The 115,343-nt window shown below is 50.0% G+C and carries 90 protein-coding genes, 1 other RNA gene and 1 pseudogene (2 of these 92 cut by a window edge); 52 read left to right on the top strand and 40 right to left on the bottom strand.

Annotated features, from left to right (window positions below):
* The 5 genes from tpiA to rlmE form a co-directional block, all read right to left on the bottom strand.
* Positions 1-721, bottom strand: partial view of a triose-phosphate isomerase gene (gene tpiA / locus ACJJIN_RS21750; RefSeq protein WP_444896166.1) — the 5' portion only. Its footprint begins 14 nt before the window's first position; 721 of the gene's 735 nt are visible here — the first part of the coding sequence; it begins with the start codon at positions 719-721; its stop codon lies off the left edge, out of view.
* Positions 722-840: 119 nt separating this feature from the next.
* Positions 841-2,193 (bottom strand): phosphoglucosamine mutase, encoded by a 1,353-nt coding sequence (gene glmM, locus ACJJIN_RS21745; protein ID WP_444896165.1) that lies wholly within the window; start codon positions 2,191-2,193, stop codon positions 841-843.
* A gap of 94 nt (positions 2,194-2,287) precedes the next feature.
* Positions 2,288-3,133: a dihydropteroate synthase gene (gene folP, locus ACJJIN_RS21740; protein ID WP_444896164.1), complete on the bottom strand. Its 846-nt coding sequence runs from the start codon at positions 3,131-3,133 to the stop codon at positions 2,288-2,290.
* Positions 3,134-3,223: 90 nt separating this feature from the next.
* Positions 3,224-5,143 carry an ATP-dependent zinc metalloprotease FtsH gene (ftsH, locus tag ACJJIN_RS21735; protein ID WP_444896163.1) on the bottom strand — a complete coding sequence of 640 codons (1,920 nt, stop codon included), beginning with the start codon at positions 5,141-5,143 and terminating at the stop codon, positions 3,224-3,226.
* A gap of 187 nt (positions 5,144-5,330) precedes the next feature.
* Positions 5,331-5,951: a 23S rRNA (uridine(2552)-2'-O)-methyltransferase RlmE gene (gene rlmE / locus ACJJIN_RS21730; protein ID WP_108734402.1), complete on the bottom strand. Its 621-nt coding sequence runs from the start codon at positions 5,949-5,951 to the stop codon at positions 5,331-5,333.
* 143 nt (positions 5,952-6,094) lie between these two features.
* On the opposite strand from rlmE, the gene yhbY reads away from it, so the two are divergent.
* Entirely contained in the window at positions 6,095-6,397 is a 303-nt protein-coding gene (gene yhbY, locus ACJJIN_RS21725; protein WP_108734403.1) for a ribosome assembly RNA-binding protein YhbY, read from the top strand.
* Positions 6,398-6,431: 34 nt separating this feature from the next.
* Here the strand turns inward: yhbY and ACJJIN_RS21720 are convergent, their stop codons facing one another.
* The 4 genes from ACJJIN_RS21720 to ACJJIN_RS21705 form a co-directional block, all read right to left on the bottom strand.
* A complete protein-coding gene (locus ACJJIN_RS21720; protein ID WP_444896162.1) occupies positions 6,432-6,806 on the bottom strand; it encodes a hypothetical protein in 375 nt (124 codons plus the stop codon).
* Between the two features lies 1 nt (position 6,807).
* Entirely contained in the window at positions 6,808-8,415 is a 1,608-nt protein-coding gene (locus tag ACJJIN_RS21715) for a S41 family peptidase (RefSeq protein ID WP_444896161.1), read from the bottom strand.
* A 213-nt stretch (positions 8,416-8,628) separates the two neighbouring features.
* Positions 8,629-10,020 carry a Re/Si-specific NAD(P)(+) transhydrogenase subunit beta gene (gene pntB, locus ACJJIN_RS21710; protein ID WP_413663233.1) on the bottom strand — a complete coding sequence of 464 codons (1,392 nt, stop codon included), beginning with the start codon at positions 10,018-10,020 and terminating at the stop codon, positions 8,629-8,631.
* A gap of 15 nt (positions 10,021-10,035) precedes the next feature.
* Positions 10,036-11,583, bottom strand: a complete 1,548-nt coding sequence (locus tag ACJJIN_RS21705) for a Re/Si-specific NAD(P)(+) transhydrogenase subunit alpha (protein ID WP_444896160.1) — start codon at positions 11,581-11,583, stop codon at positions 10,036-10,038.
* Between the two features lie 773 nt (positions 11,584-12,356).
* Here ACJJIN_RS21705 and ACJJIN_RS21700 point away from each other — a divergent pair.
* The 7 genes from ACJJIN_RS21700 (at position 12,357) to ACJJIN_RS21670 (ending at position 23,535) form a co-directional block, all read left to right on the top strand.
* Positions 12,357-12,944, top strand: coding sequence for an ANTAR domain-containing response regulator (locus tag ACJJIN_RS21700; protein ID WP_413663235.1), 588 nt, complete (start codon positions 12,357-12,359; stop codon positions 12,942-12,944).
* A gap of 7 nt (positions 12,945-12,951) precedes the next feature.
* Positions 12,952-14,016, top strand: coding sequence for a CmpA/NrtA family ABC transporter substrate-binding protein (locus ACJJIN_RS21695; protein WP_444896159.1), 1,065 nt, complete (start codon positions 12,952-12,954; stop codon positions 14,014-14,016).
* Positions 14,017-14,196: 180 nt separating this feature from the next.
* Entirely contained in the window at positions 14,197-15,660 is a 1,464-nt protein-coding gene (locus ACJJIN_RS21690) for a NarK family nitrate/nitrite MFS transporter (protein WP_444896158.1), read from the top strand.
* Positions 15,650-17,431 (top strand): bifunctional protein-serine/threonine kinase/phosphatase, encoded by a 1,782-nt coding sequence (locus ACJJIN_RS21685; protein WP_444896157.1) that lies wholly within the window; start codon positions 15,650-15,652, stop codon positions 17,429-17,431. Before ACJJIN_RS21690 ends, ACJJIN_RS21685 begins: the two co-directional genes overlap by 11 nt.
* 270 nt (positions 17,432-17,701) lie before the next feature.
* Complete coding sequence (gene nirB / locus ACJJIN_RS21680; RefSeq protein WP_444896156.1) at positions 17,702-20,239, top strand: nitrite reductase large subunit NirB; 2,538 nt, start codon at positions 17,702-17,704, stop codon at positions 20,237-20,239.
* A gap of 87 nt (positions 20,240-20,326) precedes the next feature.
* Positions 20,327-20,773 carry a nitrite reductase small subunit NirD gene (nirD, locus tag ACJJIN_RS21675; protein ID WP_282931350.1) on the top strand — a complete coding sequence of 149 codons (447 nt, stop codon included), beginning with the start codon at positions 20,327-20,329 and terminating at the stop codon, positions 20,771-20,773.
* Entirely contained in the window at positions 20,773-23,535 is a 2,763-nt protein-coding gene (locus ACJJIN_RS21670; RefSeq protein ID WP_444896155.1) for a nitrate reductase, read from the top strand. The genes nirD and ACJJIN_RS21670 overlap by 1 nt, the downstream gene beginning before the upstream one ends.
* Before the next feature lie 68 nt (positions 23,536-23,603).
* Here the strand turns inward: ACJJIN_RS21670 and ACJJIN_RS21665 are convergent, their stop codons facing one another.
* On the bottom strand, positions 23,604-24,563 hold the full coding sequence (locus tag ACJJIN_RS21665; RefSeq protein ID WP_444896154.1) for a LysR family transcriptional regulator: 960 nt from the start codon (positions 24,561-24,563) through the stop codon (positions 23,604-23,606).
* Positions 24,564-24,938: 375 nt separating this feature from the next.
* Between ACJJIN_RS21665 and ACJJIN_RS21660 the strand changes: the two genes are divergently transcribed.
* The 3 genes from ACJJIN_RS21660 (at position 24,939) to ACJJIN_RS21650 (ending at position 26,844) form a co-directional block, all read left to right on the top strand.
* A complete protein-coding gene (locus tag ACJJIN_RS21660; protein WP_444896153.1) occupies positions 24,939-25,541 on the top strand; it encodes a LysE family translocator in 603 nt (200 codons plus the stop codon).
* A gap of 83 nt (positions 25,542-25,624) precedes the next feature.
* Positions 25,625-26,038, top strand: coding sequence for a VOC family protein (locus tag ACJJIN_RS21655; protein ID WP_282931346.1), 414 nt, complete (start codon positions 25,625-25,627; stop codon positions 26,036-26,038).
* A gap of 80 nt (positions 26,039-26,118) precedes the next feature.
* On the top strand, positions 26,119-26,844 hold the full coding sequence (locus ACJJIN_RS21650; protein ID WP_413663244.1) for a dienelactone hydrolase family protein: 726 nt from the start codon (positions 26,119-26,121) through the stop codon (positions 26,842-26,844).
* Between the two features lie 93 nt (positions 26,845-26,937).
* Here the strand turns inward: ACJJIN_RS21650 and soxR are convergent, their stop codons facing one another.
* Positions 26,938-27,426: a redox-sensitive transcriptional activator SoxR gene (gene soxR / locus ACJJIN_RS21645; protein WP_444896152.1), complete on the bottom strand. Its 489-nt coding sequence runs from the start codon at positions 27,424-27,426 to the stop codon at positions 26,938-26,940.
* Between the two features lie 84 nt (positions 27,427-27,510).
* Between soxR and ACJJIN_RS21640 the strand changes: the two genes are divergently transcribed.
* The 5 genes from ACJJIN_RS21640 to ACJJIN_RS21620 all read left to right on the top strand — a co-directional run bounded on the left by ACJJIN_RS21640 (position 27,511) and on the right by ACJJIN_RS21620 (position 31,247).
* Positions 27,511-27,666, top strand: coding sequence for a hypothetical protein (locus ACJJIN_RS21640; RefSeq protein WP_444896151.1), 156 nt, complete (start codon positions 27,511-27,513; stop codon positions 27,664-27,666).
* A gap of 18 nt (positions 27,667-27,684) precedes the next feature.
* The gene (locus ACJJIN_RS21635; RefSeq protein WP_444896150.1) at positions 27,685-28,908 is read left to right on the top strand and encodes an MFS transporter; all 1,224 of its coding nucleotides are present in this window, start codon (positions 27,685-27,687) and stop codon (positions 28,906-28,908) included.
* Between the two features lie 92 nt (positions 28,909-29,000).
* Complete coding sequence (locus ACJJIN_RS21630) at positions 29,001-29,966, top strand: ABC transporter ATP-binding protein (protein WP_444896149.1); 966 nt, start codon at positions 29,001-29,003, stop codon at positions 29,964-29,966.
* Positions 29,963-30,724, top strand: coding sequence for an ABC transporter permease (locus ACJJIN_RS21625; RefSeq protein ID WP_413663248.1), 762 nt, complete (start codon positions 29,963-29,965; stop codon positions 30,722-30,724). Before ACJJIN_RS21630 ends, ACJJIN_RS21625 begins: the two co-directional genes overlap by 4 nt.
* A gap of 58 nt (positions 30,725-30,782) precedes the next feature.
* A complete protein-coding gene (locus tag ACJJIN_RS21620; protein WP_444896148.1) occupies positions 30,783-31,247 on the top strand; it encodes a GFA family protein in 465 nt (154 codons plus the stop codon).
* Here the strand turns inward: ACJJIN_RS21620 and ACJJIN_RS21615 are convergent.
* Positions 31,228-31,860: a TetR/AcrR family transcriptional regulator gene (locus ACJJIN_RS21615; RefSeq protein WP_413663250.1), complete on the bottom strand. Its 633-nt coding sequence runs from the start codon at positions 31,858-31,860 to the stop codon at positions 31,228-31,230. The genes ACJJIN_RS21620 and ACJJIN_RS21615 overlap by 20 nt on opposite strands.
* 134 nt (positions 31,861-31,994) lie before the next feature.
* Here ACJJIN_RS21615 and ACJJIN_RS21610 point away from each other — a divergent pair, with 134 nt between their 5' ends.
* Positions 31,995-33,113 (top strand): efflux RND transporter periplasmic adaptor subunit, encoded by a 1,119-nt coding sequence (locus ACJJIN_RS21610; protein ID WP_444896147.1) that lies wholly within the window; start codon positions 31,995-31,997, stop codon positions 33,111-33,113.
* A 119-nt stretch (positions 33,114-33,232) separates the two neighbouring features.
* Positions 33,233-36,352: an efflux RND transporter permease subunit gene (locus ACJJIN_RS21605; RefSeq protein WP_444896146.1), complete on the top strand. Its 3,120-nt coding sequence runs from the start codon at positions 33,233-33,235 to the stop codon at positions 36,350-36,352.
* Positions 36,353-36,416: 64 nt separating this feature from the next.
* Here ACJJIN_RS21605 and ACJJIN_RS21600 read toward each other — a convergent pair whose 3' ends face one another.
* The 3 genes from ACJJIN_RS21600 to ACJJIN_RS21590 all read right to left on the bottom strand — a co-directional run bounded on the left by ACJJIN_RS21600 (position 36,417) and on the right by ACJJIN_RS21590 (position 39,768).
* A complete protein-coding gene (locus tag ACJJIN_RS21600) occupies positions 36,417-37,319 on the bottom strand; it encodes an MBL fold metallo-hydrolase (RefSeq protein WP_444896145.1) in 903 nt (300 codons plus the stop codon).
* A gap of 57 nt (positions 37,320-37,376) precedes the next feature.
* Positions 37,377-38,168, bottom strand: coding sequence for a glycerophosphodiester phosphodiesterase family protein (locus tag ACJJIN_RS21595; protein ID WP_444896144.1), 792 nt, complete (start codon positions 38,166-38,168; stop codon positions 37,377-37,379).
* 163 nt (positions 38,169-38,331) lie between these two features.
* Entirely contained in the window at positions 38,332-39,768 is a 1,437-nt protein-coding gene (locus ACJJIN_RS21590) for a hypothetical protein (protein WP_444896143.1), read from the bottom strand.
* An 868-nt stretch (positions 39,769-40,636) separates the two neighbouring features.
* Here ACJJIN_RS21590 and ACJJIN_RS21585 point away from each other — a divergent pair.
* From ACJJIN_RS21585 to ACJJIN_RS21535, 11 genes are all read left to right on the top strand, one after another.
* The gene (locus ACJJIN_RS21585; protein ID WP_282931332.1) at positions 40,637-41,068 is read left to right on the top strand and encodes a response regulator transcription factor; all 432 of its coding nucleotides are present in this window, start codon (positions 40,637-40,639) and stop codon (positions 41,066-41,068) included.
* Positions 41,065-41,493, top strand: coding sequence for a CsgE family curli-type amyloid fiber assembly protein (locus ACJJIN_RS21580; protein WP_413663257.1), 429 nt, complete (start codon positions 41,065-41,067; stop codon positions 41,491-41,493). Before ACJJIN_RS21585 ends, ACJJIN_RS21580 begins: the two co-directional genes overlap by 4 nt.
* Positions 41,493-41,912, top strand: coding sequence for a curli assembly protein CsgF (locus ACJJIN_RS21575; RefSeq protein ID WP_413663258.1), 420 nt, complete (start codon positions 41,493-41,495; stop codon positions 41,910-41,912). The genes ACJJIN_RS21580 and ACJJIN_RS21575 overlap by 1 nt, the downstream gene beginning before the upstream one ends.
* A gap of 32 nt (positions 41,913-41,944) precedes the next feature.
* Complete coding sequence (locus ACJJIN_RS21570) at positions 41,945-42,817, top strand: CsgG/HfaB family protein (protein ID WP_413663259.1); 873 nt, start codon at positions 41,945-41,947, stop codon at positions 42,815-42,817.
* 59 nt (positions 42,818-42,876) lie between these two features.
* Entirely contained in the window at positions 42,877-43,419 is a 543-nt protein-coding gene (locus ACJJIN_RS21565) for a hypothetical protein (protein ID WP_444896142.1), read from the top strand.
* A 467-nt stretch (positions 43,420-43,886) separates the two neighbouring features.
* Complete coding sequence (locus tag ACJJIN_RS21560; protein ID WP_444896141.1) at positions 43,887-44,909, top strand: hypothetical protein; 1,023 nt, start codon at positions 43,887-43,889, stop codon at positions 44,907-44,909.
* Positions 44,910-45,357: 448 nt separating this feature from the next.
* Complete coding sequence (locus ACJJIN_RS21555; RefSeq protein WP_444896140.1) at positions 45,358-46,377, top strand: hypothetical protein; 1,020 nt, start codon at positions 45,358-45,360, stop codon at positions 46,375-46,377.
* A gap of 652 nt (positions 46,378-47,029) precedes the next feature.
* Positions 47,030-47,914, top strand: coding sequence for a hypothetical protein (locus ACJJIN_RS21550; protein ID WP_444896139.1), 885 nt, complete (start codon positions 47,030-47,032; stop codon positions 47,912-47,914).
* A 306-nt stretch (positions 47,915-48,220) separates the two neighbouring features.
* On the top strand, positions 48,221-49,111 hold the full coding sequence (locus tag ACJJIN_RS21545) for a hypothetical protein (protein WP_444896138.1): 891 nt from the start codon (positions 48,221-48,223) through the stop codon (positions 49,109-49,111).
* Between the two features lie 295 nt (positions 49,112-49,406).
* Positions 49,407-50,288: a hypothetical protein gene (locus tag ACJJIN_RS21540; protein WP_444896137.1), complete on the top strand. Its 882-nt coding sequence runs from the start codon at positions 49,407-49,409 to the stop codon at positions 50,286-50,288.
* Between the two features lie 448 nt (positions 50,289-50,736).
* Complete coding sequence (locus tag ACJJIN_RS21535; RefSeq protein WP_444896136.1) at positions 50,737-51,612, top strand: hypothetical protein; 876 nt, start codon at positions 50,737-50,739, stop codon at positions 51,610-51,612.
* A 47-nt stretch (positions 51,613-51,659) separates the two neighbouring features.
* On the opposite strand, the gene greA is transcribed toward ACJJIN_RS21535, so the two are convergent.
* The 7 genes and pseudogenes from greA to dapB form a co-directional block, all read right to left on the bottom strand.
* A complete protein-coding gene (gene greA / locus ACJJIN_RS21530) occupies positions 51,660-52,136 on the bottom strand; it encodes a transcription elongation factor GreA (protein WP_413663270.1) in 477 nt (158 codons plus the stop codon).
* Positions 52,137-52,223: 87 nt separating this feature from the next.
* Positions 52,224-55,451 carry a carbamoyl-phosphate synthase large subunit gene (gene carB / locus ACJJIN_RS21525; protein WP_444891977.1) on the bottom strand — a complete coding sequence of 1,076 codons (3,228 nt, stop codon included), beginning with the start codon at positions 55,449-55,451 and terminating at the stop codon, positions 52,224-52,226.
* A 112-nt stretch (positions 55,452-55,563) separates the two neighbouring features.
* Complete coding sequence (gene carA, locus ACJJIN_RS21520; RefSeq protein WP_444896135.1) at positions 55,564-56,712, bottom strand: glutamine-hydrolyzing carbamoyl-phosphate synthase small subunit; 1,149 nt, start codon at positions 56,710-56,712, stop codon at positions 55,564-55,566.
* Between the two features lie 330 nt (positions 56,713-57,042).
* Positions 57,043-57,618 carry a YfiR family protein gene (locus tag ACJJIN_RS21515; RefSeq protein WP_444896134.1) on the bottom strand — a complete coding sequence of 192 codons (576 nt, stop codon included), beginning with the start codon at positions 57,616-57,618 and terminating at the stop codon, positions 57,043-57,045.
* Positions 57,619-57,786: 168 nt separating this feature from the next.
* On the bottom strand, positions 57,787-58,695 hold the full coding sequence (rimK, locus tag ACJJIN_RS21510) for a 30S ribosomal protein S6--L-glutamate ligase (RefSeq protein WP_413665891.1): 909 nt from the start codon (positions 58,693-58,695) through the stop codon (positions 57,787-57,789).
* Positions 58,696-58,824: 129 nt separating this feature from the next.
* Positions 58,825-59,109: pseudogene (locus ACJJIN_RS21505) on the bottom strand (ATP-dependent zinc protease family protein); the annotation flags it as partial.
* A 224-nt stretch (positions 59,110-59,333) separates the two neighbouring features.
* Positions 59,334-60,149, bottom strand: a complete 816-nt coding sequence (dapB, locus tag ACJJIN_RS21500) for a 4-hydroxy-tetrahydrodipicolinate reductase (protein WP_444896133.1) — start codon at positions 60,147-60,149, stop codon at positions 59,334-59,336.
* A 232-nt stretch (positions 60,150-60,381) separates the two neighbouring features.
* On the opposite strand from dapB, the gene ACJJIN_RS21495 reads away from it, so the two are divergent.
* Positions 60,382-60,831 carry a hypothetical protein gene (locus tag ACJJIN_RS21495; protein ID WP_282931315.1) on the top strand — a complete coding sequence of 150 codons (450 nt, stop codon included), beginning with the start codon at positions 60,382-60,384 and terminating at the stop codon, positions 60,829-60,831.
* A gap of 125 nt (positions 60,832-60,956) precedes the next feature.
* Here the strand turns inward: ACJJIN_RS21495 and dnaJ are convergent, their stop codons facing one another.
* The 3 genes from dnaJ to grpE all read right to left on the bottom strand — a co-directional run bounded on the left by dnaJ (position 60,957) and on the right by grpE (position 65,000).
* The gene (dnaJ, locus tag ACJJIN_RS21490) at positions 60,957-62,081 is read right to left on the bottom strand and encodes a molecular chaperone DnaJ (protein ID WP_282931314.1); all 1,125 of its coding nucleotides are present in this window, start codon (positions 62,079-62,081) and stop codon (positions 60,957-60,959) included.
* Positions 62,082-62,309: 228 nt separating this feature from the next.
* Positions 62,310-64,256, bottom strand: coding sequence for a molecular chaperone DnaK (dnaK, locus tag ACJJIN_RS21485; protein WP_282931313.1), 1,947 nt, complete (start codon positions 64,254-64,256; stop codon positions 62,310-62,312).
* Positions 64,257-64,379: 123 nt separating this feature from the next.
* Positions 64,380-65,000: a nucleotide exchange factor GrpE gene (gene grpE / locus ACJJIN_RS21480; RefSeq protein WP_282931312.1), complete on the bottom strand. Its 621-nt coding sequence runs from the start codon at positions 64,998-65,000 to the stop codon at positions 64,380-64,382.
* 228 nt (positions 65,001-65,228) lie between these two features.
* On the opposite strand from grpE, the gene recN reads away from it, so the two are divergent.
* Both recN and ACJJIN_RS21470 read left to right on the top strand, forming a co-directional pair.
* Entirely contained in the window at positions 65,229-66,896 is a 1,668-nt protein-coding gene (gene recN, locus ACJJIN_RS21475) for a DNA repair protein RecN (RefSeq protein WP_444896132.1), read from the top strand.
* A gap of 281 nt (positions 66,897-67,177) precedes the next feature.
* Positions 67,178-67,777 (top strand): 1-acyl-sn-glycerol-3-phosphate acyltransferase, encoded by a 600-nt coding sequence (locus ACJJIN_RS21470; protein WP_413663277.1) that lies wholly within the window; start codon positions 67,178-67,180, stop codon positions 67,775-67,777.
* Positions 67,778-67,827: 50 nt separating this feature from the next.
* Here the strand turns inward: ACJJIN_RS21470 and fur are convergent, their stop codons facing one another.
* A complete protein-coding gene (gene fur / locus ACJJIN_RS21465) occupies positions 67,828-68,238 on the bottom strand; it encodes a ferric iron uptake transcriptional regulator (RefSeq protein WP_282931309.1) in 411 nt (136 codons plus the stop codon).
* A gap of 278 nt (positions 68,239-68,516) precedes the next feature.
* Here fur and ACJJIN_RS21460 point away from each other — a divergent pair, with 278 nt between their 5' ends.
* A complete protein-coding gene (locus ACJJIN_RS21460; RefSeq protein WP_413663278.1) occupies positions 68,517-68,861 on the top strand; it encodes an outer membrane protein assembly factor BamE in 345 nt (114 codons plus the stop codon).
* On the opposite strand, the gene ACJJIN_RS21455 is transcribed toward ACJJIN_RS21460, so the two are convergent.
* The gene (locus ACJJIN_RS21455; protein ID WP_413663279.1) at positions 68,858-69,211 is read right to left on the bottom strand and encodes an RnfH family protein; all 354 of its coding nucleotides are present in this window, start codon (positions 69,209-69,211) and stop codon (positions 68,858-68,860) included. The genes ACJJIN_RS21460 and ACJJIN_RS21455 overlap by 4 nt on opposite strands.
* The gene (locus ACJJIN_RS21450) at positions 69,208-69,648 is read right to left on the bottom strand and encodes a type II toxin-antitoxin system RatA family toxin (protein ID WP_413663280.1); all 441 of its coding nucleotides are present in this window, start codon (positions 69,646-69,648) and stop codon (positions 69,208-69,210) included. The genes ACJJIN_RS21455 and ACJJIN_RS21450 overlap by 4 nt, the downstream gene beginning before the upstream one ends.
* A gap of 190 nt (positions 69,649-69,838) precedes the next feature.
* On the opposite strand from ACJJIN_RS21450, the gene ACJJIN_RS21445 reads away from it, so the two are divergent.
* From ACJJIN_RS21445 to ACJJIN_RS21405, 9 genes are all read left to right on the top strand, one after another.
* Complete coding sequence (locus ACJJIN_RS21445; RefSeq protein ID WP_413663281.1) at positions 69,839-71,257, top strand: sodium-dependent transporter; 1,419 nt, start codon at positions 69,839-69,841, stop codon at positions 71,255-71,257.
* A 15-nt stretch (positions 71,258-71,272) separates the two neighbouring features.
* Positions 71,273-71,752, top strand: coding sequence for an SsrA-binding protein SmpB (gene smpB, locus ACJJIN_RS21440; RefSeq protein WP_282931304.1), 480 nt, complete (start codon positions 71,273-71,275; stop codon positions 71,750-71,752).
* 40 nt (positions 71,753-71,792) lie between these two features.
* A complete protein-coding gene (locus ACJJIN_RS21435; protein WP_413663282.1) occupies positions 71,793-73,139 on the top strand; it encodes a sodium-dependent transporter in 1,347 nt (448 codons plus the stop codon).
* 172 nt (positions 73,140-73,311) lie between these two features.
* Positions 73,312-73,701: a transfer-messenger RNA gene (ssrA, locus tag ACJJIN_RS21430) on the top strand.
* A gap of 595 nt (positions 73,702-74,296) precedes the next feature.
* Positions 74,297-74,890, top strand: a complete 594-nt coding sequence (locus ACJJIN_RS21425) for a hypothetical protein (protein ID WP_108734457.1) — start codon at positions 74,297-74,299, stop codon at positions 74,888-74,890.
* A gap of 459 nt (positions 74,891-75,349) precedes the next feature.
* A complete protein-coding gene (locus tag ACJJIN_RS21420) occupies positions 75,350-75,802 on the top strand; it encodes a nucleoside deaminase (protein ID WP_444896131.1) in 453 nt (150 codons plus the stop codon).
* A 752-nt stretch (positions 75,803-76,554) separates the two neighbouring features.
* Complete coding sequence (locus ACJJIN_RS21415; protein WP_444896130.1) at positions 76,555-79,116, top strand: hypothetical protein; 2,562 nt, start codon at positions 76,555-76,557, stop codon at positions 79,114-79,116.
* Between the two features lie 1,528 nt (positions 79,117-80,644).
* On the top strand, positions 80,645-83,713 hold the full coding sequence (gene drmD, locus ACJJIN_RS21410) for a DISARM system SNF2-like helicase DrmD (protein ID WP_444896129.1): 3,069 nt from the start codon (positions 80,645-80,647) through the stop codon (positions 83,711-83,713).
* On the top strand, positions 83,713-87,669 hold the full coding sequence (locus tag ACJJIN_RS21405) for an Eco57I restriction-modification methylase domain-containing protein (RefSeq protein WP_444896128.1): 3,957 nt from the start codon (positions 83,713-83,715) through the stop codon (positions 87,667-87,669). The genes drmD and ACJJIN_RS21405 overlap by 1 nt, the downstream gene beginning before the upstream one ends.
* Here the strand turns inward: ACJJIN_RS21405 and drmC are convergent.
* Genes drmC through ACJJIN_RS21380 form a run of 5 tightly spaced genes read right to left on the bottom strand, consistent with a single transcriptional unit; the run spans position 87,666 to position 95,290 of the window.
* On the bottom strand, positions 87,666-88,484 hold the full coding sequence (gene drmC / locus ACJJIN_RS21400; protein ID WP_444896127.1) for a DISARM system phospholipase D-like protein DrmC: 819 nt from the start codon (positions 88,482-88,484) through the stop codon (positions 87,666-87,668). The genes ACJJIN_RS21405 and drmC overlap by 4 nt on opposite strands.
* 12 nt (positions 88,485-88,496) lie before the next feature.
* The gene (drmB, locus tag ACJJIN_RS21395; RefSeq protein WP_444896126.1) at positions 88,497-90,374 is read right to left on the bottom strand and encodes a DrmB family protein; all 1,878 of its coding nucleotides are present in this window, start codon (positions 90,372-90,374) and stop codon (positions 88,497-88,499) included.
* Between the two features lie 5 nt (positions 90,375-90,379).
* Entirely contained in the window at positions 90,380-93,838 is a 3,459-nt protein-coding gene (gene drmA, locus ACJJIN_RS21390; RefSeq protein ID WP_444896125.1) for a DISARM system helicase DrmA, read from the bottom strand.
* Positions 93,831-95,078, bottom strand: a complete 1,248-nt coding sequence (locus ACJJIN_RS21385; RefSeq protein ID WP_444896124.1) for a DNA cytosine methyltransferase — start codon at positions 95,076-95,078, stop codon at positions 93,831-93,833. The genes drmA and ACJJIN_RS21385 overlap by 8 nt, the downstream gene beginning before the upstream one ends.
* The gene (locus ACJJIN_RS21380; RefSeq protein WP_444896123.1) at positions 95,075-95,290 is read right to left on the bottom strand and encodes a helix-turn-helix domain-containing protein; all 216 of its coding nucleotides are present in this window, start codon (positions 95,288-95,290) and stop codon (positions 95,075-95,077) included. Before ACJJIN_RS21380 ends, ACJJIN_RS21385 begins: the two co-directional genes overlap by 4 nt.
* Before the next feature lie 292 nt (positions 95,291-95,582).
* Between ACJJIN_RS21380 and ACJJIN_RS21375 the strand changes: the two genes are divergently transcribed.
* From ACJJIN_RS21375 to csrA, 4 genes are all read left to right on the top strand, one after another.
* Complete coding sequence (locus ACJJIN_RS21375; protein ID WP_444896122.1) at positions 95,583-96,416, top strand: restriction endonuclease; 834 nt, start codon at positions 95,583-95,585, stop codon at positions 96,414-96,416.
* Positions 96,417-96,635: 219 nt separating this feature from the next.
* On the top strand, positions 96,636-97,208 hold the full coding sequence (locus ACJJIN_RS21370) for a hypothetical protein (RefSeq protein WP_444896121.1): 573 nt from the start codon (positions 96,636-96,638) through the stop codon (positions 97,206-97,208).
* Entirely contained in the window at positions 97,205-97,528 is a 324-nt protein-coding gene (locus tag ACJJIN_RS21365) for a hypothetical protein (RefSeq protein ID WP_444896120.1), read from the top strand. Before ACJJIN_RS21370 ends, ACJJIN_RS21365 begins: the two co-directional genes overlap by 4 nt.
* A gap of 575 nt (positions 97,529-98,103) precedes the next feature.
* Positions 98,104-98,313, top strand: a complete 210-nt coding sequence (gene csrA / locus ACJJIN_RS21360) for a carbon storage regulator CsrA (protein WP_282931298.1) — start codon at positions 98,104-98,106, stop codon at positions 98,311-98,313.
* A 167-nt stretch (positions 98,314-98,480) separates the two neighbouring features.
* Here csrA and ACJJIN_RS21355 read toward each other — a convergent pair whose 3' ends face one another.
* Both ACJJIN_RS21355 and ACJJIN_RS21350 read right to left on the bottom strand, forming a co-directional pair.
* On the bottom strand, positions 98,481-99,683 hold the full coding sequence (locus ACJJIN_RS21355) for a serine hydrolase domain-containing protein (RefSeq protein ID WP_444896119.1): 1,203 nt from the start codon (positions 99,681-99,683) through the stop codon (positions 98,481-98,483).
* Between the two features lie 49 nt (positions 99,684-99,732).
* Positions 99,733-100,584, bottom strand: a complete 852-nt coding sequence (locus tag ACJJIN_RS21350; protein ID WP_444896118.1) for an alpha/beta hydrolase — start codon at positions 100,582-100,584, stop codon at positions 99,733-99,735.
* Positions 100,585-100,804: 220 nt separating this feature from the next.
* Here ACJJIN_RS21350 and ACJJIN_RS21345 point away from each other — a divergent pair, with 220 nt between their 5' ends.
* Complete coding sequence (locus ACJJIN_RS21345; RefSeq protein WP_444896117.1) at positions 100,805-102,970, top strand: winged helix-turn-helix domain-containing protein; 2,166 nt, start codon at positions 100,805-100,807, stop codon at positions 102,968-102,970.
* 116 nt (positions 102,971-103,086) lie between these two features.
* Here the strand turns inward: ACJJIN_RS21345 and ACJJIN_RS21340 are convergent, their stop codons facing one another.
* A complete protein-coding gene (locus ACJJIN_RS21340; protein WP_444896116.1) occupies positions 103,087-104,010 on the bottom strand; it encodes a LysR family transcriptional regulator in 924 nt (307 codons plus the stop codon).
* A gap of 146 nt (positions 104,011-104,156) precedes the next feature.
* On the opposite strand from ACJJIN_RS21340, the gene ACJJIN_RS21335 reads away from it, so the two are divergent.
* Positions 104,157-105,281: an alkene reductase gene (locus ACJJIN_RS21335; protein ID WP_444896115.1), complete on the top strand. Its 1,125-nt coding sequence runs from the start codon at positions 104,157-104,159 to the stop codon at positions 105,279-105,281.
* A 323-nt stretch (positions 105,282-105,604) separates the two neighbouring features.
* Here ACJJIN_RS21335 and ACJJIN_RS21330 read toward each other — a convergent pair whose 3' ends face one another.
* Positions 105,605-107,332, bottom strand: coding sequence for a hypothetical protein (locus tag ACJJIN_RS21330; RefSeq protein WP_444896114.1), 1,728 nt, complete (start codon positions 107,330-107,332; stop codon positions 105,605-105,607).
* Positions 107,250-108,449: an Ig-like domain-containing protein gene (locus tag ACJJIN_RS21325; RefSeq protein ID WP_444896113.1), complete on the bottom strand. Its 1,200-nt coding sequence runs from the start codon at positions 108,447-108,449 to the stop codon at positions 107,250-107,252. The genes ACJJIN_RS21330 and ACJJIN_RS21325 overlap by 83 nt, the downstream gene beginning before the upstream one ends.
* 638 nt (positions 108,450-109,087) lie before the next feature.
* Here ACJJIN_RS21325 and ACJJIN_RS21320 point away from each other — a divergent pair.
* Entirely contained in the window at positions 109,088-109,447 is a 360-nt protein-coding gene (locus ACJJIN_RS21320) for a hypothetical protein (protein WP_444896112.1), read from the top strand.
* A 115-nt stretch (positions 109,448-109,562) separates the two neighbouring features.
* On the top strand, positions 109,563-109,943 hold the full coding sequence (locus ACJJIN_RS21315) for a DUF5329 family protein (protein ID WP_444896111.1): 381 nt from the start codon (positions 109,563-109,565) through the stop codon (positions 109,941-109,943).
* Positions 109,944-110,074: 131 nt separating this feature from the next.
* Here ACJJIN_RS21315 and ACJJIN_RS21310 read toward each other — a convergent pair whose 3' ends face one another.
* Positions 110,075-110,389: a branched-chain amino acid transport AzlD family protein gene (locus ACJJIN_RS21310; protein ID WP_444896110.1), complete on the bottom strand. Its 315-nt coding sequence runs from the start codon at positions 110,387-110,389 to the stop codon at positions 110,075-110,077.
* A complete protein-coding gene (locus tag ACJJIN_RS21305) occupies positions 110,386-111,108 on the bottom strand; it encodes an AzlC family ABC transporter permease (protein WP_444896109.1) in 723 nt (240 codons plus the stop codon). Before ACJJIN_RS21305 ends, ACJJIN_RS21310 begins: the two co-directional genes overlap by 4 nt.
* 598 nt (positions 111,109-111,706) lie before the next feature.
* On the opposite strand from ACJJIN_RS21305, the gene ACJJIN_RS21300 reads away from it, so the two are divergent.
* Both ACJJIN_RS21300 and ACJJIN_RS21295 read left to right on the top strand, forming a co-directional pair.
* Positions 111,707-114,724: a DUF2339 domain-containing protein gene (locus ACJJIN_RS21300; RefSeq protein ID WP_444896108.1), complete on the top strand. Its 3,018-nt coding sequence runs from the start codon at positions 111,707-111,709 to the stop codon at positions 114,722-114,724.
* 145 nt (positions 114,725-114,869) lie between these two features.
* Positions 114,870-115,343, top strand: the 5' portion of a protein-coding gene (locus tag ACJJIN_RS21295) for a DEAD/DEAH box helicase (protein WP_444896107.1). 2,727 nt of this gene lie beyond the right edge of the window; the window shows 474 of its 3,201 coding nt (coding positions 1-474); the start codon lies at positions 114,870-114,872; its stop codon lies off the right edge, out of view.

Raw genomic sequence — 115,343 nt, 5'->3', positions numbered from 1 at the left:
GACAAATCTCAGCAAACTCGCCGGCATCCAGCGAGGCTCCACCCACCAGGGCGCCATCAATATCTGCCTGGGCAAAAAGCTCCCTGGCATTTGCGGATTTTACACTACCGCCATATAAAATCTGTACTTCAGCACCCAAATCTCCCAACTGCGAGCGAATAAACGCATGTACAGCTTGGGCTTCATCAGGGGTAGCAGTTTTTCCGGTGCCAATGGCCCATACCGGCTCATAGGCAATCACGGACTGCTTCCATCCAGCCGAATCAATGATATCGGCAACCGCTTGAAGTTGTTCTGCAACCACTTCGAGAGTGCGCTCCTGCTCGCGTTCTTCAAGGGTTTCCCCGACGCAAAGTATTGGAGTCAATCCCGCCTCTTGGGCCGCAACAAATTTTTTCGCCACTAACTCACTGGTTTCTCCGTAGAGACTACGGCGCTCAGAATGCCCGACAATAACGTAACGGGTATTCCAATCCAGTAACATGCTAGCGGAAACCTCACCAGTAAACGCCCCTTTGGGCTCCTGGCTAAGGTCCTGGGCACCCAAGCTGAAACCTCCGCTCTTTTCCGCCGCATCAGCCACCAAGCCGAGGTATGGAAAAGATGGGCAAACAACAACACCGGACTTCACACCTTCGAGGTTGAGTTCGGTGAAAAAACGTTCGGCAAACTCGCGGCTGCCGTTCATTTTCCAGTTTGCTGCTACTAGCGGTGTTCGCATGTGTGCTCCTTCAAGGGGCGCAAATCTTAGCGACATTGACGCCAACATACAACCAAAATTATACGAGTTTCTTCTGCGCCCCAAGAGGACCGATTTACTACGGGTTAAATCGCAGCAGATCAGTTATTTCCAATTCGCTCCACCACGGAGGAAATATCTTTGGCCAGCTGTTCCACCAGGGCGCTGTCGCGGCCTTCAACCATTACCCGGATCAGAGGCTCTGTGCCAGATGGCCGCAGCAGCACACGTCCGCTGTCTGCGAGCTGACGTTCTGCATCGACAACAATGGCCTTAACGTCTGTGTGATCGAGAACACCATCGCGATGAGCCAGTTGCACATTAATCATGTGCTGGGGGAACATTGTCATACGGGATTTAAGCTGATGCAAGGGCTCATCAAATTCACACAGGCTACGCAGTACCTGCAGTGCGGCAATGATACCGTCGCCGGTGGTAGAAGCATCGGCACAGATAATGTGGCCTGACGACTCGCCTCCCAGCTTCCACTGATTAGCTGACATTTTCTCAAGCACATGGCGGTCGCCCACTTTGGCTCTCTCAAACGGAATTTTATTTTCGCGCAGTGCGAGCTCAAAACCGTAATTGCTCATCAAAGTGCCGACAACACCACTGCAACCGCCCAGGAATTTATGCTGGTGCATAGCGATGATATACAGCAGCTGATCGCCATCGACCAATTCCCCATTGGCATCGACGAACAACACCCGATCCCCGTCACCATCAAAGGCTATTCCCAGGTCCGCACCGCGCTTAACCACGGCTCGTTGTAATTGCTGCGGTTTAGTGGAGCCGCAATCAAGATTGATATTGAGTCCATCGGGCCCAGCCCCTATTACGCTGACTTCTGCTCCCAGTTCACGAAATACCATTGGCGCTACGTGATAAGTGGCACCATTTGCGCAGTCGAGAACAATTTTCAGCCCCTCCAAGGAGAAACCCCAGGGCGTGGAAGCCTTGCAGAACTCAATGTAACGCGCGGCTGCATCATCAACACGATAGGCGCGACCGAGATCGTCAGAAGTTTCCATTGGCAGCTCGAGAGCGGCTTCGATCTCCAGCTCAACCTCATCCGGCAACTTGGTACCTTCAGCACTGAAAAACTTGATGCCATTGTCATGGTAAGGGTTATGGGAAGCGCTGATAACAATGCCTGCACCGGCATGGAAAGTCCGGGTCAGGTAGGCAATCGCCGGAGTCGGCATTGGCCCCAACAGGGCGACATCAACACCGGCATTAATCAGACCTGCTTCGAGAGCCGCCTCGAACATATAGCCGGAAACCCTGGTGTCTTTACCAATAAGAATGCGAGGTCGACGGTGATGTTTCTCTTTGAAAGTTCTCCCTAATACCTTGCCCGCAGCGTATCCGAGGCGCAGCATAAAATCGGGAGTAATTGCTCCCGTACCAACGCGACCACGAATACCATCAGTACCAAAATACTTTCTTTCCATAACGCTTCTCAATTGTGTACTTCGCCGCTTTTCTGTTCTGTCGGAAAACCACAACAGGACCCTGCGGCTTAAGGTCTCTGTAAGACATCACTCATCAAATTTCGCTGCAAACCAATTGCTGCATGCGCAACACATCCACGGTTTCCGCAACATCGTGGACACGTAAAATTCTTGCACCCTTTTGCGCAGCTAACATGGCCAAGGCCAGGCTACCGGGGAGGCGGCCATCTACATCTCGATCGAGCAGGCGGCCGATCATCGACTTGCGCGACAAGCCTGCCAGTATGGGCATATCCGACGGCGCCAGCTGCGACAAATTACGCAACAACGCCAAATTGTGCTCATCGGTTTTGCCAAAGCCAAAACCCGGGTCGAGAATGAGCCGGTTCCGTGTCACGCCCAGATCGATACAGAGATCGACCCGTTTCTGCAAATACCTGGCGACATCCTCTACAACATCAGTGTAAGACGGATCATCCTGCATAGTGCCGGGCTGACCCTGCATATGCATCAAGCAGATTGCCAAGCCACTCTCTGCGGCTGCTTCCAGTGCTCCTGGGCGCTCAAGGGCACGAACATCATTGATCAGTCCCGCCCCCACCGCAGCTGACTCGCGCATCACAGCCGGGGTACTGGTATCGACAGAGATAATCGCGTCAAAGTTCGCTTTGATCGCCTCCACCACCGGCGCTACCCGATCCAGTTCCTGCTGCTCGGTGACCGGCGATGCGCCAGGGCGTGTCGATTCTCCGCCAATATCCAGGATTGTCGCTCCCTCAGAGAGCATCTGTTCTGCTCTCTGCAGAGCCAGGGTCAAGTCCAGGCTACCGGAGGCATAGCAATTGCCACCGTCGGAAAAGGAGTCCGGCGTTGTATTCAGAACCCCCATAACCACCGGTTGGGAGAGGTCTAGGGTGTGGTTACCACAGATAATTTTCATTGGCTGAAATAAAAAATGCCGGATTGGAACAGGCTATTGCCCTATCCCCAACCCGGCATTTGGTTTTGTCCAGTTAGTCGCTTCGGAGAATCAGTGGCCGTTTAATGGGCCGCCGACGGTATTGCTCTTATCCGCCTCAGTTGAGGCCTCTGTGGTTTCAGTATCCTGGGTCGGGCTGTTTCCACCAGAGCCGAAGTTATTGTCTTCCCAATCCCTCGGTGCGCGAACTTTGCGGCGAGCCATAAGATCGTCCACCTGCTCCGCATCCAGGGTTTCGTATTCCATCAGCGCATCTTTCATCGCTTCAAGAATATCTCGGTTATCTTCCAACAGCTTTTGTGCTCGCTCGTAGCAGACATCGATAATACGGCGCACTTCTACATCAATTTCATTGGAAGTCTTGCCGGAAACCGGATTGCCCTGACCGGGCTGGCCACTTTCATCTTCGCCGTAATGCAATGGGCCGAGCTTTTCGGACAAGCCCCACTTGGTCACCATACTACGCGCCAAGTCAGTGGCCCGTTCGATGTCGTTGGAGGCGCCAGTCGTAACACCGTCGATCCCCAGGGTCATTTCCTCGGCAATACGGCCGCCAAACAGGGAGCACAGTTGCGATTCAATCGCGCGCTTAGACAGGCTGTACTTGTCTTCCTCAGGCAGGAACTGGGTGACACCCAGGGCGCGGCCACGGGGAATAATAGTTACTTTGTGTACCGGGTCATGCTCGGGTACCAGTCGACCAATAATGGCGTGACCGGCCTCGTGGTAAGCGGTATTCACCTTTTCCTTTTCATTCATCACCATGGACTTGCGCTCGGCACCCATCATGATCTTGTCACGGGCGCGCTCAAACTCTTCCATGGTTACCGTGCGTCTATTGGCCCGCGCAGCAAACAGCGCAGCTTCATTGACCAAATTGGCCAGATCGGCACCGGAGAAACCAGGGGTTCCACGGGCAATCGTCTGTGGGTTCACCTTGTCATCCATAGGCACCTTGCGCATATGAACTTTGAGAATCTGTTCGCGGCCGCGAATATCTGGCAGCCCGACAAACACCTGGCGGTCAAAGCGACCTGGGCGCAGCAGGGCGTGGTCCAGTACATCCGGGCGGTTGGTCGCTGCAATAACGATCACACCCTCATTACCTTCGAAACCATCCATCTCAACCAGCAACTGGTTCAGGGTCTGCTCGCGCTCATCGTGACCGCCGCCAACGCCGGCTCCACGGTGACGGCCAACAGCGTCAATCTCGTCGATAAAGATGATGCAGGGAGCCTGCTTCTTGGCTTGGTCAAACATATCCCGCACCCGGGAAGCGCCCACACCAACAAACATCTCAACAAAGTCAGAACCGGAGATGGAGAAGAAAGGTACTTTTGCTTCTCCGGCAATTGCTTTGGCAAGCAGGGTCTTACCGGTACCGGGAGGGCCACACATCAGTACGCCACGGGGGATATTGCCACCCAGTCGCTGGAACTTGGTGGGATCGCGCAGGAACTCGACCAGCTCCTGTACCTCTTCCTTAGCTTCATCTACTCCGGCAACATCGGAAAAAGTTGTCTTGATCTGGTCTTCGCCCAGCAGGCGCGCCTTGCTCTTACCAAATGCCATAGGACCTGAGCGACCGCCGGCTCCGCCCTGCATTTGGCGCATAAAGAACATAAATACAGCGATAATAATCAGGATCGGGAAGCTGGCTACCAGAAGCTGCTGCCAGATACTCGGTGACTCAGGCTCGCGACCAACGAATTGCACATTGCTGCGAACCAGCTCATTGGTGAGTTCATCGTCGATAATCTGTGGCTGGATAGTCTTGAAGCGGCTGCCATCGGCTTTTTCGCCGGTGATTACCAGACCGTCTACGATCACGTTCTTAACTTGGCCCGACTGCACATCCTGAACAAAGTCGGAGTAACTGAGAGCCTCATCCCGTGACTGTGGTTTAAAGTTTTGAAAAACCATCAGCAGTACCGCTGCGATGATCAACCACAGTACTAGGTTCTTTGCCATATCATTCAAAGGGATAGCCCTCTCGCTTTCGCAATCAAAATCCGTTCATTCCGGCAACGCCGGCCACATCAATACCGGATAAAACCAGTATAGGTGCGGGGGGTCAACAGCCTTCGCCCCCGATACAGGTATCGCTTATACCATATGGGGAGTCAGACTAGAAATACGCCGATGTTCTCAGTCGCTCTCAACCCTTAAATCCTCGCGCCACCACGTATACTTCACGTGAACGGGGGCGGGAGGCGCCAGGTTTACGAGTTACGACACTGTTGTAGCTCCCACGCAAGTCGCGGATCAACTCGTCGAAACCCTCTCCCTGGAATACCTTTGCAACAAATGCACCACCGGGCTTAAGCACCTGCCGGGCCATATCGACCGCCAGTTCCACCAAATACATGGAGGCGGGCTGATCAACATCGCGTATCCCACTCATATTGGGGGCCATATCGGAAATCACAAGGTCTGCCAGTTCATCGCCCATGCGCTGTAACAGTTCACTGAGCACCGACTCCTCGGTAAAGTCCCCCTGGACAAAGTCCACACCGGCCAGCGGGTCCATCGGCAATATATCTGACGCCAAAACCTTACCTTTGTGCCCTACCAACTCCATCGCTACCTGGGACCAGCCCCCTGGAGCCGCACCTAGGTCGACAACAGTCATTCCCGGCTTGAATAAGCGGTCCTTATTTTGTAGCTCCTGCAGCTTGTAGCTGGCACGGGAGCGATAGCCCTCTTTTTGGGACTGTTTGACGTAATGGTCATTAAAATGTTCACGCAGCCAACGGTGGCTGCTCTTAGATCGGCCCATCGGGTACAATGCCTACAATCACTACAGCTTAATTATAAGAGCGGCCACTGGCCGCGATCGGGTCCGCCGAACAAACGCTGGCGACGATCGCGATCTGTGGCCGCTCCCACATCGAATTCCACAAAGTGGTAATGGAGTATTGTATGCCTTTAACCGCCGACCGCAAAAAAGCTCTTCGCTCTCTAGGTCACAACCTGAAACCTGTCGTAACCGTAGCCGGCAATGGGCTGAGCGAGGGGGTGATGGAAGAACTGAACCGTGCACTCGAAGACCACGAGCTGATCAAGGTCAAACTGATGATCGCCGACCGGGAAGTACGCCACCAAATCGTTGGTGAGCTTTGCGAAAAATCCTCATCCGAGCTGGTACAGGAAATCGGCAAGATTGCCCTGATTTTCCGTGCGGCGCAGAAGCCGGATATTCGCAAGTCCAACCTGCTGCGTTAAACAAAAAGGGGAGCTAATGCTCCCCTTTCTTTTCTCAACCAGTGGAAACAGGCTTACACATCACAGGCAACTCCCAGGATTCTCCATTGGACAGTCGCCTCAACCAGCACTTCTCACCATTGCCGACTAATTGAAACTTGATCGGCCGCCCCATATCCCGGCCAATCAGAGCCATCTTTTTGGGATCATTCTCAATCACCAAAATAGTATCGTCCACAAACACCCTCGGGCCTAGGGTCACATTAACCCCGCCCAGCGCTTGCGAAACTGCCACCTGCAACTTGCCCTGAATCTCCGGGCTCGTTTCCTGTAACAGTGCCGGTTGTGCAGTTTCAATATTTTGCTGGGAGGAGCAGCCAAGACACACCAATGCAAAACCACAAAGTTTAGCCAAAGCTGCCTTTTTCATTTTATTTCACCATTATGCGGTTACTGCGAGAGACTTCCTTGGTCACTCGTGCATTGAAAGCGGGGGCACCCTCGCTTTCACCGGAAATGGAGAATGCGCTAACCGCAATATCTCCACATTCGCCAGTCTCAATGTAATTCAACGCAGTGGCAAACCGCGCTTCATCAGCATCACCCAGGAGATTGTCAAAGTCATCCCCAATCACACACCCGGGCAAATCGGCATCAGTTCCATAATTACCATTGGGTACAAAACCATCGGAGTAATCGCCAAAGCCTTTTGCATTCACACCGGAGAACTGAATTGTGAAGTAAGTAGTGCCACAGTTATCCAGGGGGTAAAAACCGTAAGGCTTACCGCAAGTAGTCTCACCGATCTGAATAACTTCTACATCAATTCCGCGCAAGCCATTGATAATGGCCTCACTGGCTGAGCAGGTATTTTCACTGGTTAAGACAAACAGTCGCGACAGGTTTAAAGTCGGCAATTCTTCCCCGTATAAAGACTCATCAACAAAGCCCAGACCGGTCGAGTAGAATGGAGTCCCATCCAATGGCGCTCCGGTAACAGGGTTTGTTTCCGGGTGTTGATCATTAAATTGGGACGTTTCAAATACCTGTCCCGCAGTATTATCACCTGCGATCATATAAGCTAACTCTGCAGCGATATCGAGGTAACCACCACCGTTATAACGAAGGTCTAGTACTAAATCGTCAACAGACTCAGACTCAAGCTCGCTGACAGCATCAATCAATTCCGCTTCGGCTGTCGCAATATGATCATTGAACAACATATATCCGACTTTGCGGCCCGAATTTGTGTCCACAGTTTTAACATATTGAACAGGATCTGATTGCACTGGTGATGCAACCAAAGTGACAGTCTCAATCGTTGAAGAACCCAAAGGTCTTATTTCAAATACATGGGACTCACCATCGTTTTCCGGCCACATACCGTAATTTAAGGTATCGACATCATCACCATAAGCCAGGTCAACGCCGTCCACACTGATAACTTCTGCACCGCGGGTGATAATATCCGGCAGATTACCACCGTTTTCCTCATCCAGATAAGCGACTACCGCTTTACGTGGCGGCTTATCGGAAAGTAGGGCCCACTGGACACCATAACCAACGTACACACCAGATTCAGTTTGTGAATACCACTCATCTGACGGAACCGTATAATGGAAGCGGTCCTTTTCTCGACCGGAGGGAGTTAGAGCGAAAGTTCTTAGCTCTTCGAAATAAGCTAAAGAATCATCGAAGCTCGCTGGATCCTGGTCTTCAATCTCGTCGTACCATAGGTAGAGCTCATTACTCATTGAGCGCAGCCAGTTATTCTCGTCCTCGCGGGTGCCCGCTACATCAGCATAAGCTGAACCCGTTGCTGGGTCTGTGCCACTACGGGGAGCAACACACCGGCTCGCATAAGTTGAGACAGGCAGAAAGTTATCCTTTTCCCAAGTGCCGCCAACGGCAGTTGGCGTCTCAGAACCATCTCCACTATCAGAGTCAGAGCTACCTCCGCCTCCCCCACAGGCTGCCAAGCCTAAAGCTCCCAGAGTAACAACCCCTGCTAAAGCTAGCTTACGTAGACGGATTTCCATCCCCAAACTCCTATTAACCTTTTTATTAGTAAAGATATGTAAAGCGGTGGAGCCTACCACTATTTGAAAAAGGGTTCGATAACCAAGTTTTTCATCAAAAGAAATTGCTAAACCAAAATACAGAAAGGCCTGAAGAGGCACATCACAATTTGTGCCCCACCAGGCCTTTCAGTACAAAACAGGTTAATTACTATTAATAACCCGAGTCAGCAACTAATTGCCGACTTTACCCAAAACCCCCTGCAAACTATCTTTTGCATCACCGAACAGCATGCGTGAGTTTTCTTTGTAAAACAGCGGGTTAGCAACTCCCGCATACCCGGAAGCCATAGAGCGCTTAAGGATAACAACCTTACCAGCCTTCCAAACTTCCAATACCGGCATGCCTGCGATAGGCGAGCCCGGTTTTTCCACTGCATCCGGGTTTACCGTGTCGTTAGCACCGATCACCAAAACCAAATCTGTAGCGGGAAAATCTGGATTAATCTCATCCATTTCCAGAACGATATCGTAGGGCACATTAGCCTCAGCCAAAAGCACATTCATATGTCCGGGAAGACGTCCAGCTACCGGGTGAATACCAAAGCGCACTGTTTTGCCCGCTTTTCTCAGACGATCGGTCAAGTCACTAACCGCCTGCTGTGCATGGGCTACCGCCATTCCGAATCCGGGAACAATAATGATACTGTCCGCCGCATCCAGTTCATCCGCAAGCTCCTGTTGATCAATGGCAATTACTTCACCATCGACTTCCTCATCGGAAACTTCACCACCATCAGAGCCAAATCCACCGAGAATAACGCTGATAAAAGAGCGATTCATTCCCCGGCACATGATGTAACTCAGGATGGCACCGGAAGAACCCACCAAGGCGCCCACTACAATTAACAGGTCATTGCCCAGCATAAATCCGGTAGCGGCAGCGGCCCAACCGGAGTAGCTGTTTAGCATGGATATAACCACCGGCATATCAGCGCCGCCAATAGCCGCCACAAGGTGAATACCTAACAGCAATGCAATTGAGGTCATTAACAGCAAGTTAATAACCGTACCCGCATGCACATCTGCCGGTACAAACAACACACCTAGAACAATACAGGCCAAAATGGCAATCAAGTTAAGCCAGTGCCGGGCCGGTAGCATTAATGGTTTCCCGGAAACCAATCCCTGCAACTTACAAAAAGCAACCAAAGAACCGGTCAGGGTAATTGCCCCAATAAATACACCCAGGTATATCTCAGTGCTGTGGACAACATGAGCAGCCCCGTGTAACTCCACAACCGGGTCGAGGAAACCGCCCCAACCAATTAATACCGCAGCCAGGCCGACGAAGCTGTGTAGCAAAGCCACCATTTGTGGCATTTGAGTCATAGCCACACGCTTGGCTAGTGCCAAACCAATCACCGCACCGACGATCATGGCGATGGCGACCATCCAGTAAGCCCCGGCGGCCACTCCAGCAATAGTGGCGATAATGGCAACTGCCATTCCCACCATGCCGTAAATATTTCCCCTGCGCGCAGTTTCGTGACTGGATAAACCTCCCAGGCTCAAGATAAACATCACTGCCGAGAAGAGATAAGCCATTGCAATCATACCGTTCATCACTCTCTCCTCCCCTTACCGGCGAAACATTTTCAACATACGGTAGGTCACAAAGAAACCACCGAATATATTAATACTGGCCACCAACACGCCGATGAAAGCAAGCAGGCTCACCAAACCCGAATTGGCAATTCCAAGCTGTACTAATGCACCAACAACCACAATGCCGGAAATTGCATTAGTAACACTCATTAACGGAGTGTGTAGCGCATGGGTAACATTCCAAATCACTTGCCAGCCAACAAATATTGCCAGGACAAATACGGTAAAGTGCGAGACGAAATCAGGAGGTGCCACACGACCCAACCACAACAATAAGATTGCCGCGATCGCCCAAAATGCAAAAATAGATACGGGAGATTTTCGTTTCTCAGCTTTCTCCTCAACAATTTTCACTTCCTCAGTAGCTTTCACCGATGGCTTGGGCTGAGCCGAAATTTTTGGTGCGGGTGGAGGCCAGGTAATCTCACCGGATTTAACCACTGTGGCACCACGAATCACTTCATCTTCAAAATTGAGATTAATCTCACCATCTTTCTCTGGAGTTAGCTCCCCAAGCAGGTGAGCGAGATTGGTTGAATACAGGCGCGAGGATTGTGCCGCTGCTCGACTGGGTAGATTGGTATAACCAAGAATAGTGACGCCGTTCTGCTCCACTTTTTCATGAGCCACCGTATAGTCACAGTTACCGCCCATTTCTGCTGCTAAATCCACGACGACAGAACCTTTAGGCATACTGTCGACCATATCTGCAAGCCATAATTTCGGAGCGGGTTTCCCCGGAATTAAGGCAGTGGTAATCACAATATCCACTTCTTTGGCCTGCTCGCGGAACAGTGCCATTTCAGCATCAATAAATTCCTTCGACATCACCTTGGCGTAACCACCGGAGCCCGAGCCTTCCTCCTCAATTTCTACGGTGAGGAATTCAGCCCCCATGGACTCCACTTGCTCACGTACTTCAGCGCGGGTATCGAAGGCCCGCACTATAGCTCCCATGCTTTTTGCCGTACCTATTGCAGAGAGCCCCGCTACACCAGCACCAATAACAAGTACTTTTGCCGGGGGAATTTTTCCTGCTGCCGTGATCTGCCCTGTAAAGAAGCGACCGAAATTGTGGGCAGCCTCCACAACCGCACGATAGCCGGCAATATTTGCCATGGAGCTGAGCGCATCCATTTTTTGCGCGCGGGAAATTCTTGGAATCGACTCGACCGCTAGCGCATTGATATCGCGCTCGGCAAGCTTCTGTAGGAACTCGGCATTTTGTGCCGGCTTCAGAAAGGCGATCAGCGTAGCCCCTTTGGGAATCAGGGCCAACTCTTGATCAGTTGGTGCTTGTACTTTTAATACTATGCCCGCATCAGCCAGGCACTGTTGCATATCCTCACGGATTTCTGCACCGGCTTCAGCATAAGCTTCATCAGTAAAACTGGCCCTGTTACCAGCCCCCTTCTCCACCGCTACGGAAAAACCCAAATCGCGTAATCGTCTTACGCTATCGGGAGTCGCTGCAACACGTGCTTCTCCCTCTGCGGTCTCTCTAGGTATGGCTATAATCACCGCCGTGCCCCTCTTAGTTGATTTTATGAACTTACAGCTACATCTACCTCAAAAAGTATTGGATTGCCCAATTTATAAACAGATCGAGTGTAAACGTCGTCAAAGGGGATGAAAAGGGGGATAACCTGATAGCCGTAATTGGTGAAATTAATAAGACTATATATCCTGAATTGGCTATATAGACCTGAGAGAAATAAGCAAAAATTAGTCTCGCTCGAAACCTTTTCCCTGAAGTTAAATTGCTATTTGTTTATCCAAAATATAAGGGATTTTCCTTTTTGAATGGCCTCACCGATCAATTCACTATGAATTTTTAATCCAAAAGAATCCCCACGGTAGAGCAAGCACCTGCAAATAAACAGAAACTACAAAAATTTAGGGGTAACTGACTATTTTTAATAACCAAAAATAGATCACCAAATACATCATGTTAGTTAAATATTATCGGCGAATACGGATGCCACATTACGTTTATAACAAAAAATAACGCGCCATGTGACAGTCTATTCACGCAAACCACAAATGTGCAGATGATTTTGCTTCCATAGTACCAAGTCACACTTTTCTGCCTGAAAAATATGTACTAGCCCCCTACTTGTGCAAAAAAAACAATATCCGCAGAATGTCGCACCAGGAAAAAGCAGTAACATCAGATTTATCTCATGGAATTAGAGACATACATCCACTCCCCCACCTCTGCGTATTTGGCACAACTATTGATTAAAAGTTGGTAAAGCCCAATAAAAATTATTAGATGAGTGCCGCAGTAAATTGTGACTAATCCAAGCCCTGGAATCATGCTGGTCGATGACAATCCCGAGCGCGCCCACTTGGTTTGTGAGCGATTACGTGCTGCTGGCTACAGTATTCTCGCCCAGATCAACAGTGCCGAAGGCCTCCTCTTCCAGGTGGAAAAATACCGTCCGGATATTGTGTTGATAGATATCGAATCCCCGGACAGGGATATCCTGGAAAGCCTGGCCATAGTTAATCGTGAGGCGCCGACTCCGGTGGCCATGTTTTCAAGTAGCGGCAACGCAGACTTCATTAGCCGCGCGGTCGACTCCGGGGTAAGCGCCTATATGGCCGAGGGGATGACCCCAGAGCGCGTGGCACCAGCGATAGAAATCGCTATGGCACAATTTAAACATTTCCAGCAATTGCGTCAGTCTCTCGAGCGCACCCAGCAGCAACTCACAGAGCGAAAAGCAATCGAGCGGGCCAAAGGGCTATTAATGGCCAAGAAGAACCTCAGTGAAGAGGATGCCCATAAGACCTTGCGCAATCTCGCGATGAACAGCAACTCAACCATCCATACAGTTGCCGAGCAAGTTATCCAATATTTTCAGAAAGAGCATTAGAGTACCGATGTCAGCCCTTCTGTGCCCGGAAAAAAAGACCATCAAACTGCTTTACCTGCGCCTGACCGACAGCGCACCGCTGATTGTCGCCAAGGAACTAGGCTACTTCCAAGAACATGGATTAAAAGTACAGCTGCAAAAAGAAACAAGCTGGGCCACCCTGCGAGACAAGTTAATTGCGCGCAAGGCAGATGCTGCAGCAATGCTCGCTCCTATGCCCCTGACACTGGAACAAGCTTTACCCAATTGCCACGAACGCTTGTTAAGTGGGTTAATTCTCAGCTGCAACGGTAACGCTATTACCCTTTCCGCAGAATTATTCGAACGCCTGCAAAATTACTGTGAAGGTGACTCTCAAAGTGATATCGCCTTGGCACTTAAGCGCTATCTGCATGGCAATAAACACCCTCCTACTGTCAGACTCGCCACAGTTTATCCATTTTCAAGCCATAGCTTGCAATTAAGGTACTGGTTGCGCTCCGTCGATATCGACCCGGACCGGGATATAAAACTGGTGGTATTACCGCCTGAACAAATGCTGGAAAACCTCCACAGTGGCGTTATCGATGGCTATTGTGTAGGCGAACCCTGGAACTCCCTGGCCGCCCACAAAGGGTCCGGAGTGGTCATTGCAGCCTGTAATACACTGCTGCCAGCTATGCCGGAAAAAGTGCTGACAGTCACTGAAAGCTGGCATCAAGCCAACCCTGCAACCCACCTGGCCCTAAGGGCCGCTCTTCTCAAAGCCTGTACCTGGCTTGCCGCACGCGCAAACAGAGCCGAAGCTGCCAAGCTCTTGTCCCTGGGGCAATACCTCAACCTGCCTGAGGAGCTGATTCAACGCTCTCTCAATGACCAGATTCTCTACCATCGGGACCGGGAAATCCTCGCCAATCCCGGCTGGCACCTCTTTGCCCATATTGATAACGACTGTGGGCGTCCAACTCAGGAAAAAGCACGGCAGCTACTGGAGATGTATTCAGATCTGGGGAGCTCGACACTTCGTGCAGCAGAAGCCTATCGTCCAGACCTCTACCGGCAAACGGTGGATTTCCTGCTCGCAAAAAAATAGTGGCACATTAATTGAATGGAAATAATTCGATGATGCAATTGCCTTCCCTCAGGCGCATCAGCGCGGTGAAGCGGTTGTTCGCCGAATATAACGGGCAACGAAGTCCATCGTCTGCAGTCAAGCGGCTGCAGCTTTGGGCTTTTTTTGTGCCTGCGGAATTAGCAAACAAAGGAAATGCGCATGTCCAGTGACTCACTCAATCTATTCTCGTTCCGCGGGAAGATAAAAGTGCTCCACCTAACCTGGGTGGCCTTCTTTATCACTTTCTTTGCCTGGTTTAACCACGCACCATTGCTAATGGCAATTGCGAAAAGCCTTTCATTGACTCCGGACCAGGTCAAAACCCTACTTATTTTAAACGTGGCCCTGACAATTCCCGCGCGCATTGTAATCGGGATGCTCACTGATAAATATGGCCCCAGACTCACCTATTCGCTATTACTGGCAATCGGCAGTGTGCCTTGCTTTATTTTTGCCCTGGCAGACAATTTTGTGCAGGCAGCCATTGGCCGATTCCTTTTGGGCTTTATTGGTGCAGGTTTTGTTGTAGGTATCCGAATGGTGTCCGAGTGGTTCCCGGCTCGACAGCTGGGTACCGCGGAAGGTATTTACGGGGGATGGGGAAATTTTGGCTCAGCTGCAGCAGCCATGTCCCTGCCCACTATCGCCCTGTTTTTTGGCGGTGACGACGGCTGGCGTTATGCCATTGGCCTCACCGGCGCAATCGCACTGGTTTACAGCGTAATTTATTACTTCTCTGTGACTGATACGCCCAAGGGGTCAACCTATTTCAAGCCAAAAAAAATTGGTGCTATGGAAGTCACCAGTCCCGGGGATTTTATCCTGCTTCTGGTGATGAAAGTGCCCATGTATGCGGCACTGGCTCTGCTAACCTGGAAATTATCTAGCGGCGTTGCATTAATATCCAACCTTACTGCCAACCTGATCTATGCAGGCCTGGTACTACTGTACCTTCTGGACGCGTATAAAACCTACAGTATTAACCGTGAAGTACTCAGCAACCCACCAGCACCGGTACACCGCTATAAGTTTAAGCAAGTAGCAGTTTTGAATCTGCTCTACTTCGCGACTTTCGGTTCCGAATTGGCTGTGGTTTCCATGCTGCCCCTGTTCTTCTCCGAGACCTTTACACTGGACCCGGTAAAAGCTGGCTTGCTGGCCTCCGCCTATGCCTTTATGAACCTCATGTCACGCCCTGCCGGCGGATTGATTAGCGACCGCTGGGGCCGCAAACCTACCCTGCTGATCCTCACCGCTGGCCTGGCTCTGGGTTACTTCACTATGAGCATGATCGATGCCGAATGGCCCCTGTACCTGGCGGTCGCCGCTGCCATGGCCTGTTCCTTCTTTGTGCAAGCTGGTGAAGGCGCTGTATTCGCAGTGGTGCCCTTAATCAAACGCCGCCTAACCGGGCAGATTGCCGGCATGACTGGCGCCTACGGCAATGTCGGAGCCGTTTTCTATCTCACCGTTCTCAGCATGGTGTCTTACCAGGCCTTTTTCCTGGTAATCTGCGCTACCGCATTGCTCGGCTTTGCCGCCCTGCTTCTACTGGAAGAACCGGAGGGACAAATGGCAGAAGTACACCCCGATGGCAGCGTATCCATGATCGATGTTGCCTAATAACGATCTACCCACTGCAGCGAGCACAATAGAATCCGGGCTCGCTGCTAGTGACAGTTCGCAGGACAATAAAGAAGATGCCCTGCAACTGTTCACTGCCTCCTGCGCCGGACTTCGCCAACACAATGACGACGCCTGCGCAGTGCGGCTTCCCGAAGGCGCTGAATTACAGCGCCACGGCAGCCTTGCGGCAGTAGCCGACGGTGTTGCCAATGCAGAAGCCGGCGGTGAAGCAGCCCGCGCTGCCATCAATGGATTCTTTTCCGATTATTACAGCACCCCGCAAACCTGGTCGACAAAGCACGCTGTTGCGCGGGTTTTGCACTCGCTCAATAGCTGGCTATTTCGACAGAGTGGCGGCAGTGCCGAAATTAAACGGGGTTGGCTGACCACTTTTTCTGCCGTTATTTTCAAAGGCACCAGCGCACATCTGGTTCACATCGGCGACTCCCGGATCTACCGACTCCGCGACAGGAAATTAGAGTGCTTGAGTAGCGATCACAGCCACAGCCTCGGACCTGGACGCACCTTTTTGAGCCGCGCCCTGGGAATGGATGCTCATATTGAAGTGGACTACCGCTGTGAGGAATTGCAACCCGGGGATATTTTCCTGCTGAGTAGCGATGGGATTCACGATTTTCTGCCTGAGACAGAGTTAATTGAGCTATTGCTTAATTTTTCCAGTTCAACTCCACAAGGGCTTATTGATGCTGCTCTGACAGCGGGCTCCACCGATAACCTGACTGCTGTCACTTGCCGGATAAATTATGTAGGGCTGCCCCAATGCGATGAATTGGCTATGCGCAATCGCGAACTCCCGTTCGCACCTGACCTGCGCCCAGGCCAAAAGCTCGACAATTTCCTTGTTTTACAGGAATTACATGCCAGCAGCCGCAGCCATCTCTATCTGGCCCGAGACCTCAATACCGAAGTATTGCGGGTGATAAAAACTCCCTCAGTTAATTTCTGTGATGACCCCCACTACATCGAACGATTTATTGCTGAGGAATGGACCGGGCGACGAATCTCCCACCCAGGAATTATTAAAGTTTTTGCTCCGACTTCTGAAAGGCACTGTCTCTATCATATTCTCGAATATATCGAAGGACAGACTTTGCGTCAGTGGATGCAATTACATCCACAACCTCAAATTCCCCAAGTGCGGGAGCTAATGGCACAACTGGTTAGTGCGTTGCGAAGTTTACAGCGGTTGGAGATCGTTCACGGCGATCTCAAGCCAGAGAATATTATGATGCGCAACGACGGGCGCCTGGCAATCATTGATCTCGGTGGTGCCGATGGCCCAGGGCTCAGAGAGCAATTACATCTATCTGGTGAAACAGCACCCGGCAGTAAGAATTATACAGCTCCGGAATTCTTTTTTGGGGATAGCGCCAGCCATCGATCAGACATCTTTTCCCTGGGAATCATTGCTTATGAATTACTCACGGGCAAATATCCCTATCCCGAGCGCTTTGGTAGCTACCACTACCGTTTAAAGAACTATAACCAAATGCGCTTTACTCGCGCATCCGCACACCGCAAAGATATTCCCTACTGGATTGATAGCGCTCTACAAAAGGCTTGTGCTCCTGATCCTAAAAAGCGCTACAACGCATTGTCAGAATTTATCCAGGATCTGCAATCTCCCAGCCCAGATTTTAAAGCCCCCCAAAGCCGTCCCCTGCTAGAAAGAAATCCGGTTCTTGTCTGGCAGCTACTAACTTTAATTCTACTGCTCTCTCATCTGCTCTACTTCTTTTGGCGCTAATACATAAGATTTGAATAAGCACATTTACAGCGCAGAAAATTAATTAAATGCACCACTTTGTCGCAAAAATTGTGGACAATCAGGCCAAACCCCCTTTATTACTAAAAATAAAATTGGCATAGAGATTGAATGTATTTAATTACCAACAAATTATTCCCCCATTACGAGGCAACGGCGCCTGTACTCTTCGGCAGAAGAGGAGACGCCCTTGCCATTTCAGACGGGCTCTCTTCCTGCCGAATAAAACGAATTGAGACGGCAGGATTGTAAATGAAGGCAAATGTTAAACCTCAAAAGCTGATTGTGATTGGCAACGGTATGGTCGGGCACCATTTCCTGGAACAGCTCGCCAACCATCAATACGCCAACCAGTTTGATATCACCATATTCTGTGCAGAGCCCCGTCCCGCTTATGACCGGGTCCACCTTTCCGAATACTTTGCCGGACGCACAGCTGAAGACCTGTCCATGGGAAACTTGGAGCAGTATCAGCAGTGGGGTTTTAATATCCTGCTCAATGACAAGGTGGTGCAAATTGATCGGGACAATAAAACAATTACTGCGGCAAGTGGAGCCAGCCACTCTTACGACCAATTAATACTTGCCACCGGCTCCTACCCTTTTGTTCCGCCAATACCCGGCCATCAACACCAGCGCTGCTTTGTATATCGAACCCTGGAAGATCTCGATTCCATTCGCTCGATTGCCGCCAGTGCAAAAAGTGGGGTAGTTGTCGGCGGTGGCCTACTGGGCCTGGAAGCTGCCAATGCCCTGAAAGCCCTGGGACTTGAAGCCCACGTTGTCGAGTTCGCCCCAGGCCTTATGGCCACTCAGTTGGATGAAGGTGGTTCAGCCCTATTAAGAACAAAAATTGAAGCACTCGGGGTTCAGGTACACACCAGTACCGCCACGGAATTGATTGAAGAAGTAGACGGCCGCCTGCGTATGCAGTTCAAGGGAGATAAAGAACTGCTTACCGATATGATTGTTTTCTCCGCAGGCATTCGCCCCCAGGATGAACTGGCAAAATCCAGCGGGCTGGAAGTTGGCGAACGCGGCGGGATCGTAATTGACAGCAACTGCCGTACTTCAGACCCGAATATTTTCGCTATCGGCGAATGCGCGCTTTACGATCAGAAAATTTTTGGCCTGGTCGCTCCCGGTTACAGCATGGCGCGTACTGCTGTCGCTCAACTGACCGGTGGAGAGGAAAGTTTTAACGGTGCTGACATGAGCACCAAGCTGAAACTCCTGGGCGTACAGGTCGGTTCTATTGGCGATGCCCATGGTCGCACCAACGGCGCTGCCGCTATTACTTTTGTAGACGAGCAGAGCGGTGTTTACAAACGTATGATCACCGATAGCGAGGGAAAAAAGCTCCTGGGCGCGGTAATGGTAGGAGATACGGATGACTACGATACCCTGCTGCAATATCACCTCAACGATATTGATCTGCCCGAACACCCGGAACAATTAATTTTACCGGCAACCGATGGCGCAGCTCCCGGGCTGGGTGCTGCTGCACTCCCCGCTTCGGCTACCGTATGTTCCTGCCACAATGTAAGTAAAGGCCAGATTATCGACGCCGTTGCCGGTGGCTGCCACTCACTGGCTGATGTTAAGGATGTAACAAAAGCATCTACAGGTTGCGGTGGTTGTGCTGGGCTACTGAAAAATATTGTCGATGAAGAGCTAGCGGCGCTCGGCATGGAAGTGAACAATCACTTATGCGTGCACTTCCCCTTCTCCCGCCAGGAGTTATTCCACATTATCCAGGTGGAAGAAATAAAAACCTTTAGTGAATTATTAAGCAAACACGGTTCAGGGCGCGGCTGTGAAATTTGTAAACCTGCAGCCGCATCCATATTTGCCTCCCTGTGGAATGAACATATTCTGGAGCAGACTCACGTCGGCTTACAGGACACCAACGATACTTTCATGGCGAATATGCAGAAAAACGGCAGCTATTCTGTAGTCCCGCGTATTCCCGGCGGCGAGATCACACCGGAAAAATTAATAGTGATCGGCGAAGTGGCCAAACGCTACAACCTCTATACCAAAATTACCGGTGGCCAGCGTATCGACTTGTTTGGCGCGCGCCTGGAGCAGCTACCGGAAATTTGGCGAGAACTGATTGATGCCGGATTTGAAACCGGCCATGCCTACGGCAAATCCCTGCGCACGGTTAAGTCTTGTGTTGGTAGCACCTGGTGTCGCTTTGGGGTTCAGGACAGCGTTTCAATGGCCCTTCAAGTAGAAAATCGTTACAAGGGACTGCGTTCTCCACACAAAATAAAAATGGCTGTTTCCGGCTGTACCCGTGAATGCGCTGAGGCTCAAAGCAAAGATGTCGGGGTTATTGCCACTGAAAAAGGTTGGAATCTATTTGTTTGTGGCAACGGTGGCATGCGCCCCCGCCATGCAGATTTGTTCGCCACCGACCTGGATGACGAAACTCTTATCCGCTATATCGACCGTTTCCTGATGTTCTATGTGCGCACCGCCGATAAATTACAACGCACATCTGTGTGGCTGGAAAATCTTGACGGCGGCCTGGATTACCTGCGCGAAGTCATTATCGATGACAAGCTGGGGATTTGTGCCGAGCTGGAAGTCCAGATGGCCCGAGTAGTAGACACCTACCAGTGCGAATGGAAAACAGCCATTAACGATCCGGAAAAACTCAAGCGCTTCCGTCAATTCGTCAATAGCAACGAAACCGATGAAAAGATTGTTTTCGTTAAGGAGCGTGGACAACCGCGTCCGGCAACCACTGACGAGCTAGTGGAAACAGCCGAATCCGCCTAAAGCTTCTCCCGGCGGCGCAAGCCGCCAGTTATACCTTTATTAATAAATTGCTTTTGAATCCTTTCCATCCATTGTGAGGAAATTATTATGAGCCTGGCTGCCCTGCAAGAAACTCCCTCAAATTCAGTTGCCATAACCCACCCCCAATGGTCTCCAATCTGTCAGCGATCAGATTTGGTCACCAACTCTGGGGTATGTGCGCTTTGGGGCGATACCTCCGTATACCCAACGAAGGCTTTGAATACAGTGACTAAAACTGTCTATCAAAGAAGCATCGCCCTGTTTTTTTTACCCGACCAGGAACAACAGCTTTATGCCGTTGACAACTGGGACCCAATCGCACAAGCTGGTGTGATTGCAAGAGGAATTATTGCGGAATTGGAAGGGGAATTAACCATTGCTTCCCCAATGTATAAAAACCATTTCCGCCTTAGCGATGGAGTCTGCATGGAAGACAGCGATATCAAGCTTGCCACCTACCCGCTGGCATTTAGTGGGAACACGGTTTACATCGGCAACAATAAGCTACAGTAATGGCAGTACAGGAATTTCTGAGCGCGCACCGCTCCTGCACTACCTGCCCCTATTGTGGTGTCGGTTGTGGGGTTTCGGTTAACAGGGAAGAGCGCGCAAATACTACAGCGATTACTGTTAGTGGCGATTCCCAGCACCCTTCAAATTTCGGCAAATTGTGCGTTAAAGGTTCTGCGCTCGGCGAAACGCTGGGCGAACACGGCCGTCTCCTACACCCTCGCCTGCACGGAAAAGATTGTGACTGGGATACTGCGCTCTCTTATATGGCCGATGCCTTTAAGCAGACAATTCGCGACCATGGCCCTGACTCGGTAGCTTTTTATCTGTCCGGTCAGCTTCTCACCGAAGACTACTATGTGGCCAACAAGTTAATGAAGGGATTTATTGGCTCTGCCAATATTGATACCAATTCCCGACTTTGTATGGCCTCTGCGGTGGTGGGATATAAACGCGCATTTGGTGCCGATGCGGTACCCTGTTCCTATGAGGATCTGGAACAGGCTGAACTTATCGTGCTTATCGGTTCCAATGCAGCCTGGACACATCCGATCTTATTCCAGCGAATGCAGGCAGGTGCTGCAAAGCTTGTCGTTATCGACCCCCGTGGCAGCGCTACCAGTGAAATGGCAGATCTGCACCTGGCAATTAAACCCGGCACTGATGCGGCACTATTCAATGGACTACTGCGTTTTCTCAGCCGGCACTATTATCTAGATACCGACTACATAAAAAATCATACACAGGGATTTGCCGATACCTTAGCTGCGGCTCAAGACTGGTCACCAGAATTAACTGCGGCCACCTGTGGCATATCTATCGAGAAACTATTGGAATTTTTTCAGGCATTTGCAGCAACAGAAAAGACCATTAGTTTTTATTCCATGGGAATCAATCAGTCCAGCAGCGGAACTGATAAAAACAACGCAATCATAAACTGCCATTTAGCCACCGGACGCGTGGGCAAAATTGGTGCAGGGCCATTTTCTATTACCGGCCAACCCAACGCGATGGGTGGACGCGAGGTGGGCGGACTTGCCAATACCCTCGCCGCGCATATGGAGTTTAACGAGCAGGATATTGACCGGGTATCACGATTCTGGAATTCCGATCAAATTGCTACCAAGCCGGGAATGAAGGCTGTGGATATGTTCCGCGCGGTAGAAAGCGGAAAAATTAAAGCCATTTGGATTATGGCTACTAACCCCGCCGTCAGTATGCCCGAAGCCGATAGAGTCAAAGCTGCGCTACAGAAATGCCCGCTGGTTATTGTCTCCGACTGCATAGCCAATACCGATACCGCTCGCTGCGCCGATTTGCTACTTCCCGCAACAGGCTGGGGAGAAAAAAACGGCACTGTCACCAATGCAGAACGACGTATCTCTCGGCAACGTGGATTTTTATCCCCAGCGGGAGAAGCTCGCCACGACTGGCAAGCCCTGTGCGGACTGGCTCAACATTTAGGCTATGGAGATCAGTTTAATTATTCACACCCCGCCGATATTTTTCGTGAGCACGCCCAGCTTTCCGGCTTCGAAAACCACGGCTCCAGGGCTTTCGATATCTCCGCACTCGCCAATATCAATCGCAGTGAATACGATGCACTGGCCCCGGTACAGTGGCCGGTCAATCAGGAGCACCCGGCTGGGTGCAAACGCTTATTCACCAGTGGACAGTTTTTTACCCCGGACAAGCGTGCACGCTTTATCCCCATAGCGCCGCAGCCTCCGGAACAGCAGATCAGTGGCGAGTATCCTATATGGCTCAATACCGGCCGTATGCGCGACCAGTGGCATACCATGACCCGAACCGGGCGGGTAAGGAAATTACTCGATCACAGTGAACTGCCGGAAATACAAATAAACCCCAAGGATGCCGCTCGCTTCCAGGTTAACGATGGGGAATTAGTTCGGTTAAACAGCGCCTCATCTAAAATGGTCGGCCGCGCCGCCCTCAACGGAGGGCAAAAAATAGGGGAGATCTTTGCCCCTATTCACTGGAGTGAAACCTTCTCACAGGATTCCAAGCCCAGTGCCCTGGCGGACTCCAGTATTGATCCCTACTCCGGTCAACCTGAATTCAAACAGGTTCCCGTCAATGTCAGTCCCCTAGCAGCTGAATACTTTGCCACAATGATCTGTGCCGAAGAGACTGCCGATAGAGTATGGGATTGGTTACAGCAGGCCAACGACAGCAGTATCCTGCACTGGTATCGAGTCCCCTTGGAAAATGGCTTTCGCTATGAAATTGCCGCGAACCAACTTATCCATGGGCGGGAACTGGCATCCAAGATAATGGACGACCAGCCCCAATTGTTCTGGCAGGAATTGGTTACCCCTAAAAGTCAGCGCTGGATCGCCTACGACGATAACTTAAAACTACTGATTTTCTCTGGCAGAGACTGGCATCAATTACCCAGCCGACAGCACCTGGAAAATTACCTGGCCACTCCCCTGCCGGAATCACCGGGGCAACTGCTTCATCCCATAAAGCCCGGTGTGAAGATGATTTGTACCTGCCTCCAGGTTTCCCGGCCACAGATAGAGGAGGCCATCGCCCAAGGCATTAACACCGTCGAAGCACTGGGAGAAACCCTTGGCTGCGGTACCAGCTGCGGTTCCTGCAAACCAGAAATTTCCAGCATTATTCGCACAGTTAACGCCTCTGAAGACACATCCATGGAGTCAACTCCGGTAAAGCAAGATCCGGTAGAAATAAGCAGTAATGCCCGAATAAATATAGTTCAGGAATTTATTCCGCAGTAAGGTTTTAAATTCCCCCATGAATAAAAGAACCTCTGCCCGCAAGTGACCAACCTTGACGGCAGAGGCCTCTACCGAGCTATTGAGAACCTTCCGGGACAATCAACCGCTTCTGCAGCTAGCTTTTGCGTTAAATCGCGAGGATGGCAGGCAGCAAGCTGGGTATCACTATCGGCCAAATAATCAATCAGTTTCTGTATAGGACCTTCGGAGACTCCGTTTGAAGGTCTAACTGCATAGGCAGGTAAATTCGGAAGCTGCCAGTCTGGCAATAATTCTTGTACATCATCCTGTGCACTTATTAGAAATCTAGGTGGCGCCGATAGTCCCAGGCCGCAGCTCGTTAATCGATAAGCCGCTTCAACACTGTCGACAGTCGCTACCGGAGCGTAGCTAACTTCATATTCGCCCTGCTGCCGATGCAGAAATCGCCGGTGATTGGGCCGCATTTTCAGCCCAATCCAGGGCCAAACTGCAAGGTCGCGAGGATGACTCGGAAAACCATAACGATCCAGCATATCGCCACTGGCAATTAACACCCGCTCTAGTTCAAATATCTTACGCGCTTTCAAATTGCTGTCAGGCATATTACCCAGACGAATTGCCAAGTCAAAACCACCGCCAATTACATCCTCGTGCTGGTCGCTGCATTGAAGTTGTAAATGAATACCCAGATCCCGCCGGACAAAGCCCACTATTTTGCTCAGCAAGCGGCTGTGGATCAAAACGGCAGGGATTGCAATTTTAAGCCGACTGATACTGCGTTCCTCTCGCGCTTTGTATTCTCCGAGACCATCGGCGTACAAATCCAATATCTTCTGTGCCGTTTTATAAATCTTTGCCCCATCTTCGGTCAGGGACAACTTGCGGGTATTGCGATACAAGAGTGCAACGCCAAGACTTTCCTCCAACCTCGCCACATAGGAACTAACGCTGGCGACAGAAATATCCAGTTCCGAAGAAGCGCCTCTAAAAGAGCCGCTTTCCACAACCTTGGCAAACACCAGTAAATAGCGAATATCCTTTAGCACAATAGCAACTCCCTATGAATTCTCTAAAGGTACTTCTGGGTCAACAGGAAAGGATACACCGCTCTTGCGAAGATCTGTGAATATATTGCTGTTAGCACGTAATCGGCACCCAGTCTCATGCAGCACACTCTTCCATACTTACTACTGGGGTGGAAGGAAAGAATACACTGCACTCGAGACACGCAGTGAATACATCCCTGTAAGCTCCTAATCGGCATCCATGCCTCATAGGGTCCCAAGTGCAGTGTATTCTTTCCTTCTCCATTTTTAGTAAGTAAATTTTTATAAACAATATATTTCAGTTTTAAGTATCTAATCATTTTCCTACCAGGCCATTAAAGTCTCCAAACAATTGATAACTGCTAGGAGCAGCGAATGTCACTACTTCTTGCTATGTTTGGGTTTTCCCTGGCTATGTCCATTACACCGGGGCCGGTGAATATGGTTATCATTTCCTCTGGAGTGAATTATGGATTTATCCGCACCTTGCCCTTTGTATCAGGAGCCACAATAGGCTTTACACTGCTACTTGCAGCTATAGGCCTTGGGCTCTATCAGGCAATAGAAATTTATCCCCAGTTACTACGATATGTTGCGATACCAGGATCAATTTATGTGGCCTTTATCGGCTACCAAACAGCGGCTGCACCTACTAATCATGCGGATATTGAGCAGTTACAGAAACCACGCTTTTACCAAGGGTTTTTATTGCAATGGCTCAATCCGAAGGCCTGGATCGCCTGCCTTTCTGGAGTGGCTATTTTCTCCAGCAGCGATAACCACAGCAATTTACTCTCATTCACCCTGATTTACTTTCTGGTTTGCTACATCTCATTAAGTATTTGGGCTATTGCCGGAGATCGGGCTCGCCTATTATTAGAGAGTCAATACCGGCGCAAAATATTTAACAGATCCATGGGGAGCCTTCTGATTATTTGCGCTACCTACCTTCTCTATAGCCAGGCTTTTACAGATTAACTAAAAAATCTCTAACATTTAATTCACTCGACAACTACCTTGGGGTCCACCTAGTCTTAGTAAAAACTAAGCTTGGGCAGCCTATGATTAAGCTCCACCATATTGACCATATTGTATTGCGTGTCCAATCTCTAAAACCCATGCTCGACTTTTACCAAAATATTCTTGGATGCAGCATTGTGCGCCAACGGGACGATATTGGCCTCTACCAACTCCGCGCAGGCACTTGCATGATAGATTTAGTGCCAGTTGATAAACCTATAGGCCAGAGAGGGGGAGCAGCACCAGGAAAGGAAGGGCGGAACCTGGATCATTTTTGCTTCCGGGTTGAACCCTTTAATCCGGAGAGCATTCAGGCCTTTTTAGCGCAGGAACAGGTAAAGTTTTCGCCAGCAGAAGAGCGCTTTGGCGCCGATGGAATTGGCCTGTCAATTTACATCTCAGATCCCGAAGACAATGTGATTGAGCTGAAAGGGCCACCCACTGGCAACAACTGAAGTTTGTGCCACGCTTGCGGAGTAGCCGGGCCCAAACCGGTTTCCCAACGACTCTTTCTCGATCAGCCAGGCGACTCACTATGGAAGCGGAAGTAATTGACTACACCGTAAACGGGGATACTTTTTGCGGATATCTCGCATGGGATGAAAATATCAGTGACAAACGGCCGGGGGTTTTACTGGTACACGAATGGTGGGGGCACAATGCCTTTGTTCGCGAGCAGGCGGAGAAACTGGCCAACTGCGGCTACCTCGCTTTTGCAGTGGATATGTTTGGCGCAGGCAAACAGACCGATGATCCACAAGAGGCACAACAGTTCAGGGATGAAGCCCTGAAGGACCCGGTGGCCCTTGAAGCGCGCTTCCGCACAGCATTATCACTGCTCCAGCAGCGGCCCCAAGCAGACCCGGACCAGGTCGCAGCACAGGGCTATTGTTTTGGCGGCGGAGTCGTACTCGCTATGGCTCGAGTCGGCGTGGATTTGCGCGGCGTAGTCAGTTACCACGGGGCACTGGCAAGAAGTACCCCCGCACAAAACAAACCTATTAATGCTGAAATACAGGTCTACACCGGCGGCGCCGATGTGATGGTTCCACCGGACCAGGTCGGCCAGTTTGTTACTGAGATGCAGGAGTCCAAAGCCAAATTAACTCTGGTCAGTTACCCGGGGGTCCTACACGGATTTACCAACCCCTGTGCAACAGACCGGGGAGAAAAGTTCGGCCTGCCGCTGGCCTATAACCGTGAAGCCGCTGAAGACGCCTGGCGGGGAACACTGGCGTTTTACGAGAAGATTTTCTCCTGAAGTGAGCGCCGGAAAACCGCTATCAGCGTTTTAGCAGTGATAAAAGTACGCCTTGGGGGTTGGTAGCAGTACTCGTGTATTGCTACCACTTTCCTATTCGGTCAAATCCAAATAGCGAGCTCCCCCTCCCTGCTCCGCAGCTTCATCCCCGGGATTCCGTAAAGGGCATTTCTGCATAGACAAACAACCGCAGCCAATACATCCCTCAAGGTCATCGCGCAACTTGGTTAACTGCTGGATACGCTGATCCAACTCTTCACGCCAGTGAGAAGAGAGTGATGACCAATCCCCCGCATTGGGCGTACGTTTATTGGGAAGCTCCCCGAAAGCCTCGCGTATTTCCGACAGTGGAATCCCGGTGTTCTGGGCCACCTTGATAATGGCCACTCGACGCAATACATCCCGCGAGTAACGCCTTTGATTTCCGGAGGTCCGCCGGCTGGCAATCAGGCCTTTGCTTTCATAGAAATGCAGGGCGCTGACTGCCACGCCGCTGCGCTCGGCCACCTCGCCAACAGTCAGCTCCCGCTTGATTTGCTTTGACTTTACCGCTCCTTTTTCGGCCGATTCTTCAGCTGCCATAAAAATGCCCACCAACCATTGACCTAAACATTAGTTGAGGTTTTACACTGCTGCGCAACCTAATGCAAGCGAGGGAGAAAAGTGATGGAAAAGCACCAAGCAAACGTCGTTGCGCAACCAGCCGGTCAAGCCACCCCAAACCTGTTCTTACTACTAGTGGCAGCTGCAAGCCTGAACCCCAAATTTGCTACTGAAATACGCGAGTCTGGAGATACCGCGAAGAGAAACCCAGGGACCTAGAAGCAGCGACTAATAATCATGAAGCACACGACCAGCGGGATACCGTCTCAGAGCCGTATCACATTACTGTGCCTGGCAGCACTCACTATCATGTCGGGGGCCACTGTAGCCCCGTCACTACCTGCACTGCAGCAGTATTTCTCAGGGACACCCAATAGTGATTTGTGGAGCCGACTGGTAGTGACCCTGCCCGCTTTGAGCATCGCCCTCTGCGCTCCATTAGCAGGCTGGATTGCTGATCGCCATGGCCGCCTGCAATTATTGAAAGCAGCCCTGGTACTCTATGGACTATCCGGTCTACTAGCCCTATTTCAGGATAGTCTCGCAGGTATCCTGACTAGCCGCTTACTATTGGGAGTTGCCGTGGCCGGAACAATGACCTCGGTAACAGCCCTGGTGGGGGATTATTTCAGCCGGGAGCAACGCCTAACTTATTTGAGCCAGCAGAGTACTTTTATCAGTATCGGTGGGGTCGTATTTCTAACCCTGGGCGGACTACTGGCCAGCTTACATTGGCGCGCCCCCTTCGCAATTTACTTGTTGGCCTTACTACTAGTTCCAGCAGTTAAAATTTTCCTTTGGGAGCCCATGCGAGTAAGGCCTTTCAAGCACAGAGACCCCAAAAAAGAAAAGCAGGATAACCCGCTTGCATTTTATGCACTACTGGCGGCGGCAACTTTAAATAGCCTGGCTTTTACCCTGATTCCAACTCAGATCCCTTTTTACTTGCGCAAGATAGAAATTTCTTCACCCAGCCTTATTGCTATGGCTATCGCCTCCAGTAATGTTATGGGAGCCATCGCCTCATTATTGATTTACCGGCGAGCCCGGAATCGACTGGGAGTGCTCGGCGTTTTTATCGCAAGCTTTACTATTATGGCCGCCAGCTTTGGGCTGCTCGCCGGCGCTCAAAACCTGACAGAAATAGTTGCTTTTATTGCCCTCTACGGACTTGGAATGGGTACCCTGATACCACATATCTTTTCTACGGCTCTCGAGTCTGCTCCAGAGTCAAAAAGAGGGAAAACTGCGGGATTTCTGACGACTGGAATTTTTCTTGGGCAATTTATTTCGCCTTTCATCAGCCAGCCCTGGATTGATAAAATGGGATATTCCAGTGCATTCTCATCCATGGCTTTAATTTTGATGATCTCCGCCTCCAGCGCGGCTTTGATATACATCATTAAAATTAAAAAAGAATTCTCATTGGCATATACTTCCGGGCTGGGATCGGGAAACTGATCCGAAAGGAAAGGTATTCCTCCTTTCTGCCCGATAAATCCACCTGACAACACACAGCCAAAGCCGTACGGTAATTTTGGCAAGGAGAAAAAGTGGAATCGATTATTTCCATCAAAGGCTTGGGAAAAACCTATGCCGAGGGGTTTACCGCCCTGAAGAATATCGACCTGGAAATTCAGCGGGGAGAACTCTTTGCCTTGCTCGGCCCCAATGGCGCGGGCAAGACAACCATGATCAGCATTATCTGCGGCATCGTAAATCCGAGCCGCGGTGAGGTCACTGTCAATGGTTACAATATTCAGCGGGACTATCGCAATGCCCGCAATGAGATTGGTCTGGTGCCCCAGGAGATATCCACCGATGCCTTTGAAACCGTTTGGGCGGCAGTGAAATTCAGCCGCGGTCTATTCGGCAAGGCTCCCAATCCCGCCTATCTGGAGAAAATTCTACGGCAGCTATCCCTATGGGAGAAAAAAGATAACAAAATTATTACGCTTTCAGGAGGAATGAAGCGCCGCCTGATGATCGCCAAAGCGCTATCCCACGAGCCCAATGTGCTCTTCCTCGACGAACCCACCGCCGGGGTCGATGTGGAGCTACGCCAGGATATGTGGCAAATGGTGCGCGAACTGAAAGAGTCGGGAGTAACCGTTATCCTCACCACCCACTATATCGAAGAGGCCGAGGAAATGGCCGATCGTGTCGGTGTTATCAATCGCGGCCAACTGGTTCTGGTTGAGGAGAAAAATGCACTGATGAAGAAAATGGGGGAGAAAGAACTCAGCCTGCAACTGCCCACACCACTGCAACAAATTCCAGAGAGTCTCGCTGACCTGCCACTCAGTCTCAGCAGCGATGGCAGCCAGCTGGTTTATCGCTTTGATATCAAAAGCGAAGACACTGGTCTTGCGGAATTTCTGCGCCGTTTAAATGCCGCCAATATTGAATTCCGCGATTTACACACCCGGGAAAGCTCCCTGGAGGAAATTTTCGTCAACTTGGTTCACGGTGCCCGCCTTGAACGGGAAGAGCAGCTCAGTAAGGAGGCACAGGCATGAATTGGTATGGAATTGGCGCCATCTATAAGTTTGAGATGGCCCGCACCTGGCGCACCCTGATGCAGAGCATCGCCTCACCGGTGCTCTCCACATCTCTCTATTTTATTGTGTTTGGTGCGGCGATTGGATCGCGTATGGGGGATATCGACGGGGTCAGCTATGGGGCCTTTATTATTCCAGGATTGGTAATGCTGGCGCTGCTCAGCGAGAGTATTTCCAACGCCTCTTTCGGAATATTTTTCCCTAAGTTTTCCGGCACCATTTATGAAGTACTGTCCGCTCCCATATCCTCCTTCGAAATCGTCACCGGATATGTGGGTGCCGCAGCGACAAAGTCCATTTTGTTGGGGCTGTTGATATTACTGACCGCTCGCTTTTTTGTGGATTACGAAATTGTACACCCCTGGTGGATGCTGACATTCCTCGCGCTGACTGCCGTCACTTTTAGCCTGTTTGGATTTATTATCGGAGTTTGGGCCGATGACTTTCAGAAGCTGCAAGTTATTCCGCTGATGATTATAACGCCTCTCACTTTTCTCGGCGGTGCATTTTATTCGATCAGTATGCTGCCGGAAATGTGGCAAAAAATTACCTTGTTCAACCCGGTAGTTTATTTGATCAGCGGCTTCCGCTGGGCTTTTTACGGCGTAGCCGATGTTAACCTGGGGCTGAGTATCGGCATGACCTTGCTCTTTCTGGTGCTGTGTCTCACCACCGTCTGGTGGATTTTCCGCACCGGATACCGCATCAAAACCTGATTCCTCCCCCACGCCGCTGTGCCAACCTTAGTAAAGGCGGTACAGCGGTGGACTTAGCATGGTGGAGGAATATCATGAAGGGGGCTGCGTTTGCGGGCAACTGCGCTTTCGCGCCCTCGGCTCCCCTAGCCGGGTCAGCCTGTGCTCTTGTCAGTGGTGTAGAAAGCGCAGCGGTAGCCCCATCGGCTTATCGGTCTACTTCAAAAAGAAACAAATAGCCTTTCTTCAGGGCCATTTGCAAACCCACACTCTTTACTCCGGTGCCGGTCGCTGGATAAAGAGCCAGTTCTGCCCCGATTGCGGCAGCACGCTCACCTGGACACTGGAATTCCTACCCGAATATCGGGGCTTTGGCGGCGGCGCCTTTGATGCACCGGAATTTATTTATCCCGAGCGCTATGTTTACAGCCGCAACAAACCTGAGTGGCTCCAGGTCGCCAGTGATATTATCCTGTGCCCCGCGATGGCGGAGCAGCCCAAGAATACAGGCAATAATTCCGGCGCTAGTGGTGGGCACACATAAAGGTTCTCACCGCCTTTTGTACGCGCTCACGGCGCTCTTCCTGTGTCGACATTTGTCGGCAACCGATCAAGACCTGCATATGGTGGCAACCCAGCAACAAACCGATAAAGTCTTCCGCCGCTACGGCGGGATTATCCACCTTCAACATCTGTAACTGATTGGCTCTGCGCAGTAGCTGCTCTATCTCCCCCAAAATCCGCTGGGGACCTGCGTCAAAAAATAGCTGGGCCATTTCCGACTCCTGGGATGCCAGGGCACACAAAAGGCGTAACAGACGCACGCTATCCTCGCTCTCCACCATCCCCATAAAAGCGTCGCCAATACGCTCCAGGACCTGCTCTACCGATTCCCCCTCTTCTAAAGCAAAGATGGGCAGGGGCATCATCATTTCGCAGCGAGAGGCAATAGCGGCGCTAAAGAGCGTCTCCTTATCGGAGAAGTGGCTGTAGACCGTAAGTTTGGATACTCCCGCAGCCGAGGCCACCGCATCCACGCTGGTAGCGGCAAAACCGTGGGATAAAAACAGGTCCCGGGCGGCATCCAGAATGGCTTGGCGTTTCACCGGATCCTTGGGGCGACCGCGCTGGGCGGCCGTCTGGGTCTGCTCAGACATAGCTCTCCATATACTAGACTCGTTAGTTCATTAAATATACTATACTCGCCAGTATAACATTGATGGCCGCCCGGCCATGCTTGACCCAGTCACGGATCTGCCTCGACGCGCCAGCGCCGGGGAAGGAAGCCAATATGTACCGAATGCTAATCCTCGCTGCGCTCTCACTCAGCCTTTTGCTGAGCGCTTGTGCCCCCTCTGAATCCCAGGAACAAGAAACCAAACCGCGCCCCGCCGTTATGGTGCGCCCCACCCTGGCCAGCGCCCAAACCGATGTGTATCCCGGTGAGGTAAGAGCCCGCTTCGAGCCGGCACTGGCCTTCCGTATCGGCGGGAAAATCCAGCGGCGCCTGGTAAATGTCGGCGACCGTGTGGAACAGGGCCAGCCCCTGGCGGAACTGGACACTGAAGACCTGCTGCTACAACTGGATTCAGCTCGCGCCAGCCATACTTCCGCCGAGGCAGACCAGCGCCTGGCTAGCAGTGAACTCTCGCGCCACCGCAAGCTATTGGAAAAGCAGCTGGTGAGCCTCTCCCAATTCGATACCGTAGAAACCCAATTCGAAGCCAGCGAAGCGCGACTACAGCAGGCCAAGGCACAGCTGGATGTTGCCCGCAACCAGGCTGCCTACGCCGTACTCAAGGCGCCGGAAAGTGGCGTGATCGCCCGCCGCATGGCCGAGGCCGGCCAGGTCGTTGCCGCAGGACAAGGCATTTTTGAGCTGGCAGCCGATGGTGAACGGGAAGTGCGTATCGACCTGCCGGAACAATCCATCAGCCGCTTTAAAGTGGGCCAACCGCTAACTGTCGAACTCTGGTCCCAACCGGGCCAATCTTTCCCCGCACGCATCCGCGAACTATCGCCGGCAGCCGATCCCATATCCCGCACCTTTGAAGCCAGGGTCGCTTTCGAAAATAAAGTGAGCGGTGTAGAAATCGGCCAGAGTGCACGGGCATTTGTCCCCAGGGCGGAAAAAACTGATGTACTGCAAGTTCCGATGTCAGCAGTCAGTGCCGACGATGGCGCCGCATTTGTATGGGTATTAAATCCAGAGACAAAAACACTGCATAAAACCCCGGTCAGCCTGGGCCCCTACGGTGAGGAGTTTGTCTCGGTATTTTCCGGACTGGAACGCAACGATTGGATCGTCGCCGCAGGTACCCATTTGTTACAGGAAGGTATGGTGGTGCGCCCTGTGGACCGTATGAACCGCCCCATTGAACAGGGGCCGTCTCTCGCCCATCAGGAATAAATTACAGGCGCGGAAACAATAAATCTGCCCGCGCAAATTAATTCCCAATAAAGCCTCGATAACAATTTCCAAAGTGCGGCCGCGAACAGCAGAGCCGCCCTTGAAACAGAGAAACTGCCATGGGTTTTAACCTCTCCGAGTGGGCCTTAAAAAACCGCCCGCTGGTGCTTTACGCAATGATCGTCCTGGGACTGCTGGGAACCTTTTCCTATACCCAATTGGGGCAAAGTGAAGATCCACCCTTTACCTTTAAGGTGATGGTAATCAACACCGTCTGGCCCGGCGCCAGTGCCGAAGATGTATCCCGCCAAATTACCGAACGGGTAGAAAAGAAATTACTGGAGACCGGCGATTACCAGCGTATCTCCTCTTTTTCGCGTCCGGGGCAATCCCAGGTATTGTTTGTTGCCCGGGACGATATGCACTCCCGTGACATTCCCGATCTCTGGTATGAAGTGCGCAAAAAGGTGGGGGATATTCGCCACACCCTGCCGCCGGATATCCAGGGCCCATTTTTTAACGACGAGTTTGGCACCACCTTCGGCAATATTTATGCCCTCACCGGCAGTGGCTTCGATTACGCACTGATGAAGGACTACGCTGAGCGACTGCAACTGGCCCTTCAGCGAGTTAAGGATGTAGGCAAGGTCGAGTTACTGGGATTGCAGGACGAAAAAATTTGGGTGGAGATATCCAATACCAAATTAGCTTCCATGGGCATTCCACTGTCTGCGGTTCAAAACGCCCTGCAAGCGCAAAACCAGGTCACCGATGGCGGCTTTGTGGATACCGTCAGCGACCGGGTGCGCATCCGTGTGAGCGGACAATTCACCTCCGTCAATGAAATACGCCAGTTTCCTATTACCGCAGATGGCCGCACCCAGCGCCTGGGAGATATCGCCCAGGTCCACCGCGGCTTTAGCGATCCGGCCCAGCCCCGCATGCGCTTTATGGGAGAGGATGCCATCGGCCTCGCCGTGTCCATGAAGGAAGGGGGAGATATTTTAAAGTTGGGTAAAGCCCTCGACGAAACCTTTGCCCGACTACAGGAAGATCTGCCCATAGGTATGGAACTGCGCAAGGTCTCCGACCAACCGGCGGCAGTAAAACGCGGCGTCGGCGAATTCCTGCAAGTGCTGGCCGAAGCCCTGGGTATCGTACTGCTGGTGAGTTTTTTCTCCCTCGGCAGCCGCCCGGGATTAATTGTGGCGCTGTCGATCCCATTGGTATTGGCGATGACCTTCGCGCTGATGCACTACTTCAATATCGGACTGCACAAGATCTCGCTGGGGGCACTGGTACTCGCCCTGGGCTTGATGGTGGACGATGCCATTATCGCGGTGGAGATGATGGCGATAAAAATGGAGCAGGGGCTCAGCCGGCTAAAAGCCGCCGGCTTCGCCTGGACCAGCACCGCTTTTCCCATGCTCACCGGTACACTGATTACCGCCGCCGGTTTTTTACCGATTGCCACCGCCCAATCCGGCACCGGTGAATACACCCGATCTATTTTCCAGGTGGTCACCCTGTCGCTAATCGTTTCCTGGATTGCCGCCGTGGTCTTTGTACCCTATCTGGGCCACTACCTGCTGCCAAACCTGGCGCGACACGGCCACGGCGGTGAAGTGGCAGACCCCTACCAGAAACCCTTTTACCAGCGCTTCCGCCGCTTTATTACCTGGTGCCTGCGCAATCGCAAAACAGTGATCGCAGCCACCCTGGCAATTTTTGTCGGCTCGCTCGCTCTGTTCAAACTGGTTCCGCAACAGTTCTTCCCCTCTTCCGGACGCCTCGAATTGATGGTGGACCTGAAGCTGGCCGAAGGTGCCTCGCTGAAATCCACCGAGCACCAGGCCAAAAGGTTGGAAACCCTGCTGGCGCAAAACGATCAGGTAGAAAATTACGTGGCCTATGTGGGCACCGGCTCCCCGCGCTTCTACCTGCCTTTGGACCAGCAGCTGCCCGCTGCCAGTTTCGCCCAGTTTGTTGTGATGACCCGCAGTGTCGAAGAACGCGAGCAAGTGCGCAGCTGGTTGATCAATACGATGAATGAGGAGTTCCCCACCCTGCGCAGCCGTGTGTCCCGCCTCGAGAACGGCCCGCCCGTGGGTTACCCGGTGCAGTTTCGCTTGTCCGGCGAACATATTCGTGAAGTGCGCGGGCTGGCCCGGGAAGTGGCCGAGCGCCTGCGGGACAATCCACAAGTGACCAACGTGCACTTGGACTGGGAAGAACCCAGTAAATCCATCAACCTCAATATCGACCAGGACCGCGCTCGCGCCATGGGTGTCAACAGTGCAACTTTGTCCCAGGCTCTGCAAAGCTCCTTGACCGGTATCACTGTGAGCCAATACCGGGAAGATAACGAGCTGATCGACGTGCGAGTGCGCGGTAATGAAGACGATCGCTATGCCCTGCGCCAGTTGGGCAACCTCGCGGTACAAACCGACAGTGGCCGCAGTGTACCGCTGAACCAGATTGCCACCCTGGAGTACGGTTTCGAGGAAGGTATTATCTGGCACCGGGATCGCCTACCCACCGTTACCGTACGCGCTGATATTTATGGGGAAGAGTTACCGGCGACCGTAGTCAATGCCGTGTGGCCTCAGCTTCAATCCATTCGCGATAAATTACCGCCGGGCTACTTGCTGGAAGTGGGTGGTACCGTGGAAGAATCTGCGCGAGGGCAAAAATCGGTCAATGCCGGTATGCCGCTATTTGTGCTCGTGGTCTTTACCTTGCTGATGCTGCAATTGCGCAGTATGTCCCTATCCACCATGGTATTCCTCACGGCTCCCCTGGGCCTGATCGGCGTTACCCTGTTCCTGCTGTTGTTTGGCAAGCCCTTTGGTTTTGTCGCCATGCTGGGCACCATCGCCCTGGCGGGAATGATTATGCGTAACTCGGTGATTTTGGTGGACCAGATACAGCAGGATATCAGCCAGGGCCTCAGCCCCTGGGATGCAATTGTCGAGTCGACGGTAAGACGCTTCAGGCCGATTGTTTTGACAGCGCTGACTGCGGTATTGGCGATGATTCCACTGTCCCGCAGTGACTTCTTTGGCCCTATGGCGGTCGCCATTATGGGCGGATTGATTGTCGCAACCGGACTCACCCTACTGTTCCTGCCAGCACTCTATGCCGCTTGGTTCCGAGTGCGGGAAGAACACAATGAAGAGGCGGTGGAAAATAGCCCTGAATTTGGCGGGCCCATGACCCCAAATGCCACTACAGATTAAAATCACCGGGTAATCCAACAAAAAAGGCGGCGCAGGCTTTCACTGCGCCGCCTTTTTTTATTTCCTAAGATTGTGTCAGGGAGTCGTAAACAATCCCGGTCCAAATATCCGGTGTCATAAAACCCTGGCCATACTGCGCATCAAATTCCGCAGTCGGTTTTGCAGAAATCACTTCCTGCCGGGTTTTACCCTCATCCACCATCGCTTTCACTTTGTCCCTAAGCCCTGCCAGTATATTGCGCTGCTGTTGCAGTTCTGCCCGATTACTGAGAGGACCGTGACCGGGAATAATTTTGGTATCTTCCCCCGCCATCGCCAAAGCCGTGTCCATAGCTGCGATCATGCCATCCACCGAGCCGCCGGAAGAGAGATCGATAAAGGGATAGTTACCGTTAAAATAAATATCCCCCATATGAATCACATCGGCTTCGGCAAAATGCACGATGGAGTCACCATCCGTGTGGGCGGGCCCCACATGCTGGACCTTTACCCTATCGCCATTCCAGTAAAAGGTAGTGGCGTCGGTAAAGGTAATCACCGGTAATGCTTCTGGAGGAGACGGCTCAACCTTGCGCTTAAACGCCTCAATAAACTGCTCGGTACTTACCCGTTTGCGCACATTCTCGTGGGCCACAATCAGGGCGCCGCTTTTACCCAGGTTTTCGTTACCGCCGGTATGATCTCCATGCCAGTGGGTATTAATGACGAAGCGCAAAGGTTGCTTGGCTAACTCAGCTACTGCCTGTTGAATTTTTGCGGTCAAAGGCGCGTATTGGTCATCCACCATAAAGGTGCCGTCCTCTCCCACCAGTACTGCAATATTGCCCCCAGCCCCTTTGAGCATATAAACATTGCCAGACACAGCTTCACTGCTAATTTCCACATTGGCAAACCGATCCTGCGCAGAAGTAAAAGATGCAGCCAATACAGAAACCGCCAGGGCGACGGAACCTACCAAGTTCTTCATAAAAACTCCCAGCTGTTATTATTTCTTTCCAATATCATCGGCAACTGATTATTTAGCTCAGGCTGCCTGCTTCAATAAAGTTTCTCGCTGCTGCGCCAACATCTCCAACAGCAGATCCGGTCGGTCAGTCACAATGCCGTGTACGCCCAGATCAATATAGCGCCGGTAATTCTCCATACCATTCACGGTCCATACCGCCAAGTGGACTTTCTTCTTATTAGCGGCGCGCACCATACTTTCAGTAACTACGGGAATACCTTTTTGCTCCATCGGTAGCTGCATCGCGCTATAGCTTGGACGCAGCAGTTTCTCTGCTCGGAGTAACTGTGCAATATAAAATACCACCGCCTCTACGGTAGGCGTGCCCGTCGCTACTTGCGGACAGAGACGACGAAACTCATTAATCACCCCTTGGTGAAATGAGGAAACGACGACTTGCTCACCTTTTCCACACTTTGCCAGCACATCCTTCAACACTTTTGCAGCGCGATACTGGCGGCTTTTAATCTCCAGTATCATAGGCATATCCCCTACCATTGCCATCGCCTCTTCCAGAGTCAACACTCGCAGGGGCTTTTCTCTATAGGGGTAATGCTCTCCATCCCGAGTCCAGAGATAGGCAACATTTAACTGACGCAGCTGCTCTAAGGTTTTATCCTCTACAAGCCCCGCACCATCAGAGAACATTTCCAGCTCCCTGTCGTGAATCAACACTAAATGGCCATCGGCAGTGAGCCACAGATCCACTTCAATAGCATCCACGCCCAGTTGCACCATTTTTTCAAGGTAAATCGCCGTGTTTCCTGGGTAGAGACCATTGCCGCAGTCATTACCATGTGCGATCACCATCGGCCCCTCCCCCTGAGGAAACCACAGGGCGCAAGGTTTGCCCGGTGCAGACCGGGCATAAAGAAATAAGACGACTAGGGCAATTAAAAAGAACGACAACCAAAACATGCTTCACCACACTTATTATTTTGTCAGTTTTCAAGCTGGATAGTGTTAGCTTCGATTACGCCTCTTCCGCTAATTTGGCAACAGAATCAGTGTCAGCAAGCACGGTATTCTTTTTGGGCTCTTCTTTCCCCGCCGGTTCTTTAGCCTCACTGCCAGCTCCCTGTTTCTGACGGACATATAAAGCCTGTAACCAGAGGGGAACAAAAATAACGATGTCGTAAAAACGATTAGCCAAAACACCTAAGTGCAGTGAAGCCATCGCCAAAAACCGCAGTATTAAGGTCATTCCTCGCAGGGATAAGCCCACCCCAATACCAATCACCGTTCGCGCTGAACGGATAAACTGCTCCAAAGGAATTGCCAGAAAAGCCAGAATCAAGGGAAGCACAAACCCAAGTCCCATCTGTGCCAGAGGAATTGGCCAAAGCTGCTCAGAACCTAATAACTGCTGTTGCAGAATCAACTCACGTGAGAAAGCCAGGTTTCCACCGACTACAGCCAAAACCAATAAGAGTGCCAAAGCCACTCCCAGCAATAACCTGCGCGTACTCTCACCGAGGGAACCTACCGCAGGAAACATTCGAGTAACCTGCAAGCATTCCATAATCAACAATCCGACAGTGATCTGCAAAAAGATAACCACTGCGGCTGAAATACTGGCGAGACTATAACTGCCAAGTGAAGCTTCAGCGCCCAGTACTGCCGCCATAGGCTGTGCCAGTAACTGAAAATTCACCATAGCGCCAGCTAAAGCAACCACTAATACCAGAGAAGCTGTCAGAAAGCGGCTGAAAGAGGATGAAGACAGCAAGTGAAGGCTTTTATCCGTTTCCTGTAAAATCTCTTCGTAGCGCTCCATATGGCCATCCAGCGCTTTGGCCCGCCGAATAACCGATTCTACATTTTTGTTAATACGTCCCAATGTCGAAAGCATTGCACGCCAACTGGGCAGCATACGTTTTAGTAATTGATGCCTCTCTCGGGTGGACTCACGATAGGACTCCAGAGCTTTGGACTCGGCCTTGCGCATAGACTGATTAATAGTATCGAGAACATCTGCTACCACAGGGTCCTCTTTGCCAGGAATTTCCGAAACAGCTCGAATAGCCCTGGCCCAGTTTGACGGTTCCGGTGCTATTTCAGCACTGCGTACATAGTCTTCATCCAAGCTGCTGAGTTGTTCACAGAGCTTTCTATGTAAGGTTGGATACAGTGCCAAATCCCGATGTACGGTTTGCTCAATACGTTCAAATTCTCTTTCAATCTGGCGCTCTGCCGTGTCCCTGCCTTCGGCAAAAAGTACTTCTCGATTGCGCTCTACCAGTCTTTGTTCTGCGGAATCAATATTGCTCGCCACAAAGCGCAACGCCCGATGGCCCAGACGCGCTATTGCATATACGGCGCGATGCACAGGCTCACGGGCCAGGAACAAAACAATCAATCCCAGGATGCCCCAAAGCCAAAGTGGTAAACTTTGCATTAGTTGACTCATCTCTCCCCCCTTCATTATCAGCCCAATTGGCCTCTATCCTAACAGCTGCGGACAGCACATTCGCCCAAAAGTTCACAATTTGTACAGGAGTATGACGACAGCTTTGCCACTAGGAACAGGCCCTAATATTGGAAACACTGGGAAAGCTGATATAGACGCAGGGCCGTTAAGGCGACCCAACAATACGGAACCATACAGGTGACATCATTAAGTTACCTGAAAACAGTTGTTCTTTTACATCAATTTAAGTTTATCCCGTTAGAAATTAAAAAAATAAACGTCTACATCTAGTAGAGAAAATCAACAATAAAGCACAATAGTTGCCAAAGAAAAAAACAGCACCATATGCGAGACACAAAATGCCAAAAAAATAAATTGCACGCATACCTTTCAAAACTTTGACTGAGAAAAACAATACATTTCCAAACTTAAAAACCACATCCAAACCAAACCAAAAATATTCAACCTCCATAAATAAGGCACATTTTTTCCTAAGCCTTACCCCTCCTACGTCTACACTCCAAACTAAATTCTCATTGAGTGAGTGTTTTTCCCTAACACGGCAGAAACAATTTTACGCTGACTCCCACGTCGTCATGGCAGATAACGTGGGGTAATTTTGGGAACCTAAACGACAGGAGTCGATGGAAGGTCAAACTCTTATTTTAAGAGAGATCTATCTGTATCAAGGAGAGGTACGAGGTATATGCCGGTTCTTTTTTTTAGCAACTCCGGCCTTCAAGGCGATCTATTATTTTCACTGTTTTCGCAAGCTATTCCCATACCCTGGGAAAAATCTAGCATTGGAAAACAAAAAAACTGCCTGCAGCATTATCAGGCTATCGTGATAGATTGTTGGCAAATTGGTGTGAGTTCTGACTCAAAGCAGTTTCTTTCAGACCTAAAGAAGATTAGTCATGCAAAAGCTTTACTGATTAATCTCCCAGCCAACCTACCCATTCATATATCGGAAAAGTTACGCCAGAAAGGTTTTCACCTACTTTGTGATAGCAATACCAGTCAGGAAAACCTTATTCACAAATTGGATACCGCGATTCACAGTGCCGAGGGGCGACAACATATCAGCCCACAAAACTCCCTCCCTCTTACCCGCAGGGAACAGGAAATACTCGGACAACTCACTACCGGTGAACCTAACAGTGTGATCGCAACAAAATTGCACCTTAGCGAACACACTGTGAAAAATCACATGTATAACATTTTCCGAAAAATTGGAGTTAAAAACCGGCTGCAGGCCAGTAATTGGGCCAAGCTCAATCTCCAGGAAGAGAGGATATGAGACTAACCCTGTTGATGTTGACACTGTGTGCATCCTTGGCCTTTGGCCAGGATGACACAGAGGTCCCTCCAGCAGATACCGATTCTGGAAAACTCGAAGACGAAATCAGTGGATTCAATATTGATCGAACAATAACCCGTACCGGGCACGATTTTGCCCGCTATATGAGCGAATACAGAAACCTTAATTATCCAGATGCCACTTACAACTTAACTATTTACGAAAGACCCTCAGCACGTTGGGGAAATCTCATCTGGGTTACCTATAACGACAAAATTGTTTTCAGGCGTTTTATCAGTCCAAGCACCAATAATATTCATCGCTTGGCCGATGAGGCCGCGCAATATATTCACCAGGAAGTACTGCAAGCGCGTGTTCGCAGCTCACTCACAGACACCTTTGATTTGGGTAAGGATGAATTCTAATGAAGATCAAATCATTACTGGGTACCGCTTTTTTTTCTCTGGCGGCGTTCTCATATCATCACGTCTCGGCCACCGAATTAATCTATGAACCGGTAAACCCCAATTTTGGTGGCAACCCACTCAATGGTACTTACCTTCTGCAAAATGCGCAGTCACAAGATACTCACGAAGATCCGGATAAACCAGACAGCCTCTATGAACAACCCAGTGCTCTGGATAGGTTCAGCGACTCGCTGGAAACCCGCCTGCTAAACCAACTTCTAACCGATGTTGGTGATGGTAATAGTGGAGAACTGATTACAGACGACTTTATCGTACAAATCGTTGATAACGATGGTGTCCTGACAGTACTTATCACCGACCGCAGTACCGGAGATAAAAGCGAAATCGTTGTAAGCGGGCTAAACCCGACAAACTAACGAACGTTTAAATTTCAAAGGATTCTTTGGCAATGCGTAATGCAATAAAAAAAGTGATAGCTTTGCCCATCGTAGCGACATTAATGACGCTAAGTAGTTGTTCCGCGGTCAAAGATGTGGGCGATGCACTTTTTGGTCCGGGCATCACAGATGCAATGCTCACCCCGAGGAAAAACACCTATCGGGACCTGATCAACCTTCCGCAACCGAAGGGTAAAATATTGGTGGCGGTATACGGTTTCCGCGATCAGACTGGCCAGTACAAACCCGCACCAAACAGCAGTTTCTCTACCGCAGTCACCCAAGGTGGCGCGGCCATGCTGATGGACGTACTCAATGAGTCCGGCTGGTTTATCCCGTTGGAACGTGAAGGGCTGCAAAATCTGCTGACAGAGCGGAAGATTATCCGTGCAGGATTAACCAAGCCGGATATTCCCGTCAATAACAGTGTGCCACTTCCCACACTTGTGGCTGCAAATGTCTTATTAGAAGGCGGTATCGTTGCCTACGACCAAAATATTCAAACCGGTGGTGCAGGTGCTCGCTACTTTGGTATTGGCGCAGATGAGCAGTATCGCGTGGATCAGGTAACAGTGAATTTGCGGGCCATAGACATTCGTTCCGGACGGGTGCTCCACTCTGTATTGACTTCTAAAACTGTCTACTCCAAGGCAATCAGTGCCGATGTATTTCGCTACGTAAAATATCGGCGCCTGTTGGAATTAGAAGCTGGTACTACTTATAACGAACCCGCACAGCTTGCTATGCTTTCAGCGATGGAATCTGCTGTGATTCATTTGATCAGTGAAGGCATCGTGCACAACTCTTGGGCACTTGCCAATCCGGATGAGATTGAAAATCCGATATTGCAGTACTACCTCAATGACAGCACTGTCATTATGTAGAATCAATGACTGACAAATTAGATTTTTAAGCCCGGCTTAAAATTGGGATACTTGGAAAGATGTACCATAAATTCAGAATTATTTTTTCTGCCACCCTAGCAATGGCTGTTGTTAACCTTCCGGGTTTAGGCCATTGCTCAGACTTGGATTCCAGTAGTGAATTGGCTGTTGCGAGCGAATTAAGCGCAGCCAACCTTTACTCCGTCACAAATTTAACCGTTATCAACCAGGAAGGTGGAAACAACAACATACATACCCGCCAATCAGGTAGTAACAACTACACTTCTGCTCACCAGGACGGCAATAGAAATAGTTTATCGGTCACCCAATCTGGTGAGGATAATATTGTCACATCGAGTCAGGTCGGGAATTACAACTATTCAATGTTGATACAAATAGGTTTTGAGAATTTTATAGATATCGACCAGTATGGAGTTGGCAATACTGCGGGCATATCCCAATTTGGAATACAAAATAGTGCCCATGTGGAAGAGATTGGCAGCTTTCATAACGTCAATATTTACCAAAGTGGGAATGGCCTTCACACCTCGGTCACTGTTACCGGAACCGCTACAACAACGTATATTAGCCAATATGACTAATAACTAATAATACTTCTCTGGTTTCCCTTCATCTGATTGGACTTCTTTACTTCAATTCATGTAAGCTTATTAAGTGACAATAATGATTACAGCAACTTAAAAAATTTATCAGAAATGTGATTATTTGAACCTCGCGCCGTATAAAAGAATTTTCTGACAAGCTTTATCACCCCGCCTTAAAAAAAGAACTTTCTTCCTAAAGTTTCAAGACTTCTGCCCTATAGCCACAACCTCCAAAGACGACAAAACTCTATTCAGCATCAAGCTGCTGTTAAAAATGATATTGCTAGATGTTTCACAAGGAATGTGAAGGTTAGAAGCAGTCGGTTTCACTCCAGATAACTCACATACGCCTGACACAGCCGTATCGTGTCCTGAGACAAAACACTCCCAATATCTAATGGTGCTGAATTCTTTTATTTGTAAAAAGCTGTACAGCTATATTTGACATCCCTATGGAGTTACTGATGACTAAGTACACACCTATTGCCGCCAGTGTTCTTCTGGCGATCGCCAGTACCGGAGCCTTAGCTACCAACAATACCGCCATTCTCAACCAAAATGGCACTGGCAATATGGCCACGGCTGATCAGAGTGATGCCACTGTATCCAACAACCTGATCACACAAAACCAAACTGGTGACAACAACGTAGTTTATGCAGAGCAAACCAGCTTTAATGATTCCGGTGTAATTACCCAAACTCAAGTCGGAGATATGAATGACGCAGAGTCCTTCCAGAATGATTCCAGCACTGCGATTGTTACTATCACCCAAATCAACGACGGTCACTTTGCAACAACTACACAAAGTTTTGTAGATACCAGCGTTGCTACTGTCACCCAAAGTGGTAGTCCGCAAGTAGCAGCAGTAACTCAAGTTTCCAGTACAAATGATAATGCTGTAGTGACTCAGTCTGGCGACGGCAATGTAGGTAATGTTATCCAAACTAACGGTTCATTTAACACCGCACTCTTAACCCAAACAGGAACCACCAATACTGCAACTTCTACTCAAACTTCCAGTACCTCGAGCACTGTTAACGCTACCCAGGCAGGTACCACAAACTCTGTAATACACATTCAAACTTTGGCCACCAACAGTACCTCTGTTTCCTTCCAGGATGGCACTTCCAACACATTCACTACATCACAGACAGCAGGTGATGGGAACTACAGCGAGGGCTTCCAAAATGGTACTACTCAGGGCTTGACTCACATTCAAGTTGGAGATGATCACTGGGCTTATACTGAGCAAGTGGGCACCACCAATATTGGCGTGATCTCCCAGACAGGCTTTGATAACTATTCTGAAGGCTACCAGGATGGAACGTTCAATAGCTTGACCGTTACCCAGCCAGGAGATTTCAATACCACTGTCGCCTCGCAGACCGGTAATAACAACGTTATTGCCGTAACTCAGGCAACCGATACCAACATGGCTACACCTACACAGGTAGGTGATTTCAACATGGCAATTATCATTCAATAGTAAAGGGGGTAGGCCGGCTTAATTGGCCGGCCTATTTTCAACTTGGTGGGCTAAGTGCAAGCTTCAATTATTATTACTAGCCCTAAATTCCCATGAAACAACCATTTCATGCATTTAATGCCACCCCCCAAATCAGCTGGCATTATTTGCCATAGCTAGTTCAAAAAAGAACTTTATTCCTAAGGTTTCGGCACTTCCGTCCTATGGCTGTAACTCCAGAAGACGACAAAACTCTAATCAGCATCAAGCTGCTGTTTAAATGGTATTGCTAGGTTTCACAAGGAATGTGAAGGTTATTAAGCAGTCGGGTTCATCCCAGTTTCCTCACATACTTCTGGCACGGTTGTAATATGCCTGAGGATGAGACTCTTCCAATATCAAATGATGCTGTTTTCTTTTTGTTTGTAAAAGCTGTACAGCGATATTTGACATCTATATGGAGTTACAGATGACCAAGTACACACCTATTGCCGCCAGTGTTCTTCTGGCGATCGCCAGCACCGGAGCCTTCGCATCGAACAATACCGCCATTCTCAATCAGAACGGTACTGGTAACATGGCAACCGCTGATCAGAGTGATCCGACGGTAACTAATAACCTGATCACCCAGACTCAAACTGGTGACAACAATGAGGTTTACGCAGAGCAAACCAGTAGTAATAACTTAGGAGTAATTACTCAAACTCAAGTAGGAGACTTGAACTTTGCGGAGTCTTTTCAAAATGATTCTAATGTTCCTGTCGCTACTATCACGCAAATAGATGATGGACAGATTGCTACAACGGTCCAGAGTTTTGTAGACACCAGTGTTGCAACTATTACCCAAAGTGGTGGATCACAACTTGCAACTACCGCTCAGACCACTAGTGCAAATGATACTCTAGTCATTAATCAGTCCGGTGATGGTAATGTTGCTGCAGGCATACAAACCGCTACATCATTAAACTCAGCGGTTATTAGTCAAACAGGTACTAATGGCACTGCTTCAGCGACACAAAGTGGCACCACATCAAGTAGCATGACGATGATTCAAGCGGGAGACACCAATGTAGTCGCCCATCAGCAAGTCTTGGCCAGTAACAGTACAACACTCTCCTTCCAGGATGGCTCTTTCAACACCATCTTCTTCAGCCAATCTGACGACGGCAATTATAGTGAAGGTTTCCAGAGCGGTACTGGCCAGACTTTGGTACACAATCAAAGTGGTGGTGATCACTGGGCTGTCACCGCACAGGTAGGGACGTCTAACGTAGCTGTTGTTACGCAGGTAGGTTTCGATAACTTTTCATCAGCAGCCCAGGACGGCACGTTCAATAACTTAACTGTGACGCAGCCTGGTGACTTTAACACCACTACGGCATCACAACTTGGCAACTTCAATACAATTACCGTTACTCAGTCTACGGATCTTAATGCAGCAGCGCCTGCTCAAGTAGGTGATTTCAACATGGCAATTATTATTCAGTAGCCAAAATTAAGGCCGACTTTTAAAGCCGGCCTTTTTATCTGAAAAAATTTATCGGTTTATATTGTGCTAAACAAGTATTAACCCCTATATACACGTAGAATCAGCCCCACAAAATCCAAACCTCTCCCGACTCAGCTTACCAAAAATGGCACGCTACAGTAGACCAGGGCGATCTCATTGCTGCGAAAAATCCAGCTGCCAAAATTAAAATTGGAGACCCCTACACATTTAATACTACCCAAAACAGTAATAATATGGGATTTATTTTTAAGCAACCCTGATTAGGGCTTTAAACAAGGGTCGCCCTATCGAGCCCCTAACTGAATTTCATTTAAGTCCACTTATCCAGCAACCTTAGTGCTCTAGCGTAAAAAACAACAACAAAGAAAATATTCCTATTTTTTAGGCACTAACTTCCCATAGCAATATTTGAGGCTTACGATAAAACTCATACCAGCATCAGGGTATTGTCAGGTACTCCAGAGATAATACCTATTAGGGATAGCAATAAAACAAGGTGTGCCAAACTCCTTGCGCAATAAATGCCATACCCTATCTATGGAGTCTTTTGTCCTTCCTAGGTTTGATGCTTCACCGCAACTGAAATCATGGGGATAAGAAAAATCCACCTTACCTTCAATCGGAGATATCGATGCGAATCCATACACCAATTTCCGTGGGCATCAGTCTATGCCTTGTCGGGTCAATTACTTATGCGGATGGAAATACAACTACCGTGGAACAAACGGGTAACAATCACCAGGTGACTGCAAACCAAGTAGACCCAACAACAACTAACAACCTTATTGAGGTTATTCAGGCAGATGAAGCACAGGTTAGCAAAAGCCGGCAAGACACTTCAACCAACTTGAGTATCATCAGGCATGAACAGGTAACGCTGGGGAATGAAGCTGACTCGACTCAAACTAATTTTTCAGATGATGCAGAGGTAAATATCTATCAGGAGGGCGCTGGAAATTTCGCCTCTACTTTACAGGACAGTACATCTTCTAGCTTTGTTGACATTTCTCAGTTCAATTCTGCAAATGACATCATTTTCTCCCAAACAGATAGTAGTTTCGATACAGTCAACCTCTATCAGTCTGGCTTTGATAACCAGATGTTAGTGACTCAAACTACCACCACGTTTAACAGCCTAAATGTGTCTCAAACGGGTGATCAAAATAGCGCAGATGCCGAACAAACAGGGTTTGATAATCTGTTGACCTCCTCGCAAACGGGCAATCTGAATACTTACTTTTCTATACAAACGGGTGACATCCTGGTAGCAACAAGTACCCAGATAGGAGATGGTAACATTAGTACCCAGACCCAGACGGGAGATATTTTGTTGGTTTCTACGCTACAAGATGGTACTGGCAATATGTCCATCGTGGATCAAGCTGGAGCAATGCAAACTGCAAGCAGTACCCAGATAGGAACAACTAACCTTCATACTATTACCCAAAGCGTCGACAATCAAACGGCTATTGGCATTCAGAATGGTATGTTAAACCAAGGATTTATCATGCAGTAGCGGCATATTCGTTCCGGCTGAAAGTTATTATATTTTCAATATACATAGAGGAAAGAATGCATTTTTTAATGCCAGCTTTAATTTATGAGTCACTTACAAAGCTACCCAAAGAATGGCATTCTTTCCTTACCTGATAAAAATACTGCATCAATATTTTCTTACGTAGCAGTGGTTTCAAAATTCTTCGTCTACAGTTTTCCATGTAAACGATTTCTCACATTTTGACGTTACTCACTTCACAGGTAACACAGGCAAAAGTTTTAACGACCGGATTTACCACTAGACGGTAATACACAGGAGTTAGCCGTGCAGAAGATTACCGTAATTCCACTGGTACTGGCGATATCTGCCACCAGCTTGGGTTATGCTGCAGAAAATACTACATTAATCACCCAAAGTGGCTCCAGTAACTCAGCTGTAGCGGATCAAACTGACCCAAGCGCTATCGATAATCACCTGGAGATCAGTCAGGACGGCTCTGCTCATATTGCAGAGGCCGTACAGCAAAACGAAATTGAAAGCTCAATTATCCAAATACAAGAAGGCAGTCTTAACGACGCCTATAGCCTGCAAATGGATGGGATCGCAAATAGCGTAGAAATATTCCAGTCGGGCTCTAATAATCGTGCCAGTAGCTATCAATTGGCCACACAGCATGGGCAATCGACAATACGCCAGGTGGGGTCCGGTAATGAGGCAGAGATCCAACAACACCTCGGTAGCGATAATGTCTCTGTTATTGAGCAAATGGGCGAACTCCACGGCGCATTAATTGGACAATATGCAAGCTTTAATTCCGATGCGATGATTTTCCAGCAAGGCTCAAGTCATGAAGCCATAATCAGCCAGGAAGGCACCGGGCACTACGCCAGTATCCAACAGATCGGCGCCGCCAACAGCGCAGATGTCGCCCAGTCCGATATGTACAACGAACTGGACCTCTATCAGGACGGCGAGGGCAACATGGCCACCATCGTGCAAGTGTCCTGGTATAACAGTGCCTATGTCACTCAGGACGGCTTCTTGAATTCCGCCAATATTATGCAGGCCGGCAATGGTGGATTAGGCGGTGGCCATATGGTGATCGTCAATCAGTCTGGCAGTATGAATGATGCAACTGTGATTCAAAATGGTTTCTCCCAATCTGCCAATATTACCCAAACCGGTACCGGTAATACGGCAGTGGTTTTACAGTAACGAAGTTATTACCAGTCGGAGTAAGGTCAACTTATTCCGACTGGATTCCTGAGGTAAAAGCATTCATTTCTTGATACTTATTTCTCATTAAATTGAGACTAAAGCCCTATAGAAACTTACTATACCGCCATCAACAATGAAAATAGCGGTAGTTGGGTCAATTCGCTTTTAACGTTCTTAATAATTACTGTCCGGAATTTAATTTCCAGTAGTAATTTCCCTATGTTTGCTTGCCAACACCGCACTTTAAAGCCGTAATTTTCATGCTCCTTGTTATGTAGTCGTGGAGGTATTCGTGAAAAAAGTTATTTATTCGCCGGTAGTCACATTTATCGCATTTCTTTCCGTCAATTCCGCCTTTGGGAATGACCAAACCGTAGAGCAGATACAGGTTGGTATTGGCAACAATGCCGTTGCCAACCAGAGGTTTCCGCTTAATGAGGGCAACTTAATCCTGCAAGAGCAAATTGGCTTTTTTAATGACGCCACCGGCATTCAATCCATAGAAATCAACAGCACAATTTCCCAATTTCAAACTGGCCGCAATCATTTTTCCAGAGTCTCCCAATCTTCTGGGAGCGACAATGCGGGACAGAGCGTACAGATTGGCTCTAATAGCAGATCACTCACCCGGCAAGTTAACCAAATAAACGGTTTCTCCCTGCATACTCAGGATGGACAGGGACAGGTTGCCACCACGGTACAAATTTCCGGGGCCAATAACAGCGTCAATATTGAGCAGACAGATAGAGCCAATGTCGCCGTCGTGGCACAAGTATTTAGTTTTACCGGTAATGCCTCAATCTCACAGGCGGGTTTGCTTAATTTAGGTGTCAGTGAGCAAACCGGTATCGCCCATGAATCTTCAATTACCCAGACAGGCGCACTTAACTTTTCCGAAATGGAGCAGCTGGGCACGGGTAATTCATCGTCAGCGTCACAGGAAGGGTTGTTAAATTCAGCAAATTCTTTGCAAGCTGGTGTTGGCAATACCAATCAATCAAACCAAATTGGGCTGGAAAATAACGTTTCATTTTCTCAACAAGGTCTAGATCAAATGGCCAGTAGTACCCAGATTGGCCTATTTAACCAGGTCCAAGCCAGCCAGATAAGGGCGGGAGCATCCAGTAACACCCTACAGATCGGCATTTCCAACAGTAGCCATATTTCACAGTAAATAGGCTCGCAACAAAATTGCTAATCAATAAATCCGACTTAAATCCCCGCGCTATTCATAGCAACAGGTAAAAGCTATAGAGAGAGAAAAGTTAAATTCGGTACTGTGCAATAGCACTTTCTTCTCAAGGATTTACAACTTCTCTCCTATAGCGACTGCCCCAATTCCCAGCAAGAATATTGAGGACGGAACGAAATTTTGGACTCCTAAGCAGTATCAGGGAAGCCATCAAAATGTATCAGTCCTACTCTCCCGCTTACCTGTTTGACTGGCGGCAATGCCTTTGTGGCAACGCTGCTCCCCCTATTTACAGTGATACCTACCCCTCCGGCTAGGTGCACCTGCTGTAAAACCCTTGGCGCAGGATGACGTGCCACCCCTTTTCAGCCACTTAGGCTGGTATTTCACCATGTGATGCTCATTGAAGTTTGTAGTAATGGAGACACTCATGAAGACTTTGACCCCTATCGCTGTAGCCCTAACCCTGGCCATCAGTGGAACCGCTTATGCGGGCGGCAACACCGCCACTCAGGACCAGAATGGCGGCCACAACAATGCCACTATCGATCAGACCGGGCCGCTGACCTGGGATAACAACGCTATGCAGGAACAGCATGGCCATAGCAATGATGCAGAGATCACTCATAGCATTGAACTCGGCAGCTATGGGTACCAGTACCAGGAAGGTGATCACCATTCAGCGCACTTGCTGCAAAGCGGCGGTGCCGGCAACGAGTCGTTCAGCTTCCAGTCCGGCAGCACCAACGTGTCTGAGACCTACCAGATTGGACAGCTGGGCGGCTACTCCGCCCATCAGCAATCTGGCGACAACCACTACGCTCTCACCTATCAATTTGCAGGTGCTGGCAACATGGTGATGATTAGCCAGATGGACAGCCACAACACGGCAACCGCCACCCAGGTTGTTAGCGTTGGTTCTGAGACCGTTATTCGCCAGAGAGGAGAACTGCACAACGCAGATACCTTCCAGAGCGGCTTTGGCCACGATGCCAGCATGCGCCAGTCCGGTGAATCCAATGATGGTGATATTCGTCAGGTAGGTGGTGATCACTACGCCCGTATGCGTCAGCGTGGCCACAACCAGGAAGCGGATATTTCCCAGGCTGGGTATGACCACAGTGCACGCGCCCGCCAGAGAGGCCACCACAATGATGTGTACCTGGGACAGATCGGTTCTGGACACACCGCTTCGGCGCGCCAATCAGGGCACAACAACAATAGCCTGGTGGGACAGTTCGGCCTCTATGAAACTGCCACAGTAATGCAGTCTGGCCATGCTAACCAAAGTTACGTTTGGCAATAACAAAAAAAAAGGGCGGCCCATGGCCGCCCTTTTTTATCACCTGTAATTTACAGGTGCTCAACCGCATCGATTTCGTACTCCACCGCACCGGAAGGTGTTTGGACTACCACCACATCACCCACTTCCTTTCCAATCAGCGCGCGGGCAATCGGAGAGTTCACCGAGATCTTGTGCTTTTTAACATCGGCCTCGTCGTCACCCACAATTTTGTATGTAACTTCCTTATCGTCATCCAGGTGAATAATCGTTACCGTAGTACCGAAAATTACCTTGTCACTGGGCTCGATGCTTTTCACATCAATGACCAGAGAGTGAGAAAGCTTGCTTTCGATTTCCTGGATACGGCCTTCGATAAAGCCCTGCTTTTCCCGCGCCGCGTGGTATTCGGCATTTTCCTTCAAATCACCGTGTTCGCGCGCTTCAGCAATCGCCTGTACAACGGTAGGGCGTTCAACTTTTTTCAGATTGTCCAGCTCTGAGCGCAGCGCTTCTGCGCCTTCAACGGTCATTGGTACCCGGTTCAATGTGGGACCTCCATTATTGTTACGACGAAACCAGGCCCAGTGAGATCACGGGGCCCGGTTGGATTTCACAAGTTGGTTTTAAAGCTATTAAGACAGCTTTACGACACGCTGGTGAAGGTCTTGCAGGCGGCGAACCTGTAGCGGCTGCTCCTGACGCATGGCCATCGCCATGGCCTGGGCCGCAGCCAGGGTGGTGGTGTAACACACCTGGTGGTTCTCGGCACTGCGACGGATATCCGCAGAGTCGCGAATCGCCTGGCGCCCTTCGGTAGTGTTCACTACCAGTGCAATCTCGTCGTTCTTAATCATATCGACGATATGCGGGCGACCTTCACTCATCTTGTTGACGGTTGTAACGGGAATATTGTTTTCTTGCAAGACCTTGGCGGTGCCGCGGCTGGCAATTACTTCGAAGCCAAGCTCCACCAGATCGCGGGCCACGCCCACTGCGTCGGCCTTGTCGAAGTCACGCACAGAGATAAATGCGCGTCCGGACTCCGGCAGGCGGTCGCCAGCGGCAACCAGGCCCTTGTCGAAGGCTTCTGCGAAGGTAGCGCCTACGCCCATTACTTCGCCGGTGGATTTCATCTCGGGGCCGAGAATCGGGTCCACTTTCGGGAACTTGTTGAACGGGAATACAGACTCTTTAACGGAGTAGTAGTCCGGTACGATCTCTTCGGTAAAGCCCTGCTCCTGCAAGCTGATACCCGCCTGACAGCGCGCAGCCACTTTCGCCAGTGAAGTGCCGATGCACTTGGAGACGAAAGGTACAGTACGGGAAGCGCGCGGGTTCACCTCGATCACGTAGATCTCGCCGTCCTGGTAGGCCAGCTGGGTATTCATCAAGCCAACTACGCCCAGCTCGCGAGCCATGGCTTTCACTTCTTCGCGCATACGGTCCTGCACATCCGCCGGCAGGCTGTAAGGTGGCAGGGAGCAGGCGGAGTCACCGGAGTGAACACCACACTGTTCGATATGCTGCATGATGGCGCCGATCACAACGTCCTTGCCATCGGATACCGCATCGATATCCACCTCAATAGCGGCGTTGAGGAAGTGGTCCAGCAGTACCGGCGCTTCGTCGGAAACCTGTACCGCTTCTTTCATATAAGTGAGCAGCTCGTCTTCTTTGTAGACGATCTCCATCGCGCGGCCACCCAGTACGTAAGACGGGCGCACAACCAGCGGGTAGCCCACGTCTTTCGCCGCCTGGATGGCTTCGGAGACAGAGCGCACGATGGCGTTCTTTGGCTGCTTGAGGCCGAGACGCATAATCATCTGCTGGAAGCGCTCGCGGTCTTCGGCGCGGTCGATCTGCTCTGGAGTAGTACCGATAATCGGCACACCTTCGTTGGCCAGGTAGCGCGCCAGGTTCAGCGGAGTCTGGCCGCCGAACTGTACGATCACGCCTTCCGGCTTCTCTTTGGCAACAATTTCCAGCACGTCTTCCAGGGTTACCGGCTCGAAGTAGAGGCGGTCGGAAGTGTCGTAGTCGGTGGAAACAGTCTCCGGGTTACAGTTGACCATGATGGTCTCGTAACCGTCTTCGCGCATCGCCAGAGCGGCGTGTACACAGCAGTAGTCGAACTCGATGCCCTGGCCGATACGGTTGGGGCCACCGCCGAGTACCATGATTTTCTTTTTGTCAGACGGCTGCGCTTCGCACTCTTCATCGTAGGTGGAGTACATGTAAGCAGTAGAGGTGCTGAACTCAGCAGCACAGGTGTCCACGCGCTTGTAAGAGGGGAATACACCCAGCTTGTGGCGGAACTCGCGCACAGTCTTCTGGCTCACCCCCAGCAGGTCCGCCAGGCGGCGATCGGAGAAGCCTTTGCGCTTGAGGAAGCGCATTTGCTCAGTGGTCAGCGCCGAGGTTGGCAGTGACTTGAGCGGCTCTTCAATTTTGATCAGCTCTTCGATCTGTACCAGGAACCAGGGATCGATACCGGACAGGTCGTAAACTTCGCCGACGCTCATGCCCATACGGAAGGCGTCGCCCACGTACCAGATGCGCTCGGCACCCGGAACGGAGAGTTCGCTGCGCAGACGGGTCTCAGCGCCGTCTTTGCTCGGGTCAATCTTGCTTTCCAGGCCGAAGCTGCCCACTTCCAGACCGCGCAGGGCTTTCTGCATGGACTCCTGGAAGGTACGGCCGATCGCCATCACTTCACCCACAGACTTCATCTGGGTCGTCAGGCGTGCATCGGCTTCACCGAATTTCTCAAAGGTGAAGCGCGGGATCTTGGTGACAACGTAATCGATAGACGGCTCGAAGGACGCCGGGGTAGCACCGCCGGTGATATCGTTCTGCAGCTCGTCCAGGGTGTAACCCACTGCCAGCTTGGCCGCGACCTTGGCGATCGGGAAGCCGGTGGCCTTGGAGGCCAGTGCGGAGGAGCGGGATACGCGGGGGTTCATCTCGATCACAACTACGCGGCCAGTCTTCGGGCAAACGCCGAACTGTACGTTGGAGCCGCCAGTCTCAACGCCGATCTCGCGAAGTACCGCGATAGAGGCGTTGCGCATCAGCTGGTATTCCTTGTCGGTCAGCGTCTGCGCCGGGGCAACGGTGATGGAGTCACCGGTGTGTACACCCATCGGATCGAAGTTCTCGATGGAACATACGATGATGCAGTTGTCGTTCTTATCGCGAACCACTTCCATCTCGTACTCTTTCCAGCCGAGCAGGGATTCGTCGATCAGCAATTCGTTGGTGGGGGAGAGATCGAGACCGCGCTTACAGATCTCTTCAAACTCCGGCCAGTTATAGGCCACACCGCCACCGGAACCACCCATGGTGAAGGACGGACGGATAATGACCGGGAAGCCGAACTCTTCCGGTACTTTCTTCGCCTCTTCCATGGAGTGGACGATCTTGGCACGCGGGGTTTCCAGGCCGATAGCCTTCATTGCCTTGTCGAACAGGTCGCGGTCTTCCGCTTTCTCGATAGCGTCTTTGTCCGCACCGATCAGCTCGACATTGAATTCCTTCAGGACACCATGCTTGTCCAGGTCCAGGGCGCAGTTCAGTGCTGTCTGGCCACCCATGGTGGGCAGGATGGCGTCGGGGCGCTCCTGCTCGATAATCTTGGCAACGGTGCGCCACTCAACCGGCTCGATGTAGGTGGCATCGGCCATGGCCGGGTCGGTCATGATGGTAGCCGGGTTGGAGTTCACCAGGATCACCCGGTAACCCTCTTCGCGCAGCGCCTTACAGGCCTGGGCGCCGGAGTAGTCAAATTCGCACGCCTGGCCGATCACGATGGGGCCTGCGCCGATAATCAGAATGCTTTGGATATCTGTGCGTTTTGGCATCTTTCTTCCGTTCTACTACCGGCAAAGGCCGGCTGCGCTAAATTTCATTCGTTTCTTGTTAAAACCGCCGCAAAAGCGGCGGTTAATTGCCCTACCCTGGGCGGCTACGCCCTTAGGCGCGCTCTTTCATCAAATCGATAAAGTGGTCGAACAACGGCGCCACATCGTGTGGGCCCGGGCTCGCTTCCGGGTGTCCCTGAAAGCTGAAGGCCGGCTTGTCCTTCAGGTGAATACCCTGCAAGGTACCGTCGAACAGGGACTTGTGGGTAACTTCCACATTGTCCGGCAGGCTATCGGCGTCCACTTCGAAACCGTGGTTCTGCGCGGTGATCATCACCTTGGTGCTGTTCAGGTCTTGTACCGGGTGGTTACCACCGTGGTGACCGAACTTCATCTTGGCAGTTTTACCGCCCACCGCCAGGCCCAACAACTGGTGGCCCAGGCAGATGCCGTAGGTGGGGATGCCAGCGTCCAGGATTTCGCGAATAGCGGTGATCGCGTATTCACAGGGCTCGGGGTCGCCGGGGCCATTGGACAGGAATACACCGTTGGGATTCATCGCCAGTACTTCGGAAGCCGGAGTCTCCGCCGGTACTACGGTGATGTCACAGCCGCGATCCAACAGCATACGCAGGATATTGCGCTTCACACCGAAGTCGTAAGCCACCACTTTGAAGGGCTGTTCCGGCGCGGCCTTGTGGCCTTCGCCCAGTTCCCAGGTACCTTCGCTAAAGGGGTAGGCTTCCTTGGTGCTCACTACCTTGGCCAGGTCCATCCCTTTCAGACCGGCAAATTCCTTGGCCTTGGCCAGGGCTTCTTCGCGGTCGATATTATCACCGGCAACGATGCAACCGCTCTGCGCACCTTTGTCGCGCAGCAGGCGCGTCAGGCGACGGGTGTCGATATCGGCGATACCAACGATATTGCGCTCGCGCAGGTAGTCCTCCAGGGACTGCTCGTTGCGGAAGCTGCTGGCCAGCAGCGGCAGGTCGCGGATTACCAGGCCGGCGGCCCAGATATCAGCGCACTCTTCGTCTTCCTGGTTGGTGCCAGTATTGCCGATGTGCGGGTAGGTCAGAGTCACAATCTGGCGGGCGTAGGAGGGATCGGTGAGGATCTCCTGGTAGCCGGTCATGGATGTGTTGAACACGACCTCGCCAACAGAACTGCCATGGGCACCGATTGCGCGTCCTTCAAAGACACTACCATCTGCGAGCACCAGCAGCGCGGGAGTTGTACTCTGCATAAAGTTGTGGGGCATGAAAGCCTCCGACGTAGGGACAGCTTTAGTCAAATTGAACTCCAATCTTCAGAACTGCTTCCGGGCGGGGTTTGCGGGCTTCGGAGCACGCGGGCTCCTGACTGGTGCGCGCATAAAAAAGCGAGATGAAACATCGCAGCTTCATCTCGCTTTAAAAATCTGTTCACGCGTGATTCTCACAAAGTGGCCGACGGTTGCCGCCAGCTTTTTAGTAGGCTCACGCTGCGCGATTCAGCTTCGCGGCACCGGCCCAAATCGGGCGCAGATTCTACGCGAATTCACCTCTGGACGCTAGTGCAAAAATACGCCAGGCTACTTTCCCTGAAAATCTCACTCCGGCTTGCGTCCCAACCGGAAAAGACTGCTGCCCATTTTCAGCTCCGCCTTCTCCAGCATGGTCTTATTCATACGCAGGGCCACCTCCCGGCCGCTGTCGGCAAACTCGATCATACCGCCAGTGGCGGCAAAGCGCTCGGCATCGCTAACCGTCAGTACCGGGAAAAACTCCAGTGCCACCAACGCCTTGAGCAGTGTGGGGCGATCCAGGGTACTCAGCACCACAATCTGGCACTTGCGCGCCCGCAGCATCTCCTTGACCTCAATTTTCTCAAGCTCCACATCCCGCCCATCAATACGCTGATTCTTGAATCGGGCCGCCAGTGGCTCACCGAGAGAATCCCCACCCATTAGGCACACCTTGAACGGGGCACTACTGTTGGCAAAGGCATTGACCGGCCACTGTAGGTGGTAGGCGAAGTGCACTATGTAATCCACCATTACCCGCCGCCCCAAAGGCGTATCGGAGAGCTGCACCGCAGCCTGGGCACCCACACCGGTGAAAAGTACTGTCAGGAAAAGTATCAGGGCGGGAATAGTGCGGAGTGAACCTGGGCTGGATATCGTCATAGAAGCTCAAACCCTGTGGTTTGCATCTCCCGAAAGGAAGCTGCGGTGGGCTGTTACCCGCAGCGGCCAAAGCTCGCTGCGGCTCTATTTGCGCGCCAGCGAAAAGCCCGGCCACCTACTCAGGTTAGCCCAACGCAAAGGCCCCCGCCGGGACCAGAGTTACAGCGCCTAAAGATCCTCCCCCGGCAAAATCGGGCGCCACTTCAACGCCTTTTCGATAGATATGATCATGGCCCCAGCAACATCCTTGCGCGTAGCGCTCTCGATGCCCTCAAGTCCCGGTGAGGAATTGACCTCCAATAGCAGCGGCCCCTTGCGGGAGCGAATAATATCCACACCCGCCACCTTCAGCCCCAACACCTTGGCAGCCTTGACCGCCAGGCGCTTCTCCTCTGCGGTGACCTTAACTACCGAAGCCGTACCGCCCTGGTGAATATTGGCACGAAACTCCCCCGGTGCCGCCTCGCGCTGAATCGAGGCCACCACACGACCATCGATAACAAACAAACGAAGATCCTTTCCCTCCGCTTCGCGAATAAACTCCTGCACCAGGAGATTGGCCTTGAGGGACTTAAACGCATTAATCACCGATTCCCCGGCCTTGCGGGTTTCTGCCAGGACCACACCGCGCCCCTGGGTTCCCTCTAGCAACTTCACCACCAGTGGCGCACCGCCCACCATTTCGATCAGCTCGTTGGTATCCACTGGGGAATTGGCAAACCCGGAGGTGGGGATATTTAATCCACTTTGTTGCAGCAACTGCAGGGAAAATAATTTATCCCGGGACTGACTGATAGCGGCAGAGCCATTCAGGGCAAAAATATCCAGGCTCTCAAAGTGCCGCGTCAGCGCACAACCGTAAAAGGTCTGGCTGGGGCGAATGCGGGGAATAACTGCATCCAGGCTATTGAGTATGCGGCCATCCCGGTAGTGCACTTCCGGCTCATCAGGGTCGAGCTTCATGTAGCACTGGCGGATATCGAGAAAACTCATGCGATGTCCGCGCTCGGCTCCCGCTTCCATAATGCGCCGGTTACTGTAGAGATCCGGGTTCGATGCCAGCAGCCCGATGCGCAGGCCGGTACCGGCAATATGGTGCTCATCCCGATAATATTCATCCAGCTGGCTTTTCGGGATATCGCCAATACAGAAGCTCTCAGCCGGATCTACCAGCATTCGCCCAATCATGGCTTCGCGCCCCAACAACATGCGATAGCCCATGCTGTCCCGATTGGTCAGGGTCAGTTCGATATCCCAGACACTGCCACCAATGGAAATAGAGGTACGAATTACCGGGCGCTTTTCACTTTCACCGGAGGAGCTGCGCACCAGCCTTTTATCCAAAAGCCTCGCCTCACAGCGCACTGAAGGGCGGCGCTGGTGCTGCAGTGGATGCGCCTCAAAACTCACCCAGGGTTCGCCATCGCGCTTGAAGGTATGGATGTTATAAGCGTGCAAACAGGAAGTTTTAGCCCCGGAGTCCACACGCACCTTAATCGCCGGGACGCCGAGTGCGGGAAGCCCGCACCACTCTTCGCTGCCGACAATCAGCTTTCTTTCCAATCGAGGTTCCTCAAAGGAAGGTTACAGGGTGACCGGTCGAACGAATGTCGCCGGCCTTTTAGTTTTACCCGCAAAAATGGCGGGCAAATGAAAATCGAAAATTTCTTTCACAGCGCCCCTGCAGGCGCTGAATTTATTTACTCTTTGTAAGATTAGTTAAGGCCGAGCACATCGCGCATATCGTAATGCCCAGGCGCCCGCGCACTCCCTTCCTCTCCCATCATCCACAGTGCCGCGCGCACAGCACCGCGAGCAAAAGAGAGCCTGCTGCTGGCGCGGTGGCTAATTTCGACCCGCTCACCTTCCGCCAGAAACATCACCGAATGCTCACCCACTACGTCACCACCGCGCACTGTGGCAAAACCGATAGTATCCCTATCGCGGGCACCGGTTTGACCTTCGCGACCGTAAACTGCCACTTTATCCAGGTCGCGCCCCAGAGTTTCCGCAATCACTTCTCCCATACTCAGTGCCGTGCCGGAAGGTGCATCCACTTTGTGGCGATGATGGGCTTCGACAATCTCGATATCGGCCTCTTCCGCCATTACCCGCGCAGCAGTTTCCAACAATTTAAAGCACAGGTTTACCCCGGTGGAAAAATTACTGGCGAGGCACAGCGGCACCTGACCCGCATAAGCCAATACTTTATTTTTTTGCTCGCTATCAAAGCCCGTGGTGCCGATTACAATGGGGAGGTTTTTCTCCGCACAATAGGCAGTATTTTCCACAGTTGCTTTAGGGGCAGTGAAATCAATAAGTACGTCAAAGTCCGCCTTATCGAGGCTGTCCACAATAGCGAGACCGCTGCGGCCTAGACCGGCAACTTCACCGGCATCGGCGCCGACCAAGCTGGAGCCAGGCCGCACTATAGCCGCTGACAGTTCGGCCTTATCAGACAGGGACAAAGCCTCCGCCAACGCTCGTCCCATTCGACCACCAAATCCCGTCACCGCCACTTTTACCGCCATCACAGCACTCCAGTCCAAATCTTTAAGGTTCTGGATTCTACAACGCACCCGGTAGAGCGCATAGATACCAGTAAGCCAGTATTAGCGAGTCCAAAAATCGCTAGTCACTCCGCAAAAGTAAAACAAAAAGAAATATCCACATATTTTTAAATTACCAAGAGGATACTTGCGCAAAAAGCGATATCAGCGGCCACTGCTACGCTTTACTGTGAGGGGTAAATGGAGCGCCAACATGCGACTGATGATCCTGTCCAACCATCTACCACACATCATGGTGGTAGTGATCTCTCTGAGCCTGGCTTTTGGCAGCACGCCGGCATCTGCCCAGCAGCAAAATGCCAATCCAGACTTTTGGGAGAAGTATGATGATATTACCGATTGGGTGACGCTGCGTTTGCAGCTCACCCCGGGACAGGAAAAAACCGTATTACCCATTATGCAAAAAAGCTTCGCAGAGAAAAAAGCGGTGCTGGAAAAATACGGATTACTCAGTGGTGAAAAGGTCGCTCTAACCCCCAAGCAACGCGGCGAAATTGGCGCTCAATTCGCAGCTATCAGCCTGGAAACACACAAAGAATTGGAAGGTATTTTAAATAAGGAGCAACTGCGCAAAGCGCAAAAAATCCAACAGGAATTCCTGAGTGAATTCGCAGCCCGCTTGAGAACCAAAACATCCCAATAGAAGGCATTCCATTGGGGGGATAAAACTCACCCGGAAATAAAAAAGGCCCGAAAGCTAATGCTCTCGAGCCTTTTTAAATAGGCAACCCGCAAAACAATTTAAGGTTTTGCCGGTGCTAACAGCGATTAAAGCTTCATATCACCAAAGAAGTTTTTCACTCCTTCAAACCAACCGGTCTGACGCGGTGAATTTTTCTTTTCGCTGAGGGTATTAGAGAACTCTTGCAACAAGTCTTTTTGCTTGCCGGACAGGTTCACCGGTGTTTCTACCACAACGCGACACAGCAGGTCGCCGGTTGCACCACCGCGAACCGGGGAAACACCCTTGCCACGCAGGCGGAACAGCTTGCCGGTCTGGCTTTCCGCAGGAATCTTCAGCTTCACTTTACCGTCGAGAGTCGGCACTTCCAGCTCACCACCGAGGGCAGCGGAAACGAAACTAATCGGCACTTCGCAGTAGAGGTTCTTGCCATCACGCTGGAACAGATCGTGCTCTTTTACCACTACCTGTACATAGAGGTCACCAGCGGGGCCGCCATCGGGCCCGGCTTCACCTTCACCAGACAGGCGAATGCGATCGCCGGTATCCACACCGGGCGGTACCTTAACGGACAGGGTTTTGGTTTCCTCTACGCGACCGCGACCGTGACAGCTGCCACAGGGATCGGAGATAGTGGTACCGCGACCGCGACAGTTGGGGCAGGTTTGCTGAACAGAGAAGAAACCCTGCTGCATACGCACCTGGCCAGCACCACCACAGGTGCCACAGGTTTGCGGAGAGGAACCGGGCTTGGCCCCGGAACCGCTACAGGTACCACAGGCTGCCAGAGTCGGAACGCGAATCTTGACCGTGGTGCCGCGCACCGCGTCTTCCAGGTCCAATTCCAGGTCATAGCGCAGATCGGAACCGCGAGCAGGGCCGCCGCGACGGCCACCGCCGCCACCACCGAAGATATCGCCGAACACATCGCCAAAAATATCGGAGAAGCCACCGAATCCACCAGCGCCGCCACCGCCCATCTGGCCTTCCACACCGGCGTGGCCAAACTGGTCATAAGCTGCGCGCTTCTCGGAATCCGACAAAACCTCGTAGGCCTCATTGGCCTCCTTGAATTTGTTCTCAGATTCCTTGTCATCGGGGTTACGGTCCGGGTGAAACTTCATTGCCACCCGGCGGTAGGCTTTTTTCAGCTCTGCATCCGAAGCGCCGCGCTCGACGCCGAGGACTTCGTAATAATCGCGTTTCGACATAAAACTATGTTCTCTGGTCCGGCATCAAGAACGGCCAAACTCTCTTTCTACTTCTCGGTTTCTAACTAAGCTCCGCGAACGGAGCACCACCAAAACTGCGAAAACTCGGCAAATATTGGCGGATACCTGAAACAACACAGGGCGCGGGCCTCTGAAAGTAAGGCGCCGCGCCCCTGAAGTTCTCCGGCGGCCACTTTAAAAGCTGCCACCGGAATTGCAAGCGAACGCTTACTTACCTTCTTTTTTGTCGTCCTTAACTTCTTCGAACTCTGCGTCTACCGCGTCGTCGCCAGCGGAGGACTGCTGCTCGCCCTGGGCACCAGCGCCAGCGGCACCTTCAGCACCAGCGGCTTGAGCCTGCTCGGCGTACATCTTCTGGGCAACCGGACCGGAAGCTTCAGTCAGCTTGGTAGTTGCAGCTTCCATTGCGGCCTTATCATTGCCTTTAACGGCTTCTTCCGCTTCGGTAACAGCCGCTTCAATAGCTGCTTTCTCTTCAGCGGTAGCTTTGTCGCCAGCTTCTTCCAGAGTTTTCTTGGTCGCAGAAATCAGGCCGTCGAGCGTGTTGCGAGTCTGCACCAGCTCTTCGAACTGCTTGTCCGCTTCGGCATTGGCCTCAGCGTCCTGAACCATCTTATCGATCTCGTCCTCGGACAGACCGGAGGAAGCCTGGATCACGATGGACTGCTCTTTACCAGTGGCCTTGTCCTTCGCGTGTACGTGCAGGATACCGTTGGCATCGATGTCGAAGGTTACTTCGATCTGCGGCATGCCGCGCGGTGCCGGTGGGATATCGGCCAGATCGAAACGACCCAGGGATTTGTTCTGTGCAGCCTGCTTGCGCTCACCCTGAACCACGTGAATGGTTACCGCAGTCTGGTTGTCATCCGCAGTGGAGAAAACCTGGGACTTCTTGGTGGGGATAGTGGTGTTCTTGTCGATCAGCGGAGTCGCAACGCCACCCATGGTTTCGATACCCAGGGTCAGCGGAGTTACGTCCAGCAGCAGTACGTCTTTAACGTCACCGGACAGTACGGCACCCTGGATAGCAGCACCCATGGCAACGGCTTCGTCGGGGTTAACGTCTTTGCGCGGCTCTTTGCCGAAGAACTCGGTGACTTTCTGTTGAACCATTGGCATACGGGTCTGACCGCCTACCAGGATCACTTCGTCTACACCGGAAGCGGACAGGTCAGCGTCTTGCAGAGCGATTTTTACCGGCTCCAGGGAACGGGTAACCAGCTCTTCTACCAGGCTTTCCAGCTTGGCGCGGGTCAGTTTAACCACTAAGTGCTTGGGACCTGTAGCGTCTGCAGTGATGTACGGCAGGTTGACTTCGGTCTGCTGGCTGGAGGACAGCTCGATCTTGGCTTTTTCTGCAGCTTCTTTCAGGCGCTGCATTGCCAGGGGGTCACCTTTCAGGTCGATGCCCTGGTCTTTCTTGAACTCGTCTGCGAGGTATTCGATCAGGCGCAGGTCGAAGTCTTCACCACCGAGGAAAGTGTCACCGTTGGTGGACAGTACTTCGAACTGCTTCTCGCCATCGACGTCGGCAATTTCGATGATGGAGATATCGAAGGTACCACCACCCAGGTCGTATACCGCTACAGTGCGGTCACCGCCCTGCTTGTCCAGGCCGTATGCCAGTGCAGCGGCAGTCGGCTCGTTGATAATACGCTTAACGTCCAGGCCCGCGATGCGGCCGGCGTCTTTAGTGGCCTGACGCTGGGAGTCGTTGAAGTAAGCCGGTACGGTAATTACTGCAGCTTCTACTTTCTCGCCGAGGAAGTCTTCCGCAGTCTTTTTCATTTTCTTCAGGACTTCGGCAGAGATCTGCGGCGGAGCTTTTTTATCGCCTTTCACTTCTACCCAAGCGTCGCCGTTGTCAGCTTCAGTGATGGTGTAAGGAACCATCTTGATATCTTTCTGGACAACGTCGTCTTTGAATTTACGGCCGATCAAACGCTTAACCGCAAACAGAGTATTTTGGGGATTGGTCACCGCCTGACGCTTGGCAGACTGACCTACCAGAATTTCGTTGTCGTCAGTGAAGGCAACAATAGAAGGTGTAGTGCGATCGCCTTCGGCGTTTTCGATTACACGCGCTTTGTCACCATCCAGTACCGCTACACAGCTGTTAGTGGTACCCAGGTCGATGCCGATAATTTTTCCCATCTGTAAAATCCTCTTTTGATGCGCGCTGCCAGCTATGTTCTGTTTACACCGCGCGAATAATTCTTGATGTCAGCTATATTGGTGCCGGCCGCTAAATTTCAAGGCCGCTTTACACTTCTGCCGTTACGGCGCTTTGCTGACCACCACCATGGCCGGGCGAACCAGGCGGCCATTGAGGCGATAACCTTTTTGAAACACATCCAGAACCGTGTTCGGCTCCACCTCGCCGTTGGGCACCTGGGTCATAGCCTGGTGCAGCTCAGGGTCGAAGGGCTCACCGGCCGGATCGACAACTTCCACAGCATTTTTCGTCAGGGTTTCAACGAAAGATTTGTGGGTCAGCTCGATACCTTCTACCAAGGCCTTGTTGGCTTCGTCGGCCGTATCGATCGTCGCCAGTGCACGCTCGAGGTTGTCCACTACAGGTAGCAAATCCTGCAGCAACTTCTCTACCGCAAATTTGCGCGCGCGCTCGATATCCTGTTGCGCGCGGCGGCGGGCATTCTGCTCTTCCGCCTGGGCGCGCAGGGCCATATCCTTGTGCGCTGCCAGCTGCTCCTGCAACTTGATAATTTCCTCGTGCAGGGCATCGGCACCTTCGGCCTCTTCCCGCAGGGCTTCCTCGGCAAGTTCGCTTTCTATAGAGGAAGGGTCTTCAATCTCTGCTGAAACGCCCTCGTCTGTAGCTGGTGCGTGCTCCGCCCCCTCTTTAATCTGATCTTCTTCGCTGCGCTCTCTGGCCACTGCTTTCTCCGTCGCGTCGACTCTGTCAGTAATGTGAGTTGAGCCCGTCTCTCGGGCACTGGAGCCTATATGGGGACATCCCCGCACAGTTCAAGTGGTTTTTCGCGCTAGCGCACATCCTCAGAGTAATGTGGCCCCGCCCCTATAGCTAACCGGGAACGAATACTGTATAAATAACCACTAATTGGGCCGGGCGCCCGCCGATTAGCAAGGACACAAGCGATCTCTATGCTGCTGCATCTGTCTATCAGCCAATTCACCCTGGTGGACCAACTGGAGTTGGAGTTTGGTCCCGGTACCAGCACCCTGACCGGCGAGACCGGCGCGGGTAAGTCAATCACCTTGGATGCCCTCGGCCTGGCACTAGGCGGTCGCGGCAGCGCTGAGCTTGTGCGCACCGGCGCCAATCGCGCCGATATTAGCGCCACATTTGATATCGCCGAGCACCCCAGCGCTGCCAGCTGGCTCGAGTCCCAGGAGCTGGACGCCGGGCAGGAGGTCATTCTGCGCCGCACTATCGGCGCCGACGGCCGCTCCCGCGCCTATATCAACGGCCAACCGGTCACTCTGTTGCAGCTACGCGCCCTGGGCGAGCAGCTAATCGATATCCACAGCCAGCACGAACACCAATCCCTGCTGAAGAAAGAAACACACCTGCGCCTGCTGGATGAATACGCCCAGGCCCAGGAACTCGCCGCAGAGACCCGCAGCCGCTTCAAAACCTGGCGGGATCACTATCGCCGCTATCGCACACTGGCCGACAGCGCCGAGGAAGCCGAAGCCCGCCGCCACTTGCTGGAATACCAGCTTAAGGAACTGGATCAACTTGGCTTGAGCGAAGGGGAAATAGAGTCCCTCGAGAGCGAACAGCAACAGCTGGCCAATGCCGGAGAAATCCTCAGTGGCAGCTACCAGCTGGCCGCTTTCTTGTCCGGCGGTGAAGGCGATATCGCCGAACAGCTGCACCGCGCCCTGCAACTGCTGTCCTCCATGCCCGGGCAGGCCCCAGCCTTAGTGGAAGTGGCGCAGATGCTCGACAGTGCGCGCATCCAGGTGGATGAGGCCGCAGCCACCCTCTCCCGACATATCGACCGCTTCGAGATGGACCCGGAGCGACTCTCCGAAGTTGAAGACAGGCTCAGCGCCATCTACCAGGCGGCGCGTAAACACCGAGTCCAACCGCAGGAGCTGCCGGCACTACAGCAGCAGTTACAGGCAGAACTGGACGATATCGGCAGCCCAGATGCCCTGGAGCGCCTTGCCGCAGATTGTGAACAACTGGAGAAGCAATACAGAAAAGTTGCCGGCAAACTCAGCAAGCTGCGCAGTAAAGCGGCAGCTTCGCTGGCGGAGGCCGTGAACGGCCAGCTGGCCGACCTGGCCATGCCTCACGCTCGAGTAGAGCTATCACTACAAGAGCTGGATACGCCCAATAGCCAGGGACTTGAAGAAGCAGAAATTTTAATTTCCACCAACCCGGGCCAACCGCCTCGCCCCCTGGGCAAGATTGCCTCCGGCGGTGAACTCTCCAGGGTCAGCCTCGCAATCCAGGTGGTAACTGCGCAAACCTCCCGCACCCCCACCCTGGTATTCGACGAGGTGGATGTGGGTATCGGCGGCGCCACCGGTGATGTGGTGGGCCGCCTGCTGCGTCAACTGGGAGAAACCCGCAATGGTCGCAGCGGCCAGGTGATCTGTGTGACCCACTTGGCCCAGGTAGCGGCGCGAGCCCACCGCCAATACCTGGTGGAGAAGCACAGCGATGGCGAAAGTGTTTTTGTGGCACTGCGCGAACTCACCAACGGCGAGCGCCGCGAAGAAGTGGCGCGCATGCTCGGCGGCGCCCCCACCGCCCAATCCCTGGCTCATGCTGAGGAAATGCTGGAGAGAATTTAATCCCCCAAACCCTTCTCTCGGGCTGGCTATGGAGTCAGCCCTACCTCCTTCATACAATTCCGGCGCCAAATGTCACCAAAGGGCAAAAATGGTGCATTTTGGTAAGCAATCTTATACCGTAGATCAATAAATGACCGCCACACAATCCGGTAAACCACCCCTTTCATCGGATATATGTGCCGATTTAGGACAAACGCACAAATATGACTGGGAGCGGCGGGTAAAGTCACCATATACTTGGCGGCTTATTTTTCGATGTATGAGTAGTCCCGGCCGAGGTTATGCAGAGAACGATTTTCAACACCCCTATTGTCACCCCAATCCTCCGCTTGGTTGCACGGGTGCTACTGAAGTTGCACGGCTGGCGTGTCAAAGCTGACGAGCAGTCTCTCAAACTAAAGCAGTACGTATTGATCGGCGCCCCCCATACCACTAACTGGGATGGCTATTACTTTATTCTCGCCGCACTCAAACTGAAGATGACCCCGCAGTGGATGGGCAAAGACAAGCTGTTTACCTTCCCGCTGGGTGGCCCCATGCGCTGGTTCGGCGGTATCGCCGTAGACCGCAGCAAAGCCAACAACCTGGTGGATGCCACCGCCAGGCAGTTCAAACTGCGCAAAGAACTGGTTATCGCTATTCCCCCCGAGGGCACTCGCGGTTTGGCGGAACGCTGGAAGACCGGCTTTTACCATATCGCCCGCAACGCCAGGGTTCCGGTAGTGCTGGGCTATATCAGCTTCCCCAAAAAAGAAGTGGGCATAGGCCCGATAGCGCAATTCAGTGAAAACCTGGAAGCCGAGCTGTTGAAGCTCAAGGAATTTTACGCTGATAAAATTGGCAAGTTCCCAGAGCTTTACACCCCACCCTGCCAGTCGTAACACTCAGCGTAAGCATTTGAAGGGTGCGGTGAATACCGCACCCGGAAGAATCACTTCTCTTTTTCTGTCACATACAGAACCAGGCTGTGGCCAGTCAGCTCATAGCCGTGCTCTTCAGCGATCTGGCGCTGTAGCTCCTCAATCTCTTCATTGTGGAACTCGATAACCTTACCGGTATCGGTACACACCATGTGATCGTGGTGATCGCCACGGTCCAGCTCGAATACGGAGTGGCCGCCATCGAAGTTGTGGCGCACTACCAGGCCCGCGCTCTCAAACTGGGTCAATACCCGGTACACAGTAGCTAGGCCGACATCCTCTCCCGCCTCCAGCAACAGCTTATAGACATCCTCAGCACTCAAATGCTGCTCACTAGTGCTTTCGAGCAATTGCAGAATCTTCACCCGCGGCAGAGTGACCTTGAGGCCAGCCTTGCGCAATTCCTGGTTTTCGTTCGACATGTATCAATATTTCCCGGCAGGATTTTAAAAGTTATCCGAAGTTGCCCAAACCCACAGCGGCCATTTATAAAGGATTCCGACCCTGGAGTCCCGTCTGTCAGCGAGCCAACTCTTCAGGTATTATCCCATGCCCTACGGAGTCAGAGAAACCCCGTACTGCTCACTTAGGGCAGAACTGGTAAGTGGAGGAACTTTTTTTCTCCACTTGAGACTAAACTGACTGTTTGTAAGAAATCAGCGTGAGCGCTGCCGTTTGAAACCGAATAATGGAGCAATGAATGCCGCCTAGTCTGAGATTTCTCACTATCGCCTTCCTCTGCAGCTTGCTGGGAGCTTGCACACTCGTAAAATTCCCCGGTGTACACCGTATTGAGGTGCAGCAGGGCAATATCATTACCCAGGAGATGGTGGATCAGCTAAAGCCAGGGATGACGCGACGCCAGGTACAGTTTGTTCTGGGCACTCCGCTGCTGGAAGATACGTACAACCCCAACCGCTGGGATTACGTCAATCGCCTTCGCGACAAGAAAGGCAACATCACCCAAAAGACCTTTAGCGTTTACTTTGATGAAGACTCCCTGGTAGCCACCAGCGGCGACTGGCAGCCCACAGGCTGGCCCTAAGCGGAAGTCCCCTCGGCGCCTTTCTTCTTCTCAGCCATACGCTTGGCTTTCTCGGCGCGCTGCTTGCGCGCCTCTTTGGGATCGGCGATCAAGGGGCGATACACCTCAACCCGGTCCCCGGGTTGCAGGACATAACTTTCCGCCGGCGGCAGCCCCTTACTCCCCAGCACCTGGGCAAAAATACCCATCTTTGCCGTATCCGGATCGACTTCAGGATACTCCTTGGGAATTCCCGAGCGAATTAGCGCCTCCCGCGCAGTGGTACCCTCTGACACCAACAAACGCATTAATCGCTGTTCGTGGGGCAGTGCGTACACCACCTCCACCGAGATTGTTTTCTCTTCTGTCATTGGGGTTTCCCGTAAACTTCTTCCGCGCGCTCACACATAACCGCGACCATCTGGTTGGCCAGGTCACTGAAAATTTTTCCCGCAGCCGCCGCGATCAATCGATTTTTCATCGAGAACGAAAGGGTAAAACTCACTTTACAGGCATTTTCAGCCAGTGGAGTAAATTCCCACAGTCCCTCGAACTGCTCGAAAGGACCATCCACCAACTTGAGCGTCATCGACTTGGGACGCACCAGCTGGTTTCGGGTTACAAAGCTCTGCTTTATACCCGCGCGCGACAAATCCAGGCGCGCCTCTAAAGTGGTGTCATCGCTGTGGATAATCTCCGCAGCGCGACAGCCGGGTAAAAATTGCGGGTAACTGGCCACATCGTTGACCAGATCAAACATTTGTTCCGCGCTGTACATCACCAGCGCACTGCGTTCTATTTCAGTCATTCCTACTGTCTAATCCAGTCCATCAGGCAAAATTACCTGGGATTACCGTTGAACGGCTAATTTTGCCAGTCGGCGCTACTCAAGCAAGACAATTCCTGTAACAATCGCATTTTTTACCGGTGGGCCACACTTAGCCCCAGCCGCAGTAACAAAAACTACAAGCATTCAAAAAATAATAGCGAGAGTACTTATGACCGCAGTGAGAGAGCATTTTGGGTCAAGGCTGGGCTTTATCCTGGCCGCAGCAGGTTCCGCCGTCGGTATTGGCAACCTGGTCGCATTCCCTGTAGCAGCCACCAAGAGCGGGGGCGGCGCCTTCTTACTGGTCTACGCTCTCTTCGTATTTCTGATCTGTCTGCCTGTGATGATGGCCGAACTCGCTATGGGACGCCGTTCAGATAAAGACCCCGTCGGGGCCTATCGGCAGATATCCAAGGGCTCCACGCTGTGGAGTATTCCCGGCTGGCTGGCCCTGATCACGCCATTTATGATCGCGGTTTTTTATCTGGTAGTTACCGTATGGGTAATGGGATACCTGGTAGAGATCTTCTCCGGCAACCTGGATAAGCTCGCCACCCCGGATTTCTTTATCCACTTTATCAATACACCCACGGTATTTATTTACCTGGTTGTCCTGATGCTGATCATCAATGCCATTCTCGCTATGGGCGTTAAAGACGGTATCGAGCGGGCCGCAAAAACCCTGATGCCCATGCTGTTTGTCATGTTATTGGGACTAGTGTTCTTTGTACTGACTCTGGATAACGCCGCCCTCGGTTTGCAGTACTACCTGGTACCCGACTTCAGCAAAATTGATGGCAACGTAATCAGTAAAGCCATGGCCCAGGCCTTCTTCTCCCTGTCTCTGGGAATGGGCATCATGATTACCTACGGCTCCTATATGAAGAAGAAGGACTCCATTCCCGGTTCTTCCCGTGCCGTTGCGATTACTGACACATTGGTAGCCTTTACTGCTGGCCTGCTAATTTTGCCGAGTATTTTCCACTTTAACCCGCAGATTGATCCGACAGAGCTGAGCGACTCGTCCGCCGGTATGATCTTCCTGTTCCTGCCGAAGATATTCCTCGCTTTGCAAGACGGAATCGGCTACATGGGCGCCAGCGCCGTAGCGGCCATCTTCTTCTTCCTGGTACTGGTTGCCGCCATTACCTCACTGGTTTCCATTATCGAGGTGCCTATCGCCACCCTGCGCGACGAGCGCAACATGGAGCGTAAGAAGGCCATCTACATCGTTGCGGCAGTTCAATTTGTACTGGCCATCGCTTGCGCCGTATCATTCGGTATGGCCACTTGGTTTACAGAGTTTGTACAACTGGCCGGCGCAAACAAGTCGTTCTTCGATTTGGTGGAGATCATCTTCTACGACACCATCCTGCCTTTAAACGGCCTGCTGGTATGTCTGTTCGTGATCTACAAATGGAAGAAATCCAATTTTGATAAAGAGCTGCAAGAAGGTGACAGCAACTTTGCAGGCTCGTTTTCGCAAAAATACGTTAACTTCTCCCTGGGCACTTTTATCCCATTGATACTGCTGCTTATCTTTATCAATACCGTGGCCCTGAAGTTTTTTGGACACAGTTTTATATAGTCACTCGTAGTTTTCATGGCCAAGAAAAAGAAAGCACAAACATCCAATACCATCGCCCTCAACAAGAAGGCCCGCCACGACTATTTCATTGAAGAAAAGTTTGAGGCGGGCGTTGAGATGAAAGGCTGGGAAGTCAAAAGCTGTCGGGAGGGCAAAGCCCAACTGACCGACAGCTATGTCATTTTCAAAAACGGTGAAGCCTGGCTGCTGGGTGCCAACATCCAGCCGCTGCCCAGTGCCTCCACCCACTTTGTTACCGAGCCCGACCGCACCCGTCGCCTGCTGCTCACCAAGCGCGAACTTTCCAAGCTGATCGCCGCTGTTGAGCAGAAGGGCCACACCGTGGTTGCCACAGCCATGTACTGGAAAGGGCATCTAGTGAAGTGCGAAGTCTGCCTTGCCAAAGGTAAGGCGAGCCATGACAAACGCGAGACTGAGAAGAAGCGCGATTGGAACCGCGAAAAGCAGCGCCTAATGCGCTCGGCGCACAAATAGTGCACAGTGAACTATTAGAAGAATAATTACGGGATTTACCATGAGTGCACCGCGAGGACAGTTCAGCTCGAATATTGGCTTTTTGATGGCCGCGGCGGGTTCCGCCGTTGGTCTCGGCAATATTTGGGGCTTTCCAACCAAGGCTGCCAGCAACGGCGGCGCCGCCTTTGTAGTCGCCTACTTATTTCTAGCCTTTGCGCTCGCCTATCCGGCCCTGATGGCCGAACTCACCATCGGCCGCCACGCGCGCCGCAATATGGTGCAGGCGCTGCGCTCCATTTCCAACGGGCCCATCAGCCGCTTTTTCGGGGGCCTGACCGGCTTCGGCGGTATCCTGGTGGCCTCCCTGATCCTGAGCTTCTACGCCATTGTGGCGGGCTGGATGGTGGCCCACCTGGCCCAACCTTTCGCCAGCCTGTTCGGCGCCCAAGAGGCGGCCCAGTGGTTGGCCGGCAACAGCACCGATCGCAATATGATCATGACCGCCATCTTCAGTGGTCTTACCATGCTGATTATCGCCAGTGGTGTTGAGAAGGGGATCGAGCGCTGGTCCACCCTGTTGATGCCATCGCTGATCATCCTGTTATTGCTGTTGATCTGCTACGTACTCACCCAGCCCGGCGCCCTGACCGGCCTGGAAGTGTACCTGATGCCCAACTTCGACCACTTCACCCCGGATCTGCTAATTTCCGCCATGGGCCAGGCCTTCTTCTCCCTATCCCTGGGTGTAGGCACCATGCTGATTTACGGCTCCTACCTGAGCCAGCAGGAAAGCCTGCCGCGCCTCGGCGCCCTGGTAACCCTGATTGATGTGGGCATCGCCTTCACAGCGGGCTTGCTAATCCTGCCCGCCATGTACGTAGCCCAGGAAGCCGGTACCCAGATCTTCTCTGCCGACGGTTCCCTGATCGCCGGCCCGAGCTTGATTCTGCAAGTGCTGCCAGCACTGTTCGACACCATGGGTGAAGCCGGGATATTCGTCGCCATCGCCTTCTTCGCACTGATGGTTATCGCCTCCCTCACCTCCTCCATTTCCATGCTGGAAGTGCCGGTGGCCTTCTCTATCGAGAACCTGAATATCCCCCGCCGCATCGCCACCCCGATCGTTGGCCTGATCATCTTCGGCGTGAGCTGCGGCATCATCTACAACTTCGACGCCCTCTTCGGACTGGCAGTCAGTATCAGTACTGAATATGGCCAGCCCCTGCTCGGCATTGCACTATGTATCTTTGCCGGCTGGATCTGGCGCCGCGACCAGCTACTGAGTGAGCTCAAGAAAGGCCATGAAGATATCGAAAACACCCTGTTCTGGAAGATTTGGCCCTGGTACGTGCGCATCGTCTGCCCACTGCTAATCCTGACCGCTTTCGTACAGTCCATTCGCTAAACTGATCTCCCCCCGGCGGTACCTCACCGCCGGGAACTCCCTTCCCACCTAAGCCCTCCCTCAAAGCGCCTGACTAAAGCGACTCTGATCGCTCAAATGCCAATTACATAAAATTTATTGCTAACGTGAATTTTGAGGTATACTTAGGTGACACACATGAGTGTTTCTTATCGGGGATGACTTGGATTCGACGCCGGTTACGAAACCTTGGGTGCATGCCGAGATGGCAGCGAATCTCGTAAATCCAAAGCTGTATTTTATTAGTTGCCAACGACGACAACTACGGTGCCCAACTCGCTGCGTAAGCAGCTTGTGAAGCGCTAACTAAGGGTTCGTCCCTTAGCAGTCTTCAGCAAGGTTCCAGTATCGCGCTGTAGACTGTTATACAGAACTGGATCGCCGCAAGCCATACCCGTGGGTAAGCGGTTAAACAAATTTCGGGATCGCCCTATACGTCCTGACCGCCGGGCTGTAATGGGTTAAATCAATAGACGGAGCTAAGCATGTAGAGCCTCTGGCAGAGTGCTGACGGACGCGGGTTCGACTCCCGCCATCTCCACCAAATTGCTGTCTCAGACAGCCCACGAAAGCCCCGCAAACCTAGTGTTTCCGGGGTTTTTGCTTATCTGGACCATCCCAATTAATCTAACCCAAATCCAGCCATTTTTAGTGGGGTTAATTGCGGGGGCGAGCAGGTTTGCGCCACTGCCCCACCAAGAAAAAACACCTGGCAGCAATTGCAGACCCTACTGAAATCGGGCGCCTACTAACTGCCATAGACGACCCCAATAGTAAGAGCAGCCCTAAAACTACCCCCTCTCTTACTCTGCCCGCTAGAGAATTGCGAAAACTTGAGTGGACGGAAATCAATTGGGATGCCAAGCACATAAAACTGCCCAACGAAAAAATGAAAATGGGCCAGCCACACATTAACCCTCTTGCTAAACAGGCTCTAGCCCTGGTCACTGGGCTATGACAATGAAACCATGACCGCCCCCGGCTTCCGTGCAATGGCCCGTACTCTATTAGACCGCGACACTCGGCAGATTTAATTTAGAATTCGCGTTTTCATCAAGCAAAAACCTGAATGTGGCACATTCATCTCAAATCAGAGAGGTGGAACACATTCTTCAATGGATTTACGAGGATAAAGGGATATGTCCATCAACGAACATGCAACCAAGATACAGGTGAGTCGACTGGTTAACACCGCTCTGACAGCGATTAAGGATAAAGATCCGAGATTTGATCAGACTCTGGTTCGCACCCTGGATCAACTTAACTTAATCAGCCGGAACCTGAATACCGCCAAACATAACGTACAGCACTTTGCTGGAATGATGGCGAGCGGCGCTCATGGACAAAACGCCTACCGAGTCAATCAATCCATGAACTCGAAGCTGAGAACCCTTTCATCACTTGAAGCCTTCCTCGCAGAAGAGTGGAAAAAGCTTGGTAAAGCAGTTGACGCATATAGGACACAGCTACCATGGGAAGGCAAGACCGAATTGGAACTCCTGGATATGCTTGCGGGAGAAATCGAGTCGTTCGATAAATTACTTAAGAAAAACGTCATTCAGGTTCCAAAGCACCAGACCAACCCACACCAAACGATGACCCTTCAAAGAGAAATCACGCAATTAAAGGCAATACCCGCTCATACAGCGCCAAGTATGCTTGTCTTAATTTCCATCGGCCTTCGTTTATTTGCAATGTACGTCGGCTCTAAAAGAGTGAATAGCAATAGATAATCTCGATTTCCCTTTCGGCAGCTCGCTAGGCGCTGGACGTTTTTCATCTGACAGGCTCAATGCCTGTCGGAACCTTCTAAATAAGCGGGGCAAATCAAGATTGTGTTAGGAATACCCATATTTCTACCCATTAACCTGGTTAAAACAATACCTTAAAAAAACCACTTAGCCACTCACCCCATAAAGAACAAAGCCTCACCCATCGATCATGTGATGCACTCCTTACAATACTCACGAGCTGCACCTATACACGAGAGAAAGGTTTATCAACAATCAAGCAGGCTGCTCGCCTGTTGACACCGATAAAGGTTTTTTCATATCAGTAAGAGCCATCACTAGTCGAAAAATACAAACCTATTGGCAATAGTCTTCGCCGTCACCTTAGCTTTCATTAATGTATCAATAAAGCTATTCACTCTATACTTCAAGCATCCTTAAAAATTTAAATAAAGGACTGCCATGAGCAAGTCTGAGCACGAAGCGTTTATGCAAGCAGCCATTGAGGAAGCGCGCAAGGGCTTGGCCGCAGGAGGTGTTCCCACCGGCTGTGTAGTAGTGCGTGATGGAGAAATTATCGGCAGAGGCCACAATCAGCGTATCCAACAGGATAGTGTTATCAAGCATGCTGAAATGGACGCATTGGAAAAGACTGGAAGGTTACGAGCGGTCGAGTATCAAAAGTGCACGCTTTATACGACCCTTTCGCCCTGCCCTATGTGCAGCGGAGCCATACGTCTATACGGCATTAGGAATATTGTTATCGGTGAAAACAAAACCTTTCAGGGAGATGAACTATTACTCAGATCTGAAGGCATAAGCCTAACCACCCTAAATAATTCTGACTGTATTAATCTTATAAATGAATTTATCCAGCAGCACCCTGAGATCTGGCATGAAGATATTGGCGAGTAAAAAATATTAAAATATTGAATGAAAGTGGAATTAAATCAAAAACAATAAAAGAATTATTTCTGTACATAGAGAGTGAGCATTCAACCCCTCGATTTTATGAGTACCCCACTATCCAAAGCCTCGCTACAGAGCGAGCTAGAAATACGTGATTAAAAGATAACCCAGCTAACACAGAGCCGGCATGCATTAGCTCAGTTTATTGGCGAACTTCTACCAGATAGGGGTTAGCTTTTTTCTTTTATCATTTAGACCAGAGTCGTGCGGGTTTCCCATCATGAATATCGTGCCACATCGCATTTTCATCCCCACCAAAAAGCCCAGTCTTATCCGGCTATTCAAAATCTGATAACAGCTTTTGGCACGTTATTTAGCCCTCTCCTTCCTCCGCTTTTCATATCCAAGGGAACGTTTTTGATCTGTCACACAATACTCATCCAGTAGCAATAACCTCAAGAGCAATGGATAAAACCTTTGCTGCTGCAATAGTCCCGTAACTTTTCACCGAAAGGCTCCTCCATTTAGAACATCCCAATAACGGCGCAAAAAATGTTATCAAACAAAAGACTTCAACATTTTCCCTGATAATGCCTTCGACTTTGTTGGCTGGTGCCTTTTTAAAGAGTAACTTAGGGCGGGTGGCAATTTTCTAGTAGGCCTGATGTTCGATTGCCGCATCAAAGAGGGCTCGTGGTGTTACCCGGCCACTCGCCTTTTCAAAAAAATCAAACTAATGAAGATTACGGAGCATCATCATGGAAGAGACTCTCACACTCTCTCCCGACAGCCTGCAGCGCCGCCTCAAAAAGCAAACCGCGTCCCTCACACTCTCTCCTGACGACCTGCAGCGCCTGCTAGGCAAGCAAGCCTCACAATTAGATAGTTCGACCTCTCTCTCTTTCGAATTCACGCCAACATCTCAAACAGACCCACTGCGACGTGACCCCGTCCTGAGCAACCTATTGCAACATGAAGCTCGCATGCTCGAGTGGCTCGGTGAATCTGAAGGCAATGCACGCCAATTTGCGCTCGACCCAATTTCGACCTTTCAGCGGGTATGCGACCCGAGCCCCGAGCTGGTCGAGGAGCTGCGCGGCCTGTTTGATCGAGAAGAGCCAGGCGACTTAATTGAAGAAGAAATTGAACAGCAGCAAGGTCTGCAAGAAGTTGAATCCTCGCCAGATCCAGACCTTTCGCAAGGCTGGGATTTGATCAGTGCCTCGACTCAAGGAGCGGTCAACAATTGGATTAGCGAGCTCTTCGAAGGCGACTCCGGCCAATGGTCATTCAGCGGAAATGTCGGCAAGGGCCCCGCCAAGGTTCGCTACGAGTTCGCATTTGATTGTCCCGCCTTCATCGCTCCCGAAGACCTAAAGGCGACGCTCGACCTGCCCATCACAGGGTTCATCAAGTTCCCAGGTATCACAAGCAACATCGAAGATGCGCAGGGCCAAAGCCCCGGTCACGCCCGGCTCGTTCTTGACCTAGACAAAATGCAAGCCAGCGCCAGCATCAACCACTATGGGCAAGTCACCGTGACCATCAAGAAGCCCAACTGGGACATGATGGAACTTGACCTCAGCGATATTCAACTTTCAAAGTCGATCAAGGGCCTCGACATTACCGACGCGATGAAAGGAGCAGTCGACCAACTCATCTCAAGTTTTGATTGGCCCATCAAGTACACGGTTGCTCAACACACCCCCCTGCCCGCCGGGAACCTGGATATCGGGGTGATGTATACAGCCTTTGATGGCGACTCCGACTCAAACCTGTTCGGACTTGGGATATGCCGTGGGAATCGCCAGCCAATAGACGCGCTTCTAGCACAGACTGTCCCTAGCAACTGTACATCCGCACTCATCGTATCCAACGACATCATTTTGACTTCGGTGGCTACGGCAATTGCTGAAGCAACGCCACTGACCTCATCACAGCTGACGGTGACCGATACCTACCCCGAAAAAATGTACCTCAACACAGACGTCGAGGATGTGATTGAGGGTGCGCATATCAAAATCAAAGAAAACAACCTCCAAGCGGCGTTCAACAACGACGGCGATCTTGTTATCAGTGCCGACATCAGAGTGAAGCGTGGGGCCATGACCCTGTGGGTCTACCAAACCCTAAAGCTCTCTGCGACGATAAGCTTCAACGCCTACGACGATGTGCTCAACATTCAGGTGAAAACAAAAGCGAAGCTCCCCTTCTGGTGGGCATTCGTTCCCCTTGGCTGGGTCATTCAATTGATCATCTCAATTTTGAGTTCGAAGAAAGGGAGTGTCGACATCGCGATTCCCGGCTTCCAGGTCAAGAAGACGAATTCGCCCGCCTATCTCCAGGTTGGCGGTGACTGGGCCTATATGCCAATCAAGCTTCATTCCACCCCAATCGCGCCTCCGAATATTCAGATGAAGCACATCAATCAGCAGCTGGATGAAAACGGCGGAAGGTTCCGGTTTGACTTCAGCAAATACGGTTCAGAAGTGACGAGCTTCATCGTTGCCGCCACCTACTGGTTCTTCAAGTACGAAGGAGGTACGGACCACCAGACGCAAACGCTGGGCCTGTCGCTCACCCAGGTCCACAACAAGAATGCCGTCCTCACCGTCACTCCTGACGCCACCTTGTTCGGCCAGAAGAAAGGTTTAAGCCCCTCAGACTCCCAATTGACATTGTCATGTATCGCAGTCGTCGACGGCCCTAAAGACGGTGTGATCCTACCGAGAACCATCACCGATATCCCCAATGAATCAACCAGCCAATACATTCCCCTCGATGAGCCAGAGGCTTATGCTGCCCTCGGAGGCTGGGCGTGCGAGTACCACAAGGACAACGACCCGAGCGAACCCCCAAAGTCACACCACGTTCGTACCATTGAGCTCGATGCAACCACCGCGGTTCCTAACAACTACGAAGTGGGTATCCAATCGACTGCACAGATGCACGATGACTCGGACAACAATGCCATCGCATCGATTGATGGCAATCTCATTGAGCTGAGCAAGAGCCCCCCTCTGGTCGCAAAGTACGTGACAAACCTCCAAAAAACGAGTGATGACGTGTATGTCGAGATGGGCCAGCCCATAAGCGACGCGGCAGTATTCCTGTCTGGCTATCGCGTCCACTACGACAGCAGTGACCACGACATCCGGCAAGTCGGCGGAGGTTCGGAAACCTACTCCACATCAGGCTCGCAGGTCATACTGCACAATCCACACGCACTGATCGGCGACGGCGACTCGGGAAACAGCAAGCACACTCAAGAAAACAGCGAATCGCACGTGTCGTTCCTAATTATCGCAGTACCGGAGTAAATCGCGCGGTTGCTCGGGTGGCCATTGCACGCCCGGGCAACCCATGCAGTTTCTGCGACGGTGTACACGCCCAGTCTTTTTTTGACGCAGCGCCGCCAATACCTCGCGGCAAACCTTAGTGGTGCACAACCTAGTAACGAAAAGTAAGCAGCCTTTTATCAACTTTATCGTAAGTAAATGGAAATTCATTAGCAGACAGTTTTTTGCATTGCAAACATAAGTTGGCATCAAACTGAATTGTGTGTGCGATTAATCAAGCACCACAACAATAAATTATTGGTATAGCGTGCTGCGCCATTGATTCTTTTCATAGTTACTTTTGGGAGTCCACTCTACAATTTCCGCAAATGTCTCCAGGCTGCCGCTAACACCATTACATGAAGCTACATGGCAAGCCCTTCAGCCAATACAACTGGCCTTATTAAAATGAGCTATCCCGCATCGCATAAACTATTTATTAACGTCTTTTAAATCCGGCTTCCCACCGGGATTATCATCCCACATTGCATCTTTACCCCCACTCAGAAGCCCCGTCTGATCCACATCTTTAGAACCTGATAACAGCTCTTCAGCACGCTTTTTAGCGTATTCCTTTCTCCACTGTTCATATTCAAGAGTGCCCTTTAGCGGGTGTTATTGATTGGTCATACAATGCTCTTCCAACAGTAATCACTATGAGAGTTATAAGTAAATCCCTTGCTGGAGTAATAGTCGCGTACCTTCTCGTTAACAGGCTTCATAATACGAATCTCATGGGCACCTATCTGCTTTGCATACTCCTCCAATGCCAATAGCATTAGAGGTAAAATCTTCGCACGCAGGGGGTGGTTATGTGGTGGCGCTTCGGGGGAGTCTAGCCGAAGCCGTGCCCCACTCCATGTGGGGCGCCCCAATGACAGCGCGCACAAAGGTTTATGCAAGCCAAACAGGGACAGGGCACTAAAACAAAGAAGAGCAATGCTCTCCTGTTGACATCAGCGAAGGTTTTGTTTGCGTCAGTACAGGGTTCCGGGAAGCCTCCCGGCGCATGCCACATTGGGCCAACCAGGGGCACAGCAGAGCTAGGTAACTTACACGCCAAGCTGGCGGTTACTTTGCTCTAGTGGACGAGTATATTGACGGGTTTTAGAGAATGAAAAATATTTAATCCATATTTATCAATAGGTTATAGCTACTTTTCAACTCCCGCCATCTCTACCAAACCGAAAAAGGCCAACCGCAATGTTGGCCTTTTTTATACCTATGCATCGAACTAAAAGCCTTGTATGTCAGGGGCTTACAAGCTTCGCCAGCCTCTAGGGCTTTGCGAGTCGAATACTCTCTTAACGGGCGAATACTCTCAGTGCCTCACCCTTGTAGCCCGAGCCAATGAACTCAGAACCCTTAAAATCAGTGACTTGTAGATGAATGAATCCAAGGAGGGGTGCTTGAAAAGCTTCGTTAGCGAAAACAACAAATTACAGGACTATCGTATTCCTTACTGCAAATCAACGATATAATCAAGGGTATTTATATACTTTAAACGAATATGCCAGAGATCGATACAGTACCCGAGCAGGGCCAAATCGTAAAACTGCGCCACAAAATTTGGGCAGTAACCGCAGTAAACAAAACCAGACCACAACCAAAACAGGCTATACACAAAGTCTCCCTGGAGTGCCTAAGCGATGACGCGCTTGGCGAGAACATCCAGGTCATTTGGGAGCGAGAAATTGCACCCGCCGTTGTTGAGTCGACCTCACTGCCCAGTGTTACAGCCCCCGACGCTCCCGATCTCTTTGATGCCTTTATCCGCTCCCTTCAGTGGGGCGCAAGTTCGCTAGCTGTTGGCGACATGCTACAAGCGCCGTTCCGTGGTGGCGTACAGATGGAGGAGTACCAGCTGGCCCCCGTTATCCGCGCGACCAATATGCCTAGGGTTCGTCTCTTGCTGGCAGACGATGTTGGTTTGGGTAAAACCGTCGAGGCAGGCTTGGTTACCCAAGAACTCATTCATAGCCACAGAGCAAGTCGTGTTCTGATCGTTTGCCCTGCGCACCTGAAAATAAAATGGGTTGATGAGATGGCCGAAAAATTCGGCCTCGAATTCAAGATCATCGACCGCGACTCAGTGCTTAAAATGCGGAAGGAGTACGGACCTAGTATTAATCCTTGGGCCAGCTTCCCCCGACTTGTGACTTCGATTGACTATCTAAAAACTGAACACCCTCGTCGGTTGTTTGATGAGTTTACTCGGAGACGACTCGACGAAAGCCCTAACAACCGGCCTTGGAATTTGCTGATTCTAGACGAGGCCCACAACGCAGCGCCATCAGGCAAAAAGCAGTATGTGCGCGACTCAGAGCGGACTTCGCTGTTGCGTTCGATATCCGAACAGTTCGAACACAAGATGTTTCTCACTGCTACCCCCCATAACGGCTATCGGGAGAGCTTTACAGGCCTGCTGGAAATTCTGGACAACCTTCGTTTTTCGCGTGGGACGGACCTTGATAAGACGCAACTCTCTGCCGTTACCATTCGACGACTAAAGCAAGAAATATCCAACCCCGATGGTTCACCACGCTTTCCAAAACGCGTGATCCTGCCTCGCGATGAAAAATCAGATCCTCAGCTGTATGTCACGCTGCCAGGGGAAGAGCAAAATCTCTTTAATCTACTGAACACTTATACTGAAAGCCGATTGGCCTCGGTCGACAAGCGTTCTGAACGTCCTCTTCAGTTCATCCTAACGCTGCTGAAAAAGCGTGCTTTATCCTCACCACTGGCTCTACGGGAGAGTCTTATCGTTCACACAGAAAATGCTGGCATTAAAGGTGAGCTTGGTATTGGAGAATCGCTGTTTAACAGCTTCGAGCAGAAGGAGTCCGAAGACTGGAGCGATGATGAAGATAAAGAGGACAACCTAGAAGCTGCAACAAGTGCCGCCTCTAAGCTAATCTCTGAGCTGTCAGCTGATGAGAAGGATATGCTGCAGCGTATGTTTGAAATTGTTGATAAGCAGGTATCGCACTTTTCAATTCAGGAAGACAGCAAAGCAGCGGCGCTAATTGAGTGGATCAATAGAAATCTTCGCGATGGCGATCAATGGAATGGTGAGCGTGTCATCATCTTCACAGAATACAAACACACGCTAAATTATCTGGAACGGGTTCTGGAAAAGCATGGACTCCTGGATGCCACCAGAACCATTGTTGGCGGCATGAAAGACTCTGACCGACAAGTGATCAACGATGAATTTCAGTCGCCAAACAGCGAAACCAATATCCGCATCTTGCTCGCTACGGATGCGGCCTCTGAAGGTGCAGACTTCCAAAAGCACTGTCGGAATCTCATTCATTATGAAATCCCTTGGAACCCGATCCGCCTTGAGCAGCGCAACGGCCGGGTAGACCGTCACGGACAAAAAGCAGACGAAGTCCGCATTCATCACTTTGTGTTTAAAAACCAGGAAGACTCCGAGTTCCTGAAGCACATCGTCGATAAAGTCGAAACCATCCGAAATGACTTGGGCAGCGTTGGCGCCCTAATCGCTGATAACGTAAGAAAGAAGGCACTGGGACAAGCCGTTAACCTTGCCTCCATCGATGACGACGCTCGTAGACGGCTTGCACGCGAAGAAATGACACTGGAAACTCGGGAGAATGAAAGCGTCGCACAGATGGTCGAAGCGTTGAACCGAGCTCGCAGTGCGCTCGACATTTCTGAAAGCAATCAGCTTGACCTGCTACGCCAAGCGTTGAGTTTAGAAGGTTGTACTGAAGCAATCACGGACCTGGGTGATGACGAGTTTTCATTAACGCGCGTGCCAACGGCCTGGACCGAATGCAAAACCTACGTCAGTACAGACTACCTGCAAAAACGTCTTTCATTTAATCGCAACAAAGCACGAGAAGACGATGCCGTCGGGATTGTTCACCTCGATCACCCACTCATGCGGCGGGCCATTTCCACCTTCCGCGTACAGATGTGGGGAGCGCAAACAACCAAAAGCCAATTAAATCGAGTGACCATCACGGAATCTTCCGAGATTACTGCACCGGCCATCATCGCCTGGGGGCGCTTGGTACTGCTGGGGCCAGAACATAATCGACTCCACGAAGGATTGGTTCGCTGTCCGCTCACCGTTCAGGGCAATGCTCTTGTTCCACAAGGTGTTGTTCGCCCAAAGGATGCGACGAATTTTGCTGGTAGCACCGAGGGCGTGAAAGCGCTGATTGCACCACTCATTGAAGCCATTACGCAACAGCTTTCGAGCGCCGCCGAAGAAGAGGCCAAAGCACTGATTGCCACGCTGAATGAGCGTGGTGAGGTGGCTCGCAAACATGCTCAGAGCCTGGCCACAGAGCGCATTACGGCAATCCGTAACGCTATAAAAGATTGGCAAAAGCGATCTGCAGATATGCAGATGCAATTTTCATTTGATGAAGAAGAACAAGATCAAAGGGAGCAGGATTTGCTTGCTCTTCAGCGCAGGCTCGAGCAACTTCAACAAGAGCGTGAGACTGAGCCAAAACGCCAGCGAGATTTATACAAAGTGACAGACCAAAGAATGTACCCAGTTGCTCTGGAGGTAATTTTGCCTAAGGGGAGCAACTAATGGCCGCCAATAAACGTGTAGCAAACCGCCAGCATCGCTGGCTATCCAGTGTTGAAATTACCGGTGTCGTGTTAAGCGAACCGGTTTTGGCTGACGCGGGAAACTTCCGCTCGCTCGACAAGGCAGAAATTGCGGCATTCAGAAAGCAGCGGGAAATCTGGAATCTGCCCAAGGGCATGGTGGAAGGAAACGGACAGCCTGCCTGGATTAACTTTATCCTCGAGGATTTTCTCAGCCTAAAAGACAAAGACTACTGGCAAGTGGGTGCCGCAATTCCAGCCGACAGAGTGGTCAACCTACACGAGCAGCAGGAAGTGCTGCGCCCTACGCGCGTATTAATCGATGAAGGCAATGCCGTGATGCTGGTGCTGGAAGTGCCTCGCGAGCAATCACTGGATAAGCCCTGGCTGCAAGACAAAGGTCGCTGGAAAGCATCCCCCACCACTAAGTTTGAACGCCTTTTACGCGAAACGGGTGTTGAACTTGGCTTGCTTACCAATGGTGAAGCTTGGCGCTTGGTTGTGGCGTCACCCTCAGAAACGACCTCATGGATGAGTTGGACAGTTCAAACCTGGAACGATGACCCGATTACACTGGCTGCATTTAAGGATTTATTGGGGGAATCACGTTTCTTCGCAGGCCCGCGTGATCAAGTCATTCTTGAGCTGATTAAACAGAGCCGCCAGCGCCAGCTGGATGTTGCGGACCAGCTGGGTAATCAGGTGCGCGAAGCCTTGCAAATTCTGGTGCACGAGCTGGATAGAACCGATGCCGAACTGGGCGGCCAATATCTGAAGGGTTACAGCGAAGCAGAAGTATTCGATTCCAACGTCGCCTTTATCATGCGCCTACTGTTTACCCTCTATGCCGAAGAGAACGGCTTACTGCCCCACGGTAATGTCACCTACGACCGCTCTTACGGCGTATTGCACTTGCTCACCGAGCTTGAGGAAACCCACCGCCTGGCGCCGGAAAAACTGAAACATTCCTATGCCGCCTATGCGCGTTTGTTAGCAAGCGCCCGGCTGTTACACGATGGCAGCGTAGACCCGGATATCCGCATTGCCGCTCACGGTGGCCAACTGTTTGGCCCGGACCGCTACCCACTGCTGGACGGCAGAGCGAAGGATGGCGAATGGCCAACAGAAATACCCGAGCCGCCCAAGGTCAGAGACGCGGTTATCCGCGATATTCTGCGCAGCCTGAAATATGCCAAAGCCGATGGTGTGCGTCAGTTGGTGAGTTATCGCACACTGGCGGTTGAACAAATTGGCCATATGTATGAAGGCTTGCTGGATCGCCGCGTGGCCAGGGCGCCAACCAACCAAACGCTCCTTATGTTGCAAGGTGGCAGCAAAATCAAAGAACCTGAGCCTATTAACGCTGATGAGTTTTCAGGGCTAGATCAAAAGGCGTTAATCAAGGCCATTAGCAAGCACACCAGCAAAACAGCAGGCACCATCAAGAAGGTATTGGAGCGCAACGAAGAGCGACAATCCCTGGCGAACCTCGGTACCGATGATGCCGAGCTGCTGGAGCAGGCAAAACCGGTTGAACGCTTTCTGCAGCCCTTGGGCATCGTGCGCCCCGACGGCCTATACGTTACCCATGGGCAAGACCGTCGTTCCAGCGGAGCTCACTACACGCCGCCAACACTGACTGAGCCAGTAGTACGCCGCACCTTAGAACATCAGGTGTATGTGAATGAGCCAGGCAAGCCTGGCTTATTGGTTGAGCCAAGGTTAATCAAATCCCCGCAGGAGATTCTGGCCCTTAAGGTGTGCGACCCGGCCATGGGCTCCGGTGCATTCTTGGTACAGGCTACGCGTTATTTAGCCGAGCGTCTGGTGGATGCCTGGGAGCGCATGGCAACAGAGCAGCCTGACACCATTTTAACCATGCCCTTTGCTACGCCGTCACAGGGTGAGGCCAGCGAAAACCTGATGCCAGAGTCCCGCGAGGAGCGAATTGTATTCGCCCGCCGATATGTGGCCGAGCGCTGCATTTATGGTGTGGATATGAACCGACTCGCTGTGGAGATGGCGAAGCTCTCACTGTGGCTGACCACGCTTTCGACCGATCGCCCCTTTACGTTTGTCGACCATGCGCTCAAGCATGGCAACTCGCTGGTGGGATTAACGCCTGAACAGATTCGCAACTTTACCTGGAAGCCGGTCAGCACCGACTTCGGCCCGCTGTTTGTGAACCAGCCAGATCAGGAAGTCGAAGAAGCAGAGAAACATCGCGAAGCCATTCACAACATTGAAGACCACGACTTTGTCAGCAAAGAAAAAGAAAATCGCATTGCCGAAGAAGCTCTTGTCAGCATCCGCATACAGGCGACCTTAGCGATTGCTGCATTTTTTGATGGCGCCAATAACAAGCAGCGTGAAGCCAAATTGATTGAAAATCGGTACTGGCTGGAGCGTTTGGGGAAGGATGATAAAGCGCCGACAGAAATAAATAACATTATTTTCAGGCTAACTACGGGCGACAATCCTATTCAACCTTTCTTTTGGGAAATTGAGTTCCCTGAAGTCTTTCATCGTCCCAACGTTGGGTTTGATTGCGTAATAGGCAACCCTCCATTTCTAGGAGGAAAAAGAATAAGCACTGAGCTTGGCAAAGATTTCGCAACTTGGACGTCAAGTTTTGAGGAGATGAATGGCAACGCTGATTTAGCAGCTCGTTTTTTTAGAAAAGGATTTGATCTGATCAACAAAACTGGATCTCTTGGCTTTATATCAACAAACACCATTTCTCAAGGAGATACACGGCGAGGCGGCCTTCGTTGGATTTGCAAGAACGGAGGTAGAATTTACTACGCGGATAAGAGGGTTAAATGGCCAGGAAAAGCGGCGGTGATTGTAAGCCTAATCTGTATTACAAAGGAGCTTTTCTCCAGGGCATACCTCAACGGTAATCCAGTCGGACAAATCACGGCATTTTTATTTCATGAAGGAAGTTCGGATGATCCACACAAACTAAATTCAAACTCTGAATTGGGATATGTCGGTTGCGATATCAAAGGACAAGGCTTTCTTTTTGATGACAAGGATCCGCTTTCTTCACCGAGACGTCTGGCTGATGAGTTAATTATACAAAATCCAAAGAATAGCGAGTGTATATTCGATTATATGAGCGGAGAGGAAATTAATGACACCGCTGATCATACACCTGCTCGTAAAGTAATTTTCTTTGGGGAGATGACTTTACAAGAGGCCAAAGAATGGCCTGATTTGTTAAAAGTTGTCGAAGAAAAGGTTAGGCCAGAAAGAGAATCAAAAAGTAAAGAATTAGCCGAATGGGATTGGTGGAGATTTTGGCGACCAAGGAAAAAACTTAGAGACAAAATTGCAAATCAAGATCGCATAATTGCGTTATCAAGAGTTAGTCCTTGGGGGGCTATGGCGTTAGTCTCTACAGCACCGATTTATTCGGAAGCCGTTGTCGTTATAACACTAGAAGATCACGCTTCATTTGCTGTGCTTCAATCAAACATACACAATCTGTGGAGCAGATTCTTTAGCTCATCGATGAAAGATGACCTAAGGTATAGCGTTGAGGATTGCCTTGAGACCTTCCCCTTCCCAGCAAGCTGGAAACAAAATTCAGCCCTATTAAAAATTGGATCAGAACTTGAGGAGCGACGAAAACAATACATGGTGAGCAATTCGATTGGCCTTACGGAATTCTACAATCGAATTCACTCACCTGAGAACACTTCAAAGGAAATACTAAGCCTCAGAAATCTAGTTCGCGAAGTTGATAGATGCGTTTTCGACGCGTATGGCTGGAATGATATTCAACCAGAATTTGATTTTTTTGAGGAATATGAGGTGCCAGAGGGGAAAAAGAAGCCTTGGCGATATCGCTGGCCAGACGAAACTCGTGAGCAAGTTCTTTCCCGTCTACTTTCACTCAACAAAGAAAGATATCAGCTAGAACAAAGCTAAGCATCGTAAGGCACAAGCACTTCCTTGTGCCGCAACAATTCAAATTGCTCGGCAATCCGCTCACTGGGTTGCCCCTGCGCCCGAACCCCCATTTCCATATTTCGATCCAGCGCATACATGGTGAGGTTGGCTGAGGTCACCAAGGCATCGTGCCGGTCGGCGACCAGCACCTTGGCGTGTAGCTTAAGGTACTTATCGTCTGCAGGGATTTTCCAGGTGAGCAGTTTGGGCAGGGAACCCCCTTTAGGCCACAAGGCAATTAAGGTATCGCGATTATTTTTGCCGTAGCCTTTTTCGCCTTCGTCCAGCACCATGGTGACCTTTACACCACGCGCAACGGCATGGGCCATCAACTCGATGATGTCGTTAATAATGCCCTCGTAATCTTCCTTGCCGGCCAACCAATAGCCCACCACCAAAAGTTCTGACCGAGCGGCAGAGATAATATCCTGCACCACCTGGCGGGTAGCACGCAGGTAAGAGCCTTCCACTTTTGGGCCAGTCCAGACCACTTCGGTCTGCGTGGCTTCGCCTTCGGTTAACAGCACCGCCTCTTTCAGTGCTGCCAGCTGCAGAGCAAAGGCAGAGTTTGTGAGTGCAGAAAAATCACTGGCCCAAATGGCGATCACATTTGAAAGAGCACTTTGTACCGCACCGCGTCCGGCGGCAAGTTTGGCAACCGTGGCGGAACCTGACTGTGCGCTTAGCACACCGCTCTCTACCCCAGAGAGTACCTCAGCAAAAGCACCGGCATTCATCAACTGGCGTACAGCCTGTGCCAGAACATAGGCAGATTTATCCCTGTTAGCAGACATGGCTACTTCTCGTTACTTGAAGTAAGCCATATCGCTGTATGCCATGGTAGGCACCAGAAAATTGCGATCCAAAAAGCGGTTAAACGCTTCGCAGGAAGTCTCCGGTGCCAGCACACAGGCGTGGCAAGCAGCACCGTTAATAGTGGCATGCACATCGGGTTGGTGGTCGGCACACAATGGGTCGGACGAGCAGCGTTTGGCGTTTTCCAAGGCATTGTGTATCAGATTCGGGAAACGCTCTTTGGTGCCAAGATCTACCAGACCACCCAAGCTGCCTTCGGAATCCGCGCTGGCTGTGTACAACAAAATGCCCGCCATTTTGCGCTCGGAATCGGTACTGCTGTAGATGCGTTCGCGCACGGATGATTCGGAATAACCGCAATCCAAGGCCAACTGGCGCATCAGCACATGGGCCAGACTGTGCAGCAACACATAACGCGCACCGGGGAAGTCATCCGCATCCACACCGCGCTCAGCGGCCCATTCTTTGTATTTTTGCTCGATGGCGGCGGCGCGCCTTTGTACGGCGGGTTCTGCTTCCCATGCGATCAAGGCCTCTTCTTTTAGCTCCAGGAAGATACCTTCACCGCGCACCTCGACGGCTGGCAACCAATCCTGCCGCTCTTTATAGATGGGCGCACGCGAGGCGCCCATACCGTCATCATCCATGCCAGACGCGTAATCGATGCGGGTAAAGCTGGTAAGTGCGCGTACTTCCAGAAGTTTGCGCGCTAACACGATGCGCTCAACTTTATCGGCAAGGAAGTCAGGGACTTCGCCGACCTCAAGAAAGAAATCGGACTGATCTCCTTGGTTGCTACCTTCAATATCGCGGAAGGCGTTCCACTCCGGCAGGCGCAGGTCAATCTCATCGGTTTCTATTTCGCCACGCTCTTTTAACAGGGTCTGCCAAATATCTTCGGCTTTAAACTCTGCCAGCGCAGGGAACATTTCCATATCCAACAGTGTTTGTAGTTTTTCCTGAGAGTCGATCTTTTCCACCTGATGCTGGGGGCATTTCTTCAGCGCTTGGCCTATCAGGCTGGCCGCCTCTTTAATCGATAAAGCGCTGCGCACCAAGGGGAACCAGCCGTTTGTAGCACCGCGTTGAATCGCCCGTAGCCGACCCGCGTGTTTACACTCGTGTGGATCTTCATTTTTTATCCCCAGCCAAGGGCGCTTACGGGTACACTCACCCAAAGCAAGGCTGCGGTTTTCTCCAAAGGCATCACTTACGCTGCGTTTGGCATCGCAAGCACAGTAGATCCAAATATCGGACACTGATCCCGTGGTGCCGGAATAGACCAGCCGCATACGCTTTTTGCAGTTGGTATCGGCATCGCGGTGCACATAGGCACGCCAGGGGAAGTCATCAATATGTCCGCTCGGGCAAGCCACAACAAAAGGTGCTGGAATAGTGGGTGCACGGAACTTGCCCCGGCCTTTGCAATTTGGTGCCTTGCATTCCATTTCTTGAGTAATCTCGTTGAATCGGCATAGGTGGCTATAGTCGGGGTCACCACCGTATTCTTTCTTCAACTTTTCAGTTCTATCTTCTGATGATGGGTATCCGTATTTTAACCCTCTGTACTCAGATAAAGTTGCACAATCTAGATTGCTGCATACTTGGTAACGAGGGAAAACACTTGCTGGCACGGTTCCTTTCTTGAAACCGAATCCTCCGCTAGCAGGCTCAGCCTGAAAGAAGCGATTTACCCTAAGGGCGCGCTCTAATCGAGGCTCACGAATAACTAACTCTTCCTGAGGATGCCATCCATCGATACCTGAGACGATCACGGATAAAGTTTGTAAATCTACAATCGCACCGGGGCCAAATGTGGTGATAACCTGACTGGGACGAACGTCGCCAATTGCTCTTTTACTCGACATCCGTGTTACTCCTCATCATTCAAGTAAAATGCCGCTGTTGGCTCAACTTCCCGCAGAGATCCGGGGGTAGACCATTGGCCTTCGTTATCAGTACCCGAAGTTTTCAGCAAAACCCGAGCATTGTTTGGTGGGCGCTCGCCGCCTTTCAGCCAGGAGTAGCGCAGCAGATCATCGGCATAATGCGCCCAATCATCACGGCTGGACATCAGGCGATCGTTAACCAGTTTGGCGTTTTTCTTACCCACCAAGTCTGCGGCCCGCACTGTGATGTCAGTGATCATTAGACCCGTAGCAGGCAAGGCAGGATCAAAATTCCGAGCTTGCATTTCTCTCGCCATGTTCTGGCCACCCAGACGCTGCATGGCCGCAAAGACGCCGCGTAAACCGCGATCTAATGCTCGAGACGAAAAAGGCGTAACACTGATGGCTTCCACGTAACGATAAAGCGCTGCATGGTAGCCTCGGAAGTGCTCGTAATGAGAAAGGTCACGTGCACCCAGCCAGTTATACATAGTGATAACCAAACCGGGGTATTTACGACCTACACGACTGGTCGCCTGAATGTATTCAGCGGTACTTTTAGGCTGGCCAGTGACGACCATGAGACCTAAGCGGTCAATGTCTACACCCACTGATATCATATTGGTGGCCAGCAGCACATCGACCGGATATTGCTTGCCCTGCTCGCGCGGGAACTTGTTGTCCAAGCGCTTTAACAAGCCAGGGATACGCCAGGAATCCAGCCGACTAGTCAGCTCATCGGGATCATAAATGTAGCGTTGTGGGAAACCTCGCTGCCGAGATAAGTAACGCAGACGCTTCTTAATGTCGTCTTCCACCAGACGACGAGCCCCCCCCAGTGCGCGAAGACTGTTGAAGTAGCCAACAACTGTTGCATAAGGATCTGCGGCTTCATGGTCATGCGTAATTTCAGCCTCACCCGCTGCCAACAGTGCCGCATAAACACGCACCAACAAGGTTTTGGTACTGGAGCCTGGGGCATTCAATCCGACATAGAGGCGACCGGCTGTTCTGTCATCATCCTCTATAATTTCCTGCTCTTTGGCAAAAAAGGAATCTTTGGAAGACAGGCCACTGGGCGGGAAAATGGCCAAATCACGGTTGTACAGTTGACGAATTTGCTCGCGGGCTCGTCGGATAGTCGCTGTAGACGCAATGATTTTTGCCGGTATCGTTACTCCGGTTTCAACCTCCACCCGAGTTAGAAAATCTACCGCAGTCTCGTATAGGCCGACCATAGTACCCAGTGGGCCAGAGATCAGGTGTAATTCGTCTTGAATAATCAATTCTGGCGGCACCAGTCGGCGTGCTGGCTGATCGTCTTTGACGATGCGCTGATTTAGCTTTTCACCATGCCCGGAAGTTAGATGCCCGTAGGTTGGGCTGTACCTGTCTCGTAAGCCGAAGAGTGATTGAGTCTCACCCTTGAAAGGCATACGGGCAAATTTGTCCACGGTAGCAATGACCAGAGAGGGACGCTCGCGGTAGATTTCGTCATCGACAACAACGACTGGTAAACCATCTCCAATTCCTTTGCCTGTTTCGTCAGACTTTCTCGCACAAAATTCACACTTTGGATTAGGGCATCGAATCAAAGTTCTCAAACGTTCATTATCGAAATCATAGGTTTGGTTCTCTGGCGTCCCTTTGGGAGTTGTCAGTGAGGTACCGCAACGAGGACATGAGACCAGTTGGACTGGGCTTCCAGTATCCTTCTTTGGGCGTTTCCCACTATCTAGTTTTTCCAGTGCGTCTTTCGAGTCTTTAGAGTTATTTGGTGAGGTCGGCTGGCCGACCCATAAGCCAATTTTAAATTTCTCTGTTCCCCACTTTTCAGGGTTTTTCTTGCGTACCAATTCACAGGCGCAGATCAGTGCCGTGGCTCGTTGAAACTGCTGAACTGTAAGAAGGCGCAAGGTATAGCGCATGATGATGGCAACACCAGCACTGGAGTCCAGACCGTTAACATCGCCACGCAAGCGCCGATGGGCCAGTGTAAATGCGGCAAGCCCGAGATAGGCCTCCGTCTTACCACCACCTGTTGGGAACCAAAGTAGGTCAACGAGTTTTCGGTCAGCCGCGACTTTCTCTCCGGCTTTGGGCTTGTTCATCATACTTGCGATGTTGAGCAAGATGAAGCCCATCTGGAACGGACGCCAAGTGCGGTTGGTAGGCTTGTCGAAGTCTGACGGCGTGCCTACGATTTCACCCTTATCACGGTTTCTTCCTGCCCAAATAGCGTAAATCCGCTGATCCCACATAACGTGATTGGAAAACAAAAATGCCTCAAACGCATTTTTTTCATCTCGGATGAGTTCCAGCCCTTCTCGCATTCTTCGGGCGGCATCTTCGCAGGACTCAATAAGCACCTTAGACGTATCAATATTTTCTGGAGTCGAGTTAAAGGGTGCATTCTGCGTTTCCGCTTTTCTATCGGCTACCCATTTCTCATAGGACAACACCATTGGTTCGATAGCTTGGAACAGATCATTGGGCGTTGTGCATTTGCTTAGCTCCAGCATATCCAAGTTAAGACCGGAAATCGCGCCACTTTGGGCTATCAGGCTTGGTACTTCGAAGTTCGGAATGAAATCTGTAAATAATAGGCTGGCGCGGTCACGGGTGACGTTCAGGCCATCCCATCCTGCCGCGACCCCATGCCCAGTAGCGAATTCTTTAGCATCCCGATAGAGCAAATTGGCTGTCGCAATTTCAGGGTCTTTGGATATGTCTTTCTCGAAATCTTTAGCGATGAAGATCGGCCCTTTGTCAGCCCCAAACACCTGAAGTTTTGGTTGCATTAACCATTGTTGATCTTTTGCTTTGTCTGCATCGTCACCTTTAGGTCGGCGGTTTACCAGAAATAAACTGACCGCCTTGGCACCATCAATATGGTGAACAACACCTTCCAGAAATACCTGGTCATCTCCGTCGCCATCTTCTCCTGGTCGTCTAAAGCCATCCGGAGTAATAGTAACTGGCTCGGGCGCATTGGATTTTGATAAGGGAATCGAACTCAGCTTGCCAATTTTATCAACCGGTATGCCCTCTACTAAAACAGACCGTTGATAGCGTTGCCAATAAGTATCACCTCCAGACGTGTCTTTTTCACGGCGATAGTCGCCCCAGGCAGCATTGGCATTGATGGTTTTGGTTTCCTGAGAGACCAGAAAAGACAGCCCCATAGATGAAGGGCTAAAGCCTACGATAAGAGGTGCTTGTGGATCATCTTCCCCATCGTCATCATCACCTCTGCTTGCACCAGGGATAGGGTCCTTCTCATGTTGGGGAATTTCACTATTCAGCGGGGCTAAACGACCAACAATATATCGAGTAGTCGGAAATTCATTTACCGATTCATCAACTGTAGTTGGCCCCATTAACTCACGCTCGAGAACCTCAAGAATTCGTGAGCGCGACTCTCGCTTACTGCTATCAAGCATTGGCTTGTTCCTTCTGTTCACGTTTTTGTGCTCCTGGTCCTTTCCCTGTTCCAGGGTGAGCATCGTGAGCGCCACTTAATGGCAAGTACTTTTTAGGGACTGCTTTTGGTATTTCTGATGAAGGGCAGTCATTTCGTTTTTCAGGAATTAGTTTCAACTTTTTACGCACTCGTTCACCAAAAAACTGACGGCGAATTTCCAAACCAAATAATTCTCCAATTGCAGGAGGGACCGCATTACCAATCTGCATCTGTGCAGCACGTCGGTCACCAGCAAACTGATAGTTATCCGGAAAGGTTTGCAAGCGGGCGAGTTCACGAACAGAAAGCAGTCTTCCTTTCCAGTGGAAAGGCCCTGTTGCTGGGCCAGGCTGAGCCTGAATAGTCCAGCTTGGTTTGTCTTTCGCAAGCTTCAGCAGAAACGACCAAAAACGGGTTCTCCAGCCAAATAAGGGAAGCCCACCCATTTTCTCAGTATGCCAAAGATAATTTTGGCCTTCAGGAATCGTGGGCAAAAGGTCAGCCCATTTGCCCGTGGGTTTAACCTCATCCAGCCAAGTATCAACATCCAAATCGCCAATCGCATCCCACGCAGTTACGTAAGCTTGGCCCTTTTTCTGATGTTTCCCAGGGCAAGAATGGCTTGGTGCAGGCAAGTCGAAGAGCTTACCTTCTCTACTTGCAATAATAAATATACGTTCCCTGAGCTGAGGAACACCGTAATCTGCGCAATTGAGAGCAACAACACAAGGCTTATACTTCGTTCTTTTTATTTTATTTATTCTATTTAACTCACCCACTAAAAACTGTAAACCTTCATCTTTATTGGAGTAAGTGATGCCTTTAACATTTTCAAGCAATATTACTTCTGGTAGAGCCTCACGAACAATATCCAAATAGGCTTTTAGAGTTTTTGCCCGAGGATCAGTCAACCTATCCGTATCACCTGAAAACCAGTATCCTGACTTTGAAAAAGGCTGGCATGGTGGGCCGCCAGCAAGCAGAGTGAGTTCACGAGCTTTTAGACCCGCTTGTTTTAAGAGTTCAGTTGGTGTCAAAAGGTGAATGTCACCAGGGGAGGCCAGGTTCCACTTAGGATGATTTAGCGCAAGAGTTTGCTGTGCCATAGGATCAATTTCAACACAGAGCTTATTGACAAATCCAGAAGCTTTCAGCCCGAGATCTAAGCCCCCTGCGCCACTGAAAAGCGAAATCATGCTCTTTATCGGCTTACGGCTCACTTGCTATTCTCGCTTTTCTGGTATTCAAGAAGCTCGCCTATAGATAAGGATAAATAATTACACAGTATATCTATGGTTTCTAAGTCTACCCGCACGAATGTTTCGTGATACATCCTTGCTAAAGTGCCCCTATTTATTCCTGTTTCTCTGGATACATCTGAAATTTTTAGTTTTTTCTCCCCCATTATCTTAGAAAGATGACACTTAACCATAAACAAACTACCCCAATTAAGCTCTTAATGACCATTTTGATCTCCAGGAGGTTATATTACATGATTATACAGACCCATCAAATACGGTACTGTTACTTTCTTAAAGCTCAACAAACTTCATAGCCCCACATACAGTCATAATTCAAGAGTAACAACGATCAATAGATAACAACTAGAATCATTAACTGAAGCCGCTCTTATAAAATTAAACAATAGTAAAATGCCAGCTTAATATCGCATTCTGACTGATAGTATTTATTCCACTCTGATCCTCTAATAGGGAGAAGAAATAATGCCCAAAAGCTGGATGATCCGCGTTGGGCGCGGTGGTATTTACAGTGAAGACTTCGAGAAAGGCTTTGCCGCAGTGGGTTGGTCGCAGCTGGAAGACCTTAGCCAGTATTCAAGCACCGAGAGTTTGCGAGACGAATACATCAAGATTTACGGCAATGATAAACCCTCGGTCAATGCCAATGCCTTGACCATGATCCTGAAGTTTCGCGATCAGCTCTCTCAAAAAGCCAAAAACTCTCTCGGCTCCACCCTCACCCTCTTCTCCCTAAGCCAGGAAACCATAGAGGCCTTCTTAACCATATTTGAAGGCCGTACGGTAACGCCCCAAGGAGACGAAGCCGCAGAAACTGATAGCGCACAACTCAAAGACGAAACCGTGGCCCAGAGCCATGAGTTAATCAAAGACAAGATCGCCGCACTGCTGCCCGAAGAAATGGACGAATTGGTTGCGGCAATACTGCGCGCAATGGGCTTTAAGGCCAAGGTATCCCCCAAGGGCCCGGATCGCGGTGTGGATGTGATCGCCTCACCGGACGGCCTGGGCCTTACCCAGCCGCGTATTAAAGCCGAAGTAAAACATCGCAATGGCTCCATGGGTGCCCCCGCCATACGCGGCTTTATCGGCGCCCTGCGGGAAGGAGATTCCGGCCTATTCGTCAGCACCGGCGGATTCACCCGCGAAGCCCGCTACGAAGCCGACCGCTCCACCTTCCCCCTCACCCTGGTAGATCTCGATGACTTGGCCGATTTAATCGTCAGCCACTATGAAAGCTTCGATTTGGAAGGCCGGGCACTAATACCTCTGGTACGTGTTTATTGGCCGGTGGACTAAATGAAATCTAATCCATTACTGCAATTCTTAAACCTATGGAAACTGCTAAACCCTTTATCGATCCTTTCATATTTAATAAAATAAAAGAAATGGAAAGTTTATTGTACTTTAGTGCAACTTCACCGCTCAGCACTTTGCCTAAGACATAAATACACATGTACTTCATAGCGGATTAAGTAGTTTTCCTATATCAAGGAAGTCCCAAAAAAGGAGATAGGGGTGGGAAAATCAAAACCTTATGTATTTCAAAATCAATTGAAAACATTGGCATCTATTGAAGATCGAATCAACAATCTCATTGCCCAGCACAGGGACATGAAAGATAAGTCTCAAGATGTAATGTTTAGAACAACGATTGAGCCACATTCTCCTACTGTATATCACACGGAAAGTTTAGGAAAAAAACGCGTAATCTTTGGCGATGAGCAGTCACAAGGTGGGCTAAAGGAAGGGGACTACCTCTTGTCAGAGAGCAACCCTGATTGGGTATTACCAAGTAAAACTCATGGTCTTTCATTTTCCTCAACATTTAATCAAACAAAATTTACTTTAGATCTTTTAGGCAGATTCCAGAAAAAAGGCACAAAGATAAGCGTGGCCTATTGGATTTTAGAGGACAGTACAAGTATACCTAAGGGGCTTGGATTCGAAGTAGACCCAAACAATAGCGAACATTTTTTCCTGGTTGTAACCGAGAAAATGCTCGTATCACAACTTATTGAAAAATTGAACTTAATTTCTCAGAGAATGGCCATAATGAATGATCTAGATCTTGAGGCTTACAAGAAATGATGAAATTTAATGAATACGAAATCACAGCCAAGCAAGTTGCTGTTCATTACTCTAAAAAATTGAAAAATCAATTTGCTGAAAACATAGTGCTCGGCAAGAATGACATTACTTCAGCCGAAGATGCAAAGCGGTTAACCCAGTTTTTTTGGGACATGGCAGACCAAGCAGCTGAAGATTACCAGGCCGACGAAGAGTTAGAGTTTGAAGTAGATCTTGAGAGCTGCATGGAAAGATTAATGAATATTTTCATCGGCTATACCAAAAGAGCAGGCTTTAACCAACAATGGATTGAAGAATCCAATAGGATTAACGGTTCATAGTTCTCATTAAAAGGATCACTATTTTGGGTTCCATTTTCAATGAGCAATTGCCATTCGACAAAATAAACTCATAAAAAATATAGACGCCAAAATAATCTTATTAGATTTTATTAAGTTTTCTTCAGCGTCAAAGCTGCGTAGAATCGATAGATATTTAGCAATATTTTGGGCCGTGATCAAATCGGCTTCAACAAGCCAGCAGCCCAAGATAAAAAGAACACCGAGAATTTTCTAAAAGACCCACTCTCAAAGGAGAACGGTAGCGTGACGTAAGAGACAGTAAAAGGCGCTGACCCAAGGTGCGGCAACACCCGGGGCCAGCTAACCAAATTGATAGAACAGTTATCAAAATGGCTCCATGAATGGTACGCTAGAAACCCACTCGTCTTCAATAAAAGGTTGCAAATTCAGTAACCTGAGGCGATTCCCAAAGTACTGGGAGTCTAGCGCCCGCCTTTTCTTCTTTTACGCCTACCGTTCTCGCGCCCCTCCTAATGCCCGCAACCGATATTACTTTCCTGGCCTTCCCGTTGCGGGAGGTTTGCCAATGCTTTGCGTCTCATTAGGAAACCAATATGTTGATTTTAAACCGCCGTACAGGCGAGAACCTCAGGATTGGGGAAAACGTCTCAATCACAATATTAGAAGTTAAAGGTAATCAGGTGCGGGTAGGTATAATCGCTCCCAAGACTTTGGCGGTTCACCGCGAAGAGATTTATAGGAGAATCAAAAGACAACAGAGGCAAGACAATGGGGATAAAAAGCAAATTTTCCCAGTAGAGTGAACCCTAACAATCCTGCTTTGGTCCTACCAATTCAAAAACGATAACTACCGCAACCCTTGTGTAATCGAACAATCTGTCCGGCATTTAGGGCTTCCTTATTCCAAAGGCCCCAAATGCTGGACAGGAAAGTTTAACAGTGCCTAGGCAAGGTCAATTAATGTAACAGTTTAGCCAGCTGTACCACTTAATGCAGAAGATACAAAAGCCGGCAAAATACGTTGTTCTATCAAACCTAGGGTTTTGTCATCATCTCTATGGCCGGTGATCGCAATCACCATATCAAGATCTTCTATAGAGATCACATACTGGCCACCACCGCCCCAGCCAAACTTCGCGATATATTTCTTATCGCCAACTTTCAGGGGGGTTCGCCAGAAGAAATAGCCGTATGAGAAGTTGGTATAGTCAAACTCATCATCTGTGGGAACAGCTACTTTTCCGGTGGCCTTAGCAATAAACGCTTCAGGGATTAACTGATCGCCATTCCATCTGCCTTTATTGAGTACCAAGGTGCCCCACTTAACCATACTGCGAGATGTCATCATGGCCCTTGACCCTGCCTGGGGCACGCCGCTGACGGCCTCCTTCCAGTGATAGTTGTCGATCCCCATCTTCTCTAGCAGCTCTTCTTTAATAAAGTCGCTTGCGGAACCGGGAACCACAGCATCCAGCACCAACATTGCAATCATTGGGTCTGAGCCTTGGTATAAGTAGGTTTGTGATTCTGAGGTTATCGGTTTGCTATGGCTTAAATAGATTTGGGCCAGCTTTTTTCCTGTCAAATGCTCTGGATTTTCCAGTAAGGCATCCCGTTTTTTTTCATCAATACGAATTCCAGATTGCATACTCATGGCATGGTTCAATGTCACAAGGTCTGCGCCTTTAACAAGCTTCGTCCTATCCAGCCCTTTCAGGAGGGAAGTGACAGGCTTGTCTAAGTCTTCCATGGTTAAATAGCCCAACTGTATCGCCCGCCCAATCGCCAGGGCTGTATAGGCCTTGCTGGCAGAGGCTTGCGGGTGAGGAAAATTGACACGACCAAGGGAGTAATAGGATTCAAATACCAGTTTGTTGTTTTGTGCAATTAGTAGGCTATCGTAGGGTGTATGTTGGTTGGCTGCTATTTCCTGTGCCAGTTTTTCCAAGCTCTCCTTGATGGTATCGATTTCACCAACAGGAATACCGTCTTTTCTATCCGCTGGGGCTGTATCTATAAATGCTTTTTTAAGCTTTGGTATTGATCTCTCCAGGCCTGTGAGGTCACTACCATAGTCGGCCATATTTATTTCTGGAGCATGTAAGTCTCCTGCGCCCGCAGTGGCGCTTATGCCGTACATTAAACCGATTGTGATTAGCTTTTTAATAATCATCTTTGAGCCCAAATTTATTTATAATTAATTTGATTCGATATTCCATTGATTAGTGTTTCAGCTTATCCGCAAGCCAATAAATACTGCGCACTGAAGTCTTTGGAAACGCCGTTGTGTGATTAGCCGATTCAATAACCACCGGTTCTATGGATAAGTTAGCCAGCTTTTGGCTCTTTAACTCACTAACAAACCTTTCTACCGTTGCACCCAGCTCCTTTTCTAAAGCGCCGTAGGCAATAAATACATTGGTTTGTTTTGGTAGTTCTATCAATGGTTTGTTAGGCTCTAATTCAAGACGAGAATCCATATAAGTGCCTATCAATCTTGATGGACTACCGATAATGTAGTTCTGAAAAGTATCCGGTTGACTTATTAAGGCATAGACTCCAAAGAGACCACCAAATGAGTAACCGAAATATGTCCGATTATCTGGATTCGCGCGGTAGTTGCTTTCGATATACTTTATAACGTCATTTCTGATAAAGGCGAGATGCTGATGGGCCTCTCCTTTAAAGGATTCTTTATCGTTATCTTTATTATCTGAGGGTAGTACTGGTTTAAAGTCCCGATATCGACTCGACCATTCATTTTCATCAGCTGGCATACCTTTCCGCCAGCCAATGCCCACCAAAATTGCATCTTCCAGTGCATACTCTGTGGTGGCCGACAGTATTTCAACCGCCCATAAAGCATCTGTATAGTAAATAACCGGATGCTTCTTAGTATCACTCTCCTCGTATTTCTCAGGCAGCTTAATAAACAGCTCGTATTCTCTGTTATTGCTGGAGTCCTGAATGGGTATTACTTGGATTGTGGATAACTCCAGGGCCTTATGCTCACCTGCTTCAAGGGCAGCGATAGGTAGCAACAGGAGAAAGGCGACTAGTAAACGCTTTTTCATATCAGTATTTATACCGTTATATGTGATCGGAGAAGCGTTCAATCTAAACAAGGAGCCTATGAAACACCTGAAGTGCCCCTGACTTTTGAATGACTTTGTTCTGCTACTATAAAGTGCTTATTTATCAATAACTTACAAAGTCTGCTTTAGCTGTAATCAGGGTTTATGCTAGTATCCATTGCCAAAATTTAGCTCATATTTTGTTCAGGTAGATACATCAATGACTTCACAATATTGGGTGGGTGACTTCTTTGTTGATTTATCCAGAAACCAGATCACCCGACATGAGCACTCGCAAACTGTCCCCCCAAAAGCCCTTGCTGTCTTAACCCACTTGGCAAAACATCAGCGAAAAGTGGTGAGCCAGGATGAGCTACTGTCTGAGGTCTGGCCGGATACAATAGTCACACCCAATACGCTGCAAAGAAGTATTGCGCAACTTAGAAAAGCCTTTGGGGAAGATCGGAAGCAGCAGTCTTATATTAGGACCCATGCGAAACAGGGTTATAGCCTGGAATGCGATATTGTTTGGCAAGATGGTGATTCTATTCCACAGGGTAAGACAGCACCGGAAGAGGAAGCTCCCTCCCCTACTCCCCCTGAGCATGAAATAGATATAACACCGGTTAATCCAAACCACCAAACCCAGACGATCAAACCAAATCGATTTCCAATCTTTGCACTTGTCGGGTTGGTATTATTAGTATTTGTTATATTTAAATACTCTCCGCCCGAGCAAAGCTCTCAGCTTGTATTTGATCGATTACAGGCGGTAACTGCAACTGACCGTAAAGAGTTTAGCCCTTCTTATTCGCCTGACGGTGAATATATTATATTTAATCGTTACTTAGATAAGCTCTGCGTTAATAAAATCTGGGCCAGAAATATACATACCCAGAAGGAAACAGAGTTAACTCCAGAATGGGGTACTTATGGCCGCCATACACTATCACCGGATGGCAAGAAACTGGTATTTATTTCTGAAGAAGACTGCACCATACCGCTAACCCAAAATACTTGTTACAACCTGGTAAGCCTGGATTTTCAAAAGGCATTAGCCAGCCCACAGCAGCCAAATGTATTAATGCGCTGTAGAAATTCCGCGATTAAGAACCCGGTATGGCTAAATAATAATGATCTCGCTATTTTGCACAAAGAGACCGACCGTTGGCGGTTGATCAACTATTCAGTCAAGGATAATGCCAGTCGAGTTCTTTATGACCTGGAGAGTGGAAACCTGGTCTATTTTGATTACTCAATAAGTGATGGGTTAATAGCCGTAACCAGTCATCATCAAGATGGCCAGCTTTATATCGATATGCTGGATTCCAAGGGGACACTTCTATCCAGCCATCCGGTAGATTACCCAGATGAAATACCTCAGCGCAGGAGCATATCCCCTAACTTTTCGCCGCTTACAGATGAGTTAATCTTTAGCACAGGGCGGCGACTCTTCTCTCTCACTTATGATGGAAAGGTCAGTAAGCTTGATTTACCCCTGGATCAGTCTGCCAGCTCGCCGGAATTCCACCCAAATGGGCAGAGGGCACTTCTGATTAAGGGTCGATACGATAGTGACATTGCATCAATACCGCTTAACCAACCTGTGTCAATCGATACACCTTCGGATGAAGATGTCAGCGAACTCTACCCAAGCACAACACGGTCGATTTTGGGAGAAGATGATGGCATTTTCCAACCCAAAGGCAACTTGATTGCATTTACATCCAGGCGCTCTGGTGAAGATCAGGTGTGGATAACTGATGGCAGCGATCTACGGCAAGTCAGTCAGTTTCCAATGGATACCAATATCTACGGCATTAACTGGTCTGCCGACGGCCAAAGCATACTGGCGAGTGCCAATCAGATACTGGCTAAGATCTCCCTGGACGGTAGCAGAGAAGCCTTCCCATTAGAGCATCCAGTTGACCGACTATTTCAGTGGGATAGTGTGAGTAACCTCGCACTGTTAACTCTAACGGTGAAAGGTGTTACAAAGTTTGCAGAAGTAAACCTGGATAATCTCGAAGTAAGTATTATCAACGATACCCAAGTTAACTGGGCCCAAAGAAGCGAGGATGGCCGGCTGATCTATATGGATCATATGAACCGCTTCTGGCAGCCCGGCCCTGCGGAAGACCAGCTTATTGAAGAGCTGATTAATCAGGGCAGTGAAAAAAGGTTTGTGATCAAAGAGAATGTGATTTACTCAATCAATCGAGATGACCAGCTGTGGTCATACGATCTCAGCACTGGTGACTTTTCTATCTTGAGAGCAGTGCATAGAGATATCGATTATCTAACTGATATTAATCAGGAAAACCTAATGATTACCTATGTTGTTGCCGCTAAAAAAGAAGTGGCTGAGTTATTCTTACGGGAATAGAAATATAGCCTATTTTAGTTTTCAAAAATAAGATGGTTAGCTATAAACCATCTTATTTCCCAACCGCGATTTAATTCAAGATATCACTCTTGTTTTCTATCAACTAAATTGCATGGCTACTTAAAAAGTTTCATAAGCTGTTCAACCATCCACATATGAAGCTGGCTATGGTTAGATCGACTATGCCATGCTGCTATAACCTCAAATTTTGGTGTTTGCGTGTCCAACTTAAGGGGAATAACTTTTTTATTGGGTAGAAGTCTTGAGGGGTAAAACGCAATTGTGTCTGTCGCAGCAATAATATCTGGAGCGGCGGAAAAGCTGGGTATCGACATAACAATATTGCGTTTTAGCCCCTGCATCGCAAACCACTCATCGTGTGATCCTTTGAGGTTTGCCCGTGATGGTGAAATGATCAGTTGCGGAAGCTCTGCTACATCTGCCAATGTTAATGACTTACCCTTCAGTGGAGACTTTTTTCCCGCGATACAGACATGCTGCTCCTCAAATAGCAATTTGTATGGCAGGTCATCCGGAATGAAATCAGGAAATGTGAGCGCTAAGTCGATCTCACCAGCAACCATTAACTGATTGAGATTATCTGTTTCAAAGTCCCTGACGATAACTTTAAGTTCCGGGGCAGATTTACGGACAACCTCTAATAGCTGGGGCAGTACCGATTGAATCGCGTAATCCGTGGCACTAATACTAAAAATCCCTCTATAAGTTGCCGGATCAAACGCTATTGGGGTTAGCAGTGACTCTACATCCTTCAAAATGCTGCTGACCCTGCCTCCCAGCTGCTCAGCAACAGGCGTAGGGACCATACCGTTGCCTTGCCGGATAAACAGCCGGTCATCAAACACTTCTCTCAGCTTACGCAACTGTTCGCTTATCGCTTGCTGGGTTAACCCCACCTTTTCGGCTACCCGGGATAGATTTCTCTCTTGAAGCAGTGCTTCCAGTATACGTAGCTGTTTTAGGTCCAGGCGGCTTATACCATTCATAGTTGTAACCAAGACAAAGAGTAGTTGTTTCAAATTGTATCCTTGCACCTCTAGTATTCCCACCATCACAAGGCACAGCCAAAACTGGCTGGGGCTATTCAGTTGCCCTTATCACCGCTGCTTTTTACCTGTGTCTTTTCAAACACTCACTGCAGTCAGGTTTTAACAGGAAGGTCATTATGAAAAACGAGTCACTATTCAGTGAGATCAATCTGGGCCCATACACTCTGAAAAACCGTATTGTTCTGCCACCGCTGACCCGATCACGTAGTAGCCAGCCGGGTAATATTGCCAATGACTTGATGGCTAACTACTACTCCCAGCGTGCTGGTGCTGGGTTTATGGTTACAGAGGGCACACAAATCGAACCCAGGGGCCAGGGCTACGCTTGGACACCCGGAATCTATTCAAAGGAACAGATCGAAGGCTGGAAAAAAGTGACCAAAGCCGTGCACGATCAAGGCGGTATCATCTTTGCCCAGCTATGGCACGTTGGGCGTGTATCCCACACTTCACTACAGCCTGGCAATGCAGCGCCCGTTGCGCCCTCTGCTATCCGCGCAGACGCAGTTAAGGTATTTATTGAGACAGGTCCAGGACAAGGCGCTCTGGCTGAACCCAGTGAGCCTCGTGCGATGACAACAGAGGAAGTTAAAGAACTGGTTCAACTCTATGCCCAAGCCGCGCGCAATGCGATAGAAGCAGGCTTCGATGGCGTTGAGCTACACTGTGCCAACGGTTACCTTGTGAACCAGTTTATTTCAGAACATACCAATCATCGCGATGATGAGTATGGTGGTAGTTTAGAAAATCGTCTGCGTTTCCTTAAAGAAATTGTTGCAGCGGTATCAAAAGAAGTTGGCGGCGAACGGCTCGGTGTTCGATTTGCACCGCTTTTCGAAAGTACCGATGAGGACAGAGTCTACCTTGGTCTGGTAGAGAGTGATCCCCACAAGACTTATATCGAGGCTATCAAGCTGCTAAACGAAGCTGGAATTGCCTATCTGTCACTGGCTGAGGCGGACTGGGATAATGCCCCGGATTTGCCTGAGAATTTCTATCGAGAAGTACGTGAAGTCTTTAGCGGGCGCATCATGTATGCAGGAAAGTATTCCCCCGAAAAAGCTTTGCGGGTGCTTGACGCTGGTAACGGAGATATCTTTGGCTTTGGCCGACCTTTTATTGCCAACCCGGATCTTCCCACACGTATTCGCAATGAATGGCCACTCAATCAGGTTGATCCAAGCACTATGTATGGCGGTACCGAAGTAGGATATACGGACTACCCCCCATACCAGCCGTGATCTAATGTAGGTTGGGCTCGTTCATTATGAATTGCTAGCTGTAAGTTATATTCCTATAAATATTTCTAAAGTCTATCAGCGCTATTTAAAAGGCATAAGCGCTTATTGATTAGAAATAGATAGCCTCAGAGAATTCTATTTTCTGGGGCTTCTTTTATTGAGCTACTGTAGAATTATTTATTGCCGTTTTTAAAGGACTTGCCATTCAAGCAAGGCCTCCAATACCGATCCAGAATGATCTCGTAGTTCCAGAACCTGCTATACAAGCCTCGCAATTCAATATAAAGATACCGGGCCCCTTTCATTTGGGGCCCGGTAGGCTCCTATTTGGAAGCCAGTGCGCGTTGGCCAGAACGCAAGTCAATAACGACAACTCCTTGCACGCCATTCGAGCCACCATCGTAGGCAAAGAGGCGGCGGCCTTCTGTGTCAATGGCCATGGAGGAGAGGCTCTCCACTTCAATTCCGTCACCACGGCAGTCGCTATCACAACCCTTGCCACTAGATAGAATTGACTGTGAAAAGTCGTCCATATCAATGGCTACTAAACTTCCGCTATTAGTGCCGACTAAAAGGCGGTTGCCAATAGTGTCCAGGGCAATATCATTAGGGATCTTATTATTACTACCGCCGTGCACTGACGAGGCGAAAGTGTTCCTGTCACCAGTAGTCAAGTCTACTTCCCAGATAGCACCGGTTCCTGACTCACTGACACCGGTGCTCAGGTCTACTTGCCAGTCTATGCCACTAGTACCTGAATCACTTACAAAGGCGCGGTTATTAGCGAGATCTAGCGCTAAGCCTTTGGCGGAGTCAAAGAAGGTTCCAGTGCCGGTATCATTAGCGGAGATAACTTCCCTATCGCCACTATCAAGATCTACGCTTACTAACCCTGTATCCTCTAGCAAAACCATGCGATTGTTAGTAGCATCCAACTCCATGGCTTCTACGCCACCGGAGAACGCAGGGCCTTCACCAATACCAGATGCAGAGATACTCTCGAATTCACCACTTTCCAAATCAAGCTTAATTAATTCATCGCTGCTCTCATCGAATATATAGGCATATTGACCTGAGTCATCCGGAACAATCGCAGACGGTCGAATCCGAGCTGAAGCGGGCGGAATAAATTCAGCCGCAATGGTGCGATTGCCGTTTTGTAAATCTATTTCCGCCGCTATGGAACTATCTATAACAACAGTCAGTAACCGATCAGTCTCACGGTTATAGCTTATATCGTTCCAAACGTAGCTGGGTCCCGAGCCGACATGGTTGGAGGAAATTTCTGCACGATCACCAGTACTGGTGTCAACGGACATGACCACCGGATCGATAAGAATTCCAGAAACCAGCAAACGATCGCTATCAGCCCCCCGGCCAATTGACCAAGGGTTTTCAAGTCGCAACCCTTCACCTTTAGTCCAACTAGTTACAACTGATCGATTACCCGTTGCAATATCCACTTGCAAAATATTCTGGGCGCTACCGTTGGCGACATAAATTTGATTACTATCAAAATCAACGATTAAATCCATTGGCTGGTAGACAGGTTCACCACTGCCAATACCATTACCGCTTATTGTCGTTCTATCGCCGCTGGCAATATCAATCCTAAGAATAGAGTCGGTACTATCATCACCCACGTACAGCTGTCCATTCGCCTCATCTAATGCGATACCCCTCGGGTTCACCATGTCGGCGCCAATACCCTTCGGGGATGATGAGTTTGAGCTGGATATCACGGAGTAATCCCCGCTTGACAAATCAAATTTAATAATCTCGCCAAAAGTTCCCGCTGCTCTTGTAGTATAAGCTTCACCTCCAGAGCCCGTTAGGGCTAACGAGGTGAGATCTCCCGATACCCATTTGGTCAATTGCGTGCGGTCACCGCTGTCGCGTTGGACAGAATAGATACTTCCCTCATGATTTAAAACAATAAAGTAGTCATTGGCAGGGTTGCTGCGTATTTCAGGGAAGTTTTGTACCATATCGATCGGATTGAATGCCGGGCCTGAACCAACCAATGGCCCAGAAATCACTCGAACGCGCACTGCCTACCTCAAATATCGCTCCTAAAAGGGAGTCGGCGAAATACCAGCTTCCGTAAAAGTTATCATAGGACACACCGACTGGGTATGAGATTGACAGCTCGTTCTTGACGATGATTGATTCCTGAACCGTTTCACCAGTGACGAACTGGGTTGAGAGAGCGTAAGAATTTCTACCTTCACTAATTGGAGTATCGAGATACCAGGTTGACTGCGAAGGTGTGTCTGCAGTCGGTGACTGTCCATCAAGAAGGATGTTAACTAATTGCTCAGAAGCATTCTCGCCACTTTCCAGGTCGAACACCCTGGCAGTAAGAGAAATGCTGGAAAGCTTCCCACCCATATTGGCACCGCCGGTCGGAAAATCGATTCGAGCTGAAGGTGTGGCCAGGTTAGTTACAGTGACTTGTAACGAAAGCTGGTTAGCAACCCCCTCGCTATCGGAGGCACTGATGGACAGCTGATAATTGTTATCCTCGTCACTATCCACAGGAGACTCAAAATCTGGAGCAGTGTTAAAGCTAAGTTCACCGCTAGCAGAATCAATAGAAAACAATGCCGTATCAGCATCGTCGTTCAATGAAAATGTGACCTCATCTCCATCTGGGTCCTGGGCCGTAGCGGTGTAAAAAATTCCGCTTACACCTTCTTCGACTGTAACTTCAGTTGCAGATGAAAACTCGGGAGCGCCATCGTTGACATTAGTAACTGTTACCACAATTTCCTGGCTCGCCTGACCTCCGTTGCCATCGCTAGCCTCGATTACCACCTGGTAGATATTATCTCCATCTGCGTCGGCAGGATTCTCGAAGTCTGGAGCAAAACCAAAGCGCAACTGGTTACCGTTATCTATCAGAAAACGGGACTGGTCTTCTCCGCCGATAGTGTTGTAACTAATACTGTCTCCATCGGCATCACTAGCGGATAGTGTAAGCAAAATACCGGTACTATTTTCCTCCGTAGTGACTTCACTTGCAGAGACAAACTCAGGGGCGCTATTAGTTGAACCACCACCCGAACCACCTTCATTCGAACTGCCACCGCCGCCTCCACCTCCACCTCCGCAAGCTGCAATTGAAATGATAGAGCTGAGGCACAAAACTTTCTTAAAGCTGCTCACTATATGATCTCCCCAAGAGTTTTTAACAAATTTTTTTGTTGAACTTTTATGGGGCGCAACTTTAGCAAAGAAATTATGGACAAAATAAGGATCTTTGTGGATTTTACACCCAGATCGTACCAAATAGATTGGTGACCAATCATTCACTGTATAGACCTTTGAACAAAGTGACCCTAGAAGTTAAGTAGTAATTCCTTGTTATCATTTTTATTAATAACTAGGGTGAAAAAACCTTTTTGATCTCCCCAGGAATTTTAAAGAAAAGACTAGAAACTCAATACCTACGCAGGTCAGTAACCTTTGACTCGGAATTGTCAATAGAACAAACGAATGTCGAAATTTGAGTAGAAGGCAATAAGTTCAATAAGCTAGGAACCATTCCATAATACTAGTTATGGAAAAACCACTAAGAACCACTTCCAGAGTTAGTTCCTAGCGAGAAAGCTCTATCTTAAATGTATTTTTATCAACCGATTTGAACAATATGCAATCAGCCCTGACTGATTATCAACTACAATTCGAGTTCTGTTACGACTCACTACGGCCGCTCATGTAGAATGATCCTCTAGACTTCTGAACGGTAGGCTTACCGTTCTATTAAGGGTTAAACACTACAATTTCCAGAGCCTAAAGAAGAAATGAACAAATTCTTAACCATTATTGCAATAGCCTTGGCCACCACTTCCTGTATGAAGCTCGAGGTACAGCCTAGCAACGTGATCGGGGATACTGTAGATGCGGGTAAAGAGGCGTTCCAAAGCATCAAAAGAAGCCGTAATGGTGAAGAAGAGAGAAACTTCTCTCACAAGATCAGCTACGACCCAGCTATCTCTAATGCAATCAACATCACCAACTGTAAGAAGGAAATGATGGAGGTGATCTCTGCCTCTGAACTTACGGTTTCCCAAATTTTGACTGAATCCTCTGAAATTGTTGGAGAGGAAGCTAGCAAGAGCGTACAGTGTACTGCAAAAGTGATAGTCACTAAGAACACTTAAAGCACCAGGCTGCTGGCCTTGGTATAAGTTCTGGTATAGAGCTCCTCTTGACTCTATACCAGTTCTTGGCCCGCTAATGCCCCCCCCTGATACTCCACAGCCAAGTAATGGGAAAATGATTAAAAGTCTCTCAACTTTACTTACTATTATCTCGCTAAGTACGTCCTCCATCCTGGCTCAGGCAGATAATCCTATCAACGAAATAAACCATCTAATAGAGTTTGTCTCTACCTCAGAGTGTACCTTTATCCGCAATGATAGTGAGCACACCAGCCAGGAAGCAGTGGAGCATATGGAGAAGAAATATAAGTATTTCTCCAACAAAATTGATAGCGCGGAAGATTTTATTAAGCTAAGTGCAACCAAGAGCACCTTTAGTGGCAAGCCATATCATATTCAGTGTACCGATAAGCCTAAAGAAGCATCCCAGCAGTGGCTTTTAGATGAGCTGGCACGCTATCGTGACTCAGTTAAGTTAACTCCTGATAACACTTAGACCATTAATAAAAAGAAGAGCAAATTAATTTAAACTGACACCTTAATTTACCATCAAAATTTGGCTTAACCTAACTTCAGCCTACTAAACTTGCTGCCGATTAGCTTTCGCTCTAAACAGTTAAAGCTCTTTCAGCTAAAAAAGAACTTCATCACTGAAAATGCAAATATACTAAGAAGGACAACGGCAAGGATATTCTTAATCACGCAGCTTACTAAAATAGTAAAGAGACCTGCCACAAGGAAGGGGTTAGCCAGATCAGAATTGGAAAGCTCAACCTCTCCAAATACGATTGGAGTAGCCATTGAGGTCAATATACAGGGTGCAGTAAATCTTAAAAAACGTTGGGTATTATTGTTTAGCTTTATTGGAAGATTCTTTACAAAAAAAGCATAACGCATGTAAAAAGTAATGGTAGACATTGCTAAGATTGTATAAATACTCATACCTCTTCCTCCTCGACCTTGTCTTCCAATAGATAACCTATGCACATACCCATCAATCCTGAAAAGAGTAATCCATTGGGTACTGCATAAATATGAAACATTACGGAACTTACTGCCGAAATCAAAACAGCTATAAGAGTAGCCCTAGATTTAATATTTGGAACTACCATAGCAATAAAAGTTGCAGCAATTGCAAATTCCAATCCAAGCGCTTCTAAATTTGGAATACTCTTTCCTGCAACAACGCCTACAAAGGTGGATAAATTCCATATTAAGTAGAAGGTAAATCCGGACATTAGCGCATATTCAAACGAAAAATATCCAAGTACTCTCTTTTTATTCTCTGCAACTGCAAACATTTCATCCGTAAGAAGAAAGGCAAATACAATTCGCTTGTATATAGGCAGCTTTAAAGCTTCATTTCTAAAAGTTGCTGAGTAGAGTAAATGGCGAGAACTTACAACTGCTGTACTACCAAGAATAGACGAAAGTCCACCGCCCACACCAATAATGGAAAGAGCCGATAACTGGGCTGCCCCGGCAAATACCAGCAAGGACATTAGCTGTGATTCTAGTGGACTCAAGCCCATTTTAATCCCTAAAGAACCACAAAGAATCCCCCAGGGAATTACAGCTATTGCTAATGGCAAAGTATCAAGTATTGCTGCCATTACAAGTGAATGCGGTCTTTCTGTGGGAATGGCTCTTTGAACATCCATAATAATTACTGACAACTTTTACTATTTGGGAATATCTACTATTCTACCTGATACAAAATCACAAAGTTACTTGAGGGATACACAATCGAGCATATGAAATTGACAACAACAAATGATTAACAACATGCGATATCTAGATCTTTGAAACCTAGCTCTCATATTTTTCGTGAAATATTTAAAGATGTTTAATCTTTTTTCTGGTGGAACTTATATATTTTGAATTACAGGGGGTCAAATGATTTTTCCACATTGAAATATTAAGTGCAAAAAAGTAAAAATATAGAAAAAGTAGTTTTGGTAAGCGCTATACAGTGAAAGAACTATCTTATCGAGACCTATCAAGCTTCTTGGTTGAGTGACAACAAACGATCTCCCCTGCCCCAATCACCGTAAAACAGACAGAACAAAAATAGCAATCTTCACTGTTCTAAATCTTCCTACGATTTTATTAGTTGCCAACAAGGCAGTTGGCGAACACTTACCTGATAAACAGTGATATATTTATCAAAACTAATTGAATAGGTAGCCATAACCCTATAAATACTTGTTCCCTCAGTCAGGCCCAGGTAGCCTCGGAAAAAAGCATTTAGAGCAAGTTATGGAAAGTGAACTGCAATCACTTCGCGCGGAACTAGCCCTGCTGGAGCGAGACAATCGCCGTCGCATTGAGATATTCGAACAGCGGTTATCGGCTCTAGAAGCGCAGATACAGCAAGATACTGGGGATCAGTTAGCAAGCCAGCTCCCGACAGTGGATGAGCCAGAAGATGAGCTATCCCAATTGATGGGTACTCATCCCTCCAGATCCCCATCGATAGAGCAACCTACTCCCCCTCTTCCTGAAACTCCAACCCAGCCAGCAAGTACTATTGCCACTGCTCCTAACACAGCCAGGAAGCCTAGTAGACAGGCTAAATGGCTATCTGAAGAGCTACCGAGTCTATTGGAACCTGCTCTGGAACCCATTAGCCGAGTATGGGGCTCCCTGATGAGTTTCTACCGGCACTACCAAAGCCAAGGGAAGGCTCCTGTCTTCTTTATGACCGCTGCCGGCATCCTGGCGCTGGTGTTTGGCTTTGCTTACCTGTTGCAGTTTTCCTTCAATGCCTATTTGGGGCCTGTAGGTAAAGTGACTTTGGGCTTCCTGGTAGCAGCGGCGACTACTACTGGTGGGGTAATGTTCAGGCGGCGCATGCCCAACATGGCGGACTACGGCTCAGGACTAATCGCTCTCGGGGTCATACTGCTTTACTTATGTGGTTACTTTACTGGGCCTTACTATCAGCTGGTTCCGATTCCTATCGGTGTGGGGCTGCTTGTAGTAACTACCGGAGTTGCTTATTTACTCGCCCTACTATTCGAGACCCGGGTTGTTGCCATGGTGACTCTGCTGGGTGGAGCCACGATGCCCTTGGTGGCCAATCATTTTGATCCATCCGCAGTTATTTATCTCAGCTACTTGTTGGTACTCGCGCTCGCAATGCTGCGTTTGTCCAAGTTGATTCAATGGCCTCAGCTGGCAGTGGTCACCATGGTGCTCAGCGCAGGGATGTTCGAGTTTTCAGTCGCAAACTTGGGCGAGTCTAGCTCAAACTGGGGTCTGTTACTGATACTGCATGGTTTCTTCTACGGGTTTGCCCTTTACATACTGGGCGGGCTTAGTGGCAAAGAAATGGATAGGAGGCGCCTCGGTTTGCTGGTAGCAAACCTGGTGCTATTTATTCATCTTAGTTGGTCTCTAGCGCCCACTGCTAATGCACTAGGTGTGGTTTGGTTACTCAACCTAACACCCTGGGCCGCGCTCGCCATCTACTCACGCCACCTGTTCGGCTACGATGTAAATAGTGCCTCGGCCCGTAGTATCCTCGCAATGGCTTTACTCCATGGGGGCTTGTTAACAGGCCTAGCAATTCTGGCACTCTGCAGCCCTGAATTTTTGGGCATTGTTTGGTGCCTGGAAGGCCTCCTGCTGATTTACCTTGGAATACATTTTGGTTTTGTCAGCGTGCGAACTGAGGGCTATATCGCTCTAGCCCTCGCCGGCGTAACCTTATTCTTGCAAGCTCTCCTATGGGTGGCTGAGAGCTTGGTTCCTGCTCCACTACTATTATCCTTAGAGGTGAGTGCAGGCTGGACTAACTGGCTGACCCTCAGTGCTGGGGCCTTTGCGCTCACCCAGCTATTATGCCGTAGTACCGGTAAAATCACTCCCGCAGAACAACGTTTCACTTATATCGCAGATAATGCTTTCGGACTGCTTTTATCTGCGAGCTTCCTGCTATCGGTGGGTATTATCTGGCCGCAAGGGATGTGGTTGCTGGCACCACTGCCAATGACTTTCCTGATCTGGCGTAGCCAGCGCATGAATTCAGCATTTAGCGAGTGGCTCGGTCTCTGGCATTACCTTCTGTTGTTTGTCCCACTGTTAGCCAGTGCATCGGTTGTAGGCAACCTTCATTTCTACGATCAAATCCCCTACGGAAAAATCGCTAGTATTGAAGCTTTCCTGGGACTTTGGTTGCTTGCGGAGCTTTATCACCAGCTGAAAATACAATCACCAGGGCAGAAGCTGGCATTGGCACTGCGTAAACTCTTTTACGCTTTACTGCCCATTATTGCCTTACCTACCATACTGTATAAGGCCAGTAACTACTTCACTGTTGCTATGTGGTTCTCGTGTGGTATTGCCCTATTCCTCTACAAATGGCTGCGGATGGAACATCTAAAACAAGAAGTTCGCATTTTGATTTCTGCTGCAAGCCTTATCACTATCGGCGGTTGTCTCCTACAGGAGTTTGTCGGCTGGCAGGGCAAGGCGATGGAGGGGCTATTGCTGGGAGTCGCCAGCTTCATAGGGCTCATATGGTTTGGCCAGGGCTTAAAGCGATACCCCGCAGGTAGGGAGTGGCAGCATGCTATTCACTGGGCGCTGAAGCCTGTATTCCCGATGGCCTTTTACTATTTTGCGGCAGTGCTGATAGCTGTCAGTTACACTTTAACTCATGACTTTATCCTGTCATTACTACTCACCCAGCTCTATTTTGGAAGCCTCTTTTTCAGCCAACCCAAGCTGGCACCAGTACGCAACCAGCTTACGCCCTTCTACATGCTGACACTGGGTATTTTTGAATTAATCACACTGATTCAAGTCGGAGCTGTCATTGTGAAATCGCACAATGCAGAGTGGATTGGAGCCTATAACCTGGTCTCTCTTGGCATCGCTGTCCTGCTGGCTTACCACAAAACCCTGCCTACGAGAGCCGTTTGGTCTGGTCATCGAATGGCAAATATGTGGCTGGTGCATGTTACCGCGATTATTGTTTACGTAGCTCTATTAGCACAGCTATTTGATGCCATGTGGCTACCGGCAGTTTCTTTCGCTCTCGTTGTCCATGCAACCCTACTATTGTTCCAAACATTAAAGCCCGAAACCCAGAAACTACTTAAGTTGTCACTAATTATCTACGGCATAGCTGCACTGAAGATTGTGCTCTGGGATATGCAGGACTTCTCACTAATACAGAAGATAGTCGTTTGCATGTTAGTGGGATTGTGTATGCTGGGGGCGGCCTATCAATACCAGAGATTCCTACCAAATAAAAGGCTGCCTGAATAGGCAGCCTTTTTTCATTATCGACATAAATTTATTCAGAAATCCCTTAGCTATTAGCAAATTAAGCTCCTTAAAAGAGGGTATTATTAGAGCAAAGAATATTCTTCAAACCTCAACCGCCAGCCAGTAGTCATTACACAACCCAAAAATGAACAACCCTATCGATTTCAGTAGTATTTCCAATCAACTTCCCACTAATAGCCTGTCTAGAGGGAAAAATTACTTCCGGAATGGTTTTGTCGAAAGATTCAATATTTCTCAGGATGGCAAAACGATCACCGGGAAAGTGAAAGGCTCCTACTCTAGTCACTACCATCAGTATATATCGCTAACTGAAAATCCAATTTCGGGAACCTTTGAAATTGATGGAGAATGCTCCTGTCCAGTAGGGTACAACTGTAAACATGTAGCTGCAGTGCTAATAGCGGTAATTGCTGAGTATAAACGTCCATTAGGGCAACCATCAGTCAGTCGTACTTGGGACAACTGGCAACAAGTTGTAAAAGAAAAATATCGTGACTCCGAGCAGGACACATCATCTAATCGCGACCTGCTATACACCTTGGACTGGAGTGATCAATATACCCCAGCTCATGCCCGAATTAGCGTATATTCAGCTCGA

It is taken from the genome of Microbulbifer maximicatervae (SeqCode), from assembly GCF_052467505.1.
This window is presented reverse-complemented; position numbering and strand designations above follow the sequence as displayed.

Excerpts from the sequence above, each read along its gene's own strand:
- ACJJIN_RS21655 (WP_282931346.1), top strand. The coding sequence starts at position 25,625 with ATGATTAAGCTCCACCATATTGACCATATTGTATTGCGTGTCCAATCT.
- ACJJIN_RS21355 (WP_444896119.1), bottom strand. The coding sequence starts at position 99,683 with ATGATTATTAAAAAGCTAATCACAATCGGTTTAATGTACGGCATAAGC.
- ACJJIN_RS21720 (WP_444896162.1), bottom strand. The coding sequence starts at position 6,806 with ATGAAAAAGGCAGCTTTGGCTAAACTTTGTGGTTTTGCATTGGTGTGT.
- ACJJIN_RS21455 (WP_413663279.1), bottom strand. The coding sequence starts at position 69,211 with ATGACAGAAGAGAAAACAATCTCGGTGGAGGTGGTGTACGCACTGCCC.
- drmB (WP_444896126.1), bottom strand. The coding sequence starts at position 90,374 with ATGTCGAGTAAAAGAGCAATTGGCGACGTTCGTCCCAGTCAGGTTATC.
- ACJJIN_RS21460 (WP_413663278.1), top strand. The coding sequence starts at position 68,517 with ATGCCGCCTAGTCTGAGATTTCTCACTATCGCCTTCCTCTGCAGCTTG.
- folP (WP_444896164.1), bottom strand. The coding sequence starts at position 3,133 with ATGAAAATTATCTGTGGTAACCACACCCTAGACCTCTCCCAACCGGTG.
- ACJJIN_RS21435 (WP_413663282.1), top strand. The coding sequence starts at position 71,793 with ATGAGTGCACCGCGAGGACAGTTCAGCTCGAATATTGGCTTTTTGATG.
- nirB (WP_444896156.1), top strand. The coding sequence starts at position 17,702 with ATGAAGGCAAATGTTAAACCTCAAAAGCTGATTGTGATTGGCAACGGT.
- ACJJIN_RS21660 (WP_444896153.1), top strand. The coding sequence starts at position 24,939 with ATGTCACTACTTCTTGCTATGTTTGGGTTTTCCCTGGCTATGTCCATT.
- ACJJIN_RS21535 (WP_444896136.1), top strand. The coding sequence starts at position 50,737 with ATGAAGACTTTGACCCCTATCGCTGTAGCCCTAACCCTGGCCATCAGT.
- drmA (WP_444896125.1), bottom strand. The coding sequence starts at position 93,838 with ATGCTTGATAGCAGTAAGCGAGAGTCGCGCTCACGAATTCTTGAGGTT.
- ACJJIN_RS21635 (WP_444896150.1), top strand. The coding sequence starts at position 27,685 with ATGAAGCACACGACCAGCGGGATACCGTCTCAGAGCCGTATCACATTA.
- ACJJIN_RS21495 (WP_282931315.1), top strand. The coding sequence starts at position 60,382 with ATGCGACTGATGATCCTGTCCAACCATCTACCACACATCATGGTGGTA.
- ACJJIN_RS21600 (WP_444896145.1), bottom strand. The coding sequence starts at position 37,319 with ATGAAGAACTTGGTAGGTTCCGTCGCCCTGGCGGTTTCTGTATTGGCT.
- ACJJIN_RS21575 (WP_413663258.1), top strand. The coding sequence starts at position 41,493 with ATGAAGATCAAATCATTACTGGGTACCGCTTTTTTTTCTCTGGCGGCG.
- ACJJIN_RS21640 (WP_444896151.1), top strand. The coding sequence starts at position 27,511 with ATGGAAAAGCACCAAGCAAACGTCGTTGCGCAACCAGCCGGTCAAGCC.
- ACJJIN_RS21615 (WP_413663250.1), bottom strand. The coding sequence starts at position 31,860 with ATGTCTGAGCAGACCCAGACGGCCGCCCAGCGCGGTCGCCCCAAGGAT.
- soxR (WP_444896152.1), bottom strand. The coding sequence starts at position 27,426 with ATGGCAGCTGAAGAATCGGCCGAAAAAGGAGCGGTAAAGTCAAAGCAA.
- carA (WP_444896135.1), bottom strand. The coding sequence starts at position 56,712 with ATGCCCCACAACTTTATGCAGAGTACAACTCCCGCGCTGCTGGTGCTC.
- ACJJIN_RS21445 (WP_413663281.1), top strand. The coding sequence starts at position 69,839 with ATGACCGCAGTGAGAGAGCATTTTGGGTCAAGGCTGGGCTTTATCCTG.
- ACJJIN_RS21345 (WP_444896117.1), top strand. The coding sequence starts at position 100,805 with ATGACTTCACAATATTGGGTGGGTGACTTCTTTGTTGATTTATCCAGA.
- recN (WP_444896132.1), top strand. The coding sequence starts at position 65,229 with ATGCTGCTGCATCTGTCTATCAGCCAATTCACCCTGGTGGACCAACTG.
- ACJJIN_RS21670 (WP_444896155.1), top strand. The coding sequence starts at position 20,773 with ATGGCAGTACAGGAATTTCTGAGCGCGCACCGCTCCTGCACTACCTGC.
- ACJJIN_RS21685 (WP_444896157.1), top strand. The coding sequence starts at position 15,650 with ATGTTGCCTAATAACGATCTACCCACTGCAGCGAGCACAATAGAATCC.
- ACJJIN_RS21690 (WP_444896158.1), top strand. The coding sequence starts at position 14,197 with ATGTCCAGTGACTCACTCAATCTATTCTCGTTCCGCGGGAAGATAAAA.
- ACJJIN_RS21310 (WP_444896110.1), bottom strand. The coding sequence starts at position 110,389 with ATGAGTATTTATACAATCTTAGCAATGTCTACCATTACTTTTTACATG.
- ACJJIN_RS21565 (WP_444896142.1), top strand. The coding sequence starts at position 42,877 with ATGTACCATAAATTCAGAATTATTTTTTCTGCCACCCTAGCAATGGCT.
- ACJJIN_RS21380 (WP_444896123.1), bottom strand. The coding sequence starts at position 95,290 with ATGGTTAAGTGTCATCTTTCTAAGATAATGGGGGAGAAAAAACTAAAA.
- ACJJIN_RS21570 (WP_413663259.1), top strand. The coding sequence starts at position 41,945 with ATGCGTAATGCAATAAAAAAAGTGATAGCTTTGCCCATCGTAGCGACA.
- fur (WP_282931309.1), bottom strand. The coding sequence starts at position 68,238 with ATGTCGAACGAAAACCAGGAATTGCGCAAGGCTGGCCTCAAGGTCACT.
- csrA (WP_282931298.1), top strand. The coding sequence starts at position 98,104 with ATGTTGATTTTAAACCGCCGTACAGGCGAGAACCTCAGGATTGGGGAA.
- dapB (WP_444896133.1), bottom strand. The coding sequence starts at position 60,149 with ATGGCGGTAAAAGTGGCGGTGACGGGATTTGGTGGTCGAATGGGACGA.
- ACJJIN_RS21415 (WP_444896130.1), top strand. The coding sequence starts at position 76,555 with ATGGAAGAGACTCTCACACTCTCTCCCGACAGCCTGCAGCGCCGCCTC.
- ACJJIN_RS21560 (WP_444896141.1), top strand. The coding sequence starts at position 43,887 with ATGACTAAGTACACACCTATTGCCGCCAGTGTTCTTCTGGCGATCGCC.
- nirD (WP_282931350.1), top strand. The coding sequence starts at position 20,327 with ATGAGCCTGGCTGCCCTGCAAGAAACTCCCTCAAATTCAGTTGCCATA.
- ACJJIN_RS21315 (WP_444896111.1), top strand. The coding sequence starts at position 109,563 with ATGATTAAAAGTCTCTCAACTTTACTTACTATTATCTCGCTAAGTACG.
- ACJJIN_RS21715 (WP_444896161.1), bottom strand. The coding sequence starts at position 8,415 with ATGGAAATCCGTCTACGTAAGCTAGCTTTAGCAGGGGTTGTTACTCTG.
- ACJJIN_RS21320 (WP_444896112.1), top strand. The coding sequence starts at position 109,088 with ATGAACAAATTCTTAACCATTATTGCAATAGCCTTGGCCACCACTTCC.
- ACJJIN_RS21470 (WP_413663277.1), top strand. The coding sequence starts at position 67,178 with ATGCAGAGAACGATTTTCAACACCCCTATTGTCACCCCAATCCTCCGC.
- ACJJIN_RS21375 (WP_444896122.1), top strand. The coding sequence starts at position 95,583 with ATGCCCAAAAGCTGGATGATCCGCGTTGGGCGCGGTGGTATTTACAGT.
- dnaK (WP_282931313.1), bottom strand. The coding sequence starts at position 64,256 with ATGGGAAAAATTATCGGCATCGACCTGGGTACCACTAACAGCTGTGTA.
- ACJJIN_RS21335 (WP_444896115.1), top strand. The coding sequence starts at position 104,157 with ATGAAAAACGAGTCACTATTCAGTGAGATCAATCTGGGCCCATACACT.
- ACJJIN_RS21695 (WP_444896159.1), top strand. The coding sequence starts at position 12,952 with ATGTCAGCCCTTCTGTGCCCGGAAAAAAAGACCATCAAACTGCTTTAC.
- ACJJIN_RS21555 (WP_444896140.1), top strand. The coding sequence starts at position 45,358 with ATGACCAAGTACACACCTATTGCCGCCAGTGTTCTTCTGGCGATCGCC.
- ACJJIN_RS21650 (WP_413663244.1), top strand. The coding sequence starts at position 26,119 with ATGGAAGCGGAAGTAATTGACTACACCGTAAACGGGGATACTTTTTGC.
- glmM (WP_444896165.1), bottom strand. The coding sequence starts at position 2,193 with ATGGAAAGAAAGTATTTTGGTACTGATGGTATTCGTGGTCGCGTTGGT.
- ACJJIN_RS21625 (WP_413663248.1), top strand. The coding sequence starts at position 29,963 with ATGAATTGGTATGGAATTGGCGCCATCTATAAGTTTGAGATGGCCCGC.
- ACJJIN_RS21450 (WP_413663280.1), bottom strand. The coding sequence starts at position 69,648 with ATGACTGAAATAGAACGCAGTGCGCTGGTGATGTACAGCGCGGAACAA.
- ACJJIN_RS21405 (WP_444896128.1), top strand. The coding sequence starts at position 83,713 with ATGGCCGCCAATAAACGTGTAGCAAACCGCCAGCATCGCTGGCTATCC.
- rlmE (WP_108734402.1), bottom strand. The coding sequence starts at position 5,951 with ATGGGCCGATCTAAGAGCAGCCACCGTTGGCTGCGTGAACATTTTAAT.
- yhbY (WP_108734403.1), top strand. The coding sequence starts at position 6,095 with ATGCCTTTAACCGCCGACCGCAAAAAAGCTCTTCGCTCTCTAGGTCAC.
- ACJJIN_RS21420 (WP_444896131.1), top strand. The coding sequence starts at position 75,350 with ATGAGCAAGTCTGAGCACGAAGCGTTTATGCAAGCAGCCATTGAGGAA.
- ACJJIN_RS21580 (WP_413663257.1), top strand. The coding sequence starts at position 41,065 with ATGAGACTAACCCTGTTGATGTTGACACTGTGTGCATCCTTGGCCTTT.
- ACJJIN_RS21515 (WP_444896134.1), bottom strand. The coding sequence starts at position 57,618 with ATGACGATATCCAGCCCAGGTTCACTCCGCACTATTCCCGCCCTGATA.
- ACJJIN_RS21605 (WP_444896146.1), top strand. The coding sequence starts at position 33,233 with ATGGGTTTTAACCTCTCCGAGTGGGCCTTAAAAAACCGCCCGCTGGTG.
- ACJJIN_RS21300 (WP_444896108.1), top strand. The coding sequence starts at position 111,707 with ATGGAAAGTGAACTGCAATCACTTCGCGCGGAACTAGCCCTGCTGGAG.
- ftsH (WP_444896163.1), bottom strand. The coding sequence starts at position 5,143 with ATGGCAAAGAACCTAGTACTGTGGTTGATCATCGCAGCGGTACTGCTG.
- ACJJIN_RS21365 (WP_444896120.1), top strand. The coding sequence starts at position 97,205 with ATGATGAAATTTAATGAATACGAAATCACAGCCAAGCAAGTTGCTGTT.
- ACJJIN_RS21305 (WP_444896109.1), bottom strand. The coding sequence starts at position 111,108 with ATGGATGTTCAAAGAGCCATTCCCACAGAAAGACCGCATTCACTTGTA.
- pntB (WP_413663233.1), bottom strand. The coding sequence starts at position 10,020 with ATGAACGGTATGATTGCAATGGCTTATCTCTTCTCGGCAGTGATGTTT.
- drmD (WP_444896129.1), top strand. The coding sequence starts at position 80,645 with ATGCCAGAGATCGATACAGTACCCGAGCAGGGCCAAATCGTAAAACTG.
- ACJJIN_RS21595 (WP_444896144.1), bottom strand. The coding sequence starts at position 38,168 with ATGGTGATCGCACATGGTAATGACTGCGGCAATGGTCTCTACCCAGGA.
- ACJJIN_RS21610 (WP_444896147.1), top strand. The coding sequence starts at position 31,995 with ATGTACCGAATGCTAATCCTCGCTGCGCTCTCACTCAGCCTTTTGCTG.
- ACJJIN_RS21425 (WP_108734457.1), top strand. The coding sequence starts at position 74,297 with ATGTCCATCAACGAACATGCAACCAAGATACAGGTGAGTCGACTGGTT.
- smpB (WP_282931304.1), top strand. The coding sequence starts at position 71,273 with ATGGCCAAGAAAAAGAAAGCACAAACATCCAATACCATCGCCCTCAAC.
- carB (WP_444891977.1), bottom strand. The coding sequence starts at position 55,451 with ATGCCAAAACGCACAGATATCCAAAGCATTCTGATTATCGGCGCAGGC.
- dnaJ (WP_282931314.1), bottom strand. The coding sequence starts at position 62,081 with ATGTCGAAACGCGATTATTACGAAGTCCTCGGCGTCGAGCGCGGCGCT.
- ACJJIN_RS21550 (WP_444896139.1), top strand. The coding sequence starts at position 47,030 with ATGCGAATCCATACACCAATTTCCGTGGGCATCAGTCTATGCCTTGTC.
- ACJJIN_RS21620 (WP_444896148.1), top strand. The coding sequence starts at position 30,783 with ATGGTGGAGGAATATCATGAAGGGGGCTGCGTTTGCGGGCAACTGCGC.
- ACJJIN_RS21590 (WP_444896143.1), bottom strand. The coding sequence starts at position 39,768 with ATGAGTCAACTAATGCAAAGTTTACCACTTTGGCTTTGGGGCATCCTG.
- drmC (WP_444896127.1), bottom strand. The coding sequence starts at position 88,484 with ATGTCTGCTAACAGGGATAAATCTGCCTATGTTCTGGCACAGGCTGTA.
- ACJJIN_RS21350 (WP_444896118.1), bottom strand. The coding sequence starts at position 100,584 with ATGAAAAAGCGTTTACTAGTCGCCTTTCTCCTGTTGCTACCTATCGCT.